At 62.7% G+C, this 83015-nt stretch carries 77 protein-coding genes and 2 pseudogenes; 42 read left to right on the plus strand and 37 right to left on the minus strand.

All coding sequences use genetic code 11. The features are described from left to right. Positions 1–63: 63 nt before the first annotated feature. Positions 64–807, minus strand: a complete 744-nt coding sequence (locus IEX32_RS13235; protein WP_188772089.1) for a tyrosine-type recombinase/integrase — start codon at positions 805–807, stop codon at positions 64–66. Between the two features lie 203 nt (positions 808–1010). On the opposite strand from IEX32_RS13235, the gene IEX32_RS13240 reads away from it, so the two are divergent. Continuing rightward, positions 1011–1697, plus strand: coding sequence for a pentapeptide repeat-containing protein (locus IEX32_RS13240; RefSeq protein ID WP_188772019.1), 687 nt, complete (start codon positions 1011–1013; stop codon positions 1695–1697). A gap of 358 nt (positions 1698–2055) precedes the next feature. Here IEX32_RS13240 and IEX32_RS13245 read toward each other — a convergent pair whose 3' ends face one another. The 7 genes and pseudogenes from IEX32_RS13245 to IEX32_RS13275 form a co-directional block, all read right to left on the minus strand. Next, on the minus strand, positions 2056–3273 hold the full coding sequence (locus tag IEX32_RS13245; RefSeq protein WP_188772020.1) for an MFS transporter: 1218 nt from the start codon (positions 3271–3273) through the stop codon (positions 2056–2058). Between the two features lie 211 nt (positions 3274–3484). Then, on the minus strand, positions 3485–4576 hold the full coding sequence (locus IEX32_RS13250) for a metallophosphoesterase family protein (protein ID WP_188772021.1): 1092 nt from the start codon (positions 4574–4576) through the stop codon (positions 3485–3487). Continuing rightward, complete coding sequence (locus IEX32_RS13255; protein ID WP_188772022.1) at positions 4573–5331, minus strand: histidine phosphatase family protein; 759 nt, start codon at positions 5329–5331, stop codon at positions 4573–4575. Before IEX32_RS13255 ends, IEX32_RS13250 begins: the two co-directional genes overlap by 4 nt. Positions 5332–5415: 84 nt before the next feature. Beyond that, positions 5416–6108: a GDSL-type esterase/lipase family protein gene (locus IEX32_RS13260; RefSeq protein ID WP_188772023.1), complete on the minus strand. Its 693-nt coding sequence runs from the start codon at positions 6106–6108 to the stop codon at positions 5416–5418. Positions 6109–6358: 250 nt separating this feature from the next. Continuing rightward, entirely contained in the window at positions 6359–8695 is a 2337-nt protein-coding gene (locus tag IEX32_RS13265) for a TonB-dependent receptor (RefSeq protein ID WP_188772024.1), read from the minus strand. Positions 8696–9171: 476 nt separating this feature from the next. Then, positions 9172–10671 carry a TetR family transcriptional regulator gene (locus IEX32_RS13270; protein WP_188772025.1) on the minus strand — a complete coding sequence of 500 codons (1500 nt, stop codon included), beginning with the start codon at positions 10669–10671 and terminating at the stop codon, positions 9172–9174. A 775-nt stretch (positions 10672–11446) separates the two neighbouring features. Beyond that, positions 11447–12603: pseudogene (locus IEX32_RS13275) on the minus strand (IS110 family RNA-guided transposase). 393 nt (positions 12604–12996) lie between these two features. Between IEX32_RS13275 and IEX32_RS13280 the strand changes: the two are divergent. Further along, on the plus strand, positions 12997–13629 hold the full coding sequence (locus tag IEX32_RS13280) for a hypothetical protein (protein WP_188772026.1): 633 nt from the start codon (positions 12997–12999) through the stop codon (positions 13627–13629). A 261-nt stretch (positions 13630–13890) separates the two neighbouring features. Here the strand turns inward: IEX32_RS13280 and IEX32_RS13290 are convergent, their stop codons facing one another. Then, positions 13891–14178 carry a conjugal transfer protein TraD gene (locus IEX32_RS13290; RefSeq protein ID WP_229736362.1) on the minus strand — a complete coding sequence of 96 codons (288 nt, stop codon included), beginning with the start codon at positions 14176–14178 and terminating at the stop codon, positions 13891–13893. A gap of 7 nt (positions 14179–14185) precedes the next feature. After that, entirely contained in the window at positions 14186–14491 is a 306-nt protein-coding gene (locus tag IEX32_RS13295; RefSeq protein ID WP_188772027.1) for a conjugal transfer protein TraD, read from the minus strand. Between the two features lie 174 nt (positions 14492–14665). On the opposite strand from IEX32_RS13295, the gene traA reads away from it, so the two are divergent. The 3 genes and pseudogenes from traA (at position 14666) to IEX32_RS13310 (ending at position 19329) form a co-directional block, all read left to right on the plus strand. Further along, positions 14666–17614, plus strand: a complete 2949-nt coding sequence (gene traA / locus IEX32_RS13300) for a Ti-type conjugative transfer relaxase TraA (protein ID WP_188772028.1) — start codon at positions 14666–14668, stop codon at positions 17612–17614. Between the two features lie 10 nt (positions 17615–17624). Next, positions 17625–18329 (plus strand): DUF6118 family protein, encoded by a 705-nt coding sequence (locus tag IEX32_RS13305; RefSeq protein WP_188772029.1) that lies wholly within the window; start codon positions 17625–17627, stop codon positions 18327–18329. 229 nt (positions 18330–18558) lie between these two features. Further along, a pseudogene (locus IEX32_RS13310) lies at positions 18559–19329 on the plus strand (IS5 family transposase). 215 nt (positions 19330–19544) lie between these two features. Here IEX32_RS13310 and IEX32_RS13315 read toward each other — a convergent pair. Next, positions 19545–20210, minus strand: a complete 666-nt coding sequence (locus IEX32_RS13315; protein WP_188772030.1) for a TetR/AcrR family transcriptional regulator — start codon at positions 20208–20210, stop codon at positions 19545–19547. A gap of 256 nt (positions 20211–20466) precedes the next feature. On the opposite strand from IEX32_RS13315, the gene IEX32_RS13320 reads away from it, so the two are divergent. The 4 genes from IEX32_RS13320 to IEX32_RS13335 are packed head-to-tail and all read left to right on the plus strand — an operon-like array spanning position 20467 to position 23706. Beyond that, positions 20467–21681 carry an LLM class flavin-dependent oxidoreductase gene (locus tag IEX32_RS13320; RefSeq protein ID WP_188772031.1) on the plus strand — a complete coding sequence of 405 codons (1215 nt, stop codon included), beginning with the start codon at positions 20467–20469 and terminating at the stop codon, positions 21679–21681. 27 nt (positions 21682–21708) lie between these two features. Next, positions 21709–23010 (plus strand): zinc-dependent alcohol dehydrogenase, encoded by a 1302-nt coding sequence (locus tag IEX32_RS13325; RefSeq protein WP_188772032.1) that lies wholly within the window; start codon positions 21709–21711, stop codon positions 23008–23010. Beyond that, on the plus strand, positions 22955–23212 hold the full coding sequence (locus tag IEX32_RS13330; RefSeq protein WP_188772033.1) for a cupin domain-containing protein: 258 nt from the start codon (positions 22955–22957) through the stop codon (positions 23210–23212). The genes IEX32_RS13325 and IEX32_RS13330 overlap by 56 nt, the downstream gene beginning before the upstream one ends. Further along, complete coding sequence (locus IEX32_RS13335) at positions 23209–23706, plus strand: SDR family NAD(P)-dependent oxidoreductase (protein WP_188772034.1); 498 nt, start codon at positions 23209–23211, stop codon at positions 23704–23706. The genes IEX32_RS13330 and IEX32_RS13335 overlap by 4 nt, the downstream gene beginning before the upstream one ends. A gap of 220 nt (positions 23707–23926) precedes the next feature. Here IEX32_RS13335 and IEX32_RS13340 read toward each other — a convergent pair whose 3' ends face one another. Genes IEX32_RS13340 through IEX32_RS13350 form a run of 3 tightly spaced genes read right to left on the minus strand, consistent with a single transcriptional unit; the run spans position 23927 to position 27326 of the window. Continuing rightward, positions 23927–24883 carry an alpha/beta hydrolase gene (locus tag IEX32_RS13340; protein WP_188772035.1) on the minus strand — a complete coding sequence of 319 codons (957 nt, stop codon included), beginning with the start codon at positions 24881–24883 and terminating at the stop codon, positions 23927–23929. Between the two features lie 35 nt (positions 24884–24918). After that, positions 24919–25935, minus strand: a complete 1017-nt coding sequence (locus IEX32_RS13345; RefSeq protein WP_188772036.1) for a zinc-dependent alcohol dehydrogenase — start codon at positions 25933–25935, stop codon at positions 24919–24921. Next, on the minus strand, positions 25935–27326 hold the full coding sequence (locus IEX32_RS13350; protein ID WP_229736363.1) for an MFS transporter: 1392 nt from the start codon (positions 27324–27326) through the stop codon (positions 25935–25937). The genes IEX32_RS13345 and IEX32_RS13350 overlap by 1 nt, the downstream gene beginning before the upstream one ends. 72 nt (positions 27327–27398) lie before the next feature. Here IEX32_RS13350 and IEX32_RS13355 point away from each other — a divergent pair, with 72 nt between their 5' ends. Next, complete coding sequence (locus IEX32_RS13355) at positions 27399–28565, plus strand: acyl-CoA dehydrogenase family protein (RefSeq protein WP_188772037.1); 1167 nt, start codon at positions 27399–27401, stop codon at positions 28563–28565. Further along, positions 28562–29641: a phosphotransferase family protein gene (locus tag IEX32_RS13360; RefSeq protein WP_188772038.1), complete on the plus strand. Its 1080-nt coding sequence runs from the start codon at positions 28562–28564 to the stop codon at positions 29639–29641. Before IEX32_RS13355 ends, IEX32_RS13360 begins: the two co-directional genes overlap by 4 nt. Positions 29642–29853: 212 nt before the next feature. Here IEX32_RS13360 and IEX32_RS13365 read toward each other — a convergent pair whose 3' ends face one another. After that, positions 29854–32163 carry a TonB-dependent receptor gene (locus tag IEX32_RS13365; protein WP_188772039.1) on the minus strand — a complete coding sequence of 770 codons (2310 nt, stop codon included), beginning with the start codon at positions 32161–32163 and terminating at the stop codon, positions 29854–29856. A gap of 218 nt (positions 32164–32381) precedes the next feature. On the opposite strand from IEX32_RS13365, the gene IEX32_RS13370 reads away from it, so the two are divergent. Both IEX32_RS13370 and IEX32_RS13375 read left to right on the plus strand, forming a co-directional pair. Then, complete coding sequence (locus IEX32_RS13370) at positions 32382–33224, plus strand: phytanoyl-CoA dioxygenase family protein (RefSeq protein WP_188772040.1); 843 nt, start codon at positions 32382–32384, stop codon at positions 33222–33224. Between the two features lie 11 nt (positions 33225–33235). Next, entirely contained in the window at positions 33236–34000 is a 765-nt protein-coding gene (locus IEX32_RS13375; protein ID WP_188772041.1) for an SDR family NAD(P)-dependent oxidoreductase, read from the plus strand. A gap of 47 nt (positions 34001–34047) precedes the next feature. Here the strand turns inward: IEX32_RS13375 and IEX32_RS13380 are convergent, their stop codons facing one another. Genes IEX32_RS13380 through IEX32_RS13390 form a run of 3 tightly spaced genes read right to left on the minus strand, consistent with a single transcriptional unit; the run spans position 34048 to position 36507 of the window. After that, positions 34048–34566 carry a nuclear transport factor 2 family protein gene (locus IEX32_RS13380; protein WP_188772042.1) on the minus strand — a complete coding sequence of 173 codons (519 nt, stop codon included), beginning with the start codon at positions 34564–34566 and terminating at the stop codon, positions 34048–34050. Continuing rightward, complete coding sequence (locus tag IEX32_RS13385; RefSeq protein WP_229736364.1) at positions 34511–35326, minus strand: Coq4 family protein; 816 nt, start codon at positions 35324–35326, stop codon at positions 34511–34513. The genes IEX32_RS13380 and IEX32_RS13385 overlap by 56 nt, the downstream gene beginning before the upstream one ends. After that, positions 35326–36507 carry a sulfotransferase family protein gene (locus tag IEX32_RS13390; protein WP_188772044.1) on the minus strand — a complete coding sequence of 394 codons (1182 nt, stop codon included), beginning with the start codon at positions 36505–36507 and terminating at the stop codon, positions 35326–35328. Before IEX32_RS13390 ends, IEX32_RS13385 begins: the two co-directional genes overlap by 1 nt. A gap of 118 nt (positions 36508–36625) precedes the next feature. On the opposite strand from IEX32_RS13390, the gene IEX32_RS13395 reads away from it, so the two are divergent. Both IEX32_RS13395 and IEX32_RS13400 read left to right on the plus strand, forming a co-directional pair. Continuing rightward, entirely contained in the window at positions 36626–37162 is a 537-nt protein-coding gene (locus IEX32_RS13395; protein ID WP_188772045.1) for a nuclear transport factor 2 family protein, read from the plus strand. 69 nt (positions 37163–37231) lie between these two features. Further along, the gene (locus IEX32_RS13400) at positions 37232–39463 is read left to right on the plus strand and encodes a TonB-dependent receptor (protein ID WP_188772046.1); all 2232 of its coding nucleotides are present in this window, start codon (positions 37232–37234) and stop codon (positions 39461–39463) included. 46 nt (positions 39464–39509) lie between these two features. Here IEX32_RS13400 and IEX32_RS13405 read toward each other — a convergent pair whose 3' ends face one another. The 5 genes from IEX32_RS13405 to IEX32_RS13425 all read right to left on the minus strand — a co-directional run bounded on the left by IEX32_RS13405 (position 39510) and on the right by IEX32_RS13425 (position 43747). Next, complete coding sequence (locus tag IEX32_RS13405; protein WP_188772047.1) at positions 39510–40490, minus strand: SDR family oxidoreductase; 981 nt, start codon at positions 40488–40490, stop codon at positions 39510–39512. 66 nt (positions 40491–40556) lie between these two features. Continuing rightward, positions 40557–42272, minus strand: coding sequence for an FAD-binding protein (locus IEX32_RS13410; protein WP_188772048.1), 1716 nt, complete (start codon positions 42270–42272; stop codon positions 40557–40559). Further along, positions 42269–42715 (minus strand): nuclear transport factor 2 family protein, encoded by a 447-nt coding sequence (locus tag IEX32_RS13415; protein WP_188772049.1) that lies wholly within the window; start codon positions 42713–42715, stop codon positions 42269–42271. Before IEX32_RS13415 ends, IEX32_RS13410 begins: the two co-directional genes overlap by 4 nt. 91 nt (positions 42716–42806) lie before the next feature. Further along, entirely contained in the window at positions 42807–43274 is a 468-nt protein-coding gene (locus tag IEX32_RS13420; RefSeq protein ID WP_188772050.1) for an Lrp/AsnC family transcriptional regulator, read from the minus strand. Further along, complete coding sequence (locus IEX32_RS13425) at positions 43271–43747, minus strand: Lrp/AsnC family transcriptional regulator (protein ID WP_188772051.1); 477 nt, start codon at positions 43745–43747, stop codon at positions 43271–43273. The genes IEX32_RS13420 and IEX32_RS13425 overlap by 4 nt, the downstream gene beginning before the upstream one ends. Before the next feature lie 206 nt (positions 43748–43953). Here IEX32_RS13425 and IEX32_RS13430 point away from each other — a divergent pair, with 206 nt between their 5' ends. From IEX32_RS13430 to IEX32_RS13445, 4 genes are read left to right on the plus strand one after another with little or no spacing between them, the layout of a single operon-like run. Continuing rightward, entirely contained in the window at positions 43954–44730 is a 777-nt protein-coding gene (locus IEX32_RS13430) for an SDR family oxidoreductase (protein ID WP_188772052.1), read from the plus strand. A 43-nt stretch (positions 44731–44773) separates the two neighbouring features. Beyond that, entirely contained in the window at positions 44774–45559 is a 786-nt protein-coding gene (locus IEX32_RS13435) for an SDR family oxidoreductase (RefSeq protein ID WP_188772053.1), read from the plus strand. Beyond that, on the plus strand, positions 45556–46317 hold the full coding sequence (locus IEX32_RS13440; RefSeq protein ID WP_229736365.1) for an SDR family NAD(P)-dependent oxidoreductase: 762 nt from the start codon (positions 45556–45558) through the stop codon (positions 46315–46317). The genes IEX32_RS13435 and IEX32_RS13440 overlap by 4 nt, the downstream gene beginning before the upstream one ends. A 42-nt stretch (positions 46318–46359) precedes the next feature. Then, on the plus strand, positions 46360–46872 hold the full coding sequence (locus IEX32_RS13445; protein WP_188772055.1) for a nuclear transport factor 2 family protein: 513 nt from the start codon (positions 46360–46362) through the stop codon (positions 46870–46872). A 67-nt stretch (positions 46873–46939) separates the two neighbouring features. Here the strand turns inward: IEX32_RS13445 and IEX32_RS13450 are convergent, their stop codons facing one another. Genes IEX32_RS13450 through IEX32_RS13460 form a run of 3 tightly spaced genes read right to left on the minus strand, consistent with a single transcriptional unit; the run spans position 46940 to position 51071 of the window. Beyond that, positions 46940–47701: an SDR family NAD(P)-dependent oxidoreductase gene (locus tag IEX32_RS13450; protein WP_188772056.1), complete on the minus strand. Its 762-nt coding sequence runs from the start codon at positions 47699–47701 to the stop codon at positions 46940–46942. A gap of 3 nt (positions 47702–47704) precedes the next feature. Then, complete coding sequence (locus tag IEX32_RS13455; protein ID WP_229736366.1) at positions 47705–48907, minus strand: MFS transporter; 1203 nt, start codon at positions 48905–48907, stop codon at positions 47705–47707. Between the two features lie 25 nt (positions 48908–48932). After that, entirely contained in the window at positions 48933–51071 is a 2139-nt protein-coding gene (locus IEX32_RS13460) for an oxidoreductase (protein ID WP_188772057.1), read from the minus strand. A gap of 226 nt (positions 51072–51297) precedes the next feature. Between IEX32_RS13460 and IEX32_RS13465 the strand changes: the two genes are divergently transcribed. The 4 genes from IEX32_RS13465 to IEX32_RS13480 are packed head-to-tail and all read left to right on the plus strand — an operon-like array spanning position 51298 to position 55943. Next, positions 51298–52245: a thiamine pyrophosphate-dependent dehydrogenase E1 component subunit alpha gene (locus IEX32_RS13465; protein ID WP_188772058.1), complete on the plus strand. Its 948-nt coding sequence runs from the start codon at positions 51298–51300 to the stop codon at positions 52243–52245. Then, complete coding sequence (locus tag IEX32_RS13470; protein WP_188772059.1) at positions 52235–53218, plus strand: alpha-ketoacid dehydrogenase subunit beta; 984 nt, start codon at positions 52235–52237, stop codon at positions 53216–53218. The genes IEX32_RS13465 and IEX32_RS13470 overlap by 11 nt, the downstream gene beginning before the upstream one ends. 8 nt (positions 53219–53226) lie before the next feature. Beyond that, positions 53227–54492, plus strand: coding sequence for a dihydrolipoamide acetyltransferase family protein (locus IEX32_RS13475; protein ID WP_188772060.1), 1266 nt, complete (start codon positions 53227–53229; stop codon positions 54490–54492). Beyond that, positions 54489–55943 (plus strand): flavin-containing monooxygenase, encoded by a 1455-nt coding sequence (locus IEX32_RS13480; protein ID WP_188772061.1) that lies wholly within the window; start codon positions 54489–54491, stop codon positions 55941–55943. Before IEX32_RS13475 ends, IEX32_RS13480 begins: the two co-directional genes overlap by 4 nt. Before the next feature lie 51 nt (positions 55944–55994). Here the strand turns inward: IEX32_RS13480 and IEX32_RS13485 are convergent, their stop codons facing one another. From IEX32_RS13485 to IEX32_RS13525, 9 genes are read right to left on the minus strand one after another with little or no spacing between them, the layout of a single operon-like run. Continuing rightward, entirely contained in the window at positions 55995–56474 is a 480-nt protein-coding gene (locus tag IEX32_RS13485; protein ID WP_188772062.1) for an Lrp/AsnC family transcriptional regulator, read from the minus strand. Further along, positions 56471–57007, minus strand: coding sequence for an Lrp/AsnC family transcriptional regulator (locus IEX32_RS13490; RefSeq protein ID WP_229736368.1), 537 nt, complete (start codon positions 57005–57007; stop codon positions 56471–56473). Before IEX32_RS13490 ends, IEX32_RS13485 begins: the two co-directional genes overlap by 4 nt. Beyond that, positions 56979–57851, minus strand: coding sequence for an SDR family NAD(P)-dependent oxidoreductase (locus IEX32_RS13495; RefSeq protein WP_188772063.1), 873 nt, complete (start codon positions 57849–57851; stop codon positions 56979–56981). Before IEX32_RS13495 ends, IEX32_RS13490 begins: the two co-directional genes overlap by 29 nt. A gap of 29 nt (positions 57852–57880) precedes the next feature. After that, on the minus strand, positions 57881–58921 hold the full coding sequence (gene dmpG, locus IEX32_RS13500) for a 4-hydroxy-2-oxovalerate aldolase (protein ID WP_188772064.1): 1041 nt from the start codon (positions 58919–58921) through the stop codon (positions 57881–57883). 10 nt (positions 58922–58931) lie between these two features. Then, a complete protein-coding gene (locus IEX32_RS13505) occupies positions 58932–59873 on the minus strand; it encodes an acetaldehyde dehydrogenase (acetylating) (RefSeq protein ID WP_188772065.1) in 942 nt (313 codons plus the stop codon). Positions 59874–59882: 9 nt separating this feature from the next. After that, positions 59883–60677: a fumarylacetoacetate hydrolase family protein gene (locus tag IEX32_RS13510; RefSeq protein ID WP_188772066.1), complete on the minus strand. Its 795-nt coding sequence runs from the start codon at positions 60675–60677 to the stop codon at positions 59883–59885. Further along, positions 60674–61180, minus strand: coding sequence for a flavin reductase family protein (locus IEX32_RS13515; RefSeq protein ID WP_188772067.1), 507 nt, complete (start codon positions 61178–61180; stop codon positions 60674–60676). The genes IEX32_RS13510 and IEX32_RS13515 overlap by 4 nt, the downstream gene beginning before the upstream one ends. Next, positions 61167–61991, minus strand: a complete 825-nt coding sequence (locus IEX32_RS13520; RefSeq protein ID WP_188772068.1) for an alpha/beta fold hydrolase — start codon at positions 61989–61991, stop codon at positions 61167–61169. The genes IEX32_RS13515 and IEX32_RS13520 overlap by 14 nt, the downstream gene beginning before the upstream one ends. 11 nt (positions 61992–62002) lie before the next feature. Beyond that, the gene (locus tag IEX32_RS13525) at positions 62003–63214 is read right to left on the minus strand and encodes an acyl-CoA dehydrogenase family protein (protein ID WP_188772069.1); all 1212 of its coding nucleotides are present in this window, start codon (positions 63212–63214) and stop codon (positions 62003–62005) included. Between the two features lie 179 nt (positions 63215–63393). On the opposite strand from IEX32_RS13525, the gene IEX32_RS13530 reads away from it, so the two are divergent. Genes IEX32_RS13530 through IEX32_RS13620 form a run of 19 tightly spaced genes read left to right on the plus strand, consistent with a single transcriptional unit; the run spans position 63394 to position 80780 of the window. Beyond that, positions 63394–64161: an SDR family oxidoreductase gene (locus IEX32_RS13530; protein ID WP_188772070.1), complete on the plus strand. Its 768-nt coding sequence runs from the start codon at positions 63394–63396 to the stop codon at positions 64159–64161. A 4-nt stretch (positions 64162–64165) separates the two neighbouring features. After that, the gene (locus IEX32_RS13535; protein WP_188772071.1) at positions 64166–65080 is read left to right on the plus strand and encodes a VOC family protein; all 915 of its coding nucleotides are present in this window, start codon (positions 64166–64168) and stop codon (positions 65078–65080) included. Next, complete coding sequence (locus IEX32_RS13540; RefSeq protein WP_373285449.1) at positions 65077–65967, plus strand: CoA transferase subunit A; 891 nt, start codon at positions 65077–65079, stop codon at positions 65965–65967. Before IEX32_RS13535 ends, IEX32_RS13540 begins: the two co-directional genes overlap by 4 nt. After that, on the plus strand, positions 65967–66776 hold the full coding sequence (locus IEX32_RS13545) for a CoA-transferase subunit beta (RefSeq protein WP_188772072.1): 810 nt from the start codon (positions 65967–65969) through the stop codon (positions 66774–66776). The genes IEX32_RS13540 and IEX32_RS13545 overlap by 1 nt, the downstream gene beginning before the upstream one ends. After that, positions 66773–67672, plus strand: a complete 900-nt coding sequence (locus IEX32_RS13550) for an enoyl-CoA hydratase (protein WP_188772073.1) — start codon at positions 66773–66775, stop codon at positions 67670–67672. Before IEX32_RS13545 ends, IEX32_RS13550 begins: the two co-directional genes overlap by 4 nt. 1 nt (position 67673) lies before the next feature. Next, a complete protein-coding gene (locus tag IEX32_RS13555) occupies positions 67674–68747 on the plus strand; it encodes an NAD(P)H-dependent flavin oxidoreductase (RefSeq protein ID WP_188772074.1) in 1074 nt (357 codons plus the stop codon). Further along, a complete protein-coding gene (locus tag IEX32_RS13560) occupies positions 68747–69496 on the plus strand; it encodes an enoyl-CoA hydratase family protein (RefSeq protein ID WP_188772075.1) in 750 nt (249 codons plus the stop codon). Before IEX32_RS13555 ends, IEX32_RS13560 begins: the two co-directional genes overlap by 1 nt. A gap of 13 nt (positions 69497–69509) precedes the next feature. Beyond that, positions 69510–70673: an acyl-CoA dehydrogenase family protein gene (locus tag IEX32_RS13565; RefSeq protein WP_188772076.1), complete on the plus strand. Its 1164-nt coding sequence runs from the start codon at positions 69510–69512 to the stop codon at positions 70671–70673. Beyond that, entirely contained in the window at positions 70673–71620 is a 948-nt protein-coding gene (locus IEX32_RS13570) for an acyl-CoA dehydrogenase family protein (RefSeq protein WP_188772077.1), read from the plus strand. Before IEX32_RS13565 ends, IEX32_RS13570 begins: the two co-directional genes overlap by 1 nt. Before the next feature lie 9 nt (positions 71621–71629). Further along, a complete protein-coding gene (locus IEX32_RS13575) occupies positions 71630–72781 on the plus strand; it encodes an acetyl-CoA C-acetyltransferase (protein WP_188772078.1) in 1152 nt (383 codons plus the stop codon). A gap of 5 nt (positions 72782–72786) precedes the next feature. Beyond that, complete coding sequence (locus tag IEX32_RS13580) at positions 72787–73239, plus strand: nuclear transport factor 2 family protein (RefSeq protein ID WP_188772079.1); 453 nt, start codon at positions 72787–72789, stop codon at positions 73237–73239. A gap of 2 nt (positions 73240–73241) precedes the next feature. Then, positions 73242–74144 (plus strand): SDR family oxidoreductase, encoded by a 903-nt coding sequence (locus IEX32_RS13585; RefSeq protein WP_188772080.1) that lies wholly within the window; start codon positions 73242–73244, stop codon positions 74142–74144. 2 nt (positions 74145–74146) lie between these two features. After that, a complete protein-coding gene (locus IEX32_RS13590; protein ID WP_188772081.1) occupies positions 74147–75202 on the plus strand; it encodes an acyl-CoA dehydrogenase family protein in 1056 nt (351 codons plus the stop codon). Continuing rightward, positions 75199–76377: an acyl-CoA dehydrogenase family protein gene (locus IEX32_RS13595; RefSeq protein WP_188772082.1), complete on the plus strand. Its 1179-nt coding sequence runs from the start codon at positions 75199–75201 to the stop codon at positions 76375–76377. The genes IEX32_RS13590 and IEX32_RS13595 overlap by 4 nt, the downstream gene beginning before the upstream one ends. Before the next feature lie 29 nt (positions 76378–76406). Continuing rightward, the gene (locus tag IEX32_RS13600; protein ID WP_188772083.1) at positions 76407–77183 is read left to right on the plus strand and encodes an SDR family oxidoreductase; all 777 of its coding nucleotides are present in this window, start codon (positions 76407–76409) and stop codon (positions 77181–77183) included. Positions 77184–77185: 2 nt separating this feature from the next. Beyond that, a complete protein-coding gene (locus IEX32_RS13605; protein WP_188772084.1) occupies positions 77186–77650 on the plus strand; it encodes a MaoC family dehydratase in 465 nt (154 codons plus the stop codon). Then, on the plus strand, positions 77650–78036 hold the full coding sequence (locus IEX32_RS13610; protein WP_188772085.1) for a nuclear transport factor 2 family protein: 387 nt from the start codon (positions 77650–77652) through the stop codon (positions 78034–78036). The genes IEX32_RS13605 and IEX32_RS13610 overlap by 1 nt, the downstream gene beginning before the upstream one ends. A gap of 3 nt (positions 78037–78039) precedes the next feature. Then, the gene (locus IEX32_RS13615; protein WP_188772086.1) at positions 78040–79242 is read left to right on the plus strand and encodes a thiolase family protein; all 1203 of its coding nucleotides are present in this window, start codon (positions 78040–78042) and stop codon (positions 79240–79242) included. Between the two features lie 2 nt (positions 79243–79244). Then, entirely contained in the window at positions 79245–80780 is a 1536-nt protein-coding gene (locus IEX32_RS13620; RefSeq protein WP_188772087.1) for a FadD3 family acyl-CoA ligase, read from the plus strand. A gap of 681 nt (positions 80781–81461) precedes the next feature. On the opposite strand, the gene IEX32_RS13625 is transcribed toward IEX32_RS13620, so the two are convergent. Then, positions 81462–82601: an acyl-CoA dehydrogenase family protein gene (locus IEX32_RS13625; RefSeq protein WP_188772095.1), complete on the minus strand. Its 1140-nt coding sequence runs from the start codon at positions 82599–82601 to the stop codon at positions 81462–81464. Positions 82602–82685: 84 nt separating this feature from the next. Further along, positions 82686–82883 (minus strand): hypothetical protein, encoded by a 198-nt coding sequence (locus IEX32_RS13630; protein ID WP_188772088.1) that lies wholly within the window; start codon positions 82881–82883, stop codon positions 82686–82688. Positions 82884–83015: the final 132 nt, after the last annotated feature.

The following is an 83015-nucleotide window of genomic DNA, read 5'->3' on the forward strand; positions in this document are numbered from 1 at the left end:
AGCCGGCGCCTGATTTGCACCATCTCGCCGAAGCGCGGATGGAAACGGTAGCTGATCCGGCCATCAGCCGGCTGTTCGTTGGCAGTATGTCGCCATTCTGAGCAGAACCTGGATCACGCGGATATCGACGTCCTGCTCGAGCAGGTGCGTGGCGAAGCTGTGGCGCAGCGTGTGCGGGCCGACACGTTTGCGGATCCCGGCGACTTCGGCCGCTTCCTGGACCGCGCGATGCAGCTGCCGGGTCGAGATGGGATCGGTGTAGCTGCGCCCCGGGAACAGCCAGCCATGGGGGAACATGACCCCGCGCCTCTTGCCCTCGCGCCACCACATCCGGAGCAGTTCCAGAAGTTGCGGCGAGAGCATCGCATTGCGGTCCCTGCCGCCCTTGCCCTGTTCGACGCGGATCAGCATGCGCGTGCTGTCGATGTCGTCGACCTTGAGATGCGCGACCTCGGACACGCGTAGGCCCGCACCATAGGCGACGCCGAGCGCGGCCTTGTACTTGATACCCGGCGCCGCCTCGAGCAGCCGGGCGGCCTCCTCGACGCTCAGGACCTCGCGCATCTTGTGCGGTCGGCGCATCGCCACCAGGCCCCGTGCCAAATCGCGCCGCCTGAGCGTCACCGTGTACAGGAAGCGCAGGGCCGAAACCGCGCCATTGATGGTGCCCGCACTGGCGCCGCTCTCGTGCTGGTGGATCTGGAAATTGCGCAGATCCTCCGCCGTCGCCGTGTCGGGCGGACGGCCGAGGTAGGCGGCAAAGCGCCGGACGTGGCGGATGTACTGTTCCTGCGTGCGCGGCAGCAGGCNCGCAAAGCCTCACATTATCGCGCTAGCCCGCCCCACGCGACCCTCCCGCGCGAGCGGGTTCGTCCTTGTTGGCGACAGCAACCGGGAGGCATGCCGGCCATCGACGGCAGCAAACTCCGCACTTCCGCTCCTTTCGATGTGGCCCTTGCTCGGCAGCGCCCGGGGCTACCATCCAATACTCACAGTGATAAGGACGGGGGATGGAAGACCTCTTTGCCCAACCGGTTCTGAAACAGCTGACCCTTTCCAGAAGCGAGGTCGAAGCATTGGCGGGGAAGCCGCACACGGTCGTCGAATGCGAGCTCGTCGGGCACGATCTTTCTGGTCTGGATCTCTCGCAATGGTCGTTCGAAAAATGTGACCTTCGGCAGACCGATTTCCATGGAGCGAAACTCGAACGCTCCAAGTGGCGATCCTGTCGCGCAGCCTTTGCTTCGTTCGTCGGCTGCGACCTGTCCGAAGCGTCATTCGCCAACAGCGATTTGAACAATGTCGCGCTCAAACGGAGCAACCTGGAGGGCGCGAAAATCGTGGGGTGCAAGTTCACGGGCGCAGACATGACCGACATGAGGGCGTTGGAAGTCCAGTTCGAGGAAACCTTGCTCATCAATGCCAAGATGCCCGGCCGGGACTTTCGGAAAGCCACGCTGACGCGCCTGGACTTTTCACAAGCTGACCTGCGCAAATGTGATTTTCGCCATGCCACGTTCAACGATTGCAGCTTGCGTGATGCGCTGCTGGATGCCGCCCGTTTTGACGGTGCCGACCTGCGCGGTGCCGACCTCGGCGGCGTCCGGCTTGGAGATGCATCACAGTTCCGCGGTGCGACAATTTCAAGCGAGCAGGCAAGTCAGCTTCTGAGTGAACTCGGGTTGAAGGTTCGCTGACGCTTTGGATTACCCCACTATCCAGGTCCGCGTTTGACGCGATATTTCAAACCTTGAACGAGATGAACGATCGGCCGCTTTTGGGCAGCGTCACGGCAGGCGGCGCTGTTTCTTAAGTCGGTGGATGTTCCAGCCCACTCCATCGGATAAGGCTTGTCGCCCTTAGTCAGTGTCGCCGTCCAATGTCAGCCCGCTTCAGCGCCACCCGCCATGGCCACCGGGCGCACCGCTCCGGCTGAAGCCAAAGCGATCCAAGCCACAATTCCAGACTGCCCCTCGTTCCGTCACGCTGATCGGCCATGACCATGCGCCAACGATAGGGCTCGGTGTCGGAAGCTGCGGCGGCTTCCCTCCGTGCTCAGGCAAGAGCGGCCATCGGGGCGTTCTGCGCCAGCGACCGCCTCTCCGTGCGGACAATGGCCATGTTGAGCAGCCCCGCAACGGCCAGCAGTGCAATGATTGTTAGCAGCGGTACCACATAACTGCCGGTGGTATCGCGCAGATATCCTGCGGTCGGGGACATCAGGAACAGAAACGGGATAGAGATCAATGAGGAAAATCCCGAGACGAAGGCGAAGTTCGCGCGACCGAATATCCGCCTGACGAGCACGGCCTTCGCGCTTATCAGGCCTCCCCCGCAAATGCCAAATATGACCGCGTCTATCAGCAAGAGCCCGAAGCTGGCCGGGATGATTAGGATCCACCAGACCGCCATCTGGATGAAAGCGCCCATGGCCAACGTCGTTGCCGCTTTCCAGCGGTCGGCTGCTGCCCCGAACATGATGGAGCCCAATATGCCGGTTGCACCGGACACCGACAGCAGCAGCGCCGAAGTCTCGAGCGACCAGCCCTGCTCGACAAGGACAGGCACCAGATGGGACGTTTTGGCAACGCCGGATCCCGCCACTATCCCGGCGCCCGTCGCCATAGCGATGAGCACCGGATTGCGCAGCAGATCGCGCACGGTAACTGTCGGCAAGACATCCTGGCCGCCCCCGCCGGCAGATTTTCGCGCACCGACTGGATCGAGGCCCAGCTGTTCCGGTCGGTCAACGATCAATATCTGAAACGGGATCAAAAGCGCGGTGATTGCCGCAAGCCCCAACAGGATGCCTTCCACGCCAAATATCGGCAGGAGCCAGACCGTCATTATCGGAGTCACTGTTACGAGCAGGGGCATGAGGGCGACGCCGATCATCCGGCCCTGGCCGCGATCGTACCAGTTGCTGAGCAAGGTCATTACCGGCAATGTCCCCATCAGGGCTGTTCCCGGCCCGATCAGCAACCCGTAAATCGCCAATAGGGCGAAGCTGCTTTGGGCAACCGCTAACCCTGCGAAGCCAAGGCTGGTCAGCACGGCGCCGAAGATCATCATCGGGCGAATGCCGGTGCGCGGGATAAGGTGCCCGATAACGGGGGCCAAGATACCGTGCGTGAGCGCGACGATCGCCAGAACAAGACCCATGACGGTCCGGTCCGCCTGGAACATTCTTTCAAGTTCCAGCACCAGCGCGCCGAAGGCCCCATAACAGCTTCCAACCCCTATATTGAAGCTGGCAAAGCCGATCGCCGTCATGCGCCTCGCATACAATCTGGACCGCCTTTCCCGATCGAGGGGGTCGACCGGCTTTGTTTTGTCGGTAGTGGCTGCAGTCGGGCCCGATGCGGCGCCCGGCCTCCGATCTATGGCCAAAGCGGCCTCCTCTCCACCCATTTATCCGCATGTACGGGCGAACCGACAATGCGAGAACCAGCCTTGCCGGCCAAAGCGCCCTCGTACCGCTTCGTTAGCGAGCCAAAGTCTGACCGGAACGGGCATCTCGATCAAGCAATGAGGAAAGTTTAATCAGGCTCACGTCAGGCTCTCCTGCCGATACCGTGATCCAGGCGATGTGATCCATGCTCCCGGGGCCGCTCTGATGGCTGACTGCACCGGTGCTCCCCATGGTCAGATAGTCATGGCCGGACCGAATCTCCCGCCGGTAATAATGGTTGTGTCCGGCGATGACCGTGTAGTTCCGGTCGCGAAGCGCCCGCTCGATTCTTTCGAACCCTTGGCTGTCCAGGGACCACGCGGGCTTGTGCATCAAAACGAATGTCCAGCGTACATCCTGCTCTTCGGCCAGTAGTTTTTCGGCCCATTCGATTTGTTGCTCGCTGAAGCGGGCCTTTTGCAGCGGGGATAGGCTCTCCGCCTCTTCACGCCGTTTATTTTCCTTCGATACCGACAGAGCGATTTCACGTTCCACGGCGACCGGATCGGCTTCCATTCGCTTCGCCATCATACGAAACGTCGCCGCCATCTCGGCCGGCATCGGGGCCGGCGGATCCTCGGTATCCAGCACCACGAACAGTACGTTCTTGAACTTGAACCAGTACCAGGGCTCGCCCCGTCGTTCCCGCCACATTTCCAACTGGGTATCGGTTCCCAGATCGTGGTTGCCGGCGACGTAGAAGAAAGGCAGATCGGCCTTTTCGACTGCAGCCTCTATATGCGACCATTCTCTTTCAAGCTCGGCCCGGTCGTCGCTGTAGCCTTCGAGAAGGTCGCCCACATTGATGACGAATTCCGGCTTCATCCAGGTGAGCTGGACCATCGCCTGTTCGAACACACCGGGTCGGGCCAGGCCCGTGCGATCGCCTACCACGGCAAACCTCAACGTCTCCGGTTCCGCCGCGGGACGCTGCGTCCACGGCTTCGCTGGCGTTGAGACATTCGTTTGAAAGTTCAGCGCTTCCTCGCGGGCATTCGCGCACCCGCACAGCAGGAAAACCAAGCCGGCGGCTGTGAAGTATTTCCTTGCAGCAGACATTGTTGGACGGAACGAGGCCGCCCGTCGAGTGGATGAAACGGTTCGTTCCAGATATGCGGTTTTCAACGCGGATTTACTCCTGCCCAGTCAAAGCAATGGAAAGCGCCTTTCGTCCTGAAGCCTTTGACGATGGCCGCGTTCGGCAACAGGTTTTCGAAGGCGAACTCCGGCGAAAGGTTTTGGAAAAGCAGTGGCGCGATAACCGCGATCAGCGCCCCGTGAGACACCATGATCAAAGGTCTCCCCGGCTGCATATCCTGTCGCATTGTTTCGAGGATTGCCGGCAGGGCGCGCGCGCGTACTTCCTCGAAACTCTCGCCTCCGGGAGCTTTCAGGTCGGTTCGACCTTCAAGCAGCCAGCCCCGCAAGATTTCCAGCACGGACGGGACGGTTTTGCTGCCATTGGCGGCGGCAGGGGTGCCGAATGAGACTTCGACCAGTTCCGGAGCCAGCCTAATTCGGGAATCCGTTGCGAAGCCTATAGCATCCGCCGTCTGGATCGTCCTCAGTCGAGGGCTCGCATGAATGGCGGCGGGAGACACCTGGCGGGCGATTCTGTCGGCCAAAAGTCGCGCTTCCCGCATTCCCTTCGTGGTCAGCGGATATTTGACCCCGTCATCGGCACCCTCGCCGTCGTTGGGAAGAGCGGCGCTGGGGCCCACGTTGATGACGCTCTCGGCGTGACGAACAAACCAAACTTCTTCCCGGTCGAGACTGGCTGCGTGAGCAAAGCCCGGCGCCAGCGCGGTGGCCGCACTTCCTAGAAGAAAAGTTCGTCGATCGGTCCTTGCCGGCGATCGGTCGCCCGGTGCATCCGGCATCGCCGGCACTCCGACGATAGGTGTTCTGCTCCTCATGTCACTGGACCTTTCGATGGGTTTTGTTCCTGCCCTGATCGCTGCCGGTCATTTGAGAAAGGGAGCGATCGCGTCGCCCGCTAGCTTGCGCATGATTTCATAGCCGTTGGCGTTGGGGTGAGCGCCGTCATTGCTGAGGCCGCTCCGGAAGCTTCTGGCCTCGTCGCTCAGGGCGGTGAAATAATCGACAAACAGCACTTCCTGCTCGTCGGCAAAATTTCGCAGCCAGTCATTCAGGGCGGCGATATGTCCCGCCGGTCGCAGGCCGGGATTCCAGAAAAAGTCGGTCGCCGGCGGTATCGCTCCGAGCACCACCGCGATGCCGTGCAGCCTTGCGAGCTTTGCCATCGCCGCAAGACGATTGTAGATCTGGTGAAGCGTGACCGGTCCGCCATTGCCCGCGATATCGTTGGTTCCGGCGATCAGATGCATTGCCGCGGGTTCGAGAGCCAGGACATCCTCGGGAAATCGCACAAGCATCTGCGCGGTCGTCTGCCCTGAAATCCCTCGATTTTTACACGCGCCTGCAAAAAGGTCGGGATCGGCACGCGCCCAGTTCTCCGTGATTGAGTCCCCCATGAAAACGACTCTCGGCCTTTGGCTGCGACCTGTAATGATTTCCCTGTTTGCCTTGTACCAGCGACTTAACTGGGCCCAGTCGCCATCAGACTGTTCCTGCTGCGAACCTTGTAGGGCGTTTGCCGCGACCGGTTGGGGGAGTTCGGGATCGGTCTGGATCATCCAGTCGGCGAATTCCTGCTCAATCGGCAGAGGACCCGAACAGTCGGCTAGATGCTCTACGATTCCCGGCCTCGCGCTGTCCCCCGTTGCAGTGTTGGGTCCGGATGAAAACATGATGAATTTATTGCCTCCGGATTAGACGGCCATCTGGCGCCGGTGCGGACGGAGCGGCCCCCTTGCGGGCTCGGATCCGATTGTAGCGGACATGCCGCTTCGTCCGCGCCTGGCGCGTGCTCTTGGTCAGGTCCCGTCAGAACTGAACGCCAAAATCGACACCGAAGGAGCGCGGCATCTGGAAGGTGCCGAGAACTCTCGATCCGATCGAGAAGAGGTATTCGAACTCGTGGTTGTTGGTCAGGTTCTTACCCCACAGCGAAACACGGCCCGATGCCCCGCCAAGGGGGATGTCGGCTAATGACAAGCGGGCGCCGACCTGCAGCCGCGAAGGAATGGTGAGCGCGCGGTCAATCTCGAAATCCGCATTCTCCAGTCCTGCGCAGCCGACTTCCGTCGATACTTGCGAACCGTACGGGCAGATCAGCCGGTAATGCTTGCCGATATACTGGCCGTCGATGCGGAACGATGGCCGCATGCCATTGTCGAACTCCGGAAATTCGTACTCGGCAGCGACGTATCCGGAATGTCGGGGCTGATATGACCGCACCCCTGTCGACATATCCGTGTCGACGAACCCGTAGTTCGCCGTAAGTGTCAGGCCGTCGGTGGGGACGACGGTCGCCTCCAACTCCACGCCGCGATCCGTGGCGCTGCCCGAATTAATCAGGATGTTGCCGACACCGACCAGGAAGCCTGATTTTTGCAGGTTTTTCCGGTCCGCCTGGAATAGCGCGGCGTTGATCCTCACGCGCCGGTCCAGAAACTCGGTCTTGATGCCCAGTTCATAGGATTTGACGGTTTCGGGTTCGAACTCCACGCTATTGAAAATGCCGCCGGACACGTAGCCGGTCGCGAACTTCGCATATACGTTCGAGTTGTCGGCGAATTCGTATTTCAGCGTAGCATCATAATCCACGCGGTTCTGTTTGGCGGTATATTTTCCCCGAGGGGCTTCGGGACGAGGTGCGTCAAGCAGATCGTTCTCCGACCGCTTGTCTCTCGAGTAGCGCAGCCCCGCGCCCAGCTCCAGGCTCTCACCCAGGCGCAGATTGCCATGCGCAAATGCAGCGAATGAACGGTTCAGTACCTCTTGAAGCGCGCCGCCGGCAAGATAACTGCCCGGATTGGTGATCGAAATTTCCTCTCCCGGCGGCGAGACGAGACCAAAGATAACGGGACTGTTCAGTTCGGCCTTTTCCCGGAAATAGAAAAGGCCCGCGACCCAATCGAACGCCGAGGTTTCTCCCAGCAACTGCAATTCATGGGACCACTGCTTCTGCTTCGCGTAACGCGCGGCGGCGAGGTATTGGTAAGGGTTGCCCGACCCGGCGGGGTCGACGAGTGCGTTTCCATCCAGTTCCGATGTGGTCTTGACGTCGAAGCCGCGCACGGCGCCGATATACTTAAGGTCCAGCCCCTCATTGAGTTCGTACACGCCGGTCAAGCTATGTCCCCACGTTTCCTGTTGCGAGGGGGCGATCCCGTCGATCGGGAGTTCGTCGCGCCATTCGAGGCCGGACACATTGGTGCCGCCCAAGGCAGGCTGGTCCGGCCACGAACCGACCAACAGCTGCATCCCGTCAATCGTGGTGACGAGATCGGTGTAGTCGAACTTGTAATCCAGGGTCAGCCCCGGAATCCCCTCGTACCGGACGGCTGCGAGAACCGAATCGGTGTTGTTTGCGCCAAATGTCTTGGCTGCAGTTCTGGGGCCGAAGGGCTCCGGGTAGAGGAAGGTCCGGCGGACGTCGGCGCTATTCTTGACGGGGCCTTCCTGCTCATCGTGCACATATGTAATGCGAGCGGACAGGCCGGCCCATTCCGGCGTGTTGATAGTGATCCGCCCGCGACGCCGATCGTAGTTTCCGACCGTCGCCTCCGCGATTACACCGAACTCGCCGGTCGGCCCCGCCGTAATGAAGGATATGGCGCCGCCCGTCGAATTGCGCCCGAAAAGCGTACCCTGGGGCCCGCGCAGAACCTCAAGGCGCTCAAGGTCCACCAGGTCGAAGCCCGAGTTGCCCGGCCGTCCGAGGTAGACCCCGTCGATGTAGAGCGCCACGCCGGAATCGATCTGGAAGTTGAGCGAACCGGCCGAAATGCCGCGTATATTGAATTGCGGCGCGGTCGGCGAACCAGCCTGCTTCTGCACCAGCACGTTCGGAACCGTCTTGCCGACATCCTGAAAGCTTTCGATCTGCAGGTCTTTCAGCTGCGCTGCGCCAAGCGCCGTGACGGCCGTTGGCACATCCTGAAGGCTCTCCACCTTCTTGCGCGCCGTTACCACGATCTCACCGACGCGATTATCGGCTGCAGGCTCGGCGACGGGATCGGCCTCCTCTTGTGCCGCCCACGCCACTGACGGGGAAAGCGCGCACCCGGCCAACGCTATTCGCGCCGACCCGATCAGCAGATGAATACCCAAACGACTGCGCATAGACCTCTCCCTTTTTACTGCCCACTTGTTCAATCGTATTGATTCGATTGCGACTCAGATTCTGCGAAAAATACCCTTAAATCCCAGATAACTACGAGATTTGCGGGAAGCGGCATGCCAAATTGGTAAGTAAAATTGCCGCATATGGCAACATGATTGTTCAACTGTACGGTAACTTTCTGCCGGGTTGGAAACCGCTGGCTCCCGAGAAACGGAGCGCCTGTAACCGCGCAGAACGTTGACTCGCACGGCGCCGGCGCCGCGCGATCAGAACGCGCACCGAATTACCGGTGCGGGATATCGAGCCAGGGGTAGGGGACGATCAGCGGCTCAGGCTTGGGGGGGCGGGACCGTTCTCCGACAAGCCAGCGCTTGCGCACTGGGCGCGCGCGCCGAAGGGACGGGCATCGGGGCACTTCCCGCATGAAAGGGGCCTTCCGCAATGACGCGGTCCAAGTGCAAGATGCGATATCGCCGCATTCGACGCTGCGCTCAGCGCCTTGGGCGCATCATCCCATGCCTGTCATGCGGCTCGGCGTCAGTCCGAATTGCCGAAACCCGTATGCGACGGCTTCCGCGTCGAAGTCATCGCCTTGAGCGGTGCGTTGCAAGGCCATGCGCAAGGCGTGGCCGACCATCCAGAACGAGAGTGCAAAGGCGTCGAAGGCGTCATCGCCCACAGGGTCGAATGCGGGATCACGTTTGCGCGTGTGATACAGTCCGCGCGTCATGCGAAAATGGCGTGCCAGTCCGGAAAAGTTGGGGTCGCGGGCCGCGACCAGTTCCAGCTCCGAATATGCGATCAGCAGGGAAACTGAACTTTTGCCCGTGAAGGTCACGATCCGCTCGGCCAGTTCGGAATCGTAGCTCTCGCCTTCCGCCACGCCAAGCGATTGGGTGAAGGCGATGATTTCCCGGTGAATGGTCCTGTAGGTGGCATAGATGAGATGCTGCCGGGTCGAGAAATAGTGCGACACCGCGGAAGCTGACGTGTTGGCGTTCGCAGCCACCGTGCGAAAGCTCAAGGCGCCCGGGCCTTGTTCGATCGCCATGCGCATCGCCCCTTCGAGGATCGATTGGGCCGTGGCGGTAACGGGCATGTCCAGGTCGAGGGCAAGGGGCGGTTTGGCCAATGTTCCGCGCAATATCGAACGGAACCACAATGGCGGGGTGCGCCGCTCGGGCGGGCGGAGCGCGCGTTCGACTATTTCGCGGGACAGAACCTGTGCTTCGGGTCCCTGGTCGATGCCGCTCATATGCAGCATCAGGCCGAGGTGCAGTTCGAACAGGAACACGCCCATGGCGGGCGAGTGTCGGCTGTCGCGCGCGACGCCCTGCCAGTGATCGGACACCGACGTTGCCCAGAGTTCGGCCTCCGCGATATGTCTCGGTTCGCGCAGTACCAGCGCCATGAATTCGCAGATGGCCACTTGCTCGAGCCGATCCTCCACGCTGCCGAGCCCGAGCATCGCGAGTACCGCGTCGGCGAGATCAGCATATCCGCCGCACGTCTCCTGAAAGGATCGTGCATAGGAGTTGAGCCGCCGCACATGACGGTCCCCCAAACAGCCGAACGTGCAATTGAGAAGGCGGTCCTTTGATCCGAACTGGTATCGGATAGTGGCCGCGGGATGGCCCGATGCATCCGCGAGCGAACGTAACGTAGTGCCTTGAACACCATGGTCGCGCAGAAAATCGGCGGATTTCTCCAGCAATTCCCCGGACAGACGCGAGCAGGTGACTGAACGATTCTTTCCTGTCACTGCCGTCGCCCATTGTTCGCTCGATGTGGAACCGCACCGGCGTGGCCGGAGAACGGTCGTTCGAAATAGGGTTTGTTCGTTTGATCGTCCAGCTTCGCGTGGTTGAGATAGGGCCCGTCGAACCGGCATAAAGGAGGGTCGGCCGCCGGATCCCGTCCGGGACAGGCTCGTGCGGCCTTCCCGGTCCATGACCGCCACCAAAGAGAGCATAGCTCGAGGCATCGAAAAACAGGTCGGCGCCGTCATCGGCGGTCTACGCTCTTGGAGAATCAGCATGGGATATTCAGCCATGGAGCCCGCCGTACATGCGGGCCAGTGGGGCCAAGGTGCCCACTCAAACCGCGCGATATCTGGGCCATCCGGTTCTAGCTGGACGAACACAGGTGGCTGCGCGATTGGGCACTGTTCGACCCCGCGATCGAAGTAAACTGCGTGGATGCGATCTCGTGAAAATCAGGGTCGGCGATACTGCAACAGGGGGACCCCCCCGCAATTGCTCGACTGTCAGCCAACAGAAGACCGGCAGGCCCGTCCAGATCATGATGGAAGCGCGAAAGAGCCTGACGGCGTGACTCGAAAGACGCGGAGGCAACGCCTACAACTTCGCCTTCCCCAGTCGAATTGACTAACTCTGTCATTTGAGCACCAGGAAGTATGCTCATCTGAGATCAAACCGGCTCCTGGGTCCTCTCGGGGTGCCGGTGTGGCCGCATTAATGGTCGGCAGCTCACATGACGAGGACGTCGGTCAAGGTTTAAAGTCGTGACAGCATTTGTTGTCTCCTTGGCGATGGGATCCAGGCTTTGCCCGTTGCATGACGCGGATCGACGGATCGACCCATATCCAGCTCACATGCGGTCGCCGTTCGGAACGGCTGCACCATTATCCCGCTTGCGGCGGGCACGGGCTCAGGAAAACGAGACCAGTCTTTCAGGCGGCATCTGAAGCCAACTGCCATTTCGGTTCGCCTCCTGGATCCACGGAGCTGATCGGGCTCCGGGGATGGTTGGAAGGTGTTGCGTCAGGCGGCCTTCATTATGGCTCCTTCGATGACCACACCTGCAGTCGCATACTTCCACAGGGCGATCAGGAGCTTGCGAGCAAGCGCGACGATTGCCGGCTTTTTGTGTCGACCACCGTTGTGTCGCACGCGCTCCTGGAACCAGCGCGCGAGTGCGGAGTCCGGCTGATAGCGGACCCAGAGCCATGACAGCTCCACCATGGTCGTTCGAAGTCTGGCGTTGCCAGCCTTGGAGACGCCCTGCTCGTGTCTGATCGAACCGCTTTGCCAGGGCGTGGGTGCCAGTCCGGCATAGGCTGCGAGCTGGCGCCGATTATCAAACTGGCGAAACAGCCCCTCAGAGTAAAGGATGGTCGCGAACTCGGGTCCGATGCCCTTGAGTTGAGGAGCATCGCCGCGGGCGTATTGTCCGCCTGTGCCGCCATGAGCAAAGCGCGTTCTTCCTCGACGGTTTTGATCTGTTCGATGATCAGCTCGAGACGATCGAGTTCTCGATCAATCTGCGACCTGACATGAGCCGCGAGAACGCGTCCATCGCCTGTTCTGAGGTCTCCGAGGCGATCTCGGCGATCCCGACGGAGCGGCTCATATCCGGTGATGCCCTGTGTGAAGAGCAAACCTTTGATCCGGTTGATATGCTGGGTGCGCTCGATGATCAGCACCTGGCGCTCGCGGCAGATGCGACGCCGATCTTCCTCCTCGACGCTGGGTGGCCTGACCATAGCGCAGACGCGTGGTTCGCCTCGCTTGTAGGCGAGCAAAGCACGGACCAACGCTTCGCCATCGATCTTGTCCGTCTTCGCACGTCGGCGTCGGCGGGATGTGGCGATCGACGCCGGGTCAACGACATGGCTCTCGATACCTTCGTTCTCCAGGACCCGGTGGATCCAGAAACCATCGAGACCCGCCTCCTGGATGACGATAAGCCCGAATTCCTGTCCGGTTCGCGCCTGCGCCTTCGCACGAAGCTGGGCGAAGCGCTCCATCAACCCGGCAACATCGCCAGCGCGGACAACATGCTTCGACATCCGCTCGCCGGCGCCTGGCGACAAAGACGTGATCAGCAACGTTGATTTAGAGAGTTCCATCGAAACGAAGATCGCGCCAAGATCTATACGGATAGCGGCGGGCGCATCGGGTCGATCTGCTGCAAGCATGGTTGCCTCCACGGAGTTAGGGGTCAGCAACCGCACTCTGCCACAGTGTCAGCCGCTATCCACCCTCGCCATGGGATCTTTCAGGAGGCCGATTAGGCTGGGCCAACGTCGGCTATGTCGGCGGAGTCCCCCTTCAGAGCGACGGTTCCACCGCCTTCGTCGGGGGGGCGAACGGTTCATAGGCGGGGTTGCCGATGCGCCCCGTTTCCGGCATCATTGCATACACGGGACGGAAATCTGGCGGCCGTCCCGAAGGATTATCCTGCCAGGCATCATTACGCTCGGCCTCGCGCGTCGGGTGGTTGCTGACAGCCGCTGCAGCGCGGCGAACAGAGAACACCGCTTGCACCTTTCCGTGCCTGAGTGCGCGGACCGCCAGTGTGCAGGTCTGTCATGACATCGAAGTATCCGACAAAGCGCGATCGTTCGCCGATCGTCTCGCCCACCTCGCGCCGAGCGCTGCTGGGCGCCTTGGCCGCCGCGCCGGTTGCGGCCCCGACCATGGCCGGCGCGGCAATCGCCACCAGCCCCAATGCCACGTTCGCAGAACGGCAATTCGTCTGGGCTGATGAGCCCGCTGTGCTCCGCCGAACACGCGCCGGGCGCAGTCTCAGCCGCGTGCGGTACCACAATGCCGAACAGTTCTTCGCCGGCATCGAGGAGGGGATTATCGGCGAAGGGCCGAACCTTCTCTACCATACCGGCATCGTTCTCCAGCTCGGCCTCTCCGCGCACCTCATCGACGTGGGCTTCGACGACCGATGGTGCGCGCGCCATGTCGGGCTGCACATCGACCGATCGCTCGCGCTCGCGGACGCAACCGGGCTTGGCCTCAATGCCCCCGAGATCGAACGGCTTGCCCGCTTCCTTTCGCCCTACGGCAAATGGCGCCAAGCCGATATCGGCAGCCAGCCTGCCTGGCCCTGGTCGAGAGCCGAGCTGCGCCCCCTTACGCGCACGTTGCTCGATCAGGTGCGATCGGTAACGGGGCACGCGCGTCCCGCGCGGGGGGAGGCGGCATCATGACGGATAGCACTGGCAGTCATCTGGCAGTCCTCCGCCTGCGCTGCCGGGTCCTGGCCATGCGATGGATGACGGCGCGCTCGCGCGCGTCAGCGCCGCCCGGCGCAGCCCGGCTTTCCCGTATGCAAGAGGCTTTGGAAAGCATGCCGGACCTCACCCGCGAAGTGTTCATGATGCACCGCTTCGACGATCTGCCCTATCGCCGGATCGCGGTCCGCGTCGGGATCGGCGTCGATGAGGTCGAAGCGCATATGGTAACCGCGCTTACGCTTCTCGGACGGGCCTCGCGCGGCGAGCATGAGCCGCCCCGCTGCTCTCGGCATCGAGATCGAAGGCGCGCTTGCCGCGCCTGCGCCATAGCGCCCGGTGCTGCTGCGCATTTTCGCCGCGCAGCCGCGCAGCGATGTCGAGCAACGCGCCGTAGAGGACGGCACGGTCGTCGTCAGCCAGTTCGACGAGATCGGCCTTCACGATGAGCCCGCCCAGCTCGATCAGATGCCGCGTGCGTGTCCGGCGCTTGACCTGCCACTCGCGCATGTCGGTTCGCGCCATGACTGCCTCAAGCCGATGCTGCGCCGCCGCCGAGCGGGAGAGTGCTTTGCGCGTCGCGGTGAGCTCGCGGCGCAGATGCTCGCGCCTTGCCCCGAAAGAAGGCCGCCCCGCTCTTGCGCCAGGCCTCCTTTCTGCCCGCATCCCTATTGGCTGCCGCATCGAGCAATGCGCCCGCCAGCACATCGGCATCGAGCGCATCGGCGCCGGTCGCCACGACCAGTTCGCCGAGCTGGCGCACACGGCGTTCCTTGAGCTGCTTTGCCTTCTCGGCAAGCGCCTTCAGTTCCGAATCGAAGTCGCGCGGTTTACGCATGGCAAAGTCTCCATCGATGAGTGATGCGCCTATGATAGAAGAGCAGCCTCATCGATGCAGTAGAGTCGCCGGGACGCTCTGAAACGATGCGGTCCCTTCCCGGATTTTAATGGGGAAGGGCGCGCTTATACGTCGTTCCGACGTGCGCTCAGAAGTGTAACTGGTATCGCTGTCATGGCGATCTACCATTTCAGCGTACAGGTTATCGGGCGCAAGGCGGGCCGCTCCGCCGTGTCGGCGGCGGCCTACCGCGCGGGCCAGCGGCTGCACGATGAGCGCCTCGACCGAACTCACGATTTCCGCGCCCGCTCCGGTGTCGAGCACAGCGAAATCCTCCTGCCCGAAGGCGCGCCCGAACGCTTCCTGGATCGCGAGCAGCTTTGGAACGAAGTCGAGGCGGTCGAGGTCCGCAAGGACGCACAGCTGGCGCGCGAGGTCGAGTTTGCCATTCCGCGCGAAATGACCAGGGCCGACGGCATCGAGCTGGCCCGCGACTTCGTACAGACCGAGTTCGTCGACCGGGGCATGATCGCCGACCTTAATGTCCATTGCGATATCGGCGTGGACGGTCAGCCAAAGCCCCATGCCCATGTCATGCTCACCCTGCGCGAGGTCGGCGAAGACGGGTTCGGGGCGAAGGTGCGCGAATGGAACGAGCATGCGAATGTCGGCCTGTGGCGCGAACGCTGGGAGACCCATGTCAACGCGCGGCTCGCCGAACTCGACATTGACGCGCGCATCGATCACCGCTCGCTGGAAGCGCAGGGCATCGACCTTGAGCCGCAGGCCAAGATCGGCGCCCCCGCGCAGCGCATGGAGCGCCAGGGCCAGCTTGCCGACCGCGCCGAAATCCACCGCGAGATCGCGCGTGAGAATGGGGCGCGGATCATCGCCAATCCCCGCCTCGCTCTGGACGCGATCACCCATAGCCAAGCCACGTTCACCACCCGCGACATGGCGATGTTCGTGCATCGCCATTCGGACGGGGCCGAGCAGTTCAACGCCGCGATGAGCGCCGTGCGCGGCTCGCCCGATCTGATCGCGCTCGGCAAGGATGGACTTGGGCAAGAGCGCTTCACCAGCCGTGAGATGATCGAGACCGAGCAGCGGCTCAGCCAAGCCGCCGAATTGATGGCGCAGCGCGAGCGGCATCGCGTGCCCGCGAGTGACCGGGACGGCGCGCTGGCGCGCGCGGGCCAGCGCGGGCTGGACCTGTCGGGCGAGCAGCGTGCGGCATTCGAGCATGTGACCGACCGGCAGGGGCTGAGCGTGGTCGTCGGCTATGCCGGCACCGGCAAGAGCGCGATGCTCGGCGTGGCGCGCGAGGCATGGGAGGACGCTGGCCTTAACGTGCGCGGCGCGGCGCTGTCGGGCATCGCCGCCGAGGGCTTGGAGAACGGCTCCGGCATCGCCTCGCGCACCATCGCCAGCCTTGAGCTTCAGTGGAGTCAGGGCCGCGATCTGCCCACCTCGCGCGACGTGCTGGTGATCGACGAAGCAGGCATGGTCGGCACGCGCCAGATGGAACGCGTGCTTACCCATGCCCAGGAAGCCGGCGCCAAGGTCGTGCTGGTCGGCGACGCTAGCCAATTGCAGGCGATCGAGGCAGGCGCCGCGTTCCGCTCGATCGCCGAGCGGCACGGCGCCATCGAGATCGGCGAGGTCCGCCGCCAGCATGCCGACTGGCAGCGCGAGGCGACCCGCCAGCTTGCCACCGGCCGCACGGCGGAAGCGCTGCGCGGCTACGAAGGTAGGGGCATGGTGCATGCCGCCCCAACGCGCGAGACGGCGCGCGACGAATTGGTCGAGCGCTGGGACCGCGAACGGCGCGCCGAGCCCGGCGCCAGCCGCATCATCCTCACCCACACCAACGACGAGGTGCGCTCGCTCAATGATCAGGCGCGCGGCAGGCTGCGCGTAGCGGGCGAGCTTGGCGCGGAGGTGACCGTCAGAACCGAGCGCGGCGAGCGCAGCTTCGCTCCCGGCGACCGCGTGATGTTCCTGCGCAACGAGAGATCGCTGGGTGTCAAGAACGGCACGCTGGGAGAGGTCGAGCGGGTCAGCCCTGGACGCATGGCGGTGCGGCTTGATGACGGGCGCAGCGCCGCCTTCGACGTCAAGGACTATGCCCATGTCGATCACGGCTACGCGGCGACGATCCACAAGGCGCAAGGGATGACCGTGAACCGGGCGCATGTGCTGGCGACGCCGGGCATGGACCGGCATTCCAGCTATGTCGCGCTCTCGCGCCACAGGGACGGTGTCCAGCTCCATTACGGCCGCGACGACTTTCGCGATACGGACCGTCTTGCCCGCGTGCTTGCGCGCGAGCGGGCCAAGGACATGGCGAGCGACTATGCCCGCGCCGATCCTGCCAGGACCTATGCCGAACGGCGCGGCATCACTGTGCGCGAGCGCGCCGCCGAGCATCTGTCCCGAGCTAGTCGAGGGATTATCCGCAAGGCGCCCGAGAAGGCGCGCAGCATCCCATCGGCTTCGCTCAGGGGAGCCTTTGCCAACTTCCGGCCGAAGCCGTACACGCCGGAGGTCGCGCCGCCGCCGCAAAGCCGCGAGGCCGACGTGCGCCGCGCGGTCGAGCGCTATGCCCGCGTGCTCGATGACATCGGCTGCATGCGCGTGCAGCACCTGCCGGTGCTGCCGCACCAGCGCGAGGCGCTGGACAGAGCGCGCGCGGGTCTCGATGCGATCGGGCCGCAGGCGCGGGCCGATCTGCAATCGGCGTTCGAACGCCGTCCCGACCTTGTTGGCCCTGCCGCTCGGGGAAACAGCCAGGCGGCCATCCGCGCGATGCAGATCGAAGCCGGGATCAGGACCGATCCCTTCCAGCGCGCCGACCGATTTGTCGAGGGCTGGCAGCGACTCCAGCGCCAGCGCGACATGCTGCTTCGCGGCGACAATCGGGAACCGGCACGCAAGGTCGCAAGCGACATGGGGATGATGGCCAAGAGCCTTGAGCGCGACCCGCAAGTGGAATCGCTGCTGCGGGACCGGAAGAGGGCGCTCGGCATCGACATGCATGCCGTGCGCCCCATCGGCCGCGAACTCATGGATATCGCCGCGCTCGGCCGCGAGCGGTCGCGCGGCCTCGAAATCGGCATGTAGGAGAAGGCCAGTGGACGACAATGACATGGACACCGAGGAGCGCGATCCCGCTGCGGAAGCGTTTCTCCGGCTCGAAGGCCAGATCGCGCTCATGCGCCTGGGCGTCGAGAAACTCGCGGCGGAACGCGCCGACATCGTCATTCCGGATTACAGCGCCACCCTCGGCGAAATGACGCAGAACATCGCCTGGACCCTCGATACGCTCAGAGACATCGTCGCCAAGCCGGCAATGTCGTTCACGCCCGAGGACTGGGCGCGGCGCATCGACAGCGCCGCGCTCCAGGCCCGGCGGACCGATCATGCCGAACTGCGTGCGTCCTGCAACCGGTTCGATTCTGCCTCGCGCGAACTTCAAACCGTGGTGGCAATCGCCCGCACCGCTCGCGATCAGCGCCGCCGCCTCCTATGGGCGGCAGGCGGCGGGCTGCTGGCAGGGATACTGCTGTGGTCGGTCTTTCCCGGCGCGTTCCTGCGCGCGCTGCCGCAGAGCTGGCTCATGCCCGAGGGCATCGCGGCGCGCGTGCTTCGCGAGCCTACGCTGTGGGCGGCAGGGATCCGGCTGATGCAAGCCGATAGCCCGCGCGCGTGGCAGGCGCTGGCCGACGCTGCCGAAGTGTTGACCGACAATCGCCAAGCCTTTGAGAAGTGCCAGGCGGCGGCGACCAAGGCGCGTAAATCGGTGCGCTGCACGCTTGATGTGAGGCCAGATTTGTGACGCCAGCAGCAAGCTCGCGACCTGGAGGCTGTCAAACGAACTGACGATTTATCCCCTCGTGTTGCCTCACCGAAGATTGTTACCGGGCTTAGAGCCCGCCCCGAAAGTTGTTGAGCAATACCAGCATGTTGTGATTCACGCCGTCCTGCGAGAGATGGAGTGAACGAAGGCATGGACTGGTATTGCCCGGCAGGAGCATAGCCGGAAAGGATTGCGCTATTCCAGTGATATGACGGACCGGGAGTGGCAGCTGGTGGCGCCGTTCATCCCGCCGGCCAAGCGCGGTGGTCGGCGGCGCACGACGGACATGCGCGAGGTGGTGAATGCCTTGCTCTACATCGCGGCAAGCGGCTGTGCCTGGAGGCTTCTCCCCAAGTGCTTCCCGCCCGTTTCGACGGTGCAGCGCTATTTTTACGCCTGGCGCAACGCCGGCCTTCTCGAGGCAATGAATATGGTGCTGGTCATGAACCTGCGCGAGATTGAAGGGCGCGAGGCGTCCCCCCAGCGCCGGCGTGATTGACAGCCAAAGCGTCAAAACCACGGAAAGCGGCGGGCCTTGCGGCTACGATGCGGGGCAGAAGATCAAGGGCCGGAAGCGCCACATTCTGACCGACACCTGCGGCTTCCTGATTTCCATACTGGTCCACACTGCCGACATCCAGGATCGGGACGGTGCCGTCGATGTCCTCAAGGCCGTGCGTCGGCGCTTTCCATGGTTGCGCCATGTCTTTGCCGACGGAGGCTACGCCGGGGACAAACTGCGCGATGTCCTCGCCGATCGGGAGAATGGACGATCGAGATCATCAAGCGAACCGACAAGGCCAAAGGCTTCCAGGTCCTCCCGCGCCGGTGGGTGGTCGAGCGCACATTTGCATGGCTCGGCTGATGCCGGCGCCTCGCCAAGGACTGGGAAACCTCCATTGCCTCGTCCACGGCATGGGCCACCATCGCCTCCATCCGCATGCTCAACCGCAGAACTGCAAGGTACTGCTACGGTTGAGAACCGAGTCGGAGTATAACCTGAATCACATATGAAACTGATATATAATAACAAATAATGGATCTTAAATGTTGATTTTATGCCTTGTCCCCCGGAACTTCCCCCGCTCTTGCGTGGATAGAGGCGAATGCGGACGGATAGCGCTCGTTTGATTGACAGCACCAACATCGGCGACGCGCAGGGTAGCTCTGGCAATAACGACAAGCGACCGCTCATCAAACAGCGTGATCGAAGAACCGTTCCAGGCCGGCAATGATGTTGGCGAAGGCGTAGCCCACCACCGCCTCGCTATCGGAAGGCGGGCTGCCGCCGTAAAGGCTCAGCAGCAAGTCATGCTGTGGCGAAGGAAGGTCTTCGATCAGCTCGTCGGGCAGCTGACTGGGGCCGGTCGGCTCGTTGACCAGGGCATTCATCACCCCGAGCGCCGACAGTGACAGCCAATAGGCGATGGCCTTTCGGCGCCGGGAATCCGGTTCGTGCGCGGCGATGATCTCCAGCACGGGCAGCCAGGCCCGCAGCCACCCTGCCGACAGGTTGCCGTCCCAGGCGATCACCTTCAGCGCCACGGGATAACGGCGGACATGCGCGGCCATGGCGTCGAGCCATGCGGACAGGAAGTCTTGCCAGCGCGCGGCGGGGGCGGGCATCGGGAACAGCGTGAATACGCGGTCGGCAACCGCCTGCAGGAGCGCATCGACGCCCGTGAAATAATTGTAGAATGACATGGCGGACACGTTCAGCCGCTTGGCCAATTTGTTGACGCTGAACTGCTGCACGCCGACTTCGTCCAGCAGTTCCAGCGCTTCCGTGACGATCAGTTCGCGCGACAGAGTGCCGGGTCGCCCGGCACGGCGAGGAACAGGTGCGACGGGGGTGGCCATGCGTCCCTGTAACATAGCCGCGCGGCGCGGCAAGGCGCAGATCGGCCGAAGAGCGGCCGTTGACCAGAATTCCCGCGGATCGGCCCACGGTTGCGGCCATCTGGCCCACCCCAGCCTCCTCGATACAAATTTGCGGATTGACGACCAACTTCGGGCGCGGTTATGTTTATGGTATAAATAAATTGGCGTCGACGTCAGAACGGCCAGGGGTGGGCGCGCCTCACCCGGTTGGGCGGTAAAGTGAGAGAGAGGTATGATGCAGCGTTCCGTTCGGCTTCGTGCAGGCATGTTCCTGGCCCCCTTCCATCCATTGGACGAAAGCCCGACGCTCAGTTTCGAGCGCGATCTCGAGCTGGCGACTTTTGCCGACGAGATCGGTTTTGCCGAGTTCTGGTATGGCGAGCATCACAGCGGCGCGTATGAGAACAGCGCGTCGCCGGAATTGATGATCGCAGCGGCCGCGCAGCGCACCAAGCGGATCAAGTTGGGCACGGGCGTGGTCTCGCTCCCGTACCACAACCCGCTGATGACCGCGAACCGGATTGCGCAGCTTGACCATCTGACGTTCGGCCGGCTGATCTTCGGTGCCGGCCCCGGGCTCCTTGTCAGCGATGCCTACATGCTTGGTCTCGATGCGCGCGAATCCCGCGACAAGCTGGATCGCGGACTTGACGTCATAACCCGGCTCCTGCGCGGCGAGTGGGTCACCGACAGCTACGAGGGCTGGTACGACTTGCGCGATGCGCACACGCAAGTTCTTCCCTGCAATCCGGAGATGGAGGTTTGCGTCGCCAGCACTTTCTCGCCCAATGGCGGGGCGCTCGCCGCCAAGTACGAGGCGGGCATGCTGTGCCTCGCCTCCACCATACACGGCGGCTACGACGCGCTCACGACCAATTGGCGGATCGCCTGCGAAAGCGCGGCGAAAGAGGGCAGGACCATGTCTCCGGCCAGCATCCGCTGCGCCACCGACATCCATATCGCCGAGACCCGCGACAAGGCCATGGATCAGGTGCGCGAGGGCTACGAAAAGTGGAAACTCTACATCAAGAACCAGTCCGAGCAGCTCAAGGAATCGCCGGCGCACCTCTCGCTCGAAGACCTGCTCGAGAAGAACCAGATCGTCGTCGGCACGCCCGATGATGCGATCGCGCAGATCCGCCGCCTGGAGGAAAAAGTGCCTGATTTCGGCTGCATCCTGATGCTCGACAAGAACTGGTCGAATACCGAGCACAAGAAGCGTTCGATGGAAATGATGGCGCGCTATGTGCTCCCCGCGATCAATGGCGACAATCGCAATCGGCAAAAGTCCTTCGACTGGGCGCGTGCCAACCGGGACGGCTTCATCGATGTGATCCAGAGCGCAAACAAGCGCGCGTTCGATAAGCACGCCGTGACCTCGGCAGCCTCGGACGGCACCACGCCGCCGGACCCCAGCGCGCCGTTCGAAAGCCTGAAACTTGGCGCCTGAGCCTGTGGCATAGCTGAGAAGGATAAGATGCTGGCAGCCAATTTCATCGATCCGGGCATCATCGATGCCCGTACCGACGCCACCCCCGGCCGACCCGGGGCCGGAGAGGTCCTGGTAGCAGGTAAGGCTTGCGGCATCTGCGGTTCAGATCTGCACATGTTCCGCCACAACACCTCCCGCGAGCGGCTTACGCGTAAGACGCCCGAGGGCTATGAAGTGCCCGGTCACGAGTTCGCCGGCACGATCGCCGCGATAGGACCGGACGTGGAGGGTTGGCAGGTGGGCGACCGCGTTGTCGGCGTCACCGGAAAGGGCGGCGGCATGGCACAATTCGTCACCGTACCGGTCAATCCCTTTCAACTGGTCCGCATCCCGGACGGCGTATCATTCGAAGAGGCTGCCACCACCGAACCGCTGGCCGACGGCTTGCAGATGGCTCGCAAGGCAGCGATCGCTGCGGGCGAGAACGTACTGGTGTTTGGCGTTGGCATCATCGGCCTCGGTGTGATCCAGGCGATCCGGGCGCGCGGGCTCGAGCCTGCCAGGATCATCGCGGTCGACATCCACGATCGCCGGCTGGAGGCTGCGCTGGCCGTGGGCGCGACCGATGTCATCAACGCGCGCGAGCAGGATGTGGTCGAAGCGGCGGCGGCGCTCTGCGGACGCGAGGACGACTTCCGCGGCCAGTCCGCCAAAATCGATGTGGTGATCGACTGCGCGGGCTATATCCGCCACATCCCGGGTTCGCCGCCGCTCCAGCTCGCGCTGCGCATGATCGCCAACCGTAATGGCCGCATCGTATGTTTCGGCGGCTTCGAAGGCGAGATGCCGATCGATTTCAGCTACGTCATCCGCAAGGAACCGGTCATCATCGGTTCGAACGGCTATGCCGCTGAGGAACTGGCCGAGGCTCTCGACCTAATGGCCGCCGGCAAGGTGGATCGCGGCAGCCTGATTTCGCACCGATTCCCCCTCGAAGCGGTGGCGGAAGCGTTCGCCGCGCAGCGGCAGCCGGACTCAGTGAAGGTGATGCTGCAGGTGCCGCCGCATCAGGCGGAAGCGGCGCGATCAGGGCATGGAGGATCCAGACGTGAAACGAGTGGTGACGACCAACGATGCGCGGGGCCGTTCCCGTGTTCTGATCGAGGAGGTGGTCGGGCCGCACGGCGCGGTCTGGGAAACGCGCCCTGGCCAGCCGCTGGGAGCCGAGCCGGTGCCCCGCAGCGATGCCCTCGATTTCCCGCGCGGCGGCATCCAGGCGCGCTACATCGAATTGCCCAAGGACGAGCTGCTTGCCGTCTATCTGCAGCAAGGCATTCCCGGCCATGACGCGCAAGGCTTCCATCGTACCGGCACGCTGGACCTTGTACTGCTTCTGGAGGGCCGGTTGCGCCTGCTGTTGGACGAAGGCGAGGTCGTGCTGGAACCGGGCGACGTCGTGGTTCAGCGCGATACCAACCATGCATGGCGGGCCGGAGACGATCCTGCCCGCTGCTTCGTGGTCGTAAGCCGGCCCGAAGACCTTCCATGACGGTGGACCGATCGGCTGAGCTGGCCGGCAATGTCGCCGTCATCACCGGCGCGGCGAGCGGGATCGGGCAGGGTCTCGCGCTTGGCTTCTTGCAGGCGGGCGCGTCCGTCGTTGCGGCCGACATCAAGGTCGACACTGCGACCCGCGGGCTCGCCGCCGACGGAGGCCTCGCCGATCGGCTGCATGAAATTACCGCTGACGTCACGCAGGACGAAGATGTCGCGTGTAGTGTCGCCACTGCGCGCGACAGGTTCGGCCGCATCGACATCATGGTCAACAATGCGGGTGGCCCAAGCTGCTCGCCCAGCCTCTATGCCGCCGCCAAGGCGGCCGTAGTGCGGATGAGCGCAATGGCGGCAGTCGAACTTGCGCCATGGCGAATCCGCGTCAACACGGTCTCGCCGGAGCCGATCATGGTCCCCGGCTTTGCTGACAACGGGGGCAGCGCGGAACGGCTGATCGCGGTTCAGCCATGGCCCGAGGCTCCGAGATGACCAATTCGCTTCTGCGCGAGGGCTGTCGACAGACAGGGAATTGAACGGACTGATGTGATCATGCTCTTCCCGCTCAGCAGTTTGATGCAGTGCATTTTCTTCTCGACGAGGCTGCATCGATGATAGCCGGCCCCAGAAGCGGGATCCCCGCTTTCGCGGGGATGACGAACGAACAATGATGCGAACTTCAGGTTCAGGTAACTAGGCCGTGAACTCCGGCCTAAACCCGGAACGCCTTGGCAAGTGCCGCGCGGCGTTCGGCTTCGCTCTCGCGCGTCAGTCGGGCGGAAGCGGCCAGTTCGAAGCCATGATAGGCACCAGGCAGGACGTGCAATTCCACCTTGTTGCCATCTGCGATCAGACGCCGTGCGTATTGGATGTCTTCATCCAGGAACAGGTCCAGCATGCCCACGGTGATGTATGCGGGTGGCAGGCGTGAAAGGTCGCTTGCCCGCGCAGCGGCCGCATAAGGGGAGATTCCGTCGCTCCCCGGTTCACATCCCAGCAAAGCTCTCCAGCCCTCCGCATTGTCGGCGTGCTTCCAGACGAACTCACCCATGCCCGCAAGTTCCTCGGGCGGGAGGCACGCCGTGCGGTCGTCCAGCATCGGGTAGACCAGCAGTTGGAAGCACAGTTCGATTTCTCCGCGATCCCGGGCCAATAGCGCCAGCGCCGCCGCCAGACCGCCGCCTGCGCTTTGGCCGCCAATGGCAAAGCGAGTACGGTCGAGCCCAAGTTCTTCACCGTTGCGGTAGAGCCATTCAAGGGCGGCATAACAGTCTTCCACCGATCCGGGTGCGGGCGTTTCGGGAGCCAGGCGGTAGTCGACCGAGACAACCAGACATCCCAGTTCGGAGGCTGTGCGCACGTCGCCGGGGCCCGTGTCCGCGGCCGTGCCGAACACGTATCCACCGCCGTGAATGTTAAGGAACACTGGTAGTGGACTCTCGGCGTCAACCGGCCGGTAGAGAATGACCGGTATGTCCGGCGCGCCGTCGCGTCCAGGCACAAGGTGAGTGGAAATGCTGACATCCGGCCGTGCATAGTCCTCAGCCGGAGGCAACGAGGCCGCCAGGTTTTCGCGGATCTGCCGCCTTTCTTCAATAACGTTGCCGAACGGGGGCAGGGCATCGAGGAATGCGACAAGTTCCGGATCGACAAGATGGCGTGTGGTCATGAAAATCGTGTCTCGTTTGTTGAAATTTGCCGTTGTCAGAAAGTCAGGATCACTTTCACGGCTTCGGGTGAGGCTTGAATCTCGAATGCTTCGGCCACCTGCTCGATAGGCGCCCTGTGGGAAATCAGCGTGGTGCGGTCTACAGTGCCCTTCCGCATGAGATCCAGCGCTTCGACCAGTTCCTCCGACGCGTAGCCGTTCGACCCCATGATGATCGGCTGCTTTTCGATCAACGGGCCCATGTCGATCGTCATGGCGCCCTCGTAACCACCGAAGCACACGATGCGCCCGCCGCTGAGGTCGATAAGCCGAAGCGCGGTTTCCAGCGGCGGGGGACCTTTCATGTGCTTGATATAGCCCGCGCAATCGAACACCACGCTGACCCTGGCCGACTTGCCGGGATAGCCTTCCTCGGTTCCGCAGATGGCGGCGACCGCCTCGAACACATCCCCGTCACGGGCGTTGACCACATGCGTGGCGCCGATGGCCAGCGCCTTTTCGAGCCGCGCCGCATGGACATCCACCGCAATGACGTTCCCGGCCTTTATGCCACGGGCTCGCAGCGCCTGAATCACGCCCAGACCGATGATGCCGACGCCGAACACCACCACATTTTCGCCTTCCCGTACGGCGGCTTTGCGAACCATCTGCAGGCCATCGGCAAGGGGTTCGGTCGTTGCCGCCTCGTCCCAGGTCACATCGTCAGGAATGGCGACAAGCTGAAACGGGTTATCGGGCACAGTGACGAAATCGGCCATGCCGCCACCCATGCCGGTTACGCCGACGACCCGCTGGCCAATTGTCCAATTTTCCACGCCTTCCCCCAGTTCGGCGATTGTCCCGGAAAATTCGTGACCGGGCACTTCGTACCCTTCCGAGGTTTTTCGCACGAGCTTTTCGCGATAGCTGTCGTCGCGGTACATGTGCAGGTCGGAGCCGCAGATTCCGCAGGCTTTCACCGCCACCAGAACTTCTCCCCGCTGGGGCGCAGGCCGGGTTGCATCCGTACGAAACCCGATTTCTCCGGGATTGATATAGTCGGCGGCGCGCATCAGGTGAGATCTCCTTTGAGCGTGGTGCGGGTGACATGTCGTTCCCTAGGAGAGGCGAACATGAATATGGCCGCGGCTACGAGGAAGCCGGCAACCATGAGACCCATCGGAAGGTGATAGTTGCCCGTCGCTTCATAAAGCAGGCTCGCGGCGGGAGTCAGGCCAAACAGGAATGGCAGGGTGAACAGCGATACCAGGCCAAGCGCGCGGCTGAAGTGCTTTTGCCCGAACACGGTGGACAGGACGACGCCGAACGCCGCCTGGATGCCGCCGCCGCACGCACCAACGACCACGGCGTCGGCAAGCAGCACGGGAAAGCTGACGGGCATGAGGAATATGGTCCACATCACGGCCTGAAGGATTGCATTCAGAACAAGCGCCTTTGCTCCTCCGACGCGGTCCGCGAGCGCGCCGAAAGCAAAGGAACCCAACAATCCCGCTCCGCCGGAAATCGCGAGCAGCAGATTGGCCTCGGCGAAACTGCGGCCCTGTTCGGTCAAGAGTGGGATGAAATGCGCGAGTTTCATCGTGCCCGCCCCGGCCAGGATCCCCTGACCGGCGACGAGAAGCCAGAACACCGGCGATCGCAAGATGTGGCTACCGTCTACAGATTCGTCTCCGGGCTCCAGTGCGTCGCGCTTGTCCACGTTCGCATCGCGCATCACCAGGAGCATGACGGGGATCAGGCAGAGATCCGCAATGGCAAGAACGCGAAGGATGTAACGGATGCCTTCGCTCAGCAGCAGCGGTGCAATCACCAGCGGGACAATCATGACCAGGATCGGCATATTGACGATGCCGAGCGCCAGCCCACGCTGGTGTTCGTTTGACCATCGCGTCGCGTGGGTCATCGATGGAAGCAGTCCGAGCATGGCCGTGGCCGGCCCGAGGATCAGCCCATAGACCGCCATGAACTGCCACGCCTCCTGCACCACCGAGGCAAGGCCGAATCCGCACGCGGCCAGAATCGCGCCACCTGTCGCCACCATGCGAATGGAAACGGTTTCGAGAATTCGCCCGAGCAATGACGCCGTGATCGAGAGCGAGATCACCAGCAGCGAGATCGCCAGCGATGATTGCGCTCTGCTGGCCGCGTATTCGTGCTCAATGGCGAGCACCAGCGTTCCGAAGCTGCCAAAGGCGAGGCCGGTCGCGAAGTTCTGGGTCAGTGTGGCGATGCCGATCTGCAGCCAGTTGCTGCGTACGGCCGTCAAGGACTCTGGCATCCCGTCTCCCGAGCTGGCGTACCGTTCATTTACGCCATAATTTAGGCATTGCATAACGCATTGATGGAAAAAATTACAGAAAAATTTTGATTTGCGTATATTTCGTGCAGCGGCTTCCTTGCCCCGGCGACGTGAACGTGCCATGCAACACGAATAGCGAAACATGCCGCCTTGTCGCTTCGTTTGCCGGCACCGGTCGATCAAGGGCAAGCCGGAAAACTGGCGAGAGGTTGTCCGATGTGCCCTACAGATCGTGCCCTGGAAATCGGGCAACGTGTCGAGCGTTTCGTCCGCGAAGTCATAATACCCTACGAGAGGGACCCGCGGCGCGACCACCATGGAGCGCCGACCGATGAACTGGTGTACGAAATGCGCGAGAAAGCGCGCGGCGCCGGCGTTCTGACTCCGCACGTCCTTCCCGGCGGCGGGCACCTGACCCAGCTTGAAACCGCCTACGTATTGCGCCGGAGCGGGCTTTCGCCTCTTGGCCCTCTTGCATGCAACACCATGGCGCCGGACGAAGGCAATATCTACCTGCTCTCGAAAGTCGGCAGTTCCGAACACAAGGAGCGGTTCCTCAAGCCTTTGGTCGAAGGCAGGACGCGGTCCGCTTTCTTCATGACCGAGCCCGCGCTGGAAGGCGGCGCGGGTTCCGACCCGTCGATGCTGCGGACGGTGTGCCGCGAGGACGGCGATCACTGGGTCATCGATGGACGCAAGGCATTCATCACCGGCGCGGAGGGAGCAACGGTCGGCATCATCATGGCCAAGGCCGAGCAGGGCGCGTCGATGTTCCTCGTCGACCTCCCTGATCCGGCGATCGTGATCGAATCGGTTCCCAACACGATGGACTCGTCGATGCCGGGCGGCCATGCCACGGTGCGGATCGAAAACCTGCGGGTTCCGGCCAGCCAGATGCTGGGCGAGCCCGGCGAGGGGTTCAAATATGCGCAGGTCCGGCTTTCGCCAGCGCGCCTTTCGCATTGCATGCGCTGGCTGGGTTGCTGCGACAGGGCGCATGAGATCGCGGTTGATTTCGCTAACCGGCGGGAGGCATTCGGCAAGAAGCTGATCGATCATGAAGGCGTGGGCTTCATGCTGGCGGAAAACATGATCGACCTTCAGCAGGCCAGCCTCATGATCGACTGGTGCGCAGGGGTTCTCGACGGCGGTTCTCTGGGAACCGTCGAGAGTTCGATGGCCAAGGTCGCCGTGTCCGAGGCCCTGATGCGGGTCGCGGACCGCTGTGTCCAGGTTCTCGGCGGGCTGGGTGTCAGCGACGCGACCATCGTCGAGCAGGTCTTTCGTGAAGTGCGGGCCTTTCGCATCTATGATGGTCCTACCGAGGTCCACAAATGGAGTCTGGCGAAGAAGATCCGCAGAGACTGGAGAGCAGCACAATGACAAACGCTGCGGCCGCGAAGGCCAATCTCGGCACGACGCCGGTGCGCGAGGGCTTCGAGTTCGATGTCGAGGCCATCTCCGGCTGGATGGAAGCCCATGTGCCCGGGTTCGACGGACCGGTTCGCGTGGAGCAGTTCAAGGGCGGCCAGTCCAATCCGACCTACAAGCTCACCACTCCGGCGAAAAGCTATGTCCTGCGGCGCAAGCCGCCGGGCGCGCTTGCGTCCGGTGCCCACGCCGTCGACCGCGAGGCCCGCGTCCTCATGGCACTTGGTAAGACGGGCTTTCCTGTCGCGGACGTCTATGGTCTGTGCGCGGACCAGAACGTCATCGGCGGCTGGTTCTACGTCATGGAGATGGTGGAAGGGCGGATCTTCTGGGATGCGACTTTCCCCGGCGTCGAACGAGAGGAGCGCCCGGCCTATTTCGATGCCATGAATGCAGCCATCGCCCGACTTCACATGGTCGATCCGGCAGCGGTGGGACTGGAAGACTTCGGCAAGGCAGGCAATTATTTCGCGCGGCAAATCTCGCGGTGGGCGCGCCAGTACCAGGCTGATGCGGACGCCGGGCGGAACGAGGATCTCGATCGTCTTATAGACTGGTTGCCAGCCCATATACCGGCCGACGACGAGACCGCGATCGTGCATGGTGACTTTCGCTGCGACAATATGATTTTCCACCCGACGGAACCGCGCATCCTCGCCGTTCTGGATTGGGAGCTGTCGACGCTCGGCCATCCGCTCGCAGACTTTGCCTATCACACGATGATGTATCGCATGCCGCCGGAAATCGTCGCTGGCCTGAAGGGCGCGGACCTGGCGGCGTTGAACATCCCGGCCGAGGCCGACTACGTGGCGACCTATTGCGAGCGTACGGGGCGTCAAGGCATCGCCGACTACGAGTTCTACCTGACGTTCAACCTGTTCCGGCTCGCGGCCATTTTCCACGGAATCAAGGCTCGCGTCATTCGGCGGACGGCTGCCTCTGCCCATGCCCGCGATAGAGCTGCCCAGTTTCCGTTGCTCGCGCGCATGGCGCGCGAATGCATGGATGGCGTGGTGCAGAAAAGCTGACCCGGGCAGGTTCCGCCGTCTGATCGGTGCTCAATTCTCCAGTTGAAGTGTACGGTCGTGCCGTCATTGCTGGCCGTGCCCGATGACGCGGGACGCGAACCCTGTTGTGCTCGATAGTAGCTGAAGCCCTGACGCCTGGAATGATGGCAGGGCCGCAAAAAAATGCGGCGGGGTTTCCCCCGCCGCAATCTTCCAGAGAACTGGTGAAGCGCTCAGAACTGCATTCCGATATCGACCCCCCAAGTCCTCGGTACCTGGAAGGTGCCGATAACATTGGTGGAGAGATTGCGGGCAAATTCCAGCTCGTGGTTGTTGGTCAGGTTCTGGACCCACGCCGAAACCTTGGCTTTAGTCATGGCGATGGGAATATCCACCAGAGACAGCCTTGCATTCATGTCGAAGCGAGACGGCAGCGTGGTGAGCCGGTTGGTGGCGGCAGCTTGGATCGGATCCGACAGGCGCTTGTCCCTGAAGAACCCGTCGAGCCTGAAGGAGACGTAGCTGCCGTTTGAGAACTCGGGTGAATCGTATTGTCCGCCAACGCTGAGCGTGTTTTTCGGAGCCAGCGAATTCACCGGGCCGTTCACCGGATCGTCCGAAAGACGCTGGTTGAGATAACCGTAGCTCGCGTTGAACGTGAAGTGACGCGAAGGCCTCGCCGTCAGTTCAAGTTCGAAGCCATCTTCCTTGCCGCGCGGTGACGAGAACAGGAACGTACCGCTCGCGGCATTGAATCCGAGGGTCTGGACGTTCGAGCGCCGGGTAATGAAGTAGGAGGCATTCACCCGAAGTGTGTTGTCGATCAGATCGGCCTTTACGCCGGCTTCGTAGCTCTTGACGGTTTCAGGTTTGAACTCGACTCCGCCAAGGACACCGCCGGACAGGTAGCCGGTGGCGAAGCGCAGATAGGCGCGAATATCCCGGTTGGCGATATAGGTCGCGGTTGCGTCGAAGTCCCAGTGATCGAAGCTTGCGTTGAAGGTGCCGGCCGGAACGAAGGCTGGCACCAGGCCAGCGGCGCGGACTACTTCGCGGCGATCGTCCTTCGTGTAACGGATGCCGCCGGCAAGTTCGAAGTGTTCCTGTTTGTAAGCGACATGCGCATAGCCGGCGACCGACTTGTTGCGGATCGACGTGTCGGCTCCGGCAAGGTAATCGCTGGGAACTCCGAAGATGTCGATCGTGTTGCCGTCTGTGGGAGTCGTGCGCGGCTGGATCGTTGTGAACGTCGGGAACACGACGCCGATGAACACCGGGTTGTTGTCCCGGCCTGTTTCGCGGAAGTAGAAGCCGCCGAGAACCCAGTCCAGGTTCCCCATGGTGCCGAGCAGTTGCACTTCCTGCGTGAACTGCTTCTGGTGGCGATCCTCAATCGAGGAAATATTGGTGAACGGCAGGCCGGTGAGGCTGGGGTCTATGGCCCCTCCATCATATGCGCCGCCGTCGATGTCATTGCCGCCCACGAACTCATCCATCTTGCGGTAGCCGGTGATGGATTTGAAAGTGATATTCTCGTTCAGCAAGTAAGCCACAGTCAGGCTGTGGCCCTGGATCTTGAGGCGCGAGGGGGTCGTGAAATCGAGCGCCAGCGCCTTCTGGTACTCGGTTGTCGCCGGCACGTAGATGCTCGGAGGCGCAGTGTAGAACGGCGGATTTCCAACGCCTGCAGTATAAGTCGGGTCATAGCCCAGAAGCTGCTGTCCGAGCTGGGTGCTGACCTTGTCGGTATAGTCGAACTTGTAATCGGCGGTCAGATCGCCGGTGTCCAGGCGAATTGCCACGGCGACCGCGTCCGTATTTTCCGCACCGAAGGTCTTGGCTGACCGGACCGTTCCGAACGGCTCGGTGAACGTGAACTCCCGCCCCGGAGTCAGGTTCCTGACGTACCCACGGTTTTCGTCGTGGAGGTAGGAAATGCGTGCGCTCAGCGGACCAAACGCCGGCAGGTTGACAGTGATGCGGCCCCTGCGGCGATCATAGTTGCCGAGCGTGCCTTCCGCCTTCACACCGAATTCGCCGGTCGGCGCCGCCGTCACGAAGTTGATCGCACCGCCCGTCGAGTTGCGGCCGAAAAGCGTACCTTGCGGACCGCGCATGACCTCGACACGGTCAATGTCGGCGAGATCGAAAGCCGTGCCTGCCGGCCTGCCGAGGTAGACACCGTCGATGTACAGACCGATACCTGCATCAGCTTCAAACTTGAGCGTGCCTGTCGAAACGCCGCGCAGCGCGAATTGCGGGGCACTGGCGGACCCGAACTGACGCTGAACGTCAAGGTTGGGAACTGTCTTGCCGATGTCGGCGAAACTGTTGATGTCGAGCGCCTCGAGTTGATCGCCACTGAAGGCGGTCACGGACAGAGGCACGTCCTGCAGCGTTTCCTGGGTTCGCCTTGCCGTAACGACGATGTCGCCGATGCCCACGTTTTCCCGCGCGTCAGCGCCGGTCTGTTGGGCTGCCGCAAGTCCGGGCACGAAAGCCCCGAACGCGGTGCATGCGAGTAGCAGTCCTCTAGTTATCATAAACCTCTCCCTGCGAAGCGACCCACCTCCACAATTGGGCCTTGAGTGCCATTTATGCCGAAATGGCACAACAAATCAAGTTCAAAAGAACGGATATGATGAAATCGTAGCTTACATATTGACGATTTGCGTAATTCGTGACATTTCCGACCCACAGGCCGCGCCGAAGCCTCGAGTTCCCGCGCCCGGTTGCAGAAATGAGAGGGAGGGATGGTTTGATGGAATTTGCCTATCCGGAACCGTGGAGCATTTCAGGCGAGATCGCCGCACGGGCAGGCGACTTGGGTGTGCTGGGGCACCTGGAACAATTGCGCGACGAAGGTTACGCAAACATTCCAAGCGTATATGACGCGGAATTCTGCAGGGAACTGCGCGAGGCTGTTGTGGACGCCACGGCGCGCGAGTCGGGAGGTTATTTCGATCTTAAACCTTCCGACGGAAGGTCAGCCTATCATTTGCTTGGAGCGAACGATCTCTTCGCACAGGCTTTGCTCAGTCCGGTTCTCCAGGTCGTGGCGGAATACCTTTGCGGCGGTGATTTTCTTCTGAGCCAGCTATCGGCATCGGTGCGCTACGAGGGCGCCGCGCCGATGGCACTTCACATCGATTCGCAATGGATTCCTCCTACGCCCTACAATCCGATGTTCACGGCTTGTCTCGCGCTGGATGAATTGAGCGAGGAAGCCGGAGCGACAAGGGTCATTCCCGGCTCGCACAAGCTGATGCGAAACCCCGGCCTGAACGAGGCCGCCGCTTGCGAAAAGGGCGTGGCAATGTCCGGAAGTGTGGGCTCGATGTCGATCTGGACGGGCTATGCGTGGCACGCGAACTTTGCGCGCAGCATACCCGGCGAACGTGCACTGCTCCACATGACCTTCTGCCGGCTCGGTTACCGACCGGTCGAGGACTACAGCGATCTCGGCGACGACTTCCTCTCCAGGTGGCCTCCCGTGATGGCGACAATGCTGGGGCGTAACAGCTGGCTCGGGCTTGCCGGCCGGAACGGGGGGCGCTGCGAAATGGAACATTATACTCGCATGTGGGCGGCCGCACGGCGTTAGGAGATCGGCGAATGTCTAGGCAATTCGAAGGAAAAGTCGCCCTGGTGACAGGCGGGGCGAGCGGTATCGGCGCGGCCGCATGCAGGCAATTCTCCGCCCAGGGCGCGCTGGTGGTTGTGGCAGACCGCAATGCAAGCGCGGCCGAAGCTCTGGCCGGTCAGCTTGACGGCGCGATCAGTTGCAATGTCGACGTCGCGGATCCCGCGTCCTGCGAGACCATGTTCTCGATGCTTCGCGACAAGTTCGGGCGACTCGATTGTGCGTTCAACAACGCGGGCATCACCGAGGTTACGGTTCTCAAGGGCGAACCGCTGCCGGAAACCCACATGCTGCCGCTGGATGTTTGGCGGCAGGTGCTGGCCGCGGATCTTGACGGTGTATTCCATTGCCTGCGAGGGGAGCTGCCACTCATGCTTGAAAGCGGCGGTGGCGCGATCGTGAATGCGGCTTCGCTGCAGGCGCACCTCAGCTATCCGCGCACAGCTCCTTATACGGCGGCGAAGCACGGCGTCCTCGGATTGACCAGGACCATCGCCAAGGAATACGGCAATCGGAACATTCGGTGCAACGCGATTTCGCCGGGCATCGTCGATACGCCGCTCAATACCGACGTAATCAATTCGGACGAGTTTCGCGACGCCTTGCTGACTTCGATCCCGCTCGGTCGCTTCGCGACGCCTGAGGACATTGCACGCGCCGCGGTCTGGCTGGCCTCGGACCAGGCAGGTTATGTCAATGGGGCCTTCCTGGCGGCAGATGGCGGCATTATGGCCTGAACCAAAGCGGTGATCCTCCCGGCCTTTCTGCCGGGCAGATCCCGATACTACCCCCCGAATTCGTACTTTCCGTGGGCCGAAAGGTCGCCGAACAGATCGTTGGTGATGAAGCGTTCGCAGAAGCGCCAGTCACCATCGACCTTTTCGAACCTGTCCCGGTAATCGCCGGTGATAATGGGCTGAAGGGGAAAATCCGGCGTTTGCTGGACAACGAGCACGGTGCTCGTCGCGCGGGCCAGCACGGCTGATTCCGGCTTGACGATCAGGTTCACGATCAAGTGCCGCGTGCGCGGGATTCCGTTATAGAGCCGCAGGAAGTCGGCAAACATCGTTGTGATCGCTGCCGGATCGCAGATGATTGGCTCGTCCAGCGTTTCCAGATGCACCGCCGCATGGGCGAACAGATTTCCCAAGCCTATGAGGTCGCCGCCGTCCAAGAGACGGGGATAGCGATGGACGAGTTCCTGAATGGCAAGATAATCGGTGATTCCAAACAATGTTATGACCTTCTCATCCTCTTGATGCGGAATCGACCCACGCCCAATGCCCGTCTTCCGGACCGCCATCGATGTGCAGTGAGCGCCGCGCTTCGTCGAGCGGTACGTCGACCCAATCCTCCCAGCGGATCATGAACAGCGGCCTTTCCTGCCGCGCTCCCATCGCCTGGCCCCGGGCAACGCCTTCCAGAATGGCGGGCACAACGTCCGGATAATGGCAGGTCATGCGCATGATGCTCGTCGAGACAAGCGTCATGGGCTGGAAGGTGAGGGCGCCGGCCAGTTCAGGCTCGAAGTAGGCATGAATCGCAACGGCATTGGCGACTATGAGCGCGATCTCGCCAACCTGGCTGGGATCGAATCCGGTCAGCAAGTGCTCGATGTCGTGGTTCTGCACCCGCCGTTTCTGCAGGTAGGCCAGATCGCTGCCCGGAGCATCGCGGAACATGAAATCGACGTCGAACGGGGTTTCAGACAGAAAAGTGCGGATTTCGGCGCCGACGGTACCGGTCGCACAGTGCGTTAGGTCCCTGTCCTTCCAATTCGAGACGAAGCATGCGTCGAGCCACTGCGCGAGTTCGGGCAGCCTTGCCTTTTCGGCTGCCAGCAACGCCTCGATATGCTCCTGGTCGAACTCCTCCGCGATCGCGCGGTCGAGTTCGGGAATCAGGTAGGCCGGCGGCAGGTCAAGCCCGTCGCGCTTGAGGCCCATCTGGGCGTAAACGTCCCGCATACGGGGATTGTTCAGAAAGCGCGATGTGCTGGTGAGAATGGAGCCGGCGATCGGTGCTTTCCGGCCCTTGAGATAGGCGGCATCCTCTTCGTTCATCATCCCGCCTCCTCAACTGGCCGAGGCGGATCGAACCGACTGGAATAGAATGCAAAGTCCCTCTCCAGATCGGCGGATGCGATCCCGAAGTCTGCGACATCGTATTTGTGCGAGGGACGGTTGTCGCGCTTGTTGCTGTCAAGCCAGGCGCGCCACGCCGCATCATCCTGCGCGTCCGGAGCCATGCCAGCGGCTTCGAAGACCTGCCGGGCCGCGCCGATCGGGTCGCTGAGCAGAGAGCGGTAGTTCACGTCGATGAACCGGTCTTCGGCACCGGCGCGGGCGTCCAGCATGTCGCAAAGCGAGCGATGCAGCCGCGCCGTCCAGTGTGCCGCCTGCTTGCAGGAGAAGTCGCTGTCGGTGTTGCCACCGGTTAGCGAGGCCACCATGGAATACCAACTGCCCATGACGTGCTCGACGCGCCGGTGCGTCATCGCCATGACCGCATCGGGGAAGCATTCGAGGACTGTCTTAACGGCGGTGAGGTGGTGTGGCGATTTGAGGATCCACTTGTGCCCGCGCCGCGCGGGATCCTGCCATTGCAGAATTTTTAGCCAGTCGACGAGTTCCAGGTAGGCGTTGGTCTGGTCCGCTTCCAGCAGCCATTTGCCATAGCTGGGAACAAAGAGCATCGACTCGGGGATATTGGAAACGAAGGATTGCTCGATCAGCGTCAGTTCCTCGTCGTAGGCATAGGCGTCCATCGGGTGGATGGCATCGAAGCCGGAGGAGGATTCGATGAGTTGCCGCGCCAGCGCCTCGGCGTCGGCCTTGCGGGCGGCGACATCTTGTGGATTCATCTCTCCGCGCGGAAGCGGGAATATCGTCTCCCACCAAAATGTCGCCGTTGCCTTAGGGGATGAGGCAAGGAGCCGTTGCAGCATGGTGCTGCCGGTGCGGGGCAGGCCGACGATGACCACGCCTACGTCCACTTTTTCCTCGCTGATCTCTGGGTGGCGCTTCATCAGGTCCACCTTGCGGAGGCGATTCTCGAGCGCGTTCAACAATCGTCCGGCATGCGTTTTGACACCATTCGGGTTAAGATCCGCCTCCTCGACCATGGCATGCGTCAGCACCTCCAGGGGCTCGAGAAAGTGGTCTGGCCCAAAGTCCTGCAATCCCGTCGCGCGACAGGCCTGCCCCATCAGACGCCTGGGGGAAAGCGCATCCTCGTAACGCATTTGTCAAATCCTGCCGGCTATAAACTTTCATTTGCGTAATGAAGCATGCTAAAATAGAACGCAATATGAAATCAAGAGTCGGGTCACCCCGATGGACTCGTTTTGAGGGAGAAATGTGATGTCCTATCCCCGTCAAGAGGTCGAAGCCGCGATACAGGGGCTGCGCGAAGCCTTCGTGGAGGCCGAGCGCAGGAACCATTGGGCGTGGATCGCCGACGAATTCTACCATGAGGATGCAACCTATTTCTGCCCCTATGGCGGGTGCATGCCGGTGTTCGCGCGCAATCGCGATGAAATCCGCGCGACCCATTATGGGCGCGACATGGATGTCGGCTCCGGATGGACCGGCTGGAGTTTTCCGATCGTTGATTTCGCGGTGAACGGTGATCGCATCTTCAGTCGTTGGGTCAATCGCGGCCCGGGTAAGCGCCCTGACGGCACCTTTTACGAGACGGAGGGTGTAAGCTTCATCACTTATGGCGGAGGGGGCAAGTTCTCCTCGCAGTATGACCTGTTCGACATCGGCCATCAGATGAAGCTGTGCGATGAACTGAAGGAGGCGGGCTTGCTCGACGAAGCGCTGGAGCGCGAATGGGTTGGGCCGATGAAGCGCAGGATCATCGACAGCCTGATGCAAGGCATTCAGCCGGCCTGAAGAGCGGGCGAAGGGGCATCGCGGCGATCGCGGCGCCCCGGCAAAAAATAAGAAAGTGGAGGAAAAAGGATGAGGTTCAACGCATATCGCGCGTCGGCTCTTGGATCTGCTGCTCTGTTCTGGCTCGTTGCCGCAGGCCCGGCATTGGCGCAGGAGACGACGGGCAAGTCCCGGGATGAGGGCGTGCCCGAAATCGTCGTGACCGCCACCAAGACTGGCGAAACCAACCTGCAGTCGACACCCTTGGCCGTGACGGCGTTGAGCGGCGAGGAACTGTCGGCCCGCGGCGTGCGAGACATTCAGGATCTCAAGTCCTACGTGCCCAGTTTGCAGGTTTCCGATCTCAGCGGATACACGCAGCTCTATCTGCGCGGGATCGGATCGAACATCGTATTCATCGGGTCCGATCCCAGCACGACCATCCACCTCGACGGTGTCTACCTGGCTCGGCCTCTAAGCTATCTGAATGACTTCCTCGATGTTGAACGGGTGGAGGTGCTGCGCGGTCCGCAGGGTACACTCTATGGACGCAACTCGGTCGGCGGCACGATCAATGTGGTTTCACGGCGTCCCAGCCGGGAGTTGGATGCCGAGTTCCAGGGCGTTTACGGGACTTACGATCGCTATGCCGCGCAAAGCTATCTTTCCGGCGCCATTGGCATGGGCGACGTGGCTGCAAGCCTCGCATTCGACGTTTCCGGGCATGGGGCCTTCCGGGAAAACGTCTCGACCGGAAACGATGTGGAGGACCTGAAGTCGCGCGGGGTCAAGGGGCAGGTGCTGATCCCGTTCGCATCAGGTGAACTGACTCTGCGGGGGGACTATTCGCGGCAAACTGGCGCCATGGGAGCCTATCCCAAGCTGATCGGACCTGTCGGCGTTCCGCTCGACGATTCGATTCTGGGTGATGCCGACAAGGTATCCATGGATGGCGACAACCATTCCGTCTTCGAGAACTTCGGGGTGGCGGCCGAGCTCAATCTGGATCTCGCCGAAGGTATCACGCTGCGGTCGCTTTCGGCATGGCGCGGGTTCGATGGCTCGATCGAGGCCGATGCCGATTCCAGTTCCATCCCGCTGTTTCGCAACCTGATCGCACCGATTCGACAGCGCCAGGTGAGCGAGGAACTGAGCCTCGTGGGCAAGAGCGACCGGATCGACTGGATCGTGGGGGCCTACTACTTCCACGAACGCAACCGCGAGCCGCTGACTCTGACGATCTTTCCTTTCGGCGTGTCTCACGTTCAACGCCCGCTGCTCAAGGCGCGGTCGCTGGCCGCGTTCGGGCAGGTCGAATTTCACATGACCGAAGCGCTCTCGGCGATCGCGGGTCTGCGCTATACCGCAGAGCGCAAGGACTACATGCTCGCGGATCGTTTTACCGCGTCGATCTCGCCCGATCCCGATGAGGCGGCGGCGGCGTTCCCTGTCTCGGGAGTGCCGGGAATTCCCGACCCCTTTGTCGTCGACGCACGAAGGCGCGACAATGCGCTGACGCCGCGCTTCGGAGTGAATTACAAACCGGCGTCCAATGTTCTCATCTACGCCTCGGCCACGCGCGGCTTCAAGAGCGGCGGTTTCGACTACGGCGCCAACAATGCTCTCGATGCCTCGACCGGTTATGGGCCGGAAAAGCTCTGGTCCTATGAAGCCGGTATCAAGAGCGACTGGCTAGGCAACAAGTTGCGCGTCAACGCGACGGGCTTCTACTATGACTACACCGACTTGCAGGTGCAGAGCTTTGTTCAGATGGGCGCGTCATTCGGCGCTCGTACGCAGAACGCGGCGACGGCGCGCGTCAAAGGCGTCGAACTCGAGCTTGCCGCGCGGCCCGTCGCTGGCCTCCAGTTGTTTGCCAACGTCGCTTATCTCGATGCTTACTATCGCGAGTATGTGAACGCCTTTGTGCCGACTTTTGGTACGTTCGACGCGTCGGGCAAGCGGCTGAACAATGCGCCCAGATGGTCCGCGACGTTCGGCGGCAACTACCGCTTCGATCTCGCCGAGGCGGGCACATTGGATCTGGGCCTTGATATGCACACCCAGTCCACGGTCTACTTCACGGCTGCGAACGATGGCGTCGCTGGCGTGACGTCCTATCTCGAACAGCAGGACGGGTATTCGGTGCTCAATGGCCGGATTGGCTGGACCAGTGAGAATGGCAAGCTCGGCTTCAGCCTGATCGGCACGAACCTCACCGACAAGACCTATTATCTGGGGACCGCGAACTATACGCCGGCGATTGCCGCCCGGTTGGGGCGCCCGCGCGAGGTTTTCGCACAGGTCATGCTCAAGTACTGAGGAAGGCGCGCCGCTGGTTCGGTTCCCGGCGGCGCCCCCCCGTTCGTCAACGGTCCAGGAAGGTTCTTCTCACGGCCGAGGTCAGTTCCGGGTCCTTGCCAGCCGCATTCATGACGATTTGCATGATTTCTTCGGCCACGGGCGTCTCATCCGCCGATGATGGGTTGCCAGGCGCATCGACAAGAGCGTCGGGGCCGGGCAGGCCCACGATCGCGCGAAGCGCAAGGGCGCGGACCTCGTATGGCGCCGCCCCCTTCAACGCCGCGAAGATCTGCGAATCCTCACCGATCTGTTGCCGGAAGGGAATGCTGTCGTTGCATACCGCCTCGACCAGGCTTGCCGCGCCGCGCGCGGGATCACGGCCCCAGCGATCGAGATTGCTTATGCCCGGCATCGCGGCCTGGATCAGCGGAGCATAGGCGCTCTCTTCGGCCTGGACGAATTCGACGTTGCCGGCAAACTCGGTGCGATGGGCACCGGGCTGCAGCACGGCGACCTCGATGCCGAACGGCGCGAGTTCCATGGCAAGACCTTCCGCCCAGCCTTCCAGTGCCCATTTCGAGGCGGCATAAAGCGAAAGGAAGGGGTGAGGGGAGTTCACTGCGTTGCTGGTGACAATGATGATGCGGCCGCTCCTGGCCTTGCGCATGGCGGGAAGGACGGCGCGGGTTACGCCGAGCGCTCCGAAGAAGTTCGTATCCATCTGCTGGCGGCACTGGGCGTCGCTGTAATCCTCGAACGCGCCCATGATCGAATAGCCGGCATTGTTGAGCAGCACGTCCAGCGTACCGCCGGTCCGCACAAGCACCGTTTCGACGGCGCTTTCGATGGAGTCCGGAGATGTCACGTCCAGTTCGACGGGAACGATCTGCCCGCCGCAGTCTGAGGGCAGTGCGATTTCGGTGAGAGCGGTGGCCTTCGCCAGGTTGCGCATTGAGGCAAACACCAGCCAGCCCTTTGCGGCCAGCTCGATGGCGGCAAGGCGCCCGAAGCCGGTTGAGGCCCCGGTAATGAGCACCGATTTCATGGCATGATCCTCCAAATGCGGGCGATGACGATCGAGCAGCCCCTTCCCGCCTCGAGTGTGATGCTGTCAGTTCGCGGCGCCGCCCCGCAGGGGCTCCGCGCCGACCGCATCGAGTGCGGACAGGTATCCGAAGGTCATGGCCGGGGCGAGTGTGGAGCCCGCGCCGGGGTAGGCCGGCCCCATGACCGAAGCGGAGTTGTTGCCGATCGCGTAAAGCCTTTCGATGACCCGGCCGGACGTGTCGAGAACGCGGCCTTTCTCGTCGGTCAACAGTCCTCCCTTGGTGCCGATATCGCCGGGATAGACGCGCAACGCGTAGAACGGCGGCTTGTCGATCGGCGCGAGGTTTGGATTGGGCGCAACCGACTGGTCTCCATAATACCTGTCGTATGGCGCCGATCCTCGTCCGAAATCGGCATCCACACCGCTTCGGGCGTAGTCGTTGACTTTCGTCACCGTCGTCTCCAGGCGGACCGGATCCACTCCCATCTTCCGCGCAAGATCGGCTATGCTCGACGCTTTGTGATACATGGATCTGACCTTGCGGGGCAGCATCCAGTCGGGAAACACCGGAAGCAGTGGTCCCATCGGGTATTTCCTGCGGAAGCGGGCGTCGAGGATGATCCACGACGGCACCGAACGCGCTTCGGGCCGGTCGGCGGTGATCATGGCCTTGCCGGCGATGTCGTAGCTGCGCGCCTCGTTCATGTAGCGCTCGCCGATCTGATTGACGATGATGTTACCCGGCAGCGCGCGTTCGTAGAACAGCGGGCGTCCCCTCTGTTCGCCCGGGACGCGCACGGTTGGGGCCCACCACGCCTCGTCCATCAGGTCCAGGGCGGCTCCGATCTCGATGCCCGCGCGGATGGCGTCGCCGGTGTTGTGCACTTGTCCCGCTGACCATTCCGGTTCGCTTTCGCCCGGAAGATAACGGTCGCGCATCTCCTTGTTTCGTTCGAAGCCGCCGGCGCCGAGGATGACGCCTTTCGCGGCACGGACGCGAAGCTCCTTGCCTTCGTGGCGGATCACCGCGCCTTCGACGGCCCCTTCGCCGTCGCGGATCAATCGGACGAGCGGCGACTGGAGCCACGTTTCCGCGCCGTGCCGGTTCAGCGCGATCTTGAGATGTCCTGCAATGGCGTTGCCGAAAACGAGAAAGCGGCTGCGTCTGGAACGCAGGCGTTGCGGGATGTCGCTGTAATACCGCCACAGGACCTTGGCCATGGTCTTCATCCAGCCCGGCCCGCGCGTGATCATCGGCGCGGCTTCCATGGTCGTCCAGGGGATGAAGCCGAACAGCGTCGCCGATGGATGGGTGGGGCGCATGGTAGCGAAGTCTTGCTCGGGCAGGTTGCTCGCGTGCAGCGTATTCGTCTCGTGGCTGCGATACCCCATTTTGCCGCCCGGCTTCTCGGCCTGGTAATCGGTATAGGGGATGGCAATGAAGCGCAGATCGCTCACGCTTTCGACATAGCGCACCATGATCCGGGCATGATCGACGAAGGCCCTGATGCGCTGATCGCTGACGGTGTTGCCGACCAGGCCCTTGATATAGGTAAAGGCTTCTTCGGCGCTGTCGGACTGCCCCTGCGCACGCGCGGAATCGCTGTCGGGTATCCAGACGCCGCCGCCGGAGGTGGCGGACGTTCCGCCGTAAAGGTCGCTCTTTTCGACGATCAGCGTCTTTGCACCGTGCGCGGCGGCGGTCGCGGCCGCGACCATCGCCCCGGCCCCGGTGCCGATCACCAGCACGTCGACCTCTTTGTCCCAGGGATCGTTCATGGCGTGGCCGCCTGGTTGGAAAAGCCCAAACCATAGGCCTCAATGATCGGGAGGGGATTCACGTATTCGCGCCAATACGTGACAAGGTCGCCATCAAACCTGAGGATACCCAGATAGTCGTTCGCGTATGGCTGTCCGGACGGCAATACGGTGTCCGACCTGTATTCGACGATCAGCATGTCACTGTCGACAAGATCGTAGAAACGCTGGACCTTGTGGAAATAGCCGTCGCAGCTTGCCATGCCGTCCCGCGAAATATCGATGAACCGGTCGCGCCCTTTTACCTCGCTGGGAAATTCCCTGAGCGGCAAATACGGCCAGTCGAACACCGCATCTTCATGCACATAGCGGGCAAAGGTATCGAAGTCCTTGCATCCGTACGCTGTGATCATGGCTGTAAACAGCGTCCTGAGCTGTTGCCTGCGGGAATCGAGCACAGTCATTCATCCTCCTCAAACCGAGAATGTCTGTCCAACGCAGGTCAATGTCAACGCAAAACGAAGATAGATCGTAAAAAAATAACGATTTGCGTAATCATGCCACTATGTGTGTGACGCGGTAGTCGTGCTTGATCAGGCGATGTGCGAGCTCATAGCGAATGGCCGCGACCCCGGGAATTTTGTCGATAGTGTTATGAAGAAACTCGGCAAGGTGGCCCGGATCGCGCACCCACGTGATGGCGAGGATGTCTGCGCGGCCGACGAGGGACGCTACGTACGTGACATCGTCCAGCGCGGAAAGGGCATCGAGCACTTCCTGGAACGGATGGCTCGTGTCCACCGTGATCCAAAGATAGGCGATCAGGGGTTCAGCATCCTGATCGTAACTGGTGATCGCGAGAACTTCGATAGCGCGTTCTTCCATCAGGCGCTTGAGGCGTTGTCGTACCGTGCCCTCGGCAACATTCAGTTCGCGCGCGATTTCGCGATTGCTCTGGCGGGCGTCGATGCTCAGGTGCTCCAGGATCTTGCGATCCATTTCGCTGAATTCGATCTCCTTCATTCGAAGCTACCCCAGGGCTGTACGTATTTGACGACTTTCGTGGCAAGAGCCTTCTCCAGTCCGGAAATGCCGTCAATCGATGCGATTGTGTTGGTCAAAAGATCGTCCAGGGCGTCCATGGTCCTTGCGATCACCTGGATTTCAAGGTCATTGCGGCCGATGACCACCAGGATTGAGATGATTTCCGGGATCTTGAGCAGATCCGCTGCGACATCGTCGATAGCACGACCCCGGATTTTTACGCCTACAACAGCTGTGAACGGATATCCCGAAGCGCCGAGGTCAACCCGCGCGACCACCCGCATGGCTCCCGACTTCTCAAGTTTGCGCAGCCGGCTCCGGATCGTTGCTTCATTGATCGAGAGGCGCTCGGCCATTGCGCGGAACGGCATGCGGCCGTCTTCACGCAACAGCCCAAGAATAGCTTCGTCAGTTGCGTCAATTTGCCGCCTTATGGGTGTATCCTTTCGCATTTGGCAAACGGCTACGAGAATGGAGGGTGCGAAGCAACGGGCATTCTTCACCTGGATCAAACCGCGTCTGGCAACAAAAGTCGATTGATCATCGCACTGATAATGCGCAAAACGACATCTATATGATGCAATATGTTCGATGTGCGTGTCGACAAGCTCAATAGCCTCTGCAATCTATGGGTTGTCTGTGAATTGGGAGAGATGTGATGATTCGCTCGCTGGGCCCGGATTTTCCGGAAGGTATCGCGCTCGTCGTCGGCGGGAGCGGGGGTACGGGGCAGGTCATCAGCGAAAGGCTGGCCGCGGCAGGGGCTAACGTCGCGATTGCATATCGGGGCAACCTGGAAGCGGCCGAAGCGGCAGCCGAAGATGCCCGCTCTCACGGCGTGCAGGTCGTGACGCAGCAGATGGATGTTACCGATCCGGCCGGGTTTGCGCAGGGTGTACGCGCGCTTGTGGAGGAATTCGGCCGTCTGCACACCGTGATTGTCGCCACGGGATATGATATCCAGATGCGCAAGATCAGCGAGGTTACGCCCGATGAATGGCGCCGCGTGATCGACAATGATGTCAATGGCTTCTTCAACGTCGTTCACGCGACGCTGCCGGAACTGCGCAAGCAAGGCGGCTCCTATGTTCACATCGGATCGGCGGGTGTGGTGCGATGGCCTGAGCGCGATGTCCTGTCGGTCGCGCCCAAGGGCGCCATCCAGCAGCTTATGAAAGGCATCGCGCGCGAAGAGGGCGGAAACGGCGTGCGGACGAACTCCATTGCGATCGGCGTGATCGATGCGGGTATCTTCCACCGGCTGAAGGACACCGCGTTCGACGCTGAATGGCACCGGACCGTGCAGGAGACGATTGCGCTCCACCGCTATGGTCTTCCGGAGGAGGTCGCGGAAACGGCGGTATTCCTGGCCTCGGCCCGCGCCGGATATATCACGGGGCAAACAGTATCCTGCGACGGAGGCTGGAACCTGTAATTTCGAGGCGCTTGCCGCTGCGCAAGTGCAGAGAGGTAGAGGCATGGATTGGCTGGCCGGAAAAGTTGTAATCGTCACAGGGATCGGGCCGGGCTTCGGCAGGGTCCTCGCCGAGGAGGCCGCCCGGCTGGGTGCCCGCGTGGTCATGGTCTCCCGATCGCGCGAGATCATGGACGAAGTTGCCGCGCTCATTCGCGCCAATGGGGGCGAAGCCATCGCGGTTCGCGCTGACATCACGCTTACGGAGGACTGCGAGCGCGTCGTCGCGGATGGCCTCGCTGCATTCGGCCGGATCGATGGTCTGGTGAACAGTGCCTACAAGCCGGGCGACATCAAGCCGGTCAACGAGCTCGACCTCGATGAGCTTGCCGCCGCGTTCAACGTCACCGTGATCGGTACGCTGCGCATGATCCGGGCCGTTACGCCGGTCATGGAGGCGCAAGGGGGCGGAGCGATCGTCAATGTCGGAAGCCAGGTCGCACGCAAGATCGTGCCGAACCAGGGCGGATATGCCGCGACCAAGGCTGCAATTTCCGCCCTGACCCGCCAACTGGCTTCCGAACTTGGACCCAGGAACATTCGTGTCAATACGCCGGCCTTCGGGTGGACGATCAGCCCGCCCGCCCGGGCATGGCTCGAGCAGCGCGAGGCGGAAGGCGGGGAAACCGTCGAAGCGGCCATCGCGCAGATAGCTTCCGGTATTGCCCTGGGCAGGGTCCCCGGCGAAGTGGAATGTGCCCATGCCGCCTTGGCGATGGTGTCCGACATCATGCGCGTGGTGACCGGCGCGACGCTCGATGTGAACGGCGGGGAGTACATGGCCCTGTGAGTGGTTTTGCAGACAGGAGCGTGCTTGTTACCGGCGGTGCCTCCGGTATCGGCCGGGCGGCGGCGATCCGTTTCGCGCAGGAAGGCGCGCGGGTCTGTGTCGCGGACCTGAACGGGGAAGGCGCGGCGGCGGTCGCGGCCGAGATTGGCGCAAGCGCCGTTTGGGTGCAGGCCGATATCTCGACCGCGCAGGGTAATGCGCAGATGGTCGCGGCGGCCCTCGGGGCCGGAGGGACGCTCGACGTCGCGTTTCTCAACGCCGGTTACCTCGGTCCTATGGGCGGCTTTGAGGCGACGGACGAAGAGTTGTTCGACAGGCATCTCGCCATAAATCTCAAAGGTGCCTTTCTCGGTCTCAAGGCCGTGCATGGCGTCGTTGCCGATGGCGGCGCCGTCGTCGTGACGTCGTCAACAGCGGGTCTTCTAGGGCTGCATGAAAGCCCCGCCTACAGCGCGGCCAAGCATGGCGTGATCGGCCTTGTAAAGGCCAGCACGCCGGCCTTCGCGGCAAAGGGGGCCAGAATCAATGCAATCTGCCCCGGCGGGGTCGAGACACCGATGATGGGATCGGCCGACCAGGCCATCGTTACGCCGGACATGCTGCGGCGTGTACCGCTTCGCGGCATGGGTTCGGCGCAGCAGGTTGCCGAAGCGGCCTTGTGGCTTGCCAGCCCCGCCGCCGCGTTCGTCAACGGTCAGGCGCATGTCGTTGACGGCGGCCTGCTTTCCACGTTCGTGCCCGCGCCCGTGGGGCCGTAGCGTCAGGATCCGTGCCCAACGACGATGGAACAAGGAATTGCCATGGAAAAGGATCAGCTTGAAGCGCTGAGCGCCCGTCTGGGGGCGCTGGAGGATATTGAAGCCATCCGCACACTGAAGGCGCGCTATTGCCGCGCGCTGGACCAGCGGCGGCTGGATGACCTGCGCGAGACTTTTGTGCCGGACGGGGCGATTGTCGCCTACGAGGGATTTCCCGAGTTCAGCGACCGTGAGGAGTTTATCGCGACGTTCGAACAACTGGGCTGTGCCCCCGGCGTGTTCGACATCCATCACGCGGTCAATCCCGAGATCGCGCTGACCGGGCCGGACGAAGCGGTCGGCAAGTGGTCGCTCCATTTCAAGAGCATTATCGCGGCGCAATCGACGATAATCACCATGGGCGTCGAATACGACGACCGCTACGTGCGCCGGGATGGCCGCTGGTGGATTGCGGAAACCCGCACGACCCGCCCCTTCTGCCTGATCGAGGCGATTGATGAGCAGTCCCGTCCGACATATGTGACGGTGGGCGCGGCTCCGGAATCCTACGCTTAGGTTCGGAGTTCCGGCCCGGCTGTACCTGTGGCCGCCGGGCACGACGCCTAGCGGCCATACGTTGGTATTACCCGGTCGTCTGGCCCCCATCGAGGACGAGGATTGTGCCGGTGGCATAACGGGCATCATCCGATGCCAGATAGGCGATGGCCGCCGCGATCTCAGGCGGTGTACAGGCGTCGCGATCGGTCAGCTTCGGCATGTTGCGCGCGGCTGCGGTACTGAAGATTTCAGGATCCACCCCACCGCCCGCCGTGCTCTTTTCGTGCATCGGCGTGGCCACGCCGCCGGGCGCGACGGCATTGACGCGGATGCCGTAGTTCGAAAACTCCAGTGATGCCGCCTTGGTCAGCGAAATGACGCCCGCCTTGGAAATGCCGTAGGCGGCGGTGCCGTATACAGCGTGCAGGCCGCCGGCCGAGGCGACGTTGACGATGTTGCCCTTGCTCTCGCGAAGATATGGAAAGGCCGCCTGGGTGAGGAAGAAGGGTCCGCTCAGGTTGATGTCCAGAGTGCGCTTCCATGCATCGGGGGATGTCTCCTCGATGCGGCCCCAGGTCATGATCCCGGCGATGTTAAGCAGAATGTCTATCCCGCCCATGGCCTCCGCCGCCTTGGCTGCGAGTAACACCGCGCTTTCAGGGTCGCGGGAATCGTAAGCGAAGGCATGGCCTGCTGTTTCCGAGGCCGCGCGTTGCGCGCCCTCGATATCGATATCGCCGATGGTGACGATGGCGCCTTCCGCGGCAAACAGGTCAGCCGTCGCGCGGCCAATTCCGGAAGCTCCCCCGGTGAGAAGAACGCGTTTCCCGGTAAAGCGCGGTGCCATGGGTCAATTCCTTTCGAAGAGGTCCGCACGGTTGCGCGCGGCGATGAACAGGGAGGTTGCGAGCAGCAATGCGCCTACCGCCACGAAGGAACCCGCTACCGTGAAAGCTTCCCGTAACGGTGCAAAGGCCAGCGGATTTATGAACTGCCCGGCGTTCAGGGCGCTGACGATCAGGCCCATTGCCATGGCATGAGCGACGGGCGAGGTCTTACGGAAGATGATCGAAGCCGTCGCCGGCTCCGACATTCCGGCGCCAATGCCGACAAAGAGGCAGCCGATCAGGATATGCCACACCTCGCCCGCGACCCCGATTATGAGAATGCCGGCGCCCATTGACAGCGCATTGAGTACGAGAAATCCGTGCAGCCCGAAGAAGCGGCGCAACCGCCCGAAGGCACCGGCCGAAAAGACAGCCACGATCGAAGTGGACGCGATGACGGTGCCGATGGTCTGGGCGCTGCCGATTCCCTTGGCCTGTAGAACGAAGGCGACCTGCACGGCAGGCGTGAACATGCCAAGCGTGAGGAGTATCAGCAGCAGATAGTACGCCCATACATGGCGCAGTTCGGTGCTCACATCCGTCCGCGTCTTCTCGCGCGGGGGCAGGGGGCGGTTGTGAATGGTCAGGCTGGCCAGGATCAGTAGCGGAATGCCGAGCAGATAGAGCGTAAAAGGGGTCTGCCAGCCGCCCATGTCGACAAGCCGCCCGCCGAATACCAGTGCCGATGCCGCGAACAGGGAGGACAGCGCGGTCGCGTATCCCAGCAGCTTTTCCCGTTCATGGCCGGAAAAATGGTCGCCGATGAGGCCGAGGCAGGAAGTCAGCAAGCCCCCACCGCCGATCCCGAGGATCAGCCGCAGGAAGATGAGCATGATTTCGCTCTGGATCAACAGCACGCCGGCTCCGCCGACTACGTAGAGCACCAGCGAAGTCAGCAGGATGATCCGCTGCCCGACCCGTGGTGCCAGCCACCCGGCGGCCGGCGCCGATGCGACCAGCATGGCAGCCGGCAGAGTCATCACGATCTGGGAAAACAGCTGACTGTCCGCGGTCGCGCCGAAATGCCGCGCCATCGAGACCAGCGCCGGAGCAGCGGCCATGGGTATTAGTGCAACGAGGGCCGGACCGGTGACGCAGACCAGCGCGACGAGCCAGCTTGCATTCCGGCCAGAAAGGACGGTTTCCGATATTGCTGTCTCTGCCACGTTCTCGTCTTTCCTTGTCGTGGAGCTACATGAACCGGGTCATCAGCGCGGCGTCCCTCATGGCGCCTTCAATGTAGCCGACGCCGGTGCAGTCGCCGATGGTATGGATGGGAATGCCGAGCGGGGTCAGTTCATCGGCAACATGCGTGTCCCCGACCGCGCCCTCGGCGACGATCACCGTGTCCGCCGCGATCGTGCGCTGTTGGTCGGCGTCGTTGGAATATGTGACCACGTGATCGCTGATCACGAAATCGCGCACATTGGTCAGCAGTTCGACGCTCATTTCGTGACATTCATCGACAACGCGGAACCGCCGGACCAGCGGCAGGCCGCGCCCTACACGGCTCGATTCCTCCAGCACTGTGACGTCGCGTCCTCGATGGGCCAGGAACTCGGCCAGTTCCAGTCCGACGAGTTCGCCGCCGATGATGACCACCTTCTTGCCCAACGGCATCCAGTATTTCGAACCGGTGCGCAGGAGGCCAAGCTTTCCGGTCGCGCCGGTCAGGCGCCCCAGCTTCATGGCAAGCCGCGTGAACGCGCTTGTCTTGTCCTTCAGGCTGTCCAGATCCTGGCCGAGGACCAGGCTGCGCATGTCGTCTCCGGAAAACACGAAATCGCGGTCGCTGCCGGGGATCGCGGGCATGGTGCGCTTGGCGCCGGTTGCGACCACGATCTCGTCGGGTTGAAGCGAACGGGCGAGTTCCGGGGTCACCTGGGTCTTGAGCCGAACTTCGATTGGCCGCTGCGCCACCTGTCGCCTGAGCCAGTCGACGATCCGCTGGTTCGGTGCATAGGCGACGGAGGCGAATTGCGCTGTCCCGCCAAGGCGCGGGCCGGCTTCGCATAGAATGACCTTGTGTCCCTTGTCGGAGAGAATACGTGCCGATTCCATCCCGGCGGGGCCGCCGCCCACGACGAGTATGGTCTTCTTGTCAGGTGCCAGCTGCTGCTGCCGTTCCGTCTCGAACCCCGTCATCGGATTGACGGCGCACATGATATGGCTCGAATTGAAGATCGAACTGATGCAGGTGTAGCAATAGACGCAAGGCCGCACTTCCTCGGGCTTGGCCGCGAGCAACTTGTTCGGCAGGTGCGGATCGGCCAGCAATTTCCGGCCCATGGTGACAAAGTCCAGCCGGCCTTCGCGGATGAAGCGGTCAGCGTCTTCGGCTTCGATCCGGCCCGGGCAGATCACGGGAATGGAGACGGCCTTGCTGATGGCAGTGGCATTCGCCACGAAACCGTTGCGGGTATCCGTGGCATGGCCAGTCGAATAGGTGCGGCCGTAGTTTCCATCCCCGTGCGCGCTGACATGGATTGCGTCGAGGCCGGCCTCTTCCGCGAGCTGTGCGGTTCGCATTGCATCCTGCAGCGAGATGCCATTTGCAAGCTGGAATTCCTGGCTGTCGAAGCGCATCCACACCGGGTAGTCGGGGCCTACTGCGGCGCGTACCCCCCGAATCGTCTCCAGCAGGAAGCGCGCGCGATTTTCAACCGAGCCGCCATATTCGTCGGTGCGCTGGTTGTAGGCGGGCGAAAGGAAACTTGAAAAGACATAGCCGTGGCCGCCGTGGATCTCGACCGCGTCGATCCCCGCGCGTTTCGCCCGTTCGGCGGCGGCGGCGAACATGTCCACTATGCGCGCGATGTCGGCCCCGGAAAGCGGATTATAGATGACTTCGCCCATCTTGGCGTAAGGTTCGAAGAACTTGGCCTGTTCTTCATCCAGCATGACGTCGAGGAAATCGCCGCTGTCTTTGGACTTGCGCGGAATCGAAGGGCAGGCCACTCCACGCCCTTCGAGCATGTCTGTCATCGCGAGCAGACCGCCATGCTGCAATTGCGCCGCCAGCTTCGCGTCGTGGGCATGCACTTCGTCCGCCAAGGCACGGATGCCGGGAATGAAGCGGTCGTCGGAAATGGCTTCCTGCCGCCAGTTGCTGGCGCCTTCCGGGAAACCGACCGATACCGAGCCCATCGTGACCAGAGCCGCGCCGCCCTTCGCCCGTTCAACATAGTATCTGCGTAGGCGCTCGCCGACGCTGCCATCCTCTTCCGCAAGGTTGGAGCCCATGGGGGAGAAGAATATGCGATTCTTCAACTGCATCTGATTGATGCGTCCAGGGCTCAGCAGATGCTGAAAACGGTTTGCTTGCGACATGGTGATGTTTCGGTCCTCGCTCTCCCGAGCTCAGCATATGGTCTATCCTGAGCTGCTCCTCTGCATATCGGCGCAGAAGTGCGAAGACAACCGAAATTACGTCATTCACTGCGAGGTTTGTTACGCAAACATGGATTATGATTGACCTAATGACCGAAATGCGTATTTTGTCGCAGGGGTTGCGGTGCCGCGCGCTGATGACCCCTTTATGTGGGAGAGAATAACGATGCCAGCGCCGGACCCCGCGCTTCTGGAGCAGATGTTTCATCGCATGTCGGTGGCGCGTGCGATCGAACGCTTGATGCTGGTCCACACCCGCGAACGCAAATTTTCCGGTTGGTGGCACCCCGGCGAGGGCCAGGAGGCCGCGCCGATCGGCGCGACGGCCGCGCTCGAGCGCGACGATTACCTCTGGTACCAGGGGCGAGGCTCGGCCTGGGCCATCGGAAAGGGAATGGCCGCCGGACTCATTCTGGGCGATCTGCTCGGCAAGATGAACGGCGCGACGCGCGGCAAGGGCGGCGGCGTTCCCCACTGGGCTGACTATTCGATCGGCGTCATGGGTGAGGGTGCCACGCTGGGCAGCGTCTATCCTCTTGCCGGCGGATCGGCGCTTGCCTCCCGGATCCGCAAGGATGGCCGCGTCAGTCTCGCGGACTTCGGCGACGGCACCTCGGCGCGCGGCACTTTTCACGAAACGATGGTTCACGCGGCCGCCTGGAAGTTGCCGCTCATCTATTTCTGCGAGAACAACGGCCTGCTGGTCGGTACCCGGCTGGGGGAGGTCTCCCCGACGGAGAACATCGCCGACTTCGCCAAGGGCTACGGTATTCCCGGCATCATTGTCGACGGCCAAGACGCTGTAGCGGTCTACGAGGCGACGCGTGAAGCGGCCGCGCGCGCGCGCCGGGGCGAAGGGCCGACTTTGATCGAAGCCAAGGTTGTCCGGCGGCACGGGCACTATGCCGGCGACCCGCAGAAGTACCGGGCCGACGATGAATTCGATGACTATCGCGATCCTGTCGACGTGCTTGCAGCAAGGCTGCGGGGCAATTCGGCGGAGCGCATCGCGCAGGAGGCCGAGGCGGAAGTGAAGGCCGCATACGAAGAGGCGCTGGCGGCACCCGAACCGGATGCCTCGGTGATTGAGAGGGATCTCTACCATGTCCAGTGAGGTGATGGGCTATAACGCTGCGATGGGCCTGGGCCTTGTCGAGGAAATGCGTCGTGACGCCGAGATCTTCGTGCTGGGTCAGGGCGTGGCCACGGGAGGATGGTTCGGCGCGGAGAAGGGGCTCGCTTCGGAGTTCGGTCTCGATCGCGTGATCGACTGTGGTATCTCGGAGGCGTTCGAGGCTGGGCTGGCGGCCGGTGCGGCGATTGTCGGGATGAAGCCGGTGATCAACATGGGCTTTGGCGATTTCGCACTGATCGCGGGCGACGAGATTTATCACAAGCTTGCCAAGTGGCGCTACATGCATGGCCTTGATGTGCCGATGACAGCGGTGATCATCTTTCCGATCGGCACGATGGGAGGGGCGGGTCCCGAGCATTCGAGTTGCACCGAAGTGCTGGGGATGCATTTCCCCGGTCTCAAGGTCGTGGTTCCCTCGACGCCGGAAGATGCCAAGGGGCTGATGAAGGCCGCCTTGCGCGAACCCAATCCGGTGCTTTTCCATTCGGTGCAGGGACTGGGCTGGGCACGCGGCGAAGTTTCGACAGATCCCGAATTCATCGTACCGATCGGCAAGGCCGCGACCCCTCGGCAAGGCCGTGACCTCACCATCGTTACTTACGGCTCGATGGTGCCGCGGTCGCTGGAGGCGGCGGATACGCTGGCGGGCGAGGGGATCGATTGCGAGGTGATCGACCTGCGCAGCCTGGTTCCGCTCGATTGGGATTGCGTCCTCGAATCGGTCTCTCGCACCAACCGCGCCATGGTCGTCCACGAAGCGGCCAAGACCGCCGGACCGGGCGCGGAGATCGCGGCGCAAATTCAGGAGCGCATCTTTTTCGACCTCGAAGCACCCGTGCTGCGGGTCGGCGGCAAGGACTTCCCCCTTCCTCAGCACAGTGACCTCGAGGCGATGTCGATTCCCTCGGTCGACGCCATCGCCGACACGGCGCGCCGGTTGTTCGCGATATAAGGGTGGGTATGCTCCAGGAACTCAAAATCCCCCGCATGGGCTCGGTCGAGAACGCAAGGCTGGTCGCCTGGCACATCGACGAGGGTCAGTCCTATGGCGAAGGCGACATCCTCTACGAGATCGAGACCGACAAGACGACGACCGAAGTCGAAGCGACCTCTCCGGGCATTCTCGCGCAGCGCAAGGGGGAGCCGGGGGACGATTTCAAGGTCGGCGATTGTATCGGATTATGGGCCGCGCCGGGTACCGGGCCGGCGGCACTGAGGAAAGCTGTAGCAGCCCTTGACGGACAAGAGCCGCGCCCCGCCTCGGCCGAAAATGCCGCCGCGCCGGTGAAGGTTGCGGCGGCGGACGGGGAGGCTGTCAGGCCGCTGTCGCGAACGGCGGCGTGCGGCGTGCGGATATCGCCTCTGGCCCGGCGGCTGGCGGCGCAGCACGGCGTCGATGTTGCCGGCATCGCCGGGTCGGGTGCCTATGGCAAGATTACCGGGAAGGACGTTCTGAAGGTGTCGAATGCCGCAGGGACGGCGCCTCGGACGATAGCGCCCCCTGCCGGCCGCGTGCTTCCCGATTCCCGTCCCGCGGACCAGGCGGCTGCTTCGGCGGAGGGCGCGCGGGTCGTTCCTCATTCGCTGCGCCGCAAGACGATCGCCCGGCGAATGGTCGAGGCGGCAGCGGTCCCGTCGCTTACCGCGGACATGGAGATTGATCTCACCGCACTGTTCGCGCACCGGGCCTCGGTGGCGGGCAAGGGGACGTCGGTGCTGGGGCTCATCGCCCATGCCGCGGTTTCCGCATTGGTGGAGCATCGTTCGCTCAACGCGCATTGGAACGACGAGGCGCTCATCCAGTGGGATCATGTCCATCTGGGCATCGCGGTCGATACCGCGGGAGGTCTCATCGTTCCCGTCATCCGCCACGCGGAGCGGCTCAACGCGAGGGGGCTGACGGAAGAGATAGCGCGCGTGGCTCAGGCAGCCCGCGACGGTTCGCTCAGCTCGGCGGACCTCGAAGGCGGCACCTTTACGATTTCAAATCCCGGCTCGGTCGGTCCGGTCATTCGCGCTGAGGCTTTGCTCAACGTGCCGCAGGTCGCCCTGCTGGGCCTTCCCGGCATTGTCCGCGCCGTCAAGGTGGTCCCCGATGGTGACGGTTGGGCGACGGCCGTTCGTCGGGTCATCAGGCCGTCGCTTACGTTCGATCACCGTGCGCTCGACGGCGGTCCGGTGATCGCTTTTCTAAACACCCTCAAAATCCAGATGGAATCGCTATGAGCGAAAAGAAGCGCTTTGTCGTTATCGGTGCCGGAATGTCCGGCATCCTGGCCGCCATCAAGCTTTCGGAGGCCGGTCAGGACAACCTTGTCGTTTACGAGAAGGCTCAAACGATCGGGGGGACCTGGCGTGAAAACCACTATCCCGGGCTGACATGCGACGTTCCGGCGCATTGCTATACCTACAGCTTCGCACCCCATCCGGACTGGAGCGCGTTCTATGCGCCCGGGCCGGAGATCCAGAGCTATTTCCAGAGGGTCATCGACGATTACGACGTCCGTCGTTTTATCCAGACCGATTCGGAAGTCACACATTGTGCCTGGAAGGACGGCAAGTGGGAGATCGGACTTGCCGATGGTCGGAGGGACGAAGCGGATATCGTTATTGCAGCGTCTGGCGTACTCCATCATCCCCGTTACCCGGACATCGAAGGTCTTCGCAATTTCGAGGGCGCAATGTTCCATTCCGCCCGCTGGGACGATGCGCTCGATCCCTCTGGAAAACGGATCGGCGTGATCGGTAACGGATCGACCGGCGTCCAGATCGTCTCGGCTTTGGCGCCTACCGCCCGCGAGCTGGTGCACTTTCAGCGATCGCCGCAATGGATCCTTCCCGTCACACAGTTCGAGTATACCGACGCGGACCGGGCGGCGTTTCGCGCTGATCCGGCCAAGGTCGACGAGATTCGTTATGGGGAGGAATACTGGAACGGTGTTCGCCGTTTCACGTCGGCTATCGTCGATCCTGATTCTCCGCAGATGAAGGAGATCGAGGAACTGTGCCTGCGCAATCTCGAGGAAGGCGTGCGCGATCCGGAACTCCGCGAGACGCTGCGCCCCAATTACCATGCGGCCTGCAAGCGCCTGATCTATTCCTGGAACTATTACGACAGGATCCAGGAGCATGATGTTGTCATTGATACTTCGGCCATTGATCGGGTTGAGAAGCGCGGCATCCACATGAAGAGCGGCAAGTTCTACGAACTCGACGTGATTGCTCTGGCGACGGGATTTCATGCGGACAAGTTCATCAAGCCCACCAAGGTAATCGGTGCAGGAGGGCAGGATCTCGACGATTTCTGGGCGCGCCGTCCTACCGCTCATTATGCGGTGACGCTTCCGTCCTTCCCCAATTTCTTCATGCTCAATGGACCTACAGGACCGGTGGGCAACTTTTCCCTGATCGACATCGCTGAGCTGCAGTGGGGCTATATCGCTCAGCTCATGCGGCCGGTCCTCCAAGGAGACGCATCCTGGGTCGCCCCCACGCGGGAAGCGCACGCCGCGTACGAGGAACGACGTGTCGAGGCTGCGCGCAACACCGTGTTCGGTACTGGCTGCACCAGCTGGTATCTGGATGCCGAGGGTGTTCCGGGCACCTGGCCCTGGAGCTACGATGCTTTTGCCGATGCCATGTCGAAGCCGAATCTTGATGAGTACAAGTTCGGTTGACGGGTAGCCGGCCGGCGATGCTTGACGCGGGACTGCGAATCCCGCGTCAGGTCAGGTCTCGTCGTCGGTAAGGTTCGTGATCCGTGCGACGCGCGAGTTGTATTTCATGGTCTTGACGGCAATCGACGTTTCGACCTGATAAACGCCGGCGATTGTAAGTATGCGATCCGAGGTCAGTTCGACGAGTTCGTCGAGTTCATCGAACAGGCAGATGGCGGTGATGTTAAGCTCGCCAAGCGACACCAGTACGGCGTTTATCTCGTCCATTGCGCTCAGGTAGTCGGAAATCTCCCGTACCTTGTCCATCGCCGCCTTGATGCCGATGAACGCCAGGCGGGATTTCGCCGCGAGAGAAAGGCCCGTGATGGCCGTGAATGCGATCTGCCCATCGCTTTGCAACCGTTTGATGCGGCCTCTGACGGTTCCTTCGGTAATGCCGAGTTCTGTCGCGATCTTGCGATTGGAGACCCGTGCATCCTTGCTCAGGATCGCAATGAGCTGGTTGTCAAGGTCATCGAGCAATCCGTTCATGCTTCGCTTCCTTCGATGGGCGCGACTTCGAATTTGTATTTCAGAATGTCGACGACGATCGAAGGCGTCATTGACTTGATTCCCGGAACATTACTCACAAGGCTTTGCAGAAATGCGGGGAGCTCGGCGAAATCCAACAGCGCCACCAGGGCATCGATGTTGTAGCGGCCGGTCACCACATGGACCGCGAACACCTCCGAAAGCCCGGCCAGATCGGTGGCCACGCACGAGGCAGGTCGCCCGTCTACTTCCACCGCCAGCCTGAGTAGCACATTGTAGCCAAGCGCTGCGAAATCCGAGACGGCAACCACGCGAAGCTGGTTGGCCTCTTCCATTCGCTTGATGCGGGACGAAACCGTAGATGCCGTAAGTCCAAGCTTTCCGGCGATGTCCTGGTTCGTCGCCCGGCCATTGCGCCGAAGTTCGGATACGATTGCGTGATCCGTCTCGGAGAAGCTGAATGCGGGTTTGTTCATTGTCATCGATACACTTGGGTTGCGGGCCTTAATAGATGGCGGCAGGGTTCTTTGCACGCGGCGCTCCCAGCATGTCGCGGTAGGATGGTCGTTCGGCGCCCCTGTCAGTGACGCCGAGCCGTTTGGCAATCTCGGCACCGATGAGGGTCTCCCCGGACAGCTCGGCGCGCTCCGGCGATCGGTCGATGGCGTCCAGGATATGGGCGGTGAATTCCGGGTTTTCCGCCGAGGCCATGAAGGCTTCGTACTGTTCGGGATCGTTGTCCTTCGCCGACATCGCCCGTTCGGTGACTTGCGGTCCAAGCCAGATGGAAACCGCGACCACGCCGGTGCCGCGCAGATCGTGCTCCATGTCATGCGCCAGCTTGTCGATTCCCGCCTTCTGCGCACCGTAAGCCGGTCCATGCATGTAGCAGGAAGCGCCGAATGAAGAGGTGAAGGCGATCAGGCCCGAACCTTGCGGCACCATCATCCGCGCCGCATGCCAACTGGCGACATAAGCCGAGCGCAGGCCGACATCGAGAATTTTCTGCGCGTCGAGATCCTTTTCCCAGAACGGCTTCTTCTCGACCAGTTGGGGATGCATATAGGCGGCGTTGTTGATCAGCATGTCCAGACTGCCGGACTCCTGGGCCACCCGCTCGAACAGCTTTGCAACCTGTGCGTCGTCGGCATGGTCGCAGACCACTGGAATGCCCTTGCCGCCAAGGTCGGTCACGGCCTGCGCCGTTTCCGCGACAGTGCCGGGTAGAATTTCGCCGGCCCAGCCCCGCGCCGAGCCTGCGCTCGTCGAACGGCCCGTGACGTAAACGACGTAGCCCAGTTCGCCCAGGCCGCGCGCTATGCCGGCGCCGACGCCGCGACTGGCCCCGGTGACTATGGCAACCTTGCCTACTCCCATCGTACTTATTCCTTATTCGCTTCCGAGCGTCAGCCCTTGGCCGCCTTGAGCATGTCCAGCGCGACGTCGACAATCATGTCTTCCTGTCCGCCGACCATCTTGCGCCGGCCGAGTTCGACGAGGATGGCGCGGGTGTCGAGCCCGTAGTCCGATGCCGCTTTCTCGGCATGGCGCAGGAAGCTTGAATAAACGCCCGCGTAACCGAGCGAGAGCGTCTCGCGGTCGACGCGAACCGGGCGGTCCTGCAGCGGACGGACCAGATCCTCGGCGGCATCCATCAGCGCCATGACGTCGCAGCCGTGGTTCCAGCCCTTGCGGTCGGCGGCGGCGATGAAGACCTCGAGCGGCGCATTACCTGCGCCCGCGCCCATGCCGGCGAGGCTGGCGTCTATGCGCACCGCGCCTTCCTGTGCGGCGACGATTGAGTTGGCGACGCCGAGCGAGAGGTTGTGGTGGGCGTGGATACCACGCTGTGTTTCGGGCTTCAGAACCTTGTCATATGCGCGCAGGCGGTCACGCACGCCGTCCATGTCGAGCGCGCCGCCGCTGTCCGTCACATAGACGCATTGCACGCCGTAGCTTTCCATCAGCAGCGCCTGTTGGGCCAGCGCCTCGGCATCGATCATGTGGCTCATCATCAGGAAGCCGGACACGTCCATGCCAAGGTCACGCGCAATGCCGATATGCTGCCTGGAGACGTCCGCCTCGGTGCAGTGCGTTGCGACGCGCACCGAGCGGACGCCAAGATCATAGGCGCGGCGCAGTTCGTCCGCCGTGCCGACACCCGGCAGGATCAGTGTCGTGAGCACGCTCTTCTCAAGCACTTCGGCGACCGCCTCGATCCATTCCCAGTCGGTATGAGCTCCGAAGCCGTAGTTGAAGCTCATGCCGGAAAGCCCGTCGCCATGCGCGACCTCGATCGCGTCCACGCCTGCCCGGTCGAGTGCGCGCGCGATGTCACGCACGTGGTCGAGGCCGTACATATGCCGGATGGCATGCATGCCGTCGCGCAAGGTCACGTCCTGGATGTAGAGCTGGTCGCCCGCTGCCACGTCGAACTTGGCCATCATCAGGTCTCCTTCAGGCGTTGGCCGTCGCGGCCATGCGCCGCTCGGCCAGCAGTTCGCCCGTCGCCTTGGCGGCGGCGGTCATGATGTCGAGATTGCCGGAATAGCTCGGCAGGTAATCGCCCGCGCCTTCGACCTCGAGCATAATCATGGTCTTGATACCGGTGAACTCGCCGCGGCCGGGGATCTTGAGCTTGTTATTGTCGCCAAAGCGCTCGAACTGGACATCCTGCTTGAGGCGGTAGCCGGGCACGTACTTCTGCACTTCAGCCACCATATCCTTGACCGACTGGCGGATTGCCTCCTCGTCGGCGCCTTCGGAAAGGGTGAAGACGGTGTCTCGCATGATCATCGGCGGCTCGGCCGGGTTCAGGATGATGATTGCCTTGCCCTTCTCAACGCCGCCCACCTTCTCGATGGCATTGGCGGTAGTGCGGGTAAATTCATCAATGTTGGCGCGCGTGCCCGGCCCCGCCGAGCGCGAGGAGACCGATGCGACGATCTCGGCGTAGTGGACGGTGGCAACCCTGCTGACGGCCGCGACCATCGGGATCGTCGCCTGGCCGCCGCATGTTACCATGTTGACGTTGGGCGCATCGAGGTTGGCGTGCATGTTGACCGGCGGCACCGTGAAGGGGCCGATCGCTGCGGGCGTCAGGTCGACCACCTGGATGCCGTCGGCGCGCAGCGCCTCATCATGGACCTTGTGCGCATAGGCGCTGGTGGCGTCGAAGGCGATGCCGATCTCGGGATAGCAGGGCAGCTTCTTGAGGCCCTCGATGCCCTCATGGGTCGTCGCGACGCCATGCTCGCGGGCCATGGCAAGGCCTTCGGAGTTCGGATCGATGCCCACCACGGCCACGAGGTCCATGTTCTGCGGATACTTGATCATCTTCATCATCAGGTCGGTGCCGATGTTCCCAGATCCGATGATCGCGGCCTTGATCCTTGTCATGTTCATTCCTCAGACGAAGCGGGCGGCGCAGGTGCCCAGTGGCGTCCCGCGGTTGCTCAAAACCAATTCAAAAACATCGCCCTTTGCGGCGGGAGCCAGCGGCACGAGCGAGCCGGAGAGGATCACGTCACCGGCATTGAGGGTCACTCCATAGCTGCCAAGCGTATTGGCGAGCCATGCTACGGCCTGGGCGGGATTTCCTTGCACGGCGCTGCCCAGCCCTTCCGAAAGCCGCTCTCCATTCTTGGTGACGGCGACGTGGAGGCTGGGCAGGTCCAACCCTGCGGGGTCGATACGGGCATCGCCCAGTACGAACACGCCGCAGGAGGCATTGTCCGCGACGGTGTCGACGATTCCGATTTTCCAGTCGGTGATCCGGCTGTCGACGATCTCGAAGCAAGGGGCGATGCTCTGCGTCGCGGCAACGACATCGGCGGCCGTGACGCCGGGACCGTTGAGGCTGTCCTTGAGGATGAATGCAATCTCCGCTTCCGCGCGCGGCGCGATCAGGGCCTTGTCGTCCACGTCGATGTCACCTTCGACGAACATCCAGTCGGTCAGGAATCCGAAGTCGGGCTGATGCACGCCCAGCATGTCCTGAACGGCTTTGCTGGTGACGCCGATCTTCTTGCCGATCACGCGCTCGCCGTCCGCCTTGCGGCGCGCGAGGAAATCGAGACTGATGGCATAGGCGTCGTCGATGGTCAGCGATGGATCTTCGGCCATCAGCGGCGCAAGCGTGCTGCGCCCGCGAAGGGCGTTGAACAGGCGCTCGCCATGGCGCTCGGCACGGGATGGGCTCATTGATAGTTTCCGTTCACGTAAACCAGTGGGTTCATTTCGTCCGACAGGCAGGTGTTCAGCACTCTGCCGATGACGATTGTGTGCGTGCCATATTCCACCTCGCGATCGACCTTGCACTGAATCGCGGCGATTGCGTCTCGCAGCATGGGCACGCCGCGTTCGCAGGTACCCCAATGCCCGAAGCTGAAACGCTCTTTGCCCATCGCCCGGCCTCCGAACGCGTCCGATACGGGTTTGTGACGGCGTTCAAGAAGGTTGGCGGTGAATGCCGCGTCGGGCTCAAGGGCAGCGCGAATCGAAGCGGAACGGTTGACGCAAATCAGCAACGAGGGCGGGTCCATCGAGAGCGAGGTCATCGACGTCGCGGTTATCCCGAGCCATTCGTCGCCCTTGCGGCAGGTGACGATTGCCACAGCGGCCGCCATTCGGCGCATGGCCAGACGGAAATCCTCGCGGACCTGTTCGCCGTCGGCAGGCGCTTGAACGGTGTCAGGACAGCTCACGAAGAAACTCGACGGCATAGCGGTTGAATTCCGATGCGCGCTCCACCTGGACCCAGTGACCGGTTCGGGCAAACGTCAGGCAGCGTGCGTTGATGCAATTGTCCAGGAAGTGACGCGCTCCGCTTTCAGGACAGAACTCGTCGTTCAGGCCCCACAGAACGAAAATCGGGCAGGTGACTTCCCCCAGGCGCGGCGCAAGGTTGGGCGTGCGCATGCGCGCCAGCACGTCCTTGGGCTGCGTACACGCGACCGCGTAGCGCTCAGCGACGAGTTCGTCCGGGATGCGGGACACGAAATCGGAATGGACGAGGTTGGAGACGAGCCTGCGTTGCTCGTCGAGATTGAATCCCGGCCCGCCGAAGCCCGACACCATCTTGGCGATTCCCGGCATCTGGAAGTAGCTCGCCTGTTCCTCGATACATCCGGGCGCCATCAGGATCAGCCCGCGAACGAATTCGGGATGGTCCAGCGCGAGGTTGAGCGCGATGCCGCCGCCGAGCGAGTTGCCGACCAGAATGGCACTCGTCACGCCATGGGCGCGCAGGGCTTCCAGAACCGTGTCGGTGAACAGTTGCAGTGTATAGTCGATCCCTTCCGGCTTCGATGACGCGCCGTAGCCGATCAGATCAGGCAGGATAGCCTGGTATCCAGCTTCGGTTACCGCCGAGATGTTCTCACGGAAGTTGGAGGCGCCCGACGCGCCGGGGCCGCTGCCGTGGAGGAATACGACCGCTGGACCGCTCCCTGCCTTCGCTATGCGGATCGTATGACCACCTGAGACGGTGTAGTCGTTGGTTTCAAGGCCCTGCATGATTGCCTCGGTCAGAGGAATTTGAAAGTCGGTGCCTGGTCGCACAGCGTCCCCACAACGTCGGTCGTGCGATTATTCGGATCGTTGGCGACGTGGGCGCGGGCGGCGTTGAGATCGAGCCAGGGCTGGATGATAGCACTCGAGGTATAGACCGCGCGCCCCCCTAGGAGCTGGACCATGCCGTCGACGAGTTCGGCCAGCCGCCGTACCACGGTCGAGGACTGGTACGCATAAAGTGCGCGCTTCTGCATAGGAATTTCCCGCCCTTCCTCGGCGAGGGACATGAGATCGTCGAAAGACAGGCGCAAGGTCTGTTCCATTTCCAGGATCTGCGCATGCGCCTTAGCGATGGCTGCGTGCAGCATCGGATCGGCCTTCGATGCCTTTCCGGTATTCGTCGAAACGCGGTCCTTCATGATCGCAATGGCGGCATTGACCGCCGCCCTCGCACCACCGAATGCGGCCGTCGAGACGGATCGCGTAAAGACCTGCGCCCATGGAAGGCGGTAGAGCGCGCCGGAGTTCTCGGCCTGGCCAGGGTTATTGCACATGAAGCCATCAATGGCGCGGTGCGTGCGGTATTCAGGGACGAAGACGTCTTCCACGATGATGTCGTGGCTTCCGGTACCCTGCAGTCCGAAGACCCGCCAGGCCTCGCGGTCGATGCGATAGTCGCTGCGGGGAAGCAGGAACGTGCGCATGTCCGGCGGCCCGCCATCCTGAGAAGGCGGAACCATGGCGCCCAGCAGCACCCAGTCGCAGTGGACGGAGCCGGTGGAAAACCCCCAGTGACCGGAAAGGCGATACCCTCCCTCGACCGGCGTGACCTTGCCGACGGGCTGGTAGGAGGAGGAAACCAGCACGCTTGTATCCGAACCCCAGACTTCCTGCTGCGCCTCATCATGAAACAGCGCGAGCTCGTAGGGGTGGCAGCCGACGACGCCGTACATCCATCCGGTCGACATGCAGCCCTGGGCCAGTGCCTTCTGCACTTCGAAAAAGTCATTGGGGTGCATTTCGTAGCCGCCCCACCGCCGGGGCTGGAGGATCCGGAAAAGGCCCGCATCCTTCAGTTCCGCGATCGTCTCGGCAGGAACGTCCCTGCCTTCGACGCACGCCTTTGCGCGCGATTTCAGGGCAGGTATCATCCCCCTGGCCGTTTCCAGGAGGCTTTCCGGGCTCGGAGCGGGCGCATTCATGGCTACATCGGTGGTACTTGCCATTCAGATCCTCCTCGAACGCTCCCGGCACATTTCCGGGCTGATTGGCGGTGTTCGAAGAAACGACTGCCAGAAAATACGCAAATCGTCAATTGCAAACCTAAAATCTTTGATATAGTGATTCAGATGGCAATGATGCTTCGCCATTCCGAACTTTTCGGAGTGAAATTTTGGAGATTGCGGTGTTTGCTGGGTTCTCCGCCGACTGTCACGGACGAAAGGCGATCGTAACGGGCGGAACGCGCGGGTTGGGACGAGTCATCGCGGCCCGCCTCGCCGAAGCGGGCGCACGGGTCGCGGTTTGTGGGCGCAACGAGCCCGAGGTTCTTCCGGAGGGCGTCGTCTTCCATGGCGTAGACATCCGTGACGCTGCCCAGGCAGAGCAGTTCGTGGGCCACGTCTCTAAGCAGTTTGGCGGATTGGACATCCTGGTCAACAATGCCGGTGGATCGCCGGAAGGGCAGTTCAGCGACGTTTCGCCGCGCTTTCTCGAGGCGATCGTCCGACTGAACCTGATGGCGCCAATGTACTTGTCGCAGGCGGCTTTGCCCCATCTGGTGGCATCGGGCGGCGGGAGCATAGTCAATATCGCCAGCGTGTCCGGGATGCGGCCTTCGCCGGGGACCGCCGCATACGGCGCCGCGAAGGCGGGGCTGCTGAATCTGACGCAAACGCTGGCTCAGGAATGGGGGCCTCACGGCATCAGGGTGAACGCCATCGTCGCCGGGCTTATGGAAACTGAGAACAGCGCGGAAACCTACGGCGACCAAAGCGCGCAAGCGCGGATTGCGGCTTCGGTTCCTCTCCTGCGCATGGGAACGGGGGACGATATTGCGAACGCCGTCCTCTGGCTGAGTTCGGAGGCGTCCTCCTGGGTCAGCGGCGCGCGCATCAATATCGACGGTGGCGGCGAGCGGCCGCTGTTTCTGGAACTCGTGAAAGGAAGCTGAAGCAATGGGTGTGAAGGCACTCGGCTATGTCGTCATCGAGACGGCGCAACCGGAAAAATGGGAAGAGTTCCTGACGCGGGTGGTTGGCGCCATGCGCGCGCCGGATGCCTCTGACGGCGCGGCCCTCTACCGGATCGACGAGCGCGCGTTCCGATTCCGCATCGTGAGGGGGGAGCGGGAGCGTCTTCTTGCTGCCGGCTATGAAGTTGCCAATGCAGAGATGCTGGCCGCGCTGGAGCAGGCCGTGCGCCTGTCGGGTCGCCCAGTGGAATCGGGGTCGGCGGAGGAGGTGGCGTTACGCGGCGTCTCCGGATTCTTCAAAACAAGCGATCCCGCCGGCAACGGCCTGGAATTCTTTTGCTGCGACACCGTTGCGGACTCTCCGTTTCAATCACCGCTCGGCGTTCCGGAGTTCATCACCGGGGACATGGGAATGGGCCACGCCGTCTTTTCGGCCCCCAACTTCGACGACACTGTGGCGTTCTACCGGAACGTGATCGGATTTCATGAGACCGACATGCCGCGTTTTCACCTGTTCGGGCCCGATGGTCCCTCGACTGGGTTTGCGTTCATGCACGCGGACAATGGACGTCATCACAGCATCGCCATCGCCGAAGGGCCAGTGCCGCCCTCGGGCGCGGTCCACCTCATGGTGGAAATGCCCGATCTCATCGAGGTCGGGAAGGCGCATGACCGCATGAAAGCTCTTGGCTACGCGGAATCGGCAACGCTTGGGCGCCACGTGAATGACGAGACTACAGGCTTTTATGTCCAGACGCCGGGCGGGTTCGATCTCGAGATCGGCTGCGACAGCCTGGTGATCGATCCGGCAAGCTGGGTGACCACCCGGCACGAGGCCATCAGCACCTGGGGCCACGAATGGGCCTGGCAGAAGGCCATGAAGGAGGCGCAGCAGTGACAGCTCCGATGCTCGACAAGCGAATGAGCGCGGGCGAGATCGTCTCGCAGCTCCGCGACGGCATGACTTTGGGAATCGGGGGATGGGGCCCGCGCCGCAAGCCGATGGCCCTGGTGCGCGAGATACTCCGCTCCGATCTCAAGGACCTGACCGTCGTTTCCTACGGGGGCGCCGATGTCGGCATGCTCTGCGCGGCCAGCAAGGTGAAGAAGCTGGCCTTCGCCTTCGTCTCGCTCGACGCGATCCCTCTCGAGCCCTGGTTCCGCAAGGCGCGCGAGGCCGGCGAGATCGAGGTCTTCGAAATGGACGAGGGCATGTTTCAGTGGGGCCTCAAGGCCGCCGCTTTCGGCCTGCCGTTTCTGCCGACGCGCGTGGGTCTCGGCACCGATCTTGCCGAACTGGGCGGTCTCAAGACCGTGCAGTCTCCCTATGACGACGGGGAAGTGCTGATAGCCATGCCGGCACTCAAGCTGGATGCCGCCATCATCCATGTCAGCCGCAGCGACTGGCGCGGCAATGTCCAGTTGCTTGGGCCGGACACATATTATGACGAGTGGTTCGCCAAGGCCGCGGCAAGAACTTACGTCTCCTGCGAGGAACTCGTCGACAAGATCGAGGACCATTACCCGCAGGACGTCAAGGCCAATACCTTCGAACGCTGCTTTGTCAGCGGCGTGGTCGAGATGACCGGCGGCGCGCATCCCAGTTCGATGCCTCCCGCTTACGGATGGGACATGAAGGCATTCAAGGAATACGCGGCGGCGGCCAAGGACCCGGGCGACTGGTCGGCCGTTGCGGACCGCTTCGTCGGCACGGACGAAGCGGTCTATCTCGAAGGCTTCGGTGGAAAGGAGGCGGTGGCGGCTCTCCCGCTGCCGATATTCTGATGAGCGACGTAACCAACCAGGCCACTTTGGCCGAGCTGTGCATTCTCGCATGCTCCGAAGCCTTCCGTACTTCCGCCGAGCAGGTCGCGACCGGTATCGGACCCGTGCCGCGTATCGGCGCCGGCCTCGCCAGGCTGACCCATTCGCCCGGTCTGATGATGACCGATGGCGAGGCATTCCTTGTCGAGGAGCCGGTTCCGCTCGGCCCGCGCGGCGACCACCAGCCCAGGTTCGCCGGCTATCTTCCGTTCTCGCGCTTCTTCGACAGTGCGGTGTGGACCGGCGGACGCCGGCACGCGATGGTCACGCCCACGCAAATCGACCGCTTCGGCCAGACGAATCTGTCACAGCTTGGCGGCACTCACCGCCAGCCCAAGACCCAGATGCTGGGCGTACGCGGCTTTCCCGGCAATTCGATCTACCACGCCAATTCGATGTTCATCCCCGCTCATTCAAAGCGCGTCTTCGTGGAAGGTGAGGTCGATATGGTTTCCAGTGCCGGGTACAACCCGGCCAAGCGGATCGCGGGCGGCAATTATTCGGGGATCGACCTCAGGGCGATCGTCACCAATCTTTGCGTGATGGATTTCGGCGGGCCGGACAACGCCATTCGCGTCGTCTCGCTTCACCCCGGCGTCACGATTGACGAAGTGCAGGAAGCGACGGGCTTTGCGTTGCTCGATGCTGTCGAAAGGGAAACCCCGCTACCCGGTAAAGACGCGCTCGATGTGATCGCCCGGCTCGATCCGCACAATATCCGCGCCAGCGTGATCAGGGACAATCCGCCGGCGGTGAGGGCAGCGCCATGAGCGACGGTATCGTCCCACCCGTCAACGAACCGCCGGTCTACGAAACTGACGAGCCGGTGCTCTACGAGGCGTCCGGAGGGATCGCACGGGTCACGCTGAATCGGCCGACGTTCCACAACGTCCAGAACAGCCAGATGACTTATGCGCTGGACGATGCCTTCCGGCGCGCTGTGGACGATGATGAGGTGAAGGTGATTGTCCTCAAGTCCGATGCCAAGCACTTCAGCGCCGGGCACGATATCGGGACACCGGGGCGGGATTTTCATTCGAGCGTCGACCGCCGCCTGATGTGGTACGATCACGCCAACAAGGCGGGCGCCGAAAAGGCTTATATCCGCGAGCAGGAACAGTACCTCGGGATGTGCAAGCGCTGGCGCGACATCCCCAAGCCGACGATTGCACAGGTCCACGGCGGCTGCATCGCGGGCGGGCTGATGCTCGCCTGGGTCTGCGACCTGATCATCGCGTCGGACGATGCTTTTTTCCAGGACCCTGTCCTGCAGATGGGCTTTCCAGGCCTAGAATACTTCGCCCACTGCCACGAGCTGAACGTGCGCATTGCCAAGGAATTCCTGTTCTTGGGCGAGCGAATGAGCGCTTCCCGTGCGTATGAGATGGGCATGGTCAATCGCGTCGTGCAGCGAGATCAACTGGCGGACGAAGTGCAGCGCATCGCCGCCCGCATCGCCGAGCAGCCGCGTCTGGCGCTGCAACTCGCCAAGCAGGCCTGCAACCACATGGAGACGCTTGCCGGCAAGAACGCCGGGATCGACGCGGCATTCGGCTATCACCACTTCGCGCATGCCAACAACACGCTGGTCAAGGGCGATTACATCGCCGGGTTCGACGGCAAGACGATGGCAAAGGCGAACAAGAAGCGGGCAGGGGAGGACTAGGGTGGCCGATGCGCTCGACACCGCTTTGACGCGTCGCCTCGGCTGCCGTCTCCCGGTGATTCAGACCGCGATGGGCTGGATCGCTACACCCCAACTCGTGGCGGCTACGAGCAATGCCGGCGCGTTCGGTTTTCTTGCCGCGGCTGTCATGTCGCCGGCCGAGACCGCGGACGCCATTGCCCGGCTTCGCGACCTGACGCCCCATGCCTTCGGCGTGAACTTTCACATGTTCCAGCCGGGTGCGGCCGAGATCGTCGAGATCATCATCACCAATGCCGACCGCGTGCGTGCCGTCAGCTTCGGGCGCGGTCCTGACGCCAGGATGATCGGACGCTTCCGAGATGCCGGCATCCTGTGCATCCCCACTGTCGGCGCGGTGAAGCACGCACAGAAGATGGTCCAGCTCGGTTGCGAGATGGTGACGGTGCAGGGCGGTGAGGGCGGCGGCCATACCGGCAGCGTGCCGACGACCGTGCTGCTGCCGCAGGTTCTGGATACCGTGGATGTGCCGGTCGTCTCGGCGGGCGGAATGGGCGACGGCCGGGGCCTCGCCGCCGCGCTGGCCTATGGCGCGGTCGGCATCGCGATGGGCACGCGCTTCCTGATGACTCAGGAAAGTCCTGTTCCCGCGACGCCCAAGGCCGCCTACCTCAAGGCCGGCACTGGCGATATCGCTGTCTCCACCAAGGTGGACGGTATTCCGCAGCGTATGATCCTCAACCCGCTGCTTCGGCGGATCGAAGCGTCCGGCAAGCTGGCCATGTGGAGGCGGGCGATGGAAGCCGGACTGGAGATGAAGCGCCAGACCGGCATGAGCTGGGGACAGGTAATTGCGTCTGCGCGCGGCATGACCGCCCATGGCGAAGTGCCGCTGGCGCAGGCGATGATGGCTGCTGCTGCACCGATGATGATCCAGCGCGCCGTGGTCTCGGGCGACGCCGAGAATGGTCTCATGGCTACCGGCCTGGTCGCCGGACGCCTGAGTGATCTGCCCACCTGCGCGGACCTGATCCGTGAAATCGAACATGACGCAAGGGCGCGCCTGGCCGCGCTCTGCACCGGGGGACAAACCTGATGCCTATCGCCTGCACCATCAAGGACCGGATCGCCGAGATCGTTTTCCACGTGCCGCCGGTCAACGCCTTCGATAGCGAGACCTGGATGTCGCTTCCCGCGATCGTGACCGAGGCGAGCCGCAATCCCGACGTGAACTGTGTGCTGATCCGGGCGGAAGGCCGCGGGTTCTGCGGGGGCGTGGACATCAAGGAAATGCAGGCCCACCCCGAACGCATCACCGTGCTCAACCGGGGCAATTACCTGACCTTCAAGGCGATCCGCGACGCAGAAGTGCCGGTGGTTTCCGCCGTGCACAAGTTCGTGATCGGGGGCGGCATCGGCATCTGCGGAGCCTCGGACACGATCATCGCGGCCGATGACGCCTATTTCTCGCTGCCCGAGGTCGATCGCGGTGCGATGGGCGGAGCAAGCCACCTGTCGCGCATGCTGCCGCTGCACAAGGTGCGCGCCGCGTTCTTCACCGGCGGGAATATCCCGGCGCAGGAAGCCTACCGTCTCGGTGCCGTCGAGAAGGTGGTCCCGCGCGCAGAGCTTGAAACCGAAGCGCGCGCCTTCTGCGCGGTGATCGCCTCCAAGAGCCGCAAGGCGCTGGTGATCGCGAAGGAAGCGCTCAACGGGCTCGAACCGCGCGACGTCGATCGCGGCTACCGCTGGGAGCAGGGTTTTACGCTGGAAATGTACATGCACGAGGATTCGCAGAAGAGCCGCGACGCCTTCGTCCAAACCGGCAAGGCGGCCCGGTTCTGATGGGGGGCTGCTGATGGACCTCGCCTACACACCCGCGCAGCAGGCCTTTCGCGCAGAGGTCCGCGCCTGGCTGAAAGAGCATCTGCCGTCGCAGCCGCTCGTGACGCTCGAGTGCCGCGAGGGGTACGACCAGCATGTGGAATGGGAGCGCACGCTGGCCGGCGGTAACTGGGGCATGGTCACCTGGCCGGAAGCCTACGGCGGACGTGGGCTCGATCTGATCGAATGGCTGATCTTCGAAGAGGAATACTGGGCCAGCGGCGCTCCGCTGCGGGCGAACCAGAACGGCATTTTCCTGCTTGGTCCGACCATCATGGAATTCGGCACCGATGAGCAGAAGGCGCTCTTCCTGACGCCGATGGCGCGCGGCGAAGTCATCTGGGCGCAGGCCTGGTCCGAGCCGGGCGCAGGCAGCGACATGGCGGCGATCTCGTCGAAGGCCGTACGTGACGGCGACCATTACGTACTCACGGGGCAGAAAACCTGGTCCAGCCGCGCCGCCTTCGCGGACTGGGGCTTCGGCATCTTCCGCACCGATCTGGAGAGCGAGCGCCACAAGGGCCTGACCTTTATCCTGTTCGACCTCGACAGCCCCGGCATTACGCGCCGGCCGATCCGCCAGCTCCATGGTGAGACGGGCTTTGCCGAGCTGTTCTTTGACGAAGTGCGGGTGCCGGTGGCGAACCGCCTGGCTGGAGAAGGCGAAGGCTGGAACGTCGCCATGGCGACTGCGGGCTTCGAACGAGGGCTCATGCTGCGTTCGCCCGGACGCTTCCAGGCGACAGCCAAGCGGCTGGTGGAGCTGTACCGCCAGAATGCGCACCGTGCCTCTCCTGCCGCGCGCGAGGCCGTGGCTCAGGCCTGGGGCGCCGCGCAGGCCTATGCCTATAATACTTATGCGGTGGCGGCGAAGATCATGGCCGGCGGCAAGATCGGCGCGGAAGCCAGCCTCAACAAGATCTTCTGGTCGGAGCTGGACCGCGCGATGCACCGCACCGGGATGCAACTATTGGGCGCGCATGCCGAACTGAAGCGCTTTGCCGATGGCAGCCAGAACGACTGGCTCGAAGGCTACATGTTCTCTCTGTCCGGGCCGATCTACGCCGGTTCGAACGAGGTTCAGCGCAACATCACTGCCGAGCGGCTGCTCGGTCTGCCGCGCGTGGGAGCAGGCTGATGGATTTCCGCTTCACCGAAGATCAGCTGACGCTCGCCGAAGGCGTTCGTGACTATCTCGAGGGGACGCACGGCCCCGAGGTTCTGCGCCGCCTGGACGAGCAGGGCGCGCGCGATCCGGCGATCTGGCAGGGTTTGGTCGAAATGGGCCTGCCGGGCCTGATGGTGCCGGAAGAGCAGGGGGGGCTCGGCCTTGGTCTTGTAGAGGCAGCGATGATCGCTGTGGAATGCGGGCGCGCGTGCCTGGCCGAGCCGCTGGTCGATGTCGCCTTCGTCATGGCGCCGTGGCTTGCGGCGAAGGGCGAGACCGGATCGCTTGCGGCAATCGTTGCGGGCGAGGAACGGCCTTTGCCGGTTCACGCGATCAACCCCTGGGTCGCCGATGGCGAGGGCGAAGCGCTGCGCAGCGTCGATCCCCTGCGCCAACTGGCGGTCGTGCCGGCTAAAGTCAGCGATGATCCGCATCTGCTGGACCTCGGCGCGCTGATGAGTGCTGCGCAACTGGTCGGCCTTGCCGATGCGATGCTGGTGCAAGCCACCGAATATGCCAAGGTGCGTACCCAGTTCGGGCAGCCGATCGGCGCGTTCCAGGCGATCAAGCACCAGCTTGCGAGCTGCGCGGTCGCGATCGAATTCGCCAAGCCTGTTTTGTGGCGTGCGGCCAAGGCGCTGAACGACGGTGTCGAGAGCGCGCCGGTCCATGTCAGCCATACCAAGCTCGCTGCGACCGATGCCGCCTTCCTGACGGCGGAAACCGCGATCCAGGTGCATGGCGCGATGGGCTACACTTACGAAGTCGATCTCCATTTCTGGATGAAGCGGACCTGGGCGCTCGGTGGCGCCTGGGGAGACCGCGCCTTTCATGTCGCCCGCATCGACCGAGCCGTAATCGGCGATGCAGACCGGGAGCCGACGCTGGCGATCGGTCCCGATCACACATTTGCCTGAGGAACAGTCATGGCCGAGGCCTATATCATCGATGCCGTCCGCACCCCGATTGGTCGCAAGAAGGGCTCGCTGGCGCATGTCCATCCGGCTGACCTGGGGGCCCACCCGATCAGGGCGCTGATCGAGCGCACCGGGATCGACGCCAATGCCGTCGATGATGTCGTATGGGGCTGCTGCGATACTATCGGGCCGCAGGCCGGCGATATCGGGCGCACCGTCTGGCTGGTGGCGGGAATGCCGCAGCACGTGCCGGGAACGACCATCGACCGGCAGTGCGGCTCCAGCCAGCAGGCGGTCCACTTCGCAGCGCAGGGAGTGATGTCGGGCACGCAGGATCTTGTCGTGGCCGGCGGTAGCCAGGCCATGAACGCGATCCCCATTTCGGCGGCGATGTACGCCGGTCAGGCCTATGGCTTCGACGATCCCTTCACCGGCGCGAAGGGATGGGTCGATCGCTACGGGCCGGGCCTGCTGAACCAGATCAACTCGGCCGAAATGATCGCCCGCAAGTGGGAAATCGGGCGCGAGGCGATGGAGGAATTCGCCCTCGCCAGCCACCAGCGAGCTCAGGCAGTGACCGAGGCGGGATGGTTCGCCGGCGAAATCGCGCCGCTTGAGGGCCTGGACAGGGACGAGACGATCCGTCCCACCACCACGCTTGAAGGGCTGGCCGCGCTCAATACCGTTCAGGAGGGCGGCGTCGTCACCGCCGGGGTCGCCAGCCAGAACTGCGACGGAGCGGCCGCGCTGCTGATCGCTTCGGAACGCGCGGTGAAGGACCACGGCCTCACCCCTCGCGCGCGAGTGCATCACATCTCCGTGCGGGCCGACGATCCGGTGTGGATGCTGACCGCGCCGATCCCCGCGACGCGCCATGCCTTGCAGAAAGCCGGGATGCGCATCGAGGATATCGATCTGTTCGAATGCAACGAGGCCTTCGCCAGCATTCCGATGGCATGGATGAAGGAACTGGGCGTCCCGCATGAGAAGGTCAACGTGCAGGGCGGCGCGATCGCGCTGGGGCATCCGCTTGGCGCAACTGGCGCTCGCCTGATGACGACGCTGTTGGGCGCACTGGAGCGCACGGGCGGACGCTATGGCCTGCAGACGATGTGCGAGGGCGGCGGGCAGGCCAATGTAACCATCATCGAGAGGCTGTAAGGGCGATGGCCAATCCCGCGATCGATATTCCCAACCTGCTGCACCTGTATGCCGAGCACCTGGACGCCGGGCGCTTCCACGAGGTTGCGCGCATGTTCGATCATGGCTGCGTGGTGGTTTACGGCGAGGAGATCCGCGGCACCGAGGCCGTCGAGAAGATGTGCCGCAGCTTCATTCGGGTTTATCCCGACGGCACGCCAAAAACGCGCCACGTCGCCTCCAACGCCATCATCGAGATGGACGAGGATGGGCAGGGCGCGTCATGCCGCTCGCTCTGGACGCTCCTCCAGGCGACGGATGCGTTGCCGCTGCAGGTTGTCGGGGGCGGACGTTATCATGATCGGTTCGCGGTGATCGACGGAACCTGGTGTTTCACCCGGCGCGAATACGCGGGTGTCGATTTCTGGGGTGATGCAAGCGCTCACCTGCTCGGCCCCGCTGAAAAATGGAAAGGTTGAAGATGGGAATCTGCGACAACAGGACGGTTATCGTTACTGGCGCCGCGCGGGGGCTTGGTCGGGCCTATGCGCTGGCGTTCGCGGCTGAAGGGGCTAACGTCGTGGTCAATGATATCGGCACCTCGCTGGGCGGCGAAGGCCGGGACACCAGCGCCGCCGACGGCGCCGTGGCCGAAATCGTCGCCGCTGGCGGCAAGGCTATCGCCAACTATGAGGACATCACCGATTGGGACGCGGCAAAGCGCATCGTCGATGCCGCGATCGCCGAGTTCGGTGACCTTCATGTGGTGGTCAACAACGCCGGGATCGTGCGCGACCGGATGTTCGTTTCGGCTACGCTCGAAGAATGGGACGCGACGATGCATGTCCACTTGCGTGGACATTTCTGTATCAGCCGCCATGCGGTGGACCATTGGCGGGCGAAGCAGAAGGCCGGCGCCAATCCTGACGCGCGCATTATCAACACCACCTCGGGTGCGGGATTGCAGGGCTCCATTGCGCAGGCGGCCTATTCGACCGCCAAGGGCGGCATCGCCTCGCTTACGCTGGTGCAGGCGGCCGAACTGGGCCGCTATGGCATCACCGCCAATGCCCTCGCTCCGTCGGCGCGGACGCGCATGACCGAGCAGGCCTTCGCAGACAAGATGTCGACTCAGGAATCCGCTTTCGACGTGATGGACCCGGCGAACATCGCGCCCACCGTTGTCTGGCTTGGCAGCAGTGCCTCTGCCCATGTCACCGGATGCGTCTTTGAGCTGGAAGGTGGCAAGATCATGATCGAGGACGGCTGGCGCGAAGGTCCGTTCACGGATCGCGGCGAGCGCTGGGACCCGGCAGACGTGGGCGCCGCGGTCGATGCCCTGCTGGCCGAGCGCATCGCGCCGCGCAAGGTTTGGGGTACCTGACCATGGACTTCGTCTTCACCGACGAACAGGTGATGATAGCTGACACAGTCAGCGCTTTTCTGGTCGAATCCGCGACGAGCGAGCGGACGCGCGCTGCCATGGCCGCCGACGGTCTCGACCGCTCGCTCTGGGCTTCGTTCTGCGAGGATCTGGGGCTGGCCGGCATCGGCGTGCCGGAAGAGTCGGGCGGCGTCGGTCTTGGGATGGTTGAGCAGGCGATCGTCGCCGAAGCGGCCGGTGCGACCGTTGCCCCCTTGCCCTTGCTGGGCCACGCCATGCTGGTCCGGGCAATCGTCGCGGGGGGCTCGCACGAGCAGAAGGACACCTGGCTGTCGAGGCTGGTGTCCGGCCGGATCGTTGGAGCGGTGGCCCGTGCCGAGCACTGGCAGGACAAGGGTTCCAGCCTGAGTCTCGTGGCGGACTTCGTTCCGCACGGCGCCTCGGCCGATCTCATCATGGTCTGCGGTGAAGCACGCGCCTGGCTGGTGGATGCCGCCCAGCCGCAGGTCACCCGGATCGGTCACGTCACCATGGACCAGACCCGGCCTCTGGCAACGGTCACGCTGACCGAAGCAAGGGTGGAAGAACTGCCCGACGGACCGGCAGCTATCGCGGCGGCGGAAGTGACTGGCTTGCTCTCCCTTTCTGCGGAGGCTCTCGGCGTGGCGCAGGAAGCGCTCGACCGGACCGTCGCTTATTCCAAGGAGCGCATTCAGTTCGGTCGGCCCATCGGTTCCTTCCAAGCTTACAAGCACCGCCTTGCCGACATGATGGTCCTGATCGAGCAGGCGCGCTCCGCTGTGTACTGGGCCGCCTGCGCGCTTGATGAAAACGATGCCGATGCCTGGCTCGCGCTGCACGCGGCCAAGAGCTTCTGCGCCGATACGGCCTTCATGTGCGCTGCGAACATGATCCAGTTGCACGGCGGCATCGGCTTTACCTGGGAGCACGACGCGCACCTGTTCTTCAAGCGCGCCCGGTCCATCCAGACGCTGATGGGATCGGGCAACCATCACCGCGAAAAGGTGGCCGCGATGGTTTTGGGAGAAGCAGCATGAAGCTGGGTTTTTCCCTCGCCGAAGAAGCGTTCCGCGACGAATGCGCGGCCTGGTTGCAGGACCGCATGGCGAATGCCTTCGCCGACATTCGCGGCATTGCCAATCTCACCGAAAAGATTGAGCGTCGAAAGGAATGGGAGCAGGAACTGGCGGCGCACCGCTGGTCCTGCATTGGCTGGCCCGAACAATGGGGCGGACGCGGGGCGAGCCTGGCCGAGCAGGTCATCTTCGCCGAGGAATACGCGCGCGCCGGCGCGCCGGGACGCGTCAATCATATCGGTGTGGAACTGGCCGGCCCCACGATCCTGGCGTTCGGGACGGAGGAGCAGAAGGCGAAGTTCCTGCCGGGCATCGCTGCGGGAACCTCGATTTGGTGCCAGGGATATTCGGAACCCAATGCCGGCTCCGACCTTGCCAATGTCCGTACCAAGGCGCGCCTTGAAGGCGACCAATGGGTGGTCAACGGCCAGAAGGTCTGGACCAGCCTTGCCCACTATTCGGACTGGATCTTCGTCGTCGCGCGCAGCGAGGAGGGCTCGAAAGGTCCCAAGGGACTGACGTTCCTGATGATGAAACTGGACCAGCCGGGCATCGACGTGGTGCCCATCCGCCAGATCAACGGCGAAGCCGAGTTCAACGAAACCTTCTTTGCCGATGCACGCTGCCCGGCGGACAGCCTGATCGGCACGCCGGGCGACGGCTGGCGCGTGGCGATGGGCCTGCTGGCGTTTGAACGCGGCGTTTCCACGCTGGGCCAGCAGATGGGCTTTCGCAACGAGCTTGACGAGATCATCCGGGTTGCTCGTGAAAACGGTGCGGCACGCGATCCCCTGATACGCCAGCGCATCGCTAAGGCCGAGATCGGCCTGCGCCTGATGCGCTACGGCGCGCTGCGCATGCTTTCGCGGACCGACCTTTCGGCCATCGACGGCGCGGCACTGACGTACAAGATCCAGTGGGCGACGTGGCGCCGCGATCTTGGCGAACTGGCCATGGATGTGTTGGGGCAGGCGGGCGAGATCGCCGAGGGGGACGCCTACGAATGGGGCATGCTGCCCAACCTGTTCCTCTATTCCCGCTGCGACACGATCTATGGCGGGACCAACCAGATCCAGCGCAACCAGATTGCCGAACGCGGCCTGGGGCTCCCCCGCGAACCTCGCGGCGATGTCTGATCGCGCCCGCTTCATTCAAGGATAGAGACATGACCGCTCCGCCATATCCCCAATCACATGGCCTTCTGAAGGACCGGACGGTGGTCGTGACCGCTGCCGCCGGGACAGGCATAGGCTATTCCACGGCGCGGCGCGCCATCGAGGAAGGCGCCCGTGTGCTCATCAGCGACTATCACGAGCGCCGGCTCGGTGAAGCCGCCGAGCGGCTGTCGGAGGAAACCGGACAGAAGCCGGCCACCTTCACCTGCGACGTGACCGCGCAGGACCAGGTCGATGCGCTGCAAGAAGCGGCGCTGCGCGAGCTTGGCCACATCGACGTGCTGATCAACAACGCCGGTCTTGGCGGTGAGGTGCCGGTCGTGGACATGACCGACGAGCAGTGGTTCCGCGTGCTTGACGTGACGCTCAACAGCGTTTTCCGGATGAGCCGCGCCTTCCTGCCGGGCATGTACGCACGCAAGTCGGGCGTGATCGTCAACAACGCCTCGGTGCTCGGCTGGCGCGCGCAAAAGGGGCAGGCGCATTATGCCGCCGCCAAGGCCGGCGTCATGGCCTTCACGCGCTGCTCGGCTGTAGAGGCGGCCGAGCACAACGTGCGCATCAATGCGGTCGCGCCCTCAATCGCCATGCATGCCTTCCTGGCCAAGGTCACCAGCGACGAACTGCTCGAACAGCTTTCCGCGCGCGAGGCGTTCGGACGCCCTGCCGAGGTGTGGGAAGTCGCCAATGTAATGATCTTCCTTGCCAGCGACTTGTCTTCTTACATGACTGGCGAAGTCGTGCCGGTATCGAGCCAGAGGGCCTGAGCGTGACGAAACTCTATCTGAACCCCCGCCAGTTGCTGGGCCAGAAAGGCAAGGATCTGGGCGTCACCCCCTGGCTGGAGATCGATCAGCGGCGTATCGACGGCTTTGCCGAGGTTACCGGCGATCACCAGTGGATCCACGTCGATCCGGTGCGCGCGGCCGAAGGGCCGTTCGGCGCGACGATCGCGCATGGGTATCTGACGCTCAGCCTCGTCAACTATTTCCTCCCGGAACTGATCGAAGTCCAGGGCTTCGCGCACGCTGTTAATGTCGGAACCGACAGGCTTCGTTTTCTCGCGCCGGTTAAGGTCGGCTCGCGCATTCGCGGCAGCGGCGAGATCGTCGCTGTGGAAGAGATCAAGGGCGCGATTCAGTCGACCGTGCGCGTGACTGTCGAGATCGAAGGATCGGACCGGCCGGCATGCGTCATCGACACGATCAGCCGCTATTTCCCGGAGGAGACGTGATGCCCACGCGCGAGCAGATGGTCACGGCTGTAGAAGCCTACGTCGAGGCGTTCGCCCGCGAGGATGTTGGCAGCCTGCTTGCCCTCTTCGCGGAGGATGCGGTGGTCGAGGATCCGGTAGGCAGTGAGCCCAGGCAAGGCCGGGCGCAGTACGAACCGTTCTTCATCGGTACGGTCGGTTCGGGCGCGAAAGTAACGCTCGACGGACCCATCCGTACCGGCCCCGCCTACGCGGCCTTCGCCTTTCACGTCGATCTTATGTGGGAAGGTCAACCCATGCGGATCGACGTGGTCGATGTGTTCCATTTCGATGCCGAGGGCAAGATTCGCCATATGCAGGCCTTCTTCGGTGAAGCGAATTTCAATCCGGTCAACAAGGATACTTGAGAGATGCGCGAAGCAGCCATTGTCACGACCGCCCGCACCGCCATTGGGCGGGCATACAAGGGCGCCTTTAACGACACCGAGGCGCCTGACCTTGCCGCGCATGTCGTCGATGCCGTGCTCGGTCGTTCCGGAATTGATCCCGCGCGGGTGGACGATGTCTATCTGGGCGTTGGCAACCAGTGGAACACGCAAAGCTACAACCTGGGCCGTCTTGCCGTTCACGCATCGGGTTTACCCAACACAACTTCGGGCTTCACGCTCGACCGGAAATGCTCCTCCGGCCTGAACGCCATTGCCCTGGCCGCGCGCGGGATCATCGCCGATGAGGTGGATGTCGCCATTGCCGGCGGCATGGAATCGATCTCATTGACGATAGGCAAGCACCAGCCGACCTATCGCAACCGCTCGGTAACCGTGAAGGTGCGCGATCCCCATGCCTACATGGCGATGATCGAGACGGCAGAAATCGTCGCCGACCACTATGGCATCAGCCGCGAAGAACAGGATGCCTTTGCCGCCCAGAGCCAGCAGCGAGCGGCTGCTGCGAGCGAAGGCGGGCGTTTCGACGACGAGATCGTATCGATCACGGTTGAGAAACTGGTTCAGGACCCCGCGCTTGAGGAAGGCCGGCGGGAACTTGTGACGATCTCGCGCGACGAGGGAATTCGCGCCGGAACGACGTTTGAAAGCCTTGCCGCCCTCAAGCCCGTCTTCAAGGACGGGCTGGTCGTCAAGGAAGGCAGGCACATTACCGCGGGCAATTCTTCGCAACTGTCCGACGGGGCATCGGCACAACTCGTCATGGACCTTGCCACTGCGCAGAAGGAAGGATTTCCGGTGCTGGGCGTCTATCGCGGCTTCCAGGTTGCGGGCTGCGATCCCGAAGAGATGGGCATCGGTCCCGTCTTCGCGATTCCCAAGCTGCTCAAGCGCGCGGGGCTTTCGGTGGACGACATCGGTCTGTGGGAACTCAACGAGGCGTTCGCGAGTCAAGCGGTCTATTGCCAGCAGAAACTGGGGATCGACCCCGAAAAGCTCAACGTCAATGGCGGTGCGATCGCGCTGGGCCATCCCTTCGGCATGACCGGCAGCCGGCTCGTCGGCCACGCGCTGATCGAGGGCAAGCGGCGCGGCGTGAAATATGTCGTCGTCTCGATGTGCATTGCCGGCGGTATGGGCGCGGCTGGACTGTTCGAGGTCGCCTGACAATGGGCGACCCGCTTCCCCGGACCATTCCTCACGCCGCCGAGCGAGCGGCCCGGTTGTGGCCGAACGCCCCGGCCGTGATTGAAGACGGGGAGACCTTGAGCTTCGCGCAGCTTTGGCAAGAGTGCCGGCGTGCGGCCTCGGCCCTGCTCGATCGCGGCGTGTCGGCGGGGGACCGCGTCGCGATCTGGGCGCCCAACAGCAGGGAATGGGTGGTCGCGGCGATCGCCGCGCAGGCTTGCGGGGCGGCCGTGGTTCCGCTCAACACGCGCCTCAAGGGACGCGAGGCGGGCGACATCCTGCGCCGCAGCCGTGCCTGTCTGCTGTTCACCGTGCGCGCGTTTCTCGGCATCGACTATCAGGCCCTGATCGTCGATGAAGATCTCCCGGACCTTCGTGCAACGATCATGCTGGACGACGGCTTCGCCGAAGTTGTCGGGCAGGGCCGCGACGATGATCCGCGCATTGATCGCATCCTTGCCTCGCTCGACGCCGATACGCTTTCGGACATCATGTTCACTTCCGGCACCACGGGAGCGCCCAAGGGGGTAATGTCGACACATGGGCGCGTGGTTCCCCTGTGCGCTGCCTGGATCGCCAATACCGGGCTGACGCGGGGTGAGCGGTATCTACTGGTCAATCCCTTCTTCCATTCCTTCGGCTACAAGGTGGGTTGGCTCGCCTGCCTCGTGAGCGGGGCGGTAATCGTCCCCATGCCGCAGTTCGACGTGAAGGGGGCCATGGAACTGATCGAGCGGGAGCGGATCGCGTTCCTGCCCGGGCCGCCGACGATATTTCAGATGCTTCTTGCCGAGCACGACAAGGAACCGTTCGACTGCTCTTCGCTGCGCGGCGGGACGACCGGTGCTGCGATGGTTCCACCGCAACTGATCGAGCGGATTCGCGCGGAATTGGGGATCAGGGACATCATCACGGCTTACGGCATGACTGAATGCCTGGCGATCACCAGCTGTCGGCCAGGGGACGCCGCCGAACTGATCGCGTCGACCTGCGGTGTCGCCATGCCGGGGCACGAAGTCATCGTGGCGGACGATGAGGGCCGTGAACTTCCCAGAGGCGAGACGGGCGAAATCTTCGTGCGAGGCCCCGGCGTAATGCTGGGTTACCTCGATGACGCGGAGGCAACCGCCAAGACGATCGATGGCGAGGGATGGCTGCACACCGGTGATGTTGGTACCATGGACAAGCAGGGCTACCTGCGCATCACCGATCGCAAGAAGGACATGTACATTTCCGGTGGCTTCAACTGCTATCCGGCTGAAATCGAAAAGCTGCTTTCGGCCCATCCGGCGGTGGGCATGGTGGCGGTGGTCGGCGTCCCGGACCAGCGGCTGGGCGAAGTGGGCAGGGCGTTCGTGGTCCCGCGGCCAGGCATAGATATCAGCGAAGAAGCGCTAATGTGCTGGTCGCGCGAGAATATGGCGAACTACAAGGTTCCCCGCAGCTTCAGGATCGTCGATGAACTTCCGCGCAACGCATCGGGTAAGATCATGAAGAGCGCGTTAGCGGACTGTTAGATCTGGTTCGCGATCGGCCTGAAATCATTAAAGGGGCCGGCGGCGGGCGTGACATGCACGCTGCTTGCGACGGCGGCTGTCCTTGTTAGGGAGCATTGATCTCCAATGACCCGACTTGTGCATCGGACTTCCACTTGAAGTGCGTCGCGTTCGGGCGGAACCGTCCGGCGTCACTTCAAAGTGTCGGCGGCCGTTCCTCGCTCAGCGTGATCAGGCGAGATGTAGGAACGGGCGCCTCCTTGGCGCTTACCCAGCGCAAGAGCGCGAATCCCTGGTCATGACCGACAGTTGGCAACCAGTTTCCGAAGCCGGGATCGCGATGCGCGATGACGAATGTAAGGGTGCCGTCCTGATTGCGCCCCGCGTTATGCTTGTTTACCCAGATCGGATCATGACGATGTCTATGAGCGGCTCTCCGAAGAAGAGCTCCGGATGCTCGGATTCGAAGTGGTTTCTGAATATACCGGGCGTGTTTTCCCACGCTTTCCCGGCGACCGCCGGGCGAGCATCAATGCGCGCTATCCTTACATTCCCGAGTTGCGTTGGGCTCGAACGAGAGCTGACTGTACATGGCCGCCGACGTTCTGAACCCGGGTCAGGACGGGCGCTGCGCCCTCCAATCGGAGAGTGCGTGTTCGGCGCGGCCACGATGGCGCCGGGCGCCCTTGGCCCCGCGGGGTGTCAGAGTGTTCGGGCGATGACTTCCTTCATGATCTCGGATGTTCCGCCGTAGATGCGCAGAACCCGGGCATCGCGCCACAGCCGTGCGATGGTATATTCGTTCATGTAACCGGCTCCGCCGTGGAGCTGCAGCGCCGCATCGACAATGGTCCACAGTGTTTCGGTGTGCCATAGCTTGGCGGCTGATGCTTCGGCGGCGGTTAGTGTGCCTTTGGTGAGGCGGCCTATGGTCCAGTCGATGTGGGCCCATCCGATCTGCAGCCTGGTGGCAAGGTCGGCCAGAGAGAAGCGGGTGTTCTGAAAGTCGAAGACGGCCTTTCCGAAAGCGTTCCGGCTCTTGGTATAGGCCAGCGCCTCGTCGAACGCGCGCTGCGCCATGGCTTGTGCGGAGATTGCTATGCTCAAGCGCTCCTGCGGCAGACGTTGCATCATGTAGGCAAAACCGTGGCCCTCTGCTCCCAGCAGACGGTCAGCAGGTACTTCGACATCCTCGAAGAACAGTTCCGAGGTATCGGAGGAATGCTGCCCAATCTTGTCGAGGTTTCGGCCGCGCGTGACGCCGGGGAGATCGGCGTCGATCAGAAGCAGGGAAATCCCTTTTGCGCCGTTGCCACCAGTGCGCACGGCGGTGACGAGGAGATCGGCGTTCTGGCCGTTGCTTATGAAAGTCTTGGCACCATTTACGACGAATCGTTCGCCATCGCGACGCGCGCTTGTTCGGAGCCGGGCAAGGTCGGACCCGCCGCCCGGTTCGGTCATGACGATCGCTGATATGCACTCGCCCGAGACCACGCGGGGCAGGTAAGCCTGTTTCTGCTCGGACGTGCCCCATTCCAGAAGGTAGTCAGGCGTAATGTCGGAATGCACGCCGAGTGCGATCTGGGAGCCGGCATAGGCCAGTTCCTCAGCCACGACCGCATTGAATCGAAAGTCGAGACCTGGACCGCCGAATTCTTCATCCACCTGCGGGCACAGCAAACCGGCTTCTCCAGCCTTCAGCCAAAAGGACCGATCGCTGGTGCCCTCCTGTTCGAACCGCGCGATGTTGGGAACGAGTTCCTTGTTCATGAAGCGTCGGACGCTGTCCCGAAAGATTGCGTGACTTTCCTCGAAACCGGTCCTCCCGGCGGTGTCTAGCATCATGTCGTGCATACTCGGTAACGGGCGCGAAACCGCCCGGCGGAACGCTTGGTCAATCGATCCGCAGCTTGCGGACCGATTTGTTCAGGAATGGAGGCAGCCCTCGTCATAGCCGATGCGGACATGGAAGATTGCCCCCTTTTTGTTCAACTTGAAGTTGTGGATCAGCATGAGCCGCGTCGGCTCGTCGCCTTCCACGCCCCAGCAGCCTTGGGTGACGACGGCCCGATCAAGGCTGCCTTTGGCGGCGCTGATTTGAGCAAGGGCTGCGTCTCGGGACATGATGTACCTCTTGGGTTGGCAACAACTCCTAGTACCACGCCACAGAGATTATGACTCTTTGACGGGGTAGGCCTTGCGGAGTTTTTCGCGCGCCGTTTGGGTCGTGAACATCCATTGGATCTGGGCTCCTTC

The sequence above is a fragment of the Novosphingobium endophyticum genome, from assembly GCF_014640675.1.
Taxonomy (GTDB): domain Bacteria; phylum Pseudomonadota; class Alphaproteobacteria; order Sphingomonadales; family Sphingomonadaceae; genus Novosphingobium; species Novosphingobium endophyticum.

Coding starts and splice junctions, on each gene's coding strand:
- IEX32_RS13240 (WP_188772019.1), top strand. CDS start 1,011: ATGGAAGACCTCTTTGCCCAACCGGTTCTGAAACAGCTGACCCTTTCC.
- IEX32_RS13245 (WP_188772020.1), bottom strand. CDS start 3,273: ATGACGGCGATCGGCTTTGCCAGCTTCAATATAGGGGTTGGAAGCTGT.
- IEX32_RS13255 (WP_188772022.1), bottom strand. CDS start 5,331: ATGCCGGATGCACCGGGCGACCGATCGCCGGCAAGGACCGATCGACGA.
- IEX32_RS13260 (WP_188772023.1), bottom strand. CDS start 6,108: ATGATCCAGACCGATCCCGAACTCCCCCAACCGGTCGCGGCAAACGCC.
- IEX32_RS13270 (WP_188772025.1), bottom strand. CDS start 10,671: ATGACGGCGCCGACCTGTTTTTCGATGCCTCGAGCTATGCTCTCTTTG.
- IEX32_RS13280 (WP_188772026.1), top strand. CDS start 12,997: ATGACATCGAAGTATCCGACAAAGCGCGATCGTTCGCCGATCGTCTCG.
- IEX32_RS13290 (WP_229736362.1), bottom strand. CDS start 14,178: ATGGCGCGAACCGACATGCGCGAGTGGCAGGTCAAGCGCCGGACACGC.
- IEX32_RS13295 (WP_188772027.1), bottom strand. CDS start 14,491: ATGCGTAAACCGCGCGACTTCGATTCGGAACTGAAGGCGCTTGCCGAG.
- traA (WP_188772028.1), top strand. CDS start 14,666: ATGGCGATCTACCATTTCAGCGTACAGGTTATCGGGCGCAAGGCGGGC.
- IEX32_RS13315 (WP_188772030.1), bottom strand. CDS start 20,210: ATGGCCACCCCCGTCGCACCTGTTCCTCGCCGTGCCGGGCGACCCGGC.
- IEX32_RS13320 (WP_188772031.1), top strand. CDS start 20,467: ATGCAGCGTTCCGTTCGGCTTCGTGCAGGCATGTTCCTGGCCCCCTTC.
- IEX32_RS13325 (WP_188772032.1), top strand. CDS start 21,709: ATGCTGGCAGCCAATTTCATCGATCCGGGCATCATCGATGCCCGTACC.
- IEX32_RS13335 (WP_188772034.1), top strand. CDS start 23,209: ATGACGGTGGACCGATCGGCTGAGCTGGCCGGCAATGTCGCCGTCATC.
- IEX32_RS13340 (WP_188772035.1), bottom strand. CDS start 24,883: ATGACCACACGCCATCTTGTCGATCCGGAACTTGTCGCATTCCTCGAT.
- IEX32_RS13345 (WP_188772036.1), bottom strand. CDS start 25,935: ATGCGCGCCGCCGACTATATCAATCCCGGAGAAATCGGGTTTCGTACG.
- IEX32_RS13350 (WP_229736363.1), bottom strand. CDS start 27,326: ATGTTTCGCTATTCGTGTTGCATGGCACGTTCACGTCGCCGGGGCAAG.
- IEX32_RS13355 (WP_188772037.1), top strand. CDS start 27,399: ATGTGCCCTACAGATCGTGCCCTGGAAATCGGGCAACGTGTCGAGCGT.
- IEX32_RS13360 (WP_188772038.1), top strand. CDS start 28,562: ATGACAAACGCTGCGGCCGCGAAGGCCAATCTCGGCACGACGCCGGTG.
- IEX32_RS13365 (WP_188772039.1), bottom strand. CDS start 32,163: ATGATAACTAGAGGACTGCTACTCGCATGCACCGCGTTCGGGGCTTTC.
- IEX32_RS13370 (WP_188772040.1), top strand. CDS start 32,382: ATGGAATTTGCCTATCCGGAACCGTGGAGCATTTCAGGCGAGATCGCC.
- IEX32_RS13375 (WP_188772041.1), top strand. CDS start 33,236: ATGTCTAGGCAATTCGAAGGAAAAGTCGCCCTGGTGACAGGCGGGGCG.
- IEX32_RS13380 (WP_188772042.1), bottom strand. CDS start 34,566: ATGGCGGTCCGGAAGACGGGCATTGGGCGTGGGTCGATTCCGCATCAA.
- IEX32_RS13385 (WP_229736364.1), bottom strand. CDS start 35,326: ATGAACGAAGAGGATGCCGCCTATCTCAAGGGCCGGAAAGCACCGATC.
- IEX32_RS13390 (WP_188772044.1), bottom strand. CDS start 36,507: ATGCGTTACGAGGATGCGCTTTCCCCCAGGCGTCTGATGGGGCAGGCC.
- IEX32_RS13395 (WP_188772045.1), top strand. CDS start 36,626: ATGTCCTATCCCCGTCAAGAGGTCGAAGCCGCGATACAGGGGCTGCGC.
- IEX32_RS13400 (WP_188772046.1), top strand. CDS start 37,232: ATGAGGTTCAACGCATATCGCGCGTCGGCTCTTGGATCTGCTGCTCTG.
- IEX32_RS13405 (WP_188772047.1), bottom strand. CDS start 40,490: ATGAAATCGGTGCTCATTACCGGGGCCTCAACCGGCTTCGGGCGCCTT.
- IEX32_RS13410 (WP_188772048.1), bottom strand. CDS start 42,272: ATGAACGATCCCTGGGACAAAGAGGTCGACGTGCTGGTGATCGGCACC.
- IEX32_RS13415 (WP_188772049.1), bottom strand. CDS start 42,715: ATGACTGTGCTCGATTCCCGCAGGCAACAGCTCAGGACGCTGTTTACA.
- IEX32_RS13420 (WP_188772050.1), bottom strand. CDS start 43,274: ATGAAGGAGATCGAATTCAGCGAAATGGATCGCAAGATCCTGGAGCAC.
- IEX32_RS13425 (WP_188772051.1), bottom strand. CDS start 43,747: ATGCGAAAGGATACACCCATAAGGCGGCAAATTGACGCAACTGACGAA.
- IEX32_RS13430 (WP_188772052.1), top strand. CDS start 43,954: ATGATTCGCTCGCTGGGCCCGGATTTTCCGGAAGGTATCGCGCTCGTC.
- IEX32_RS13435 (WP_188772053.1), top strand. CDS start 44,774: ATGGATTGGCTGGCCGGAAAAGTTGTAATCGTCACAGGGATCGGGCCG.
- IEX32_RS13445 (WP_188772055.1), top strand. CDS start 46,360: ATGGAAAAGGATCAGCTTGAAGCGCTGAGCGCCCGTCTGGGGGCGCTG.
- IEX32_RS13450 (WP_188772056.1), bottom strand. CDS start 47,701: ATGGCACCGCGCTTTACCGGGAAACGCGTTCTTCTCACCGGGGGAGCT.
- IEX32_RS13460 (WP_188772057.1), bottom strand. CDS start 51,071: ATGTCGCAAGCAAACCGTTTTCAGCATCTGCTGAGCCCTGGACGCATC.
- IEX32_RS13465 (WP_188772058.1), top strand. CDS start 51,298: ATGCCAGCGCCGGACCCCGCGCTTCTGGAGCAGATGTTTCATCGCATG.
- IEX32_RS13470 (WP_188772059.1), top strand. CDS start 52,235: ATGTCCAGTGAGGTGATGGGCTATAACGCTGCGATGGGCCTGGGCCTT.
- IEX32_RS13475 (WP_188772060.1), top strand. CDS start 53,227: ATGCTCCAGGAACTCAAAATCCCCCGCATGGGCTCGGTCGAGAACGCA.
- IEX32_RS13480 (WP_188772061.1), top strand. CDS start 54,489: ATGAGCGAAAAGAAGCGCTTTGTCGTTATCGGTGCCGGAATGTCCGGC.
- IEX32_RS13485 (WP_188772062.1), bottom strand. CDS start 56,474: ATGAACGGATTGCTCGATGACCTTGACAACCAGCTCATTGCGATCCTG.
- IEX32_RS13495 (WP_188772063.1), bottom strand. CDS start 57,851: ATGGGAGTAGGCAAGGTTGCCATAGTCACCGGGGCCAGTCGCGGCGTC.
- dmpG (WP_188772064.1), bottom strand. CDS start 58,921: ATGATGGCCAAGTTCGACGTGGCAGCGGGCGACCAGCTCTACATCCAG.
- IEX32_RS13505 (WP_188772065.1), bottom strand. CDS start 59,873: ATGACAAGGATCAAGGCCGCGATCATCGGATCTGGGAACATCGGCACC.
- IEX32_RS13510 (WP_188772066.1), bottom strand. CDS start 60,677: ATGAGCCCATCCCGTGCCGAGCGCCATGGCGAGCGCCTGTTCAACGCC.
- IEX32_RS13520 (WP_188772068.1), bottom strand. CDS start 61,991: ATGCAGGGCCTTGAAACCAACGACTACACCGTCTCAGGTGGTCATACG.
- IEX32_RS13525 (WP_188772069.1), bottom strand. CDS start 63,214: ATGGCAAGTACCACCGATGTAGCCATGAATGCGCCCGCTCCGAGCCCG.
- IEX32_RS13535 (WP_188772071.1), top strand. CDS start 64,166: ATGGGTGTGAAGGCACTCGGCTATGTCGTCATCGAGACGGCGCAACCG.
- IEX32_RS13545 (WP_188772072.1), top strand. CDS start 65,967: ATGAGCGACGTAACCAACCAGGCCACTTTGGCCGAGCTGTGCATTCTC.
- IEX32_RS13550 (WP_188772073.1), top strand. CDS start 66,773: ATGAGCGACGGTATCGTCCCACCCGTCAACGAACCGCCGGTCTACGAA.
- IEX32_RS13560 (WP_188772075.1), top strand. CDS start 68,747: ATGCCTATCGCCTGCACCATCAAGGACCGGATCGCCGAGATCGTTTTC.
- IEX32_RS13565 (WP_188772076.1), top strand. CDS start 69,510: ATGGACCTCGCCTACACACCCGCGCAGCAGGCCTTTCGCGCAGAGGTC.
- IEX32_RS13570 (WP_188772077.1), top strand. CDS start 70,673: ATGGATTTCCGCTTCACCGAAGATCAGCTGACGCTCGCCGAAGGCGTT.
- IEX32_RS13575 (WP_188772078.1), top strand. CDS start 71,630: ATGGCCGAGGCCTATATCATCGATGCCGTCCGCACCCCGATTGGTCGC.
- IEX32_RS13580 (WP_188772079.1), top strand. CDS start 72,787: ATGGCCAATCCCGCGATCGATATTCCCAACCTGCTGCACCTGTATGCC.
- IEX32_RS13585 (WP_188772080.1), top strand. CDS start 73,242: ATGGGAATCTGCGACAACAGGACGGTTATCGTTACTGGCGCCGCGCGG.
- IEX32_RS13590 (WP_188772081.1), top strand. CDS start 74,147: ATGGACTTCGTCTTCACCGACGAACAGGTGATGATAGCTGACACAGTC.
- IEX32_RS13595 (WP_188772082.1), top strand. CDS start 75,199: ATGAAGCTGGGTTTTTCCCTCGCCGAAGAAGCGTTCCGCGACGAATGC.
- IEX32_RS13600 (WP_188772083.1), top strand. CDS start 76,407: ATGACCGCTCCGCCATATCCCCAATCACATGGCCTTCTGAAGGACCGG.
- IEX32_RS13610 (WP_188772085.1), top strand. CDS start 77,650: ATGCCCACGCGCGAGCAGATGGTCACGGCTGTAGAAGCCTACGTCGAG.
- IEX32_RS13615 (WP_188772086.1), top strand. CDS start 78,040: ATGCGCGAAGCAGCCATTGTCACGACCGCCCGCACCGCCATTGGGCGG.
- IEX32_RS13620 (WP_188772087.1), top strand. CDS start 79,245: ATGGGCGACCCGCTTCCCCGGACCATTCCTCACGCCGCCGAGCGAGCG.
- IEX32_RS13625 (WP_188772095.1), bottom strand. CDS start 82,601: ATGCTAGACACCGCCGGGAGGACCGGTTTCGAGGAAAGTCACGCAATC.
- IEX32_RS13630 (WP_188772088.1), bottom strand. CDS start 82,883: ATGTCCCGAGACGCAGCCCTTGCTCAAATCAGCGCCGCCAAAGGCAGC.